The following is a 115,343-nucleotide window of genomic DNA, read 5'->3' as shown; positions in this document are numbered from 1 at the left end:
TCGATGACTATCTTATTAAAACCAAATTCCCCAAATATATTGGTGAAATAGTCCCCTTAATTATTATTTATTCCACGGTTCCTTATATACTAGCCGAATTTCCTCTGGCGGTTAAAGCCTTTTATTTTCTTATAGACATATATATCATACTTCTTATCGTTTGGATTATAAGGAGTGTATTACGCACTACCAAAAGTTTCTTAAGAACAGTAGAATCCTTTAAGGATAAGCCGGTAGAAAGTTATATTCAGGTATTGATGATAATCGTTTGGCTTTTTGCCTTCATATTCATTATTGCTGAAATAACCGGGAAGGATGTCGTTAATTTTATTATCTCCCTTGGTGCCGCTTCAGCAATTTTACTGTTGATTTTTAAGGATACCATCTTAGGTTTTGTGGCGTCTATACAGGTGAGTGTAAACGATATTGTTAGAATTGGTGACTGGATTACCTTTAGCAAATACGGCGCCGATGGTACTGTAACCGAAATTACCCTGGCCACAGTTAGGGTACAGAATTTTGATAATACTTTTACCTCTATTCCTACCTACAGTTTGATTTCTGAATCTTTCCAGAATTGGCGGGGAATGCAGGAATCCCCGGGAAGAAGAATTAAACGCTCGGTTTATATTAAGCAGAATTCAGTAAAATTCATCACTCCTGAAGATTTCGAAAAATATAGAAGCATACAGTTAATTTCTTCTTATCTCGAAGACCGTCAGAATGAAATTAACGAATACAATTCCACAAACGAAATTGATAAAAAGCTTCCCTTAAACGGAAGAAACCAAACCAACCTGGGTATTTTTAGAAAATATATTGATACTTATTTAAACAACCATTCTGCCGTTCATAAAGAAATGTACATTATTGTTCGGCATTTACAGCCAACAGAACACGGTATCCCCTTAGAAATTCTTTGTTTTAGCCGCGATAAACGCTGGGCTAATTTTGAATACATTACCGCCGATATATTTGACCATATTATTGCTGCAGTTTCATATTTTGATCTTCAGTTATTTGAAGCGCCATCGGGAGACGATATTCGGGAATATTTTGCTGAAATTAACACCGAGATCCAACCTAAAAAAGATCAATAAATTCGTAAATAATGCGGAAACCATCCTGGCAGTAATCCACTAATTTTCAAGTGAAAATAATAGAATGTCCACTCAAACTTTAGCGCATTTTATATTTCCCTTAGTAAAGAAATCCGAATAAACGATTATCTTTCGATTGTCAAACAATCAAAAAAAATATGACTTTAAAAGGATTTCTTCAGGTCTTTGGGATTATCGCGGTAGTAATGACACTAATTCCATTAATTGCCGCTGATTTCTGGTGGATACGTATTTTTGATTATTTGCATATTCAGCTCACCCTTCTCACATTGGCAGCCCTCGCCGCATATTTTATTAGGTTTGATATGAAACGTGCCGAAGATTATATTTTTATGATTGTATTACTGGCTTGTTTTCTCTTTCAGGTGGTGAAGATCTATCCTTATTTTCCGCATAAAAACTATGAGGTAGGCGAAGTTTCCGAAGAAAATTTCAGCAATAAATTTAGCCTTTATACTGCCAATGTTCTTCAGGAAAATGAAAATCCAGATCTGGTTATAGCCGATATTAAAATACAAAATCCAGACGTTTTATTCTTTACTGAAACCAATACCCGCTGGAAAGATGATCTTGCCGAAATTGCTGCATCTTATCCTTATAAACTTGAGGTTCCTTTAGAGAATACTTACGGAATGTTATTTTATTCAAGATTGGAGCTTAAAGATCCCCAGATTCGTTATTTAGTGGACGATAGTATTCCTTCTGTTCACAGTGTTTTAAAATTAAGATCAGGTAAAGAAATAATGTTTCACGGTATTCACCCCACGCCACCAATGCCACAGCACAATCCTTCTTCTACAGACAGGGATACCGAAATGATGAAAATCGCATTTATGGTAAGAGATGCCGAGATACCGGTTGTGGTTGCTGGAGATTTTAACGATGTTGCCTGGTCTTCTACCACGGCCTTGTTTCAAAATGTAGCCGGCTTATTAAATACCAGGATTGGCCGCGGTTTTTACAACACATTTGATGCTAACAGTTCTATTATGCGCTGGTCTTTAGATCACGTTTTTGTAACCGAAGAATTCAGGGTGGCCAATTTTAAACTGGGCAGCAAGATAGATTCAGATCACTTTCCACTTTATATAGAACTTAATCTTGAGCCTGAAAAAGCCAGCGAACAAAAACCGGAACCTGCTACTGAAGACCAGATAAAAAGGGCAAGGGAGCAAATTGAAAAGCAGGAAAAAAAAGCAAGGGAAGACGCCCAGGAAAAGGAGTAAGTTATTATAATTTAAAATTTCTTAATGCATAAATAATTTCTGCTTCTTCATCTAAGTATTTTCTCCATTTAAGTAATTTTTTGCCTAAATTCTTAAATAAAAGCCAAAGTAAGTCTCAGGGCTAGGTTTCCCTAGTTTTCTTTCTAAATTTAATCATTGCTCAACCACATTTAGAGTTATTATTTGGCTTTAAAACAGTGATTTTAGTTAATTATATTAATTTAAAATTTTAGAAAAAACGCATAATGCTGAATATATCTGAATTACCGGAGAAATCAATTAAACAAATTTTAACAATCCTTGAAGAAGATGGTAAAATTAGTGCTTCACTCCCGGGAGGTGGTTTAATTCATATAGAAGATAATTTACCTTACCTGGTAGTTTATAGAAAAAGAGAGAATGATGCGGGTACTGAAAGAATAATTAAAAGCGAAGCATCCTATCTTTTAATTGGAAATAAGTTTTTTGAAGCCTATCAAAAGTTAGTCTATGCCCTGGCCGATAAACTTTCTGCAGATTTTAAGTCATACATGATTTTTGAGATCTATACGGGAGAACCCAATAATTGTTTTACAATTAAAGCCCCTGCACAAAAATTACCTAGCTCGGTTAAAGTATTACAAAAAGAACTAAATAATATAAACGATAGATTTTCTGGACTTTACCTGAAGGCAGAAATAAAAGATACACCCAATCGTCAAAAAGAAGGCGATCAGGAAATTTTAAGTATTGATCAGGCAAAGAGATCTGGGGCTGTAATTGTAGGTCTTGAAATTCCGCCAGTTTATCGAGATGAAAATAATGAAGTTTACCCTGTTTTTTTAAGGCAATTTAAAGATTATCTTATTACCTGTATACATAAAGCGATTTTTGACTATGTGAGGGTACAAACCACCAGTGGGGTGGGAAGTTATCTTGCATTAGGCCGTAAACATTTAAAGGAAAAAGTCTTTGAAATAGATAAAGCACTGGCAAAAATAGAGCGTTCATACCAATTTTTATGGCTTGTTTCACCTGCTAATATTCAGAATATAAAGAAAACTTTTTTTGAAAGTAATTATGAAAAGGTATTAGATTATCACTACCGCCTGCTTCCCATAGATCCAGATCTTTTAAAAAGAAAACTTTACAATCTTAAAATCGAAGAGATAGACGATCCGGCTATGTCCCATATATTTAGAGAAAAACGCGAAGAGTTAGATCAGCAAATCACGATGTTAAGTGAACGCGGAACATCCAATTTCTTTTATAACAGTATTAGGTTGTATAAAGGCTTAGACCCCAAATTAAGCGAAGAAGCCGGTAAGATTCTTAGGGAAGTAGATGAAATCGCAGAAGAGGATGATGCCGAATTTATAGATGCTAAAGGCTTTAGTAGTCTTGCCCGCCGTGAATTCGATTATTTCGCTGAGCAGGACGAAAACTTTAAAAGTAAGGTTCACATTCGTAAGGATGTGAATATTATGATGGTTAATAATGGAGAATTGTACGTGCCAGCCGATTATAGAATGAATAAAACTGAAGCTACGGCACTTATTCAACACGAAGTTGGAACCCACGTGCTTACTTACTATAACGGTACACGCCAACCTTTAGAACTGTTGAGCAGCGGACTGGCAGATTACGATCCCCTTCAGGAGGGACTTGCTGTAATGTCTGAATTTCTGGTAGACGGACTTACCGGAAATAGATTAAGAACCTTGGCCGGAAGAGTGATTGCAGGATCAGCATTGATGGAGGGCGCAGAGTTTCCGCAGTTATTCAGATTACTAAAAATGGATTATGGTTTTACTGCTGAAAGAGCTTTTAATATTACTTCCAGAATTATGCAGGGGGGTGGATTCTTAAAAGATATCATCTATTTAAAAGGACTGGTTCAGCTTCGAGATCACTTACAGAATGGTGGAGAATATGAACCCTTACTGGCAGGGAAATTTGGACTAAAACATACCAAAATAATCGAAGAATTAACCGAAAGAAAAGTATTAAAAACGAGCGCACTGCGCCCAAGTTATTTATTAACCGAAAATATCACCAATAAATTAAAACTAATCAGAGAGGGGTTACCCCTCTCACAAATGATAACCTAATGAAAATTTGCTTTGTATTAAACGATATTGAAACCGAGAGCAGTGGAACGTCGGTAATGTTAATGACCACTGCCCACGCTCGTGGCCACGAGGTCTATGCCATGGGGGTGGGAGATTTTAACTTTCACCACGATGCGCCTATTAGTATAAACAGTACTCAGGTGCCTAAAAACACTAAAACCAAATCTCCCAATAAGTTCTTGGAAGCTTTGCAGAGCTCAAAGGCGCGTAAAAAAACTATTGCAGCTAATAAGATGGACGTACTTTTTATAAGGAATAATCCTACCGAAGAAGATTCTGGCAGGGAATGGGCAGAACAGGCCGGTATTGCCTTTGGAAGAATGATCCAGCAAGAAGGTGTTTTGGTTTTAAATGATGCTTATGCCCTTTCCCACGCTTTTATCGATAAGCTTTATTTTGAAGAACTACCGCAGGAAATAAAACCCGATTCTCTAATCACCAGAAACAAAGAAGATATTCTGAAATTCTGGGAAAAGAACGATAAGAAGATCGTTTTAAAACCGCTGGAAGGCTCCGGTGGACAAAATGTATTTCTTATTGATGAAAATGAGAAAAACATCAACCAAATTATTGAAACCATTAGTCAGCAAGGATATGTAATTGCCCAGGAATTCCTACCAGCCGTTAAAGATGGCGATGTAAGAATTATTTTAATGAATGGTCGCGTAATGGTGAAAGATGGAAAACAGGCTATTATAAGACGTGTGAGTGGTGAAGGAGAATTCCGGAGTAATTTTGCGCTTGGTGCAACAGCAGACAGCAGTGAACTTACCCCAGAAATGCAACGAATTGTAGATTTAACCGCTCCAAAACTTATCCGTGACGGGCTTTTCTTTGTAGGCCTTGATGTGGTGAAAGATAAACTTATTGAGATAAATGTGCTTAGCCCGGGCGGGATGGAGCATTTCAAAGAAATTGGACTTCCCGATTTCACCGATACTGTAATTGAGGCAATTGAGCGTAAAGTGGAATATAAAGCGCTGTATGGTCACCAATTTGACAATAGGGAAATTGCCTGTATGGAATAAATAGAAATAAAAAGGAATTTTATTATGAGTAATAAACCAGATAAACATATTCCCAGGATAATAGGGAAATATACCACGAATAAAAAAGGTCCTTTATTTTTTGTTACTGCCGGAATTCACGGTAATGAGCCCAGCGGTGTAAAGGCTTTGGAAGAGGTTTTTAAACAACTGGAAACAACCAAACCTGAAATTGAAGGAACTTTGGTTGGTGTCTCTGGAAATCACAAAGCGCTAAATAAAAATAAACGTTATATAGATGAAGACCTTAACCGGGTTTGGACCGAGGAGAACATAGAGCAAAAAAAAGCTAAAACCCACGAGCAGAAAGAAATGTGGGAGATTATAGAAATCTTAAAGCAATTCCCAGAACCAGATTATACCAAACGCTATTTTCTGGATTGCCATACTACCTCATCGGCAAGTTTACCTTATGTCTCTGTGCAGGAAGTGAACGATAATGATGAATGGGCGCATAATTTCCCAACGTATATCGTTCGCGGATTTAGCGATATTATTACCGGAGATATAGATCATTATTTAAGCAGAACAGGAATGACGGGCTTTGTATTTGAAGCCGGGCAGCATGAAGATAAAACCTCGGTTGAAAATCACGAAGGAGTGATCTGGCTGGCTTTAAAAGAAGCTTGCAACCTCGATCTATCAAAAATTGAAACTTATCCCGACTGTGTGAACCGTTTTGCTAAAAAGAATGCCCCGGACCAAAAAACTTTCGAGCTGGTGCACCGCCATGGGCTTGAAGATTCAGATGTTTTCGAGATGGAACCTGGATATAAGAATTTTCAGGAGATTAAAAAAGGTGAACTACTCGCAAAACAGAATGGAAATGAAGTTAAAAGCGAATGGGATGCCAGAATTTTTATGCCACTTTATCAATCTCAGGGAAATGATGGTTTCTTTGTGATTAAAGAAGTTGAGGGAAAGTGATTAATAAAAAACAACTGTAAAATTATACGTCAAGCTGAGACCCGTGATAAAAAAAATTACCTAGCGTAGGAAAATGACGTTGCGAGCATAGCGAGTTTTAAACTCCGTGTGTGAGTGTAGAAAATCAGCAGCGTTAATAATTTTTGAAGCCCTGGAAAAAATTTAGCTGCTGATTTGCGATTTTTTTGCCTCCGACGACCGGAAGGGAGAGGAAGGCAGATGCCCAAAAAAACACCTCCACATAGGGCGCCTTTTTTTGTTTCGTTTTTTCTTGTATCCGACGAACGCAGTGAGAGGAATACACGCAAAAAATGAAAAAGGAAACTTCCAAACCAGGTAAGCTTCTTTTTGAATTATAAAATTATAAAAAATAAACCTAAATATCAGGATTTTAGAAATACGTCAATGGTAATTTATTTCAGAATCTAATACTTTAATAAATAAAACAGACCTCAAAGGTTTTTGAAACCTGTGAGGTCTTCATTTTTAATAGAATAATTTACTTCTTCACAACCCCAATCACTTTGCCGGTTTCGCAATTTATACGTAAATATTCTCGATTTTCAAGACCATATTTGCCTTCAGGAACTTCATAATCTCCAATGCCATTTCCCCAGGAACGAACCATAATTAATTCGCTTCCATCTTCGGGATCGAACATCGGACTATTACAGGTGTTTTCTTCAAAATCCATCCCATTTGCCAGGATGAAATTTGAAGGTGTATCTATGGGCTGTCGAATAATGTTATCTGAATCCGGGGTCGTCATAGAGCCGCACGACATTAGTATACAGGCTAATATCGCAGTTAAAATTTTTGTTCTCATATTTTTCTGATTTAGTCTATTAAATTTAAACAAAATCAGAATTGAATTTTAAAAATTTTTAATCGGGTTTAATTTTCTGCAAACTCCACACAAACCGGAGACATTACTTCAATGGGAAGCAAATGTTCTTGCAGTTCACCGGTTTCTATATCAATCTTAAAACTGCTAATAGTTGAAGTGTCCTGATTTGCCGCATACAAGAATTTGCCATCTGGAGAAATCGCAAAATTTCTCGGGGTTTCACCTTTTGTTGGATAATGACCAATCACGCTTAATTTACCCAAATTTTCATCTACTTTGAACGCAGCTATACTATTATGTCCGCGATTAGAAGCATAAACGAATTTACCTGATGGATGTAAATGAATATCTGCCCCGGAATTATTATCGTTAAAATCTTTAGGTAAGCTGGAAATATTCTGAATAATCTCCAGGTTTCCCTCTTTTTCAATTTTGTATACGCTAACAGTTGAATTAAGCTCATTCATAGAAAAAGCGAAATTTTCATTCTTGGAAAAACTAAAATGCCGTGGCCCGGCACCTTCTTCTAATTGTACATAAGGCATTCCTTTGGGACTCAATTTTCCGGTTTCCTCCTTAAAATCAAAGATCCAGATCTTATCATTTCCCAGGTCGGCTATATAAGCAGTTTTATTATCTGATGAAATTGAAACAGAGTGTGCGTGTGATGCTTCGGGATTTTCCAACTTAACTTTTTGTTGTTTTTCCAGCTTACCATCGGCTACTCTTTTATAAACCATCACTATACCGCCCATATAATTAGAAACGAAAACATACTTCCCTGTTTTGTCAATTTCAATATGGCATGGTGCGAAACTCTCGGTACTAAGTTTTCCTAATTCTTCCAGGCTGTTATCCTTATTTCTTTTATAAGAATAAATAAAGCCAGATTCGGCATCGCCCCCTCCCAGCTCGCTCACCGCATAGAGGCTTTTACCATCTTTAGAAGCTTTTACAAAGCTGGGATTAGTAATTTTAGCTACTGTTTTTTCGGGTTGTAAACTTCCATTTTCAGGATCCTGCATGACCAAAAATATTCCTTTTGCTTTTCCATCTACGTGGCCTTCTGTTTGGGTGTAAGTTCCAATATAAACGGGGATTTCAGTATCCTGAGCAGCGCAGCTTCCTGTTAGGATAACGGCGAGGCTAATTAAAGTAAATCTTATCATAATTATTATTGCTTTAGAGCCATTTTTTTCTTTTAAAGTAATAGATCATAAAGAGAAAAATAACGATCATTATTCCCCATAATATAAAGTAGCTGTATTCCCATTGCAGTTCGGGAATATATTCAAAGTTCATCCCATAAATTCCTGCAATAAACGTAAGCGGAATAAAAATAGAGGCCATAATGGTTAATACCTTCATCACCTCGTTCATTTTATTACTAATCGTGGTCATATACATATCCATAAGACCCCATGCCATCTCTCGATACAAATCTATATGTTCTGAAACCTGTAGAATATGATCGTGAAGATCATTAATATAGTTTTTGGTTCGAGCCGTGATAAGATCATTTTCCATATTCTGAAATCTTGAAATAACCTCCTTTAGTGGAAAAACCGCACGTCTAATTCTTAAAATAGATCTCTTTAAGTCCTGAATTTCAAAAGTAATATCATCACTCGGTTGACTTTCAAAAAGTTGTTCCTCCAGGTTTTCGACTTTTTCACTCAGTTCGTCAACTACAAGAAAATAATGGTCTACGATAGCATCCAGAAGGGCAAAAACCAGGTAATCTGAGCCGTTGGTACGTATACGTCCATAAGCTTTTTCCAACCTGCCGCGAACCCCATCAAAAACATCACCCCCGGCTTCCTGAAAAGTTAATACATAATCCTTCCCAAATACAAAACTTATATGTTCATTAACCAATTGCCCATCCTGTAGATAAAGCATTTTGGCTACAATAAATAAATAATCTTCATACTCATCTATCTTTGGACGTTGGGTGGTATTTACAATATCTTCAATGATTAAAGGATGAAGATCATAGTATTTTCCAAGTTTTTCAATCTCGACAGTATTGCTTAATCCATCTATATTAAACCAGGTAATGCGATCTTCGGCTTCAAATTTAAATGCGTCTTCCGTGGTTGAAGAAGTAAATTTCTCAAAATTATCTTTATTATAATCTATTACTTCAAGCCTGGTTTCGGCAGATTCCTTCCTACCAACATAGGTTACCGTCCCCGGGGGTTGGTTAACAGATTTCATTTTAGGCCTGCGTAAACTTTGAGTTAGTTTTCTTACCATAATCATTCTTTATAGGCCTAAAGGTAGCAAAGTTTTGTTTTTAAGTAGTATTCAATATTACGCTTAAACTATTTTTTGCACGATCACAATGCTGGATAAAACTGAGTTTCATCATATTTAACTGTCTAAATCCGCTCTAACTTCACCAAACTTTTTTAAATTGAATCTCCAATGAAACCAGGTTATTATGAAAAAAACTCCCCTTGATATCTACCTGCTGTTACCCATTAAAAATTTTATAGAGAAAAAGACCTCTGTTGGCTTATTGCTAATCTTTTCTGCAATCCTGGCTATGATCGTGGCCAATTCTCCATTTGCCGCTGCTTACCACAACCTCTGGAAGCAATATATCCACTTAGGAATAAACGATTTCGTAATAAGGAAAAACCTGTTGCACTGGATTAATGATGGACTTATGTCTATTTTCTTTTTTATGATCGGGTTGGAATTGAAACGGGAAATATTGCAGGGTGAACTTTCCAGTTTTAGAAAATCCATGCTCCCCATTGCCGCTGCTATTGGCGGAATGGTTTTTCCCGCACTTATCTATTTTTTTTTTAATACCGATTTAGACTCAGTTTCGGGTTGGGGAATCCCAATGGCTACAGATATTGCTTTTGCTCTTGGAATTCTATACCTTCTTGGCGACCGGGTTCCCCTACCCTTAAAGGTATTTTTAACCGCAATCGCAATTGTAGACGACCTTGGTGCAGTGTTAGTCATTGCGTTTTTCTACACTTCAGATATTTCTCTACAAAGTCTCGCTATTGCCGGTATTTTTGTACTTATCCTGGCAACCGCCAATTTAATAGGAATTAGAAATACGATTTTTTACGCGGTTATGGGAATTGGCGGGTTATGGCTGGCCATTTTACTTTCTGGTGTTCACGCTACTATAGCTGCCGTTTTGGCCGCATTTGCAATCCCCAATACAAAACGTATCAATACGTCCTTATTTCTTAGGAAATCCAAACTTCTGGCCTATGAAATAAAACAGGAATTTAAACAGTTAAAGAAAAATCCCAATCAAGCCGAAGAACATATTACCCATACCATACAAAAATATTCCTCTTTAACTGAAGATGCAACTCCTCCCCTTCAGCGTTTAGAGCATGCGCTTTACCCTTTCGTAAGCTTCGTGGTCTTACCCCTTTTTGCCTTTGCTAATGCAGGAGTAAGCCTTGGAGGAACTTCTTTTGATTCATTTATAAGTCCGATAACAATGGGAGTAATGTTTGGGCTCATCTTCGGGAAATTAATAGGTATTGTTTTATTCTCCAAAATTATGGTTTGGCTAAAACTTGCCAGCCTACCCAAAAAAGTACAATGGAAACACGTCTACGGAATTGGTTTTCTCGCAGCAATTGGTTTCACTATGTCTCTCTTTATTACCGAACTCGCTTTTATAAACGAAGACTACCTGTCGCAGGCAAAGATTGGTATTCTTTTAGCTTCCTTGATTGCCGGGTTTATAGGATATTTCTATTTGCGTAAAATTGGGAATGGAGATTAATTCTTCTCAAAGCTGATTCTCATCATATAATCTGAGCCTAATTTCCTGAAAATTTGCAGCTAAAATTCAGTACGAATATGAGCAGCTGTTTTCACTGTGGTGAAGAATGTAAGGAAGACCACATCATTTTTCAGGAAAAAGATTTTTGCTGCACCGGCTGTAAAACCGTTTTCGAGATCCTAAACGAGAGCGACCTTACTTACTACTATGATATTCAGGAGAAGCCAGGAATTTCACCGGGCGCTTCAGAAGGAAAATTCGATTTCCTGGACAACGAGGAAATAACAGAAAAACTACTTGAATTTAACGAAAACAATACCCAAATCGTTTCTTTTCTCATACCCTCGATGCACTGTAGTTCGTGTATCTGGGTTTTGGAAAACCTTGGAAAGCTAAATCAAGGTGTAAAATCGGCCCAGGTTGACTTTCCGAAGAAAAGCGTTCGCATAAGTTTTTCTTCAGAAAAAATAAGCCTTAAAGAGCTCGTATACCTTTTAAGCAGAATTGGGTACGAACCCTATATTTCCCTGAAAGATTACGATGAAAAAGATCATAGGATTGACCGAAGCTTGATCTATAAATTAGGCGTTGCAGGTTTTGCTTTTGGCAATGTCATGTTCCTCTCTTTTCCTGAATATTTTGAAGTTAAAGAATTTTGGCTGGAGCAATTCAAGCACCTTTTTCGGTGGTTGATGTTTGCTTTTTCCCTACCCGTGGTTTTTTATTCGGGATCTGGTTATTTTGTTTCTGCCTACAAAGGTTTACACTCCAAAATATTAAATATAGATGTTCCCATTGCCCTGGGAATTGCCGTGCTTTTCATTAGAAGTACAACAGAAATCCTACTCGACCTGGGCACCGGTTTTTTTGATAGCCTTACGGGATTGGTATTCTTCCTGCTTCTTGGGAAATTCTTTCAGCAAAAAACCTATTCCTATTTATCCTTTGAGAGGGACTATAAGTCCTATTTCCCAATGGCGGTTACAAGACTAATCACAAATGCTTCCAAAGAGCTTATAGAAGAACAGGTACAGGTTTATAATGTAAAACCCGGAGATCGCATTTTAATAAGGAACGGGGAGTTAATTCCTATAGATTCAGTTTTAATGAAGGGCCGGGCCAATATAGACTACAGTTTCGTAACCGGCGAGGCTGAAGCCGTTAAAAAAGAATCCGGTGAAACACTTTATGCGGGTGGAAGGCAGCAAGGCGGCATTCTGGAAATTGAAGCCATAAAAGCCATAGACCAAAGTTACCTTACTAAACTTTGGAGCAATGAGGTCTTTAAAAAGGATAAAAAGGGTCAATTTCAAAGCCTGATCAATCAGATAAGTAAGCGATTTACCGCCGGGGTGTTAAGCATTGCTTTTCTCTCCACTCTTTTTTGGTTGGTTTACGATTCTTCCATAGCATTAAATGTTTTTACCGCGGTTCTAATAATTGCCTGTCCCTGTGCAATTGCTTTAGCAACGCCGTTTACGCTAGGAAATTTGTTGCGCATCTTCGGAAGAAATAAATTCTACCTAAAAGAAGCCGGGGTAATAGAACAAATTGCAAAAATAGATTGCCTTGTTTTTGACAAAACCGGAACGATTACTTCCAATAAGAAAACCGAAGTTTTCTACGAAGGTCTAAAACTCAATGCTGAAGAAGAGCAATTGCTTAGCAGTAGTTTAAGGGCCTCTGGACATCCATTAAGCAGGCAACTTTACCAGATCCTGGATAAAAATAACATTCTGAGTTTAGATGAATTTAATGAACATACCGGAAAGGGAATTAGCTCCGGGAGCAATAGTAGTAGAATGAAAATTGGTTCAGCTTCATTTGTAAAGGAAACTGCAACTGAGACTAAAGAACTCAATAAAACCGCGGTACATATAAGTAGCAATGAAGAATATAAAGGTTGCTACGTATTTAAGAATTCCTATCGTGAAGGTCTTGCCGACTTGTTTAAAGAATTAGGGGAAAACAAACAGCTTTTTATCCTTTCGGGAGATAATGATGGGGAAAAGGAAAAGCTGGAAAATATGCTGCCCTTGAATACGAAATTTCACTTCAATCAGAAGCCTGACGATAAACTCGATTTTATTAAAAAGCTTCAGGAAGAAGGGAAATCGGTGATGATGATTGGCGACGGACTCAACGATGCGGGGGCACTTGCACAAAGTGATGTTGGGATTGCTGTTTCAGAAAACATAAATGTTTTCTCCCCGGCTTGTGATGGTATTCTGGAAGCATTCAATCTTACCAAACTGGACGAATATTTTAAACTTTCAGTAAAAGGTATGAGAATCATCAAGTGGAGCTTCGCGCTGAGTCTCTGTTATAATGTTGTAGGACTCGCTTTTGCCGTGACAGGGAATTTAATGCCGGTAATAGCCGCTATTCTAATGCCTCTGAGTTCCATTAGTATCGTAGCATTTACTACACTGGCAACAAATCTTGCCGGCAAGAAATTAAAACCTGTATTAGGCAAAACCTGATCTCGATCATATTTTAAATTTTAACACCGCTTTAAGTTTGCTGAAAATAATTCAATTACAATGAACATCATTTACCTCTTACTTGCTTTAAGTGTTCTGGTAGCCCTCATCTTCTTTATCGCCTTTATATTTTCGGTTAAAAAAGGACAATATGATGATGTCTATACACCATCGGTAAGGATGCTTTTTGATGATGAATTAGTTAAGTCAAAATCAGATAAATCCAATTCCACCAAAAACAAGAAATCTAATTCACTATGGAAGTAGAACAGTTTCATTACGATAACAAGATCGTAAAAAATTTTACTATGGCTACCCTTTTCTGGGGTATAGTAGGTATGAGTGTAGGGCTGCTGCTCGCCTTTATGTTTTTGTTCCCTAACATAACTGATGGAATTCCCTGGTTGAGTTTTGGCCGTTTAAGACCTTTGCATACAAATGCAGTGATCTTTGCTTTTGTTGGAAACGCGATTTTTGCCGGGGTTTACTACTCTACCCAGCGCTTGCTTAAAGCCAGGATGTGGAGTGATTTTTTAAGTAATTTCAATTTTTGGGGCTGGCAGGTTATTATTGTGGCCGCAGCGATCACGCTTCCAATGGGCTTTACCAGTTCTAAAGAATATGCCGAACTGGAATGGCCAATAGATATTGCCATTGCTTTGGTATGGGTTGCCTTTGGGGCCAACCTTATTGGTACAATGATAAAAAGAAGGCAACGTCACTTATATGTGGCTATTTGGTTTTACCTCGCCACTTTTGTAACCGTAGCCGTTTTACATATTGTAAACAATATTGAAATTCCTGTTACTGCCTTTAAAAGTTACTCCGTTTATTCCGGAGTTCAGGATGCTTTGGTGCAGTGGTGGTACGGGCATAATGCTGTTGCTTTTTTTCTTACTACGCCTTTCTTAGGTTTAATGTATTATTTTGTTCCTAAGGCTGCAAACAGGCCTGTATATTCTTACCGGCTTTCCATAATTCACTTTTGGTCGCTGATCTTTATTTACATCTGGGCCGGACCTCACCACTTATTATATTCAACTTTGCCTGATTGGGCCCAAAACCTTGGGGTAGCCTTTTCGGTAATGTTATTGTTCCCTTCCTGGGGAGGGATGATCAACGGACTTTTAACCCTGCGTGGTGCCTGGGATAAAGTGCGGACAGATCCTGTTCTTAAATTTTTCGTGGTGGCCATTACCGGTTATGGGATGGCAACTTTTGAAGGCCCTATGCTTTCGCTTAAAAACGTAAATGCCATCGCCCATTTTAGTGACTGGATTATCGCTCACGTACACGTTGGTGCTTTAGCCTGGAACGGCTTCTTAACCTTTGGGATGGTTTACTGGCTAGTACCAAGATTATTCAAAACCAGCCTGTATTCAGTAAAATTAGCCAATGCGCATTTCTGGATAGGAACTTTGGGTATTATTATTTACACCTTACCAATGTATGTTGCAGGATTCGTGCAGGCTTCTATGTGGAAACAATTTAATCCTGACGGAACCCTTACCTACGGAAACTTCTTAGAAACGGTTACTTCTATTATGCCAATGTACTGGATGCGGGCTATTGGAGGTAGTTTATATATTGTAGGTGCATTTATTTTGCTGTATAACATTGTAAAAACCGTTAGACAGGGAAGTGAAGTTGAAGACGAATTAGCTGAAGCTGCACCATTACAAAAAGTAACACGAAAAAGAACTGCAGGTGAAGCCTACCACTCCTGGTTAGAAAGAAGACCGGTAAAACTTACAATTTTCGCTACAATCGCTATTTTAATTGGTGGTGTGGTACAAATTGTTCCTTCCTTGATGGTAGATGAGTATGTGCCAGTAATATCCAGTGTAAAACCATACACACCTTTAGAACTTGAAGGTCGGGATATTTACATACGGGAAGGCTGTGTTGGTTGCCACTCGCAAATGATCAGGCCTTTTAGAAGTGAAGTAGAACGCTATGGTGAATACTCCAAAGCAGGGGAATATGTATATGATTATCCTTTCCTCTGGGGAAGTAAACGTACCGGACCAGATTTAATGCGGGTAGGTGGTAAATATTCCGATAACTGGCATCTAAACCATATGTACGATCCGCAGAGTACTTCTTCGGGTTCTATCATGCCGTCTTACAAATGGATTATTACAGACGAACTTGATAAAACAGATACTGAAGCTAAGATGAGGGCCCTTAGTAAACTTGGCGTTCCTTACACTTTAGAGGAAATAGAAAATGCCCAGCAATGGATGGCAGAACAGGGAACTCAAATTGAGAAAAACCTGTATGCAGATCCCGATTTCGTTAAAACCTATGAAGCGGAAAAGGAATTCGCAGCAGAAAACGATACCGAATTCGTAGAAATGAGAAACCGTGAAATTGTAGCCCTTATCGCATACTTACAGCGACTGGGAACCGATATTAAGGCCAAGGATGTAGAAGTTTCAACCAGTAAAACCAACTAAGCATGTTTAAATTCGTAAAAGGCCATATGGAAAGCATAGACGGGGTAATGATTTACCCCCTAATTTCCCTGCTCATTTTCTTCATCTTCTTTGTAGTGCTTTTTCTGTGGGTTGTAACCGCAAAAAAGAAAGATATAGATGAGGTAAGTAAATTACCCTTAGATAATAATCCGAAAAATCAGGAATTATGAAAACTACAGCCTATTTAAGAATCGCAGGATTTATAATTCTTGCCCTGGTTTTAATAGAACTAACCGTAGAGACTGAAAGCGGCTGGGCCATTCAGCAATATCCGGTTATTTGGGGGATACTGTCCGTGGTACTTATTATTGCCGTGGCTATAGAAGTTTCTATTGCTTCTTTGGAGAATATGGTTTTTAGAAGCCTAAAACCCGATGCACAGGAACGCTATACAAGAATTAAAGTTGAAAATGCTGAAAAACAGTTTTCAGGCTTAAGAAAGTTCTATAAGAAGATGCTGACTCAAAAACCTGTAGAGAAGGAAGAAGAAATTCTTTTAGATCACAATTACGATGGTATTAAAGAACTGGATAACGATCTTCCCGCCTGGTGGCTTTATGGTTTTTACATCAGTATTGTATTTGCCTTTGTTTATATGGCTTACTACCACATTTTTGATGGGGAAACCCAAAGAGAAGAATATTTGGCTGAAGTTGCCCAGGCAGAAGAAGAAGTTGAAGCCTATAAAGCTGCAAACCCAGACCTTATTGATGCTTCTTCTGTAGAGTTATTAACCGATGCTTCCGATTTAGAGGCCGGGGAAAGTATTTATATGGCAAGCTGTATGGCCTGTCACCGTGCCGATGGCGGCGGGGCTATTGGGCCAAACCTTACCGATGAGCACTGGATTTTGGGAGGTGGAATCAGCAATGTTTTTCAAACTGTCTCTGAAGGAGGCCGTGACGGTAAAGGTATGGTTGCCTGGAAATCTGAATTAAATGCACAGGAAATTGCGCAGGTATCCAGCTATGTATTGAGCCTACAGGGAACCAACCCGCCAGATGCAAAAGCAGCCGAAGGTGAAGTTTGGGAGGCTGAAACAGAATAATCTAAATTTTAAGAAAGAAAGCTTTGGAAAATAAGGAAAAATTCAGGGATACGATTGCCACGGCAGACGACGAAGGTAAGAGACTATGGGTTTTTCCGAAGAAACCTTCAGGAAGGTTTTACGAGTATAGGAAATATGTAAGTTATGTATTACTCGTTTTACTTTTTGCCGCACCATTTGTAAAAATAAACGGCAATCAGTTTTTGATGTTCAATATCCTGGAAAGGCGTTTCAATATTTTCGGGTTTCCTTTCTGGCCACAGGATTTTCACATTTTCGTAATTATGATGGTGATTGGGGTGGTATTTATTATCCTCTTTACCGTAGCCTTCGGAAGGATTTTTTGCGGGTGGCTTTGCCCACAAACCATTTTTATGGAAATGGTTTTCCGAAGAATAGAATACTGGATAGAAGGCGATCGTGGTAAACAAATGCGACTCGAAAAGCAAAAATGGGATACCGAAAAAATTAGAAAGCGTTCCCTAAAGTGGTTTCTGTTCTTTGTCATCTCTTTTTTAATCGCCAATGTTTTTCTTGCTTATTTAATGGGCAGTGACCGTCTTATTCAATATGTTACCGACGGCCCACTAAACCACTTGAGCACCTTTATATCCTTACTGATATTTACGGCGGTATTCTATTTTGTATTTGCCTGGTTCAGGGAACAGGTTTGTGTAATTGCCTGCCCTTATGGTAGGCTGCAGAGTGTGCTCCTGGATAATAAATCAATAGTTGTGGCCTACGATCACAAACGTGGGGAAAAAGAAAAAGGAAGGTCGAAGTTTAAGAAGAATGAGAACCGTTCAGAAACGGGAAAAGGCGATTGTATAGATTGTTTTCAATGCGTGCAGGTTTGCCCAACCGGAATTGATATTAGAAACGGTACACAGCTGGAATGTATAAACTGCACCGCTTGTATAGATGCATGCGATAACATGATGGAGGCTGTAGATCTTCCCAAAGGCTTAATTAGATATGCCAGCGAAGAGAATATAGAAAAGAAAGTAAAATTCAGGTTTACGCCCAGGTTAATGGGTTACAGTATTGTTTTAGGAATTTTAACTGCGGTTTTGGTTGGAATGTTATTTATAAGGAGCGAGGTTGAAGCCAGGATTTTAAGGTTGCCCGGCCAGTTATATGAACGAAAAGCCGATAACGTGATCAGTAATGTATTTACCTATAAACTGGTAAATAAAACCACGGCCGATTTTGAAGATATTGAATTCAGGTTGTTGTCTCACCAGGGAGAAATTAAGCCAGTAAAACAATCGAATATTATGGTGCCGGGTCAGGAATTAACCGAAGGCACGCTGTTTATAGAAATACATACAGCAGCACTGGAGAATGAGAAAGAGAAACTTAAAATTGGTGTTTATAGTGGCGAGCGCTTAATAGAAACCACCAGAACCATGTTTATGGGGCCACGTAGTTTTAATTAAACCAGCATGATGCTGGAAACAATAATTGGTTAAATTCAGGAGTAGGCTTAGAAAACTGTAATTTCCCAATTCTGGGATCAAAATAGATAAAAATGAAAATAAACTGGGGAACAGGAATTGTAATTGGGATGGCACTTTTTATCAGTTTCATTCTTTATTTAGTAATAAATATGTTGACCGATAAAAAATTTAACCACGATTTGGTAACTGAAGAATATTACCAAAAGGAATTATATTATCAGGAGGAGATTGATGCGGAAACCAATGCTTTCGCCCTGGAAGAGAATATTAGTGATCGCCGGGTAGAAAACGGATGGATTATTGAATTTCCAGAATACCTTGAGCTTTCTAAAATTTCAGGAAATCTTAATTTCTATCGCCCATCTGACGAGAACCTGGATTTTAATATTCCGCTGAAGCTAACATCATATCAAATTTTTATAAAAGATGAACAGTTGAAAAAGGGCCGATGGAATATCAATATTCACTGGGAATATGAAGAAACACCTTATTTATATAAGAACGAAATAGTTTATTAGATGTGGATTTCGGCATTAATATTTGGGCTTCTGGGAAGTTTTCACTGCGTGGGAATGTGCGGCCCTATTGCGTTTTTATTGCCGGTAGATCAAAAAAATAATCTTAGAAAACTTGGCCAGATCTCGCTTTACCATTTTGGCCGACTAAGCTCTTACGCCATTATTGGGCTTTTATTTGGTTTGCTAGGCAAAAGTTTCAAACTGTTTGGACTTCAGCAGCAGCTTTCAATTTTAGTCGGGATTTTAATGATTTTGATAATCATTATTCCGTATAAAAAATTTAGTAAATACAACGGGTCAAAATTTGTTTTCAAAATTGTTTCAAAAATAAAAAGCAGCCTGGGGAAACAGCTGAAACAAAAATCCCCCGATACTTTTTATACAATCGGTTTTTTAAACGGTTTTCTCCCCTGCGGACTCGTTTATATGGCGGTTTTTGGAGCTATAGCTTCTGGAACAGCTTTAGAGGGAAGTTTATATATGGCACTTTTCGGCCTGGGAACAGTTCCTCTAATGACTACCGCTATTTACCTGGGAAATTTTATAAACCTGAACCTTAGATCTAAAATTAGAAAAGCGGTTCCAGTTTTTGTAGTGCTAATGGGATTGCTGTTTATACTAAGAGGCATGGGACTCGGAATTCCATACCTCTCCCCTATGGAAATAACTAAGGAAATTACAGCAGTACAAAGCTGCCACTAACTTTTAAATAACTTGCTATGAAATTATTTGACACTATTGCATTGGTAAATTGGGGAATGGGAACTTTCCTTATCGCTATTTTTGCTGTGGTTTGCGTCGGCCTGGTCCTTATTGTTTTAAATATGATAAATAGCGGAAATGATAAAGATTAAAAGCTGAATTTAAAAGGTAGAATGAAAAATTCGAAAATAAAAAAGTCTATTAGGAAGATTCTTAACGGACTTTTTTCATTTATGATTCAACTTAAACCGTCATAGAAAATAATTGTGTATTTGGTTTCTGTGCTTGCATTCTTAGATCAAAGGCCATACAAATGTTACGCACAAAAGACCTTCCTTTTTCGGGTATTGTTAATCCTGTTTCAGAAAAGATAACGAGTCCGTCGGCTTCCATTTCACGCAATTTAATAAGCACTTCGGGTAGTTCTTCAAAGTAATTTTCTGGATCTTCCCAGCTGGTTTCCAAACGACACATTAAATTGAGAATATGTTTTCTAATAATAAGATCCTCTTCATTTAGAATATGCCCACGAAAAACGGGAATAATTCCTTGGGAAATAAGATGTTGATAAGACTCTACCGATTTTTCATTTTGAGCAAAACCATACCAACTATCGCTAATTGCCGAAACCCCCAAACCAATCATAGAAGCTCCCGAAGAGGTGGTGTATCCCATAAAATTCCTATGTAATTTCTTTTCTTCAACAGCTTTATATAAAGAATCCGTTTTTAAGGCAAAATGATCCATGCCAATTTCTACATAACCGGCAGCTTCCAGCATTTGCTTTCCAACTTCATACATTTCACGCTTTTCATCAGCTTCCGGAAGATCTGAATCCTTAAAACCACGCTGCCCGTTTCCTTTAATCCACGGCACGTGAGCATAGCTATAGAACGCTATGCGATCTGGCATTAATAATTTGGTCTTTTCAATAGTCTCAATAATATCGTTTTTGGTTTGAAATGGTAAACCAAAAATGATATCATGCCCTACAGATTTAAAACCGGCTTCCCTCGCCTGCTCTGTAGCATTCTTTACATTTTTAAACGGCTGTATGCGATGTATAGCTTTTTGCACTTTCTCGCTATAATCCTGAACGCCATAACTAACACGTTTAAAATTAAGTTCAGCCAGGATTTTTAAATGTTCTTTTGTAGTATTATTTGGATGTCCCTCAAAACTTAGTTCTGTTGCACAATCCCGATCTCCTTTTCGAAAAAGCATATTCAGTAAAAATTTAAGATTTTCCGGAGCAAAAAAAGTTGGTGTCCCCCCGCCAAGATGTATTTCCCGAATAAAGGGTTTTTCTTCAAGAACTTCAAGATACAGCTCCCATTCCCGCAATAAGCTCTCTATATAAGGAGTTTCGACCTCATGCTTTTTAGTAATTCGCTTATTGCATCCACAAAATGTGCAAAGACTCTCACAAAACGGTAAATGTATATAAAGACTAATTTCTTTGTTTTCCTTAAAACTACGCTTTAGACTACTCTTCCAGGCGGCTAAAGAAAAGCTTTCTTGTTCCCAATATGGTACGGTTGGATAACTGGTATATCGGGGTCCCGGTACATTATATTTGTTAATTAGATTTTCTGACATATAAGCTATAGTTTCCTACAAACTTATACCAGCTTACTTTTAATAGGTATGAGGAAGATCAGGTTCTTGATAATCTTTTAAAAAAATTTGTATTAAAGAGCGGTTAGAACTTTTGTAACAATTTTAAATATAATATTACCAGAAAATTTATATTTTTTTTTCTGAATTGCTTTTTCATATAGGGAAGAATACTTTAAAATTTTAAATATGGAAGATAATACAAATCAAATTCAATTATTAAAAAGCATTAGAAACTGGTTATGTTTTATTGGCATTGTAATTATAATAGGCATTTTGGCATCAATAGTACCTGCGGTCATAGCATTGATACATCTTTCATAGCAATTACCTCTTATTTTTCATTTTTCGGTATAAATACTTTCTATTTACATAAAATATGTTGTTAATTTTTCTTAAATTTAAATTAAATAAATAAAAAAGAAGTTGCTAAATTAAAATATTCATATTCTGATTATCCAGGGATTTAGAAATTTTCCAACTTCAGATTGTTTAATTGATAAATTTAATTCTATGTCGCGCAAGATCAATAAAGAAATTCGAATTGACTCGAATGGAAGTAAAGTTTTTAATGCACTGATCACCCCTGGTCTTCTTAAAGAATGGTGGGGAGCATCTCAAGCCATTGTGGTTCCCGATGAAAACGGTGTTTTTGCATTGAGTTGGGGAGAGAATATAGATAAACCAGATTATACCATAGACGCCCAAATTTCAGAATTTAAACCGCATATTAAACTCACTCTAAGCGATTATCATTATTTAGTCGAAAATGAATATTTGCCCTTCAAAGCAAAATTTAAAGTAAAGTTTAGAATAGAGTGTGAAACAAATTATTGCATCCTTAGATTAGAACACTCCGGTTTTCCAGGTGAGTCAAATGCAGATAGTTTCTATGCAGAATGTGAGAAGGGTTGGAACGAATCCTTAAAATCATTAAAAAATCTAATGGAAAATAACGAAGTACCGGTTTATAAATAAATTGTAATTTTATTGAATTAGCCAGAATTAGTTAAGGTTTTAATTAAAAATTTTAAGATTAGCCTCAAAGTAATTTAAATCTTACTTAGTAACTAAGTAGAAATCTTTTTCTACCTTCATAGTTCTAAATCAGGCATTAAATGGATAAGGTGCAAAAAACTTTACTTTACCCCCTGGTAGCACTAGTGGTGGGGGCATACTTTCTTTTTACAGGATTGGTGGACGCCAGAGGCTTTCTGGCTCCCCTTGTTACTGCAATAATTTTAGCATTATTACTTATTCCCTTAGGGAATTTAATGGAAAGAAAACTCAATCGCCTGTTTGCATCCTTGCTTAGTACCATTTTACTACTTTTATTTTCCCTGGGGATTTTTGCATTGCTTTCCTTTCAGGTTAAAAATTTTGTGGATGACTGGGGTAAAATCAAGGAAACCATGAAGCCGAAAATAGAACAATTACAAAATTATGCCTACGAACATACCGCGCTAAGCAGTGAGGACCTTGAAAAATATAAGGAAGAAAATGATGTACAGAGTATTTTAACCTCCAGCGGAAATTCGGGAGAAAAAGCCTTCAATTTTATTAATTCCGTTACCAGTTTTATAAGCAACTATTTACTCACTTTTATCTATATATTCTTTCTGCTAAACTACAGAAAGCGCTTTAAAATTTTTATCCTCAAACTTTTTTCAAAAGAGCGAAAACAGGAAGTAAAGCGGACGATTAATCAAACAGCACAGGTTGCTCAGTTCTATTTACGAGGGAAATTAATTTTAATTATTATACTCTCTATTCTATACAGTATAGGTCTTGGAATTTCCGGCGTGAATAATTTTATATTAATCGCAGTAATTGCATCCTTTCTTACTTTAATTCCATTTGTAGGAAATATTATCGGGATGGGGCTTGCACTTATTTTTGGCTATCTCACCCAGGGCGAAACCAGTATTTTAATTGGCGTTATACTAACCTTTACCCTTGTACAATTTGTTGAAAGTTATGTTTTAGAACCTTTTATTGTGGGAGATAAGGTAGATATTCACCCATTTTTCGTGATTCTTGCCATTATTTTGGGGAATATGGTATGGGGTATTATGGGAATGATTTTAGCAATTCCTGTATTAGGAATTTTAAATGTAGTCTTTAATCACGCCCCGGCTCTAAAGCCTTTTGGGTATCTTTTAAGTACAGACGAAGATGGAGATGAAGACTAGAAACTAGAATAAATCAATCTTAATTAATTGATGCTATTGTTTGATTTTCAGTAGTGAATCTCAAGGTTTTAAATTGGAATAATGCAAAACCGCATAGAAAAACAATTTGAGGGTTTTATAAAAACACCACCACTCTGGAAAAACTCCTTTCAGCAACTGGTTCAGTTTAAACTACCCGAAATCAATACTCCTTTACAACAATCTGTAACCGAAGATTTACCTTCACTTTCTTCAAATTTTGTAATGGGAAAGCGTGTAGAACGCTTTTTTGAATGGATAATTCGGCAAAATCCAGACTATGATTTACTGTCTGAAAATATACAAATTAGCCGTAATAAAATAACCCAGGGGGAACTCGATTTTTTACTGAAAGACCTACTAACCCAAAAGGTGATTCATGTTGAAATGGTCTATAAATTCTATATATACGATCCTTCTTTTGATTCGGAAATGCAAGGCTGGATTGGTCCAAATCGAAGGGATACTTTACTACAAAAAACCAAAAAATTAAAGGAAAAGCAATTTCCGCTACTTTTTAAACCTGAAACGAAAGACCTTCTCACCTCTTTAAGCTTAAATTCTGAAGAAATGCTTCAGCAAACCTGTTTTAAAGCCAATTTATTTGTTCCGAAGCAACTTCAGGATAAACATTTTTCCTACATAAATAATAAATGTATAACTGGAACCTGGCTTCATTTTAAAGATTTTATTTCAGCTCAATATCGCAAATTTCAATTTTACGTGCCAACAAAGCAGGACTGGCCTATCCTCCCTAAACATGGTGAAACCTGGGTTGATCATTCAGAAATAATCACACAAATTGAAACTCAATTTCAAAATAAAAAAACGCCTTTAATTTGGATGAAAAAATCGAAAAATAATTATGAAAGGCTTTTTGTAGTTTGGTGGTAAAATGTTGTCATTTCGGCCTTAAATATTTCAGCCGTTCACCCAATAAAATCTAATCATTTCTTTTCTTGACATCTTCTTAAGATTAGCGTTAAAGGCCTGCTAAAGCTCATTGAATTAAGGCTAAATCATCTTATCTTGGAATAGGAATTAACCAAAATTTAAAATAATGAGCTTAATTAACGAGAAAAAATTCGAAAAATTAACGAGTATAAAAGATAAAACCTGTGTTTCCATTTTTATTCCTACAGAACGTGCGGGAAAAGACGTACTAGAGGAAAAGAATAAAACTCATTTAAAATCCCTTTGGCAACAGGTTGAAAATAAACTTCAGGAAAAGAAGGTTTCTGAAGAAAAAATTAAGGAAATAGGAAAGCCTATTGAAAATCTTATAAACGATAAGTCTTTCTGGCGTCACCAGAGTGACGGACTGGCAATTTTTGCTTCTGAAGGATTTTTTGAAAAATATACCTTACCGGTGAATTTTGAAGCCCATACTTATATTTCAAAAGAATTTTATATAAAGCCTTTGGTTCCCATTTTGTCTGGTGATGGTAGGTTTAATTTGTTAAGTCTTCAGGTTGAAGAAGTAAAATTATATGAGGCTACAAAGTATAGCGTCGCTGCTGTAGAAATTGATGATTTGGTACCCTCCCAGTTAGAAGACCGGGTAGGATATGATTATGAAGAAAAAACTTTACAGCAAAAAAGTGGTGCTAGCTCTATGGGACAGCAGAATATGCACGGCCACGCCGGTGCTGATCGCGAAAGAAAAAATGAAATTTTAAGATTTTTTAATGCAGTAGACAAAGGATTAAATGAATATTTACAGAAAGAGAAACTACCTTTAATAGTAGCCTGTCAGGACTATTTATTTCCTATCTACCAGGAAGCAAATACCTATCAAAATTTTTATGATAAATTAGTGCCAGGAAACCCTTCAGATACTGATATGTTTGGCTTGCACGAAAAAGCAGTGGAAATTTTTGAACCCGAGTTGGAAAAAACAAAAAGGGAGAAAATGAAAAAATTCGATGAATTGAATAATACCGATAATACCGGAACTTCAGTTACCGATATTTTACCGGCTGTGCAACAGGGAAAAGTAGATACTCTATTCCTCGAAAACCGAAGTGAGATATGGGGAACCTACAATGAAGATAATATGAATGTTACTATTCATGATAATCAGCATGACGGAAATTATTCGTTAATGAATTGGGCTGCAAAAGAAGTACTAAGGCAGGGAGGAAATGTTTTCCTAATCTCCCAGGCTCAAATGCCAGATACTAATTCTGAAATGAATGCATTATATCGTTTTTAGTTAAGGTATTAATAAGAAGAAATAGGAAAAGGCAGCCCTGAGCTGTCTTTTTTATGCAAAAAAAGTATATTTGTTAGATAATTAAAAAATTTATGGATACAAACCTTGCGGTATTAATTGATGGCGATAATATCCCATCGGCCTATATAAAAGAAATGATGGAAGAAATTGCTAAATACGGCAATCCGACTATTAAGAGGATATACGGCGACTGGACAAAACCCCATTTGGTAAAATGGAAAAATGTGTTGTTGGAAAATGCCATTAATCCCATTCAGCAATATGGCTACACACAAGGAAAAAATGCAACCGATTCTGCAATGATTATCGATGCGATGGATATTTTATATTCAGATAAAGTAGATGGTTTTTGCCTGGTTTCAAGTGATAGTGATTTCACGAGATTAGCCACCAGATTAAGGGAAGCCGGAAAGAATGTAATTGGTATTGGCGAAAAGAAAACTCCTGAACCTTTTATTGTAGCCTGCGACCGATTTATTTATATTGAAATTTTAAAGAATACAGATAAAGATAGCGAGCAAGGAACCGAAAAAGGCGGAAAGAACAACAAAAAGAAAAATTTAGATAAAATCACTCCAAAAGTGATACGGCTTATTTCTCAAACCATTTCAGATGTTGCCGATGAAGATGGCTGGGCATTCCTTGGTGATGTTGGAAGTTTACTTCAGAAAAAACAGCCCAATTTTGATTCCCGTAACTATGGATTTCAAAAACTCACCCCAATGATTCATTCTATAGATAAATTTGAAATTGAATCTCGCACCAACCAAAACAGTAAATTCAAATTAATTTACGTTAGAAATAAAGATTAAATTTTAGTTGTAATACTCTTTTAGCGGAGGTATTCCTATAAAAAACAAGAATGGAGAAATTTCTGGTGCCAATGATTCGGGCAGGCCTCTGGGATTTAAACCCTCAGTGAGGGTTTAAATAAATAGGCTCTAGTTTTTTAAACTGTGAATAGAGAGATTAAAAAGAAAATAAGATACTGGTATTTGAGATAAGAGTTAAAATACTTTGACAAAACCGGTGCGACAAAAAGATGGTACGGAAGCAGTAATAAATTAGAACCTAAAAATTAACTTCAATATATAAAACAAGTATTTCATGAAAAAGTCATTTACTTTCACTTTGATAGTCTCATTTCTCTTTTTATTTACGTTTTCTTCAAAGGCTCAAGAACTTAATCTTAGACCGACTATCGATCATATTGCAATTTATGTGGTTGATCTTGATAAAAGCACTAACTTTTATGAGAACATTTTAGGGCTGAAAAAAATATCAGAGCCATTTAATGATGGTAAGCATACTTGGTTTGCTCTCGGATCAAATGTTCAACTACATTTAATAGAGGGAGCATCTGCTCTTAAAGAACCAGATAAAAATAGCCATCTCTCCTTCTCTGTTTCTTCTGTTTCTAGTTTTATTACGGTCTTGAAAAAAAATAAAATAGGCTATGAAAATTGGCTAGGAGAAAAACAAGCCATTACAAACCGTGTGGACGGCGTTAAGCAAATTTATATTACCGATCCCGATGGATACTGGTTAGAAATTAACGATGCACAGCAATAAGGAAAAAAGGCTTTTTAATGTCTTTTTTCCAGAACTTCGCTAATATCTTTTAAAGAATATCCTTTGGCTTTCAGTAAAATCAGATAATGAAAAAGTAAATCGGCGCTTTCATTTAAGAAAAGTTCTTCATTGTCATCCTTAGCTTCAATTACCGTTTCTACGGCCTCCTCGCCTACTTTTTGGGCGATTTTATTCATTCCTGCATCAAAAAGCGAAACCACATAAGAGTTTTTATCTTCCCGCAGTTCAGGCTCCACCTCGCTCATTCTTTTTCGCTTAGCAATAATACCTTCCAGTTTTGAAAGAAAACCGAAAGTAGGTTCGTTTTCTTCAGCCCAGCAGGTATCAGTACCTTTATGGCAGGTTGGTCCCTCGGGATTCACCGAAATCAATAAAGTATCATTATCACAATCATTTTTAATGTTAACCAAATGAAGAAAACTACCGCTTTCTTCACCTTTGGTCCATAAGCGTTTTTTGGTTCTGCTAAAGAAAGTTACTTTTTTGGTTTCATTGGTTTTCAAAAAAGCCTCCTCGTTCATATACCCTAGCATCAACACATTTTTTGTTGAAGCATCCTGAATTATTGCGGGTACTAAACCGTCTTCATTTTTATTAAAATCTATGTTCATATTTAGTTTTTTATACGTCATCCTGAATTTATTTCAGGATCTAATATTTTTATAGGCTTTGGAAACCGTCATCCTGAACTTGGTTTAGGATCTAATAATTATTATTTCAAATGAGATAGAAGCTGAAACAAGTTCAGCTTGACGAATATATTTCCCTGAAGAGTTTCATTTTTCAATCTCTTCTCTTTTATCTTTGTTCTTATTTCTTTCTAAAGTCTAACTTCCACCCCATTTCTGCGAAGTTCTTCTTTTAAATCTTTAATTTCAATTTCCTTAAAATGAAATACACTGGCTGCAAGGGCGGCATCTGCTTTTCCTTCAATAAAGGTATCGCAAAAATGCTGCATATTACCGGCACCTCCTGAAGCGATTATAGGAATGTTTAATTCTGAAGATAATACCGCCAAGGCTTCGTTCGCAAAACCGGCCTTGGTGCCATCGTTATTCATGGAAGTAAACAGGATTTCCCCCGCACCACGTTCTTCCACTTCTTTTGCCCATTGGAATAAGTTCAGATCGGTTGGAATTTTCCCGCCAACCAAATGTACCATCCATTCGCCGTTTATCTGCTTGGCATCGATTGCTACGGTAATACACTGGCTACCAAATTTAGCAGCGAGCTCATTAATCAAATCAGGGTTTTTTACTGCTGAAGAATTTATCGAAACCTTATCGGCTCCACTTTTTAGTAAAATATCAACATCTTCAACCGATGAAATTCCGCCACCAACAGTAAACGGAATATTTACTTTTTCAGCCACTCTCCTTACCAAATTTGCCAGAGTTTTTCGCTTTTCTTCCGTTGCTGAAATATCAAGGAAAACCAGTTCATCTGCACCAGATTTCGCATAAATCTCCGCCAATTCCACAGGATCACCGGCATCGCGTAAATCTATAAAATTCACGCCCTTTACGGTTCTTCCGTCTTTGATATCCAGGCAGGGTATAATTCGTTTTGTTAGCATTTTTTTTAAATTTAGAAGCAAAAAGTTAGAATTACGAATGCTAACTTCTTTCAATTATAAATTTTTCCAATTCTTTCAGATCAATACGGCCTTCATAAATCGCTTTGCCGATTATAGTTCCTTCGCAGCCCAGTTCAGCCAGTTTTGGCAACTCACTAAATTCTGAAATTCCTCCGGAAGCGATTAGGTTAATCGGTTGCTGGTCCTTCTCGACTCCGTTCGAATTAACATTAGTTTCTTCCAGGATCCTCCGGTAAAGTTCAAAGGAAGGGCCTTCTAGCATTCCGTCTTTCGAAATATCGGTGCAAATTACATATTTTACACCTTCTTGCTGATATTCCTGGATAAAAGGGATTAGCTCTTTGGTGGATTCTTCCTGCCAGCCGCTAACCGCTATTTTCTCATTATTCGCATCAGCACCCAGAATTATTTTTTCTGAACCAAATTTTTGAATCCAGGACTTAAAGGTTTCAGGGTCTTTTACCGCGATACTCCCCCCCGTAATTTGATGAGCGCCACATTCAAAAGCGATTTGCAAATCCTTATCCGTTTTAAGTCCGCCGCCAAAATCAATTTTTAAATTGGTTTTTGAAGCAATTTCTTCCAGTATCTTGTGATTTACAATATGCTTTGATTTTGCACCATCCAAATCTACTAAATGTAAATACTGAATACCGTGCGCCTCAAAATTCTTAGCCACCTCCAGCGGATGCTCATTGTAAATTTTTTTGGTATTATAATCGCCTTTGGAAAGACGAACGCATTTACCTTCAATAATATCTATAGCGGGGATAATTCTCATTTTTAATTATCTAATTAGAATTTATTATTTAACCACAAATTCACTAATATTTATTCTTGCTTCTCTACGTCATTACGAGCGACAAAGGAGCGTGGTAATCTCTTGACCGAAATTTTCAGCTTTAAAAGATTGCTTCAGTCGTACCTCCATCGCAATGACGCATTCAATTTCAATCTTTCCTTTGTACCTAAGTGAATTTTAAAAAATTCTCAAGGATTTTTTCCCCCGCATCACTGCTCTTTTCGGGATGAAACTGAACACCATAAAAATTATCTTTCTGAATAGCCGAAGTATATTCCACCCCATATTCTGTCGATGCAATGGTTTCTTCGCATTCTTTTACATAAAAACTATGCACCAAATAGACAAATTCCCTCTCTGAAATTCCCGTAAATAATTCCGATTTTAAATCATAAATCCGGTTCCAGCCAATTTGCGGTACTTTTAATTTATTATCAAATTTCACAACACTCGCGTGAAAAATCCCGAGTCCGTCAGTATTACCTTCTTCGCAATAGGTACACATTAATTGCATTCCAAGGCAAATTCCCAAAACCGGCTGCTTTAAAGTGGGAATCACTTTATCCAATCCGGTTGATTTCAGCATTTTCATCGCACTACTCGCCTCTCCCACTCCGGGGAAAATCACTTGATCTGCCGCTTTGATCTCTTCAGCATCGCTGCTTAAAATCGCCTCGTAACCAAGACGTTTAATCGCGAACTTTATGCTTTGGATATTTCCGGCACCGTAATCAATTATTACTATCTTCAATTTTTATGGGTATTGTAAGTCAGAAAATTCTTCTAACTTTTGATTTATAACATTCCCTTCGTTGAAGGAAGAATCATTTTTTCTGCATCGCGTTTTACTGCCATTTTAATGGCTTTGGCAAAAGCTTTAAAAATTGCCTCGATCTTATGATGCTCGTTCTGGCCTTCGGCTTTTACGTTTAGGTTTGCTTTAGCGCCATCGGTAAAGGACTTAAAGAAATGATAGAACATCTCTGTAGGCATTTTACCGACCATTTCCCGTTTAAATTCAGTTTCCCAAACAATCCAGTTCCTTCCGCCAAAATCTATTGCTACCTGCGACAGGCAATCGTCCATAGGCAAACAAAACCCGTAGCGTTCTATTCCCAATTTATTCCCTAAGGCTTTACTGAACACTTCTCCCAGGGCAATTGCTGTATCCTCTATGGTATGATGTTCATCTACTTCTAAATCGCCCCTAACATTCACTGTGAGGTCCATCTGGCCATGACGCGCAATTTGATCCAGCATATGATCAAAAAATGCAATCCCAGTACTAATTTCTGATTTCCCGGTGCCGTCCAGGTTTAACCGGATGAAAATATCCGTTTCATTGGTTTTCCTGGAGATCTCCGCAGTCCTGTCATTTAACTTCAGGAATTCATAAATCTTCTTCCAGCTATCCGTTTTTAAGGCGATGGTTTTTTTAATCTTATTCCGATCGTTCTGGACTTCATCGGTCGCCAGATCTTCGTGGGTATCGATGAAAATTCCATTTCCGCCAAAATTATATGCAAATTCAATATCTGTAAGTCGGTCCCCGATCATAAAAGAACTTTTAAGATCGTATTCCTTTTCCTTGTTTAGGTACTTTTCTTCTAACAGTCCGGTATTAGGCTTTCGATTTGGAGAATTATCTTTAGCGAAAGTACGGTCTATTAAGATTTCGCTAAATTCCACGCCTTCATTTTTAAAGGTTTGCAGGATAAAATTTTGAATAGGCCAAAACTTCTCTTCCGGATAAGCTTCAGTTCCCAATCCATCCTGATTAGTAACCATTACCAGTTCGAAATCCAATTCTGCTGCTATTTTCTTCAAATAATACAAAGCCTCCGGATAAAACTCCAGTTTTTCAATACTGTCTACCTGATAATCTTCAGGCTCGTGAATTAAGGTCCCATCACGATCTATAAATAATACTTTTTTCATAACTGTTCCTTAATCATTTCCGCGAAGGCGGAAATCTAATATTCTTTAATTTTTTAAGCCAATTTCTTAGAGCGATTATAACCATCCCTCCCATCAGGAGGGCCTGCTTAAAACCCTTATTTGCGTCAAGCTGAACTTGTTTCAGCTTCTAACATGTTTTTTATAGTTAACCACTTAGATCCTGAAATAAATTCAGGATGACGGCTTAAAAACTTTCAGCTTTTATTCTATATTTTTTAAAGCCTTTAGTAATTTCTCATTCTCCTCTTCCGTTCCCACAGTAAACCTTAGTGTATTTTCACAAAGCGGTTGCGTGGTTCGGTTTCTAATTACGATCCCTTTTTGAATTAATTGTTCGTACCGTTTATTGGCATTATCAACTTTTACCAGGATAAAATTAGCATCTGACGGATATGTTTCTTCAATAAAATTCACTTGAACTAAAGCTTTACTTAAAAGCTCTCTTTCCCTTAGCAAATCAGATACTTCCGAATTTACTTTTTCTATATTAAGCACACGATCTAAAGCTCTTAATTGCGTTAGTTCGTTAACATTATATGGGGGTTTAATTTTGTTTAAAATACCGATTATTTCTACGGAACCATAACAAATTCCCAGGCGTATTCCTGCCATTCCGTAGGCTTTGGAAAGGGTTTGCGTTACTACCAGATTTGGGTATTCCTCCAATTTGTTTAACCAACTTTCCTTGGCTGAAAAATCAATATAGGCTTCATCAATAACTACCAGACCATTGAAATTTTTAAGAATTTTCAGGATTTTTTCTTCAGAGAAAGAATTCCCGGTTGGGTTATTCGGGGAACAAAGAAAGACCATTTTTGTATTTTGATCTACCGAATTCAGGATTTCATCAACATTAGGTTCGAAATCTGAATTCAATAAAATTTCTTTGTTTTCAATATTATTAATGTTGGCCAGCACTTTGTACATACCGTAAGTTGGCGGCAAAGTGATAATATTGTCCTTCCCAGGTTCGCAAAAGGCTCTGAACAATAAATCCAGAACTTCGTCGCTGCCGTTACCGAGTAAAATATTTTCGGTAGGAACACTTTTTAACTTTGCTAATTCAGTTTTAAGACTACGCTGCTGAGGATCTGGATACCGATTAACATCGGTTTGGAAAGGGTTCTCGTTCGCATCAAGAAAAACCATTTCAGAACCGGTTGCCTGGTATTCGTCCCGGGCGGAAGAATAAGGTTTTAAGCCGGCAACGTTGGGTCTAACTAAATTATTTATATTGAAATCTTTCATTCTTTTCGAATGGTCTTATATCGTCATTCTGAATTTATTTCAGAATCTAAGAGTTTAATTAAGTTAGACCCTGAAACAAGTTCAGGGTGACGAAAATTTTATTAATTATTTTATTTCCTTTAACCTTAAACTAACCGCATTCTTATGGGCCTGTAAACCTTCGGCTTCTGCCATTAATTCTATGGCCGGGCCTATTTCACGAATTCCATTTTCTGATATTTTCTGAAAAGTCATACTCTTCATAAAACTATCCAGGTTTACCCCGCTGTATTGTTTTGCATAGCCGTTTGTAGGCAAAGTATGATTGGTTCCCGAAGCATAATCTCCGGCGCTTTCAGGAGTGTAGTTTCCAATAAACACTGAACCTGCATTTTGAATTCCTTCCGTATAAAAAGTTTCGTCTTCAGCACAAATAATAAAGTGCTCAGGGCCGTATTCATTGATTAATTCCAGCGCATCTTCTTTCTTTTCCACATAAATTAACCTGGAATGAGCGATAGCCTTTTCAGCAATACCTTTTCGAGGTAAATCTTTCAATTGATTCTCCACTTCTAATTCCACGCTTTCTATAAGCTCTTTGGAGTTCGATACCAGAATTACCTGGCTATCAGCGCCGTGTTCGGCCTGGCTTAATAAATCGGAAGCCACAAATGCGGCGTTTGCTGTATTATCTGCAAAAACCAATAATTCTGAGGGTCCTGCCGGCATATCTATAGCCACATTATGACGAGTAGCCAATTGTTTGGCAACGGTTACAAACTGGTTTCCGGGGCCAAAAATCTTATAAACTTTAGGCACTTTTTCGGTTCCAAAGGTCATTGCAGCTATAGCCTGGATTCCACCAATTTTAAAGATCTTGGTAACTCCGCATAACGCAGCCGTATAGAGAATAGCTGGATGTACATTCCCCTCTTTATCGGGCGGTGTACAAAGGACAATTTCTTTGCAGCCGGCAATATTTGCAGGAGAAGCCAACATTAAAATAGTAGAGAATAAAGGGGCGCTTCCACCCGGAATATACAAACCGACTTTTTGAATCGGTCTTTTTTCCTGCCAGCATTTTACACCATTTGTGGTTTCCACTTCAATTTTTTCAGTTTTTTGGGCAGCGTGAAACTTTTCAATATTGGCTTTGGCAAGTTGGATAGCCCGCTTTAATTCATCGGAAATTTGTGCTTCAGCCGAATTCACTTCTTCTTTAGAAACCCTGGTTTCCTTTAAATTAATACCATCAAAAAGTTCAGTATACTTTGAAACTGCGGCGTTTCCTTTGGCTTTTACTTCCGCAAAAACCTGGTTTACCGTTTCTTCAATATCTTCTACAGTTTGCGTTGGCCTCTTTAGTATCTCTGGCCATTCTTTCTGGGATGGATTATAGAATTTATTCATCTTAAAGTACCATTTTTTCAATTGGAGCAACTAAAATACCTTCGGCTCCATTTTCTTTCAATTCATCTATCACTTCCCAAAAACGCTCTTCATTAATTACGGTATGGATTGAACTCCAACCTTCTTCAGCCAGCGGTAAAACCGTTGGGCTGCGCATTCCGGGTAACAATTTAATGATGTTATTCAGGTTTTCATTTGGTGCGTTTAGAAGAATATACTTTGAAGTGCGAGCATTTAAAACTGATTTAAGCCTAAACTGCAATTTCTCCAAAATGGTTTTTCTCTCTTCAGAAATTTTAGGAGAAATAGCTAGTACTGCTTCACTTTTCAGCATTACTTCTACTTCTTTTAATCCATTTTTAAAGAGCGTGCTTCCGCTGGAAACTATGTCGCAAATACCATCGGCAAGCCCAATATTAGGCGCAATTTCAACAGAACCATTAATAATATGTAATTCAGCAGTAATACCTTTTTTTTCAAGAAAATCATTTACTGTATTTGGATAGGAAGTCGCGATCTTTTTTCCGTTCAGGTCGTTAATACCGTTATATTTCATCGATTTTGGAACGGCAAGAGAAACACGGCATTTTGAAAATCCGAGTTTTTCACCCTGAATAATATCCTTTCCTTTTTCAATTAAAACGTTCTCTCCTAAAATAGCAACATCTACCACGCCGTCTCTTAAATACTGAGGAATATCTCCATTTCGCAAATACATTACTTCCAATGGAAAGTTACGGGAAGAAGCTTTAAGCTGTTCTTTTCCATTATCTATAGAAATTCCTGCGTCTTTTAATATTTTAAGCGAATCTTCGTTTAACCGACCCGATTTTTGAATAGCAATTCTTAATTTTTCCTGACTCATTTTTAATTTTTTCTTTATAAACCTCACAGGTCCCGATAGCTGTGCGGGATTAATACTATGAGGTTTTGATTTTTATTATAAAATAAAAAACCCGTTTGAATAGCTCAAACGGGTTTTAAATATGCTGAAATCACAACACACCAAATTTACCTCGCCTGAGCGTAGTAATAAATATGATGGTGATGTAATTGAAAGTTCTTCATTGTGATTACAAATCTAAATATAAATTTTAAACTGCAAAACAGCTTTCTGTTTTTTTATGAATTCTTTTACTGAAAATCCAGTACTTCTATGATTTTTCAGCTCAAAAAAGCTATCTTTAATCTAATCATCAATCGCGCTAAAAAGCATTTGCCTGAATTTCCAGCCGGTTTCATCGCCCGTATTACCCTGGGTTTGTTTCAACAGGATACCAATTATTTGTTCTTCGGGGTCGACAAAATACTGTGTATTAAAATAACCACCCCAATCGAAAGTACCTGCACTACCCTGGCCTCCGGATATTTCTCCGGTTTCGCTAACAACGCCAAAAGCAAGTCCGTGGTATTTATTGGGGAAATTGAATTTTTCACCGGTATGGTTTCCAAGAATAATATTTACCGTATTTCGGCTTAATAAACGTTCTCCATTATACTCGCCCTGGTTCAAATACATTAGCAGGAATTTAGCATAATCTTCTGCAGTACCTGAAAGCCCGGCGCCACCTGAAAAGAAAGTACCGTTTTCAGCTAACGGATAATTAGTATTATAAAATGTATTTGGGTAATTTTCCCATTGTCCATCTTTTTTATGCTGTACCGCTACTAAGCGATCTTTATTTGTGGAAGGTTGATAAAATCTTGTATCATCCATTTGCAGGGGATCGAAGATTCTTTCTTCAAGAAATTCATCAAAATCCTGCCCTGAGATTATTTCAACAAAATAACCCAGAACATCCAAACCTAAACTATAGGTGAATTTTTCACCGGGTTCGTGGTGTAAAGGTAAAACAGCTAATTTCTTTACGTTTTCTTCAATAGTTACTTCTTCCGTAGTAAATAATTCGGTGATGCCGGCTTTGGCGTAAATCTTTTTGATGCGCTCATCGCTATCTATCATTCCATAACCAAGGCCCGAGGTATGTGTTAGCAGCTGCCTTATGGTAATTTCATTTTTTGCAGGAATGGCATCGTAGGTACTGTCTTTCTCCCTAAAAGTCACTAAAATTTGAGGATCTTTAAACTCGGGGATATACTTTGAAATAGGATCGTCTAAACGAAATTCCCCTTCTTCCCAAAGCATCATCACCGCTGTGGCGGCAATCGCCTTTGTTTGTGAAGCCAATCTAAATATAGCATCTTTTTTAAGCTCTTCACCAGAAGCCTTCGCTTCTCCATAAGCTTCGTAAAAAACAATTTTACCATCACGCGCTATTAAAGCTACGGCGCCAGGAATTTGGTTTTCTTCGATAGCAGATTTCAGCATTGTCTCAATCTTCAGAATCCTTTCCGAAGACATTCCAACTTCTTCAGGCACAGCCTTTTCAAGTGTTCCTGAATTGTTTACAGAACTGGTTTGTGCTGAAAAAGCAAGGCTTCCTATAAAAATAGAAAGCCTTAGTATGTTTAAAAAAACAGATCTCATTTTAGTTTAATTTGCTCCTCCTAAAATTAAGGGCAGTCCACCTTCACCTGAGCCTATAACCACTGTTTTGGCGTTGCTAGATTTTGAAAGCTCTAGTGTAGCCTGAATTCCTTTTTCCTTTAAGATATTAGGAGTTAGAGAAGCGTTCAGGATTTCGTTTGCACGGGCTTTACCTTCAGCATCAATACGCTGGCGTTCTGCTTCCTGAGTGGCTTTAGTTAACCTAAATTCATACTCCAAAGATTCCTGCTCCTGGCGTAATTTACGCTCAATGGCATCTTTAATATTGGGCGGAAGGGATACATCTCTTACCAAAACTTCGTTTACCTGAACGTATTGGTCTTTAAGCAAAATTTGGGTTTCTTCTAAAATTTCTTTTTGGATAGCCTCTCTTTTACTGGCATATAATTGCTCGGGGTTATATCTTCCTACAACCGATCTTGCAGCTGACCTAACTGCGGGTTGCAGTAAACGCCTAATATATTCTTCACCTTTTTCACGGTGTAAGCTCCCCAGGTTGGCATAAGAAGGTTGAAACCAGGTAGAAGCATCAATATCAATTTGAAGTCCGTTAGAACTTAAAACCTGCATTTTTTCTTCAAGAGATTGTTGTCTAACCTCATAAACAAAAACCCTGTTCCAGGGGGCTACAATATGAAAACCTTCATTTAAAGGTGGCTCATCTGTAACCACACCACCGCCAAAAGTTTTATAAAGCACACCAGCTTCACCAGAACCAATGGTAACAGTAGATTTTGCAACAAAAATTATTAAAAGTACGATTCCTATGATAATAGGAATTCCGAGTTTGGGTAATCTTTCCATCTATGTAATTGTATTTAAATTAATCCTTTGTATTTTCTGAAAAACCATTCTGCGGCGAGTATAAAAACAAGCATAAATAGAAGGTAAAACCAGTCTATCAAAGGTACGATTTTTTGACGGCTTTTTTGAACAGGTTTGTATTTATCCTCACTAAGAAGTGTATTAATCATATCCTGAACCTGATCCTGGTGGTAAACTTTAGTACCTGAACTTGCAGCTAAAGCTTCCATAGCATTTCTATTGGCCGAAATAAACTGTTGCTCAATATTGTAAGCAATTACTTCAAAGCTTCCTGATCGGGAAATTTGTGAACCGGCTTCAGTAATCTTAAAATCATAAGTTCCAGGTGTTAAATTTCCAAAATCGACTTCATAGCCGTTATTTCTTAAAATTAACCGGGATTCAAGGTTTTCTCCTGAACTTTCTACAGAAATCCCCAAATTGGCATTTGGATCAAATTGATAATTTTGATCAAAGAAATTTGCTATAATTTTTACCGGTTCATTTTCGTAATAAAATGACTTATAATCTATGGTCAATCGCTCCCGCTGCTTTGTTGAAGCGATATTTTGAACAAGCTTCCCTATAAAATTATCAAATTTTTCAAAGGATTTATCTTCCAAATAAGATGCAGAGCGCCATCTCCAGATATTTTCCCCGAAAATAAAAGCTTTTTTATTTTGACCCTTCCCCTCGATCGCAATTAAAGGTTGTGAGGTTTCTACGTTTTCTATTTTCTGGAAATAAATACTTTCAAAAGAATTGCTTTGTACTCTAATGCTTCCAAATTTATCTTCCAGCGGAGGAAATTCTGAAAAACCAACTTCTTCAAACTGAAACTGATTAAAGTTTAAATTTTTTACCGAGAAGATTTCCTGAGATTGATTAGCAAAATCTTTCTTTATGAAATCCTGAATTCTATTCAGGAAATTCCAATCGGTTTGAGTTCCTGAAACCACCAGATAACTTTGATCATTCTCTTCTAAATCTTCAAAAACAGAAGCAAAGCCTGAAGAAGGCTGATACAAAATCACCAATTGATACTCTTTTAAATTTGATAAATCATCCTGAAGATATTTTATATCAAGTTGTCGCTGTTTATTGGTTTCAATTGACTTTTTAAAAGTTCCAATATCCGGATGTGGAATGGCGCTTATCAGCAGAATTTTACTGCGCTCATCGATTACTTCTACCGCAAACTTTTTTGTGTTATTTGCCGTATTTTTTTCAATCTCTAACGGAATAATTTCAGCTTCATAAGATAAAACTCCAAGTCTTGAAGCCGGAAGTTCAGCCTGAATCACTGTAGAGTTATTTTCCGAATTTAGAGTGATTTCTTTAGAAAAAATTACATTTTCTCCCGACCTTATTATAAATTCTGAGCTTATTTCTTCTTCCCCTGAATATGAGATAAAAACTTCCACCGGAAAACGGTTATTTAGAAATGCATAGGTATTTACATTCAATCGGGATAGTTCCAAATCTAAATATTGCGTGGTATCCCCAACTACCAAAGGATAAATTTCCTGATTATTTCCCGTTTTGAAATATCGAAAATCCCTTCCTGTACTTTGGTTCCCGTCAGAAATAAGAACAATGGCGGCTGATTTCTTTCTGGATAAATCTTTTAACGATTCCAGCGCAGCGTAAATATTGGTTTGGGGAGCATTGAATTGTGCAGCAATTGAATTTAATAATTCATTTCCGAAGTTATATTGAACCAGTTCGAAACGCTCCTTAAGAGCTTCACTTGATTTCAAGTATTCCAGAATTTCCCTTACGGTATCTTCCTGCTCCAAATGCGCAATAGATTCAGAATCGTCTACTGCCAGGATTAAATTTGGTTTTTCGAGTTCGTAAGTTGTAGAAATGATTTTAGGGTTGATGAGTAATAAAAGAAGTATAAAAACAGAGAGAAAGCGTAAAGTAAAGAAAACATAAGTCTCCCTCCTCTTGTTCTTACTTTTATAGAGGTATTGAAAAAAAGCAAACCCCAGCGCAATAATTATGGCCAGGGCTATATAAAAAATTGTTGATATGTCCATAAAGCAGAAAAATACGAGGTTTGAGGTACGAGGTACGAACTAATTCATTATAGTTTACGTTTTGCACTTTTAATCGAGGCTACCATAATAGCTAAAAGTTCGTCTGCCTCTTTCTTTAATTCCTGGGCTTCTGATATGTTTTTATCTAAGATTAGAATAAATATCTCTAAAAAGTAGGCGCTTTCATCCACTTCCTCTTCAACGATTTTAAGTTTATTTATAAAATCTGCTGTAGACTTTGCTCTTTGAGAAGCTCTATAATTTGCTCCAACAGAACTGGAACATCTTATAAGTTGGTTTACATAAGCGTTGTATTCACGAGAATACGGAATTTTCTTGCAGAAACCCCAGCAATTCACCGCAAATAATTTTGTTCTCTTTTTTAAGTCCTGCAAAACCAATCTTTTTTTCTATACTTCCAACCTCGTACCTTTAACTTCGTACTTCCAACTTATGTATGCATTCCGCCGTCTACGTGAAGTACTTGTCCGGTAATGTAGGAACTAAGGTCGCTACCAAGGAAAACGCACGCATTTGCGATATCTTCGGGAGCTCCGCCTCGTTTTAACGGTATAGCCTGTCTCCAACCATCTACAACTTTTTCGTCCAGCTTTTCGGTCATTTCGGTTTCTATAAATCCTGGAGCGATCACGTTGGTTCTAATATTTCTGGAACCAAGCTCCTGAGCCATAGATTTAGAAAATCCAATAATCCCGGCTTTTGAAGCTGCATAATTCGCCTGTCCGGCGTTTCCTGTCACACCAACTACCGAACTCATATTGATAATGCTGCCCTTTCGCTGTTTCAGCATAGTACGCTGCACTGCTTTGGTCATATTAAAGATAGATTTTAGGTTTACTTCAATCACCTTATCAAAATCTTCCTCACTCATACGCATCAAAAGGTTGTCTTTGGTGATACCCGCATTGTTAATTACAATGTCTATATCTCCAAAATCGGCCGCTACGTCTTTTATTAATTGTTCTGCTTCTTTAAAACTGGCTGCGTTTGACTGGTAGGCTTTTGCTTTTACTCCCAGTTTGCTTAATTCATCGGCTAATGCATTTGCAGATTCGGCCGAAGAGTTATAGGTAAAAGCTACATTGGCACCGTGTTCAGCAAAAACCTGAGCTATTCCTTTTCCTATTCCACGGCTACCGCCGGTTATTATGGCATTCTTTCCTTCTAATAATTTCATTATTTATTTTTTGGTTAGTGATTATCAGATCGTAATTCTTGTATTTGAATACTAAGATCGTTTTATATTATTTTCGATGATAGACCAAACTATGCTTAAATCTACGCCAAAATATTCGTGGACAATCCTATTTCGAAATCCGCGAATACGATTCCCATTTATCTCTTCATTATTTTTCCTAAATTCCTCGGGGAGTCTATTGGCAGCTTCACCTATTATTTCGAAATTCCTAATTACAGCATCTACGGTTTTATCGTCATTTTGAAAAGCACTAAAATCTAAATTGACTGTGTATTTTTGAATTTTATCTATGGGTTCTAAAATATCCTCAAGTAGTAAATTAGCATCCCGTTTAGACATTAACCAATTCTTTTTCGATAGCCATAAAATAGCAGGTTTTTAAAGCATTTCTAGAGATTAGGTCTACTTTTAAACCAATAATCTGCTCAAGCTCCTCGGCCAGATCGATTATTTTTATTCCTATATTTTCTTTAAAATCTACTAAAATATCCAGGTCGCTGTTTTCTTGTTGTTCGCCACGAGCATAAGATCCAAATACCGAAAGTTTAGATATATGATATTTCTTTGAAAGAGCATTTTTATGCGCTCTTAATTTGACTTTTATTTCTTCCAGGTTTTGCATAGAGATTCTACTTAATCCATTCAAAATTACAATAATTTATTGAAATCGGATAAAGCTCTTAAAAACAAAAATCCCCTGAATCCAAAAGGATAAAGGGGATTTTTTATAGAGTTTCGATTACATTTCCACTTCAACAGGCACTTCTTTCTCATAATTAAATAAGAAATCTATATCCATTTCCTGAACTTCACCAAGTTTGGATAATGCATTCATATCTACTTCTTCTCTGTCACCAATCACCAATACATTATAGTTCTGGCCTTTGATGTTCTCATTAAAGAAAGTTTTTAGATCTGCCAGGCTCATATCCTGAATGGTTTCATACATTTCCTTACGCATATCCTTATCCAGGCCTCTTTTCTTCAAGGACTCATAGCTCCAGAAGATTGAGGTTTTAGTAATACGCTCGGCTGCAATCTTTTTAAGCGCGGCTTCTTTGGCCGACTGGAATTGTTCTTCGGCTTCCGGCATATTAGTCATTAACTCCATCATTGCTTCAACAGCCTGTGGCATTTTATTAGCCTGGGTACCGATATAAGCCATCACATAATTTGGTTTATTAACCTCTGATGCCGTCTGATAACTGGAATAAGCAGAATATGCCAGGGATTTAGATTCTCTAATTTCCTGAAAAACTATAGAAGAAAGTCCGCTCCCAAAATAAGTGTTGAACAAGGAAGTTGCTGCCATTTTTTCGGCATCAAAATCCTCTCCTTTGGCTAAAAACAACATCTCACTTTGCACCATATCATAATCTACAAAGTAAACATTGCCACCGGTTTCCTTTTCGGTATATGTCTTAGCTTCAGGGTAATCCTTTAGATCATTCTGAACTTTGTAATTTTCATCTAAAGCTGCAACAGCGTTTTCTACATCTTTTCCGTAGTAAAAAATACGCTGCTTATAATTGCGCATATCCTTTAGCTTCTGAACCAAGTCTGCTGGATTCTTCTCCTGAAGTTCTGAAGCGGTATAAATATTTCTTAAGCGCGAATCCTCGCCATATTTACCGTAATTCATCAAACCATTAAAAAGAATATTGCCTTTTTGGGTTTTACCATCCTGGCGTCCTTTAAGAATCTGGTCTACATATTTATCATAAGCCTCTTCGTTTACCGTTGCATTCTCCCAAAGATGATTTAAAAGTTTCATCCCTTCAGGTAGGTTTTCTTTTAATCCGCTTAAGCCAACATAAGTTCTATCGGTTCCAGAATTCACAAAGTAGTTAATCCCTAGTTTATAGAATTCCTGTTTAACCTCCTCCGGAGTATATTTGTCGGTTCCTAAATAGTCAAGATAACCGGCTGCCAGTGCTAACTCCTTATCATTATCCTGCCCCATATCAAAAATGAAGTAAAGATTGAATAGATCGTTGTTTTCATTTAAAATATAAGAAACCGGAAGTCCACTTTCAGTTTCAGATTTTTTAATTGCTTCTTTATAATCTACAAATTGTGGTTGCAGGTCCGGAGATTCGATTTTATTAAATTCAGCAACAAAATCAGATTCTTTATCTCTGTTTAACTGAATAGGGGTGATTTCAGGATTCTCTACTTTGGCAATATTAGGATCTTCTCCCTGGCGCTTGTATACAGCCACGTAGTTATCCTTGTAATGAGCATTGGCAAAATCTACCAGTTCTTGCTTTGAAATAGTAGCCAGTTCATCCAGAAATTCTAAATTTTCTTCCCAATTTTGAAAATTGATAAACGCATCTAAATGTGCATAAGCTACTGCCGAAGCATTTTCGTACTGACGAATTTGAGATAATTTAAGGTCGTTTATAACCGCCTCTATAAGCCAGTCTTCAAAATCTCCGCTTTTTATTTTTTCTACTTCTCCAATCAATAAATCTTTTACTTCTTCTAAAGATTGATCTGCCTTTGGCATTCCATAAAGCAGGTGAAATCCATAATCCTTATCAAAATTGGTGAAAGATGATGCTCGTTGAACTTTTTGCTGCTGATTCAGGTTTAAATCTATTAAACCAGCTTGTGAATTTGCAAGAATATAGTCTATTAAAACCACTTTTTTCTGATCTTCACTACCAACACCATTGGTTCTATAGGCCAAATAAACAGATTCTGAAGTAGGCCCGAACACCTCTTTTTCAATAGGTGCTGCAATTGGTTCAGCTTCAGGGAAAGAAGGGTGGTTTACTTCTTTTTCCTCATAACTTCCAAAAGCATCGTTTACTTTTTGAATGGTAGAATCAAAATCCAGGTCCCCAGATAAAATTACCGCCATATTATTAGGCACATAATAGGTATTAAAGTAATTATGGATCGCCTCCATAGATGGATTCTTTAAATGCTCTGATTCTCCAATAGTGGTTTGAGTACCATAGGGATGATTAGGAAAAAGGCCTTCTAAAACCGCCTGGTATTGCTTGCGCCCATCGCTATCCTGCCCACGGTTAAATTCTTCGTAAACAGCTTCAAGTTCTGTATGGAATAATCTCAAAACTAACTCGCTAAAACGTTCACTTTCCACCTCTAACCAGCGATCAAGCTCATTTGAAGGAATTTTGTTTACATATACAGTTTCTTCACTAGAGGTAAAAGCGTTTGTACCTTCAGAACCAAGAGAACTTACCATTTTATCATATTCATTAGCAATAGATAATTTGGAAGCTTCCTGGGAAACTGAATCTATTTTTCGATAGATCTTTTTCTTCTCCTCCGGGTTAGAGGTGCTTTTGTGTTCTTCATAAAGATTTGAGATCTCATCTAAAAGAACCTTCTCTTTTTTCCAATCCTGGGTTCCGATTTCGCCGGTACCTTTAAATACCATATGCTCTAAATAGTGAGCAAGACCGGTATTATCTGCAGGATCGTAAGTAGACCCAGCCCTAACCGCAATAAGGGTTTGAATTTTTGGTTCCTCCTCATTTTTACTAAGGTAAACCTTGAGTCCGTTGTCTAAGGTGTAAAGACGTAAACCTGTTGGGTCGTTAGCATAGGTTACATAATTAAAGCCTGCCTCATCTGTGTGATTTTCGGAAGTTTTTTCTTCCTTTTTATCGTTATTGCAAGCCGTGGCCAAAATAAATAAAAAGGCAAATAGTGGGTAATAAATTTTCTTCATATTAAATAAAAATTGGTTTAAAACAAAAAGTTCGCTAATGTTAGACATCAGCGAACTTAAAAAGTTACATTTTTATTTAATATTTTTGAAATTAGCCTTTCATAACCTCGGCTACTTTTTTGCCAATTTCTGCTGGAGAGTCAACTACGTGAATTCCATTTTCTTTAAGAATAGCTTTCTTGGCCTGAGCGGTATCTTCGCTTCCACCTACAATTGCTCCTGCGTGACCCATAGTACGGCCTGCTGGTGCAGTTTCTCCGGCGATAAAACCTACAACCGGCTTTTTATTTCCACTTTCTTTAATCCAGGTAGCAGCATCTGCTTCCAACTGACCACCGATTTCACCGATCATTACGATACATTCGGTTTCATCATCGTTCATAAGTAATTCTACAGCTTCTTTAGTTGTGGTCCCAATAATTGGATCTCCACCAATACCAATGGCAGTAGTAATACCAAGACCTTGCTTCACAACCTGGTCTGCAGCTTCGTAAGTTAAAGTACCGGATTTAGATACAATACCTACTTTTCCTTTTTTGAAAACAAAACCTGGCATAATACCAACTTTAGCTTCTCCAGGAGTAATTACACCCGGACAGTTAGGTCCTACCAAACGGCAGTTTTTGCCCTGAATATAATCGTATGCTTTTACCATATCGGCAACAGGAATACCTTCAGTAATTGTAATGATCACTTTAATACCGGCATCTGCAGCTTCCATAATTGCATCAGCAGCAAAAGCTGGCGGCACAAAGATTATAGAAACATCTGCTCCAGTTTTTTCAACAGCATCAGAAACTGTATTAAAAACCGGTTTGTCAAGGTGTTTTTGACCTCCTTTACCAGGAGTTACACCTCCAACAACGTTGGTTCCGTATTCTATCATTTGTTCAGCGTGAAAAGTACCTTCGCTACCGGTAAATCCCTGAACTATTATTTTTGAATTTTTATTGACTAAAACGCTCATAAATTTTTTGATTTTTGCGATTACAAAAGTAGGTTTTTAAATATAAAAGATAAAGCGTTTTGTGAAGTTTATTAAGCCGTTTTTACTCAAAACAGTCTTTAAAATTCAAATGTTTCGTTAAAGTTTAGATCGGTTATTGTTTCAGAAAAATAATTTAAGGACAAAAAATTACGAGTTCTGATCCTTATTATTTCTCCTTTTTTCAAGAATTTTCCGCCTTCTTTCTTCAAATTCCAGTCTTCTTTTTTCGAGCTTTTCTTCCCTTAACTCTATGTGCTTTTCCCTTTTCTTTAAATGCTCTTCCCTAATCTTCATTCTTTCTTCGTGTAAATTTTGATTTTCCCTTACTTCAATAACAACCGGTGCGTCGGGAGCTTCGGGAGTCTCGGGAACTTCTCGTACTTCGATCCTAACAGGTTCTTTAGGTGCTTCTGGTACATCAGGTACTTCAGGGGCTTCTACTTCACCGGGTTTAGGTGCTTTGGGTGGTTGGGGCACTTGACCTTCCGGTTTTGACGGTACAGGTGGCGTTGATGGAAACAATCCATCCTCGCTAGGGTTCAGGTTAAAATACCTCGATTTTTTGTATTCCTTATTTAGTTTTTCGGCAAAATCATCGGGAATGTTCGATAAATGAAGTCGAAAATTTTTACTTCTTATATCGTCTTCAGAATACTTCTGTGTAATATTATCAAGCTTTTCAGCAAAATTTTGAAGCCTCACCTCTTTTCCATTTAATTTGATGGATTCACCCACCACTTCGATAAAAAATAAATAATCCTGCTGAAACACTTCCGATTTTGATACATTTTCATGTGGAATTGTCTTTGCAACAATATCATTATTGAAAAAATAAATACATAAACATAAGACCGGAATTAAAAGTCCGATTTTACTAAAAAATAACTTTCCTGAAAATTGATTTGAAATCATAATAATTCGTTTTTTGATTAATGAATGTTTGAATGGGCTCGTTAAGGAGAGTTGATGTAGCTCCCTTGAGCTATTAATAATTAAATTTGAGTAAGAAACCGGGTCGGCTTGATTTTTTAATACAGCATCATCCGCAAGAAATTCGTGATTTAATCGCATTGATCGTTTTAAGAAATAGATTAAAGGATTAAACCAGAATAAAATTTGGAGGATTTCTAAAACAAAAAGGTCTATAGTATGCCCCTGCTTAACGTGAGCTTCTTCGTGCTGAATAACTTCTGTTGGAATTTCTCCTTTTAAGTAGCGCTCTTTCTCCAGGAATATATATTGAAAGTAGGAATAGGGGATTGTTCTAAAAGGCAGCAACACCCTGGTGCTATATTTATTTACTTCTTTCGGGTTGTTTTTTATTGTATAATTTAATTGAAGAATATTTTTTAAGAAGCGCACCAAAAAGCATAAAACTCCTATTATATATACAATCCATAAAATTTTAGAAAAATTGAAATTGGAATTAGCTTCTGAAGCTTCTACTGTATTATCTGGTTGATACAAATACTGCTGAAGACTATAACCTGGAGCCACCTCTGCCTCGTAAGTAATAGTAATAAATGGTAGAGTGAATGAAATAATCAAAATGGCAATCAAGAAAAAACGCTTAAAACTATGTGCCTTTTCATTTTCCAGGAACAGCCTATAAAAAGTATATAGTATTAATAGACAGCCGATAGATTTTAGGATATAAGTTTCCATTATTTCTTATCTTTTATCGTCTATTAATTTTCTAAGCTCCTTTAACTCATCTTCGCTCATATTAGACTGCTCTGTAAAAAAAGAGGCGAATTGGGAAGTTGAATTATTAAAGAAGTTTTTAATAAAACCATTCATTTGCTTAGAAAAATAATCTCTTCTCTTTACTAAAGCATAATATTTCCTGGACCTTCCAAATTGCTTAAAGCCAACAAACCCTTTATCCTGCATTCTTTTTAATAAAGTAGCAATGGTAGTGTTTGCTGGTTTTGGCTCTGAATAGGCATCTACAAGATCTTTCATGAAAGCTTTTTCCTGCTTCCACAAAATTTGCATTAACTGTTCTTTTGATTTTGATAAATTCATTTCTACATCTATAGAATTACAACTACAAATGTAGAATAAATATTCGTTCTACAAAAATAGAATCAAATATTTAACTTTTTAATTTTAGAATGAAATTAAAAATCCCTTAAGACCAGGGACTTTCGTCTATCTCCTCACCAAGTTGTGAGATTTGCACGCCCTTATAGAGCTTGTCGTCCTTTAATTCCCAAATAGCCATAAAATGCGCAAGTGGCATTTCTTCATCCGGATTTTCTATGGTCTTTACATGATAAGTAAACTGAATAGCGATTTGATGACCTTCTTCTACGGTCTTTTCAATTTCAGCTTTAAGAGATTCATAGTTTTTAGCCATATCATTTCTAATGGCAAGAATTTCATTAAAATCCAACTTTTTTAGTCCGGTGGTGCCATACCAGGTAAGAGCTACATTGGGATGTAAGTATTTGTCTAATATATCTTCTTCTCCATTAAATAAGGAAGTATAAAATTTCTCAACAATATCTTTACTTTTTCCGCCCATAGTATTTTATTTTAATTTTTCCAGCAATTTAGGTAATTGCCTTAAGAGTGCCAATTCTTTTAATTTAGCCCGGGATTCCATTGCTGGATTACCTGTGTAGATTTTATTGGCTTTAGTTGATTTAGTGATTCCGGCTTGTCCCATAAGGATTCCGCCTTTTTCTACGGTAATTCCGCTGCGCATTCCAACTTGCCCCCAAACTGTTACTTCATCTTCAATAATTACACAACCGGCAATTCCGACCTGGCTGGCGATGAGGCATTTTCTTCCAATTACTGTATCGTGACCAACCTGGATTAAGTTATCCAGCTTAGTCCCTTCTTTAATGGTGGTATCTCCGGTAACGCCTTTATCTATAGTGCAATTTGCTCCAATTTCTACATTGTCTTCTATTACAACACGTCCGCCAGATCTTAATTTATCAAAACCTTCCGGCCTGGTTTTAAAATAAAAAGCATCACTTCCTAAAACGGTTCCGGAATGAATTATTACATTATTTCCAATCACCGCGTTATCGTAAATGCTTACGTTAGAATGAATAAGACAATCGCTACCAATTCTCACATCATTCCCGATAAAAGCATTAGGCTGAATATGTGTCCCCTTCCCTATTTGAGCAGATTCTGAAATAGTTTTTTCGGCTTTGGCAAAGGGTTTAAAATATTGAGTAAGTTTATTAAAATCTGAAAAAGGATCTTCTGAAATAAGCAATGCTTTTCCTTCAGGGCAATCGACTTTTTTATTGATCAAAATTACGGTTGCAGCTGAATTCAAGGCCTTGTCATAATACTTAGGGTGATCAACAAAAACAATATCGCCGGGCGTTACCACATGAATTTCATTCATTCCCAACACCGGGAAATTGGCATCACCAATATATTCGGCATCAATAATAGTAGCAATTTGCTGTAGCGTATGTTCTTGTGGAAATTTCATAGATTTAAATTAGTAAGAAGTTACTGACCGATCTTATTTTCGTCAAGCTGAACTTGTTTCAGCTTCTAACAAGAATATTATTTTCATAGAGCTAGATCCTGAAATAAATTCAGGATGACGATCTTAAAACCTTTCAATCCTCTATTCTTGAAAAAATTATTCTTTAATTCTTTCTTTATAAGTACCTTTTTCAGTTTCAATCTTAATTTTGTCACCTTCGTTGATGAACAAGGGAACATTTACTTCTGCTCCGGTTTCTACGGTTGCCGGTTTAGTAGCATTTGTAGCCGTATTACCTTTAAGTCCGGGTTCGGTATGTGTAACTTCTAAAATAACACTTGCAGGCATTTCTACTGATAACGGCGCGTTATCTTCAGTATTGATAATTACGGTAACCACTTCACCTTCCTTTAAAAGTTTTGGCTGATCTAAAACACCTTCAACCAAACGAATTTGCGTGTAATCTTCAACATTCATAAAATGATAGAATTCGCCATCATTGTATAAATATTGAAACTTATGTGTTTCCACACGAACATCTTCAATCTTATGCCCAGCAGAAAAAGTATTTTCAATCACTTTTCCTGTAGTTACACTTTTAAGTTTGGTTCGAACAAAAGCAGGACCTTTTCCCGGTTTTACGTGTAAAAATTCTGTTATCTTAAAAATGTCGTGGTTGTAACGAATGCATAATCCGTTTCTAATATCACTTGTACTAGCCATTATTTCGTTTTAATTAGAGCTAAAGTATCCTTTCATGATACCTCGCTGTGAGTTTTTAATGAATTCTAAAATTTCGTCCCTTTCTGCGGTTGCCTGCATTTCAGCTTCAATAATAGCAACAGCCTGGGAATTGTTATAGTTTTTCTGATATAAAATTCTATAAATATCCTGTATTTCCCGAATTTTATCGGTAGTAAAACCTCTTCGGCGTAAACCAATAGAATTAATACCTACATAAGAAAGCGGTTCTCTTCCAGCCTTCACAAAAGGTGGAACGTCTTTTCTAACCAGGGATCCCCCGGTTACAAAGGCGTGTCTTCCAATACTACAGAACTGCTGAATAGCGGCCATCCCGGCAAGAACCACGTAGTCTCCCACATTGATATGCCCGGCAAGAGTACTATTATTGGAGAAGATACAATTATCTCCTACAATACAATCGTGCGCAATATGGCAATACGCCATAATCCAGCAATTTTTCCCGATTACGGTTTTCATTCGATCTGTAGTACCACGATTTATGGTTACACACTCTCTAATCGTCGTATTATCTCCAATAACCGTAATGGTATCTTCATCATCAAACTTTTTATCCTGCGGAATGGCAGAAATAACGGCTCCCGGAAAAATACTACAATTCTTTCCAATGCGGGCACCTTCCATTATAGTTACGTTAGATCCAATCCAGGTTCCTTCGCCAATTACTACATTATTATGTATAGTGGTAAAAGGTTCTATCACTACATTTTTAGCAATTTTGGCTCCCGGATGTACGTAAGCTAAAGGCTGGTTCATATTTTTTATTTTGATTTTACAATTTGCGCCATAAGTACAGCTTCGGTAGCCAGTTTTCCATTTACATAGGCATAACCCTGCATTTGGCAAATTCCACGCCGAATAGGCGCTAGTAATTCTAATTTAAATATTAATGTATCTCCAGGTACTACCTGTTGTTTAAATCTTACATTATCTATTTTCATAAAATAAGTAAGATAATTTTCTGGATCGGGAACTGATTTTAAAGCAAGAATACCCCCAGTTTGAGCCATGGCTTCCACCTGAAGTACACCGGGCATTACCGGTTTTCCGGGAAAATGGCCAACAAAGAAAGGCTCATTCATCGTGACATTTTTCATCCCTATTACACAAGTATCTGTGCAACTATAGATCTTGTCTACCAACAGAAAAGGTGAGCGATGCGGCAGGATATCCATAATATCAGTCACATCCATCAAAGGTTTTTGATCCAAATCTATTTTTGGAACATTATTCCTCTTTTCTGTCTTAATTATTTTTGATAGTTTTTTAGCAAACTGGGTATTTACATAATGTCCAGGTTTGTTAGCGATAACTTTTCCGCGAATTCGGGTTCCCACTAAGGCAAGGTCTCCTACTACATCCAAAAGTTTATGCCGTGCAGCTTCATTGGGGTAATGTAAAGTTAGATTATCCAGGATTCCGTTTTGTTTTACCGAAATATTATCACGCTTAAAAGCTGCCCGAAGTTTCTTTAAAGTCTCTTCGTTAATTTCTTTATCTACGTAAACAATGGCGTTATTTAAATCTCCTCCTTTTATTAAACCGTTATCTAATAAAGCTTCAAGTTCATGTAAAAAACTGAAAGTCCTTGCATTCGCGATTTCATCCCTAAATTGAGATAAACGTGAAATTGTGGCATTTTGTGTTCCTAAAACCTTAGTACCAAAATCTACCATTGTGGTCACCTGGTATTCATCCGCTGGCATTACAATTATTTCGCTTCCGCTTTCATCGTCGTGATAAGTTATCACTTCCTCCACAATAAATTCTTCTCGTTCGGCTTCCTGCGCAACCACTCCGGCTTTTTCAAGAGCCTCTACGAAGAATTTTGAAGAACCGTCCATAATTGGTGGTTCAGATGCGTTTAGTTCAATTAAAATATTATCTATATCCAGACCAACACAAGCGGCAAGCACGTGTTCTGAAGTTTGAATTTTCACCCCGTTTTTTTCAAGATTGGTTCCACGCTGGGTGTTCACCACATAACTTATGTCTGCTTCAATTTCGGGTTCTCCTTCTAAATCTTTTCTTTTAAAAACATAACCGGAATTTTCTGCCGCAGGTTTAAAAGTCATTTTAACTTTTTGACCGGTATGCAGCCCAACCCCTTCAAGAGAAATCTCCCGATCTATGGTATGTTGTTTTGCTTTTTTATAAGCCATTCTTAATCGTTTTTTCTAATTGGTTAAGTGTATCTATGGTTTTAGGTAAGTTTTTGAAATGAACATAAGATTTGGCGAAATCTCCATAACCAAATGCGGGAGAACCTTGCAATATTTCATCATCTTTCACATTTCGGCCTATTCCTGATTGAGCCTGAATTTTCACCCGATCTCCTATTTGTAAGTGCCCGGCAAATCCGGCCTGTCCACCAATCATGCAATTCTTACCAATCTTGGTAGAACCGGCAATGCCGGTTTGAGCGGCGATGGCTGTGTTAGATCCAATTTCAACATTATGGGCAATCTGGATCTGGTTGTCAAGTTTTACACCTTCCCTTATTATAGTAGAACCCAGAGTTGCGCGATCTATTGTGGTACCGGCCCCAATATCTACATTATCTTCTATAATTACATTTCCAATTTGTGGAACTTTAGAGTATTTGCCGGTTTCATCTGGACTAAATCCAAAACCATCGGCACCAATTATTGCCCCACTATGTAAAACGCAATTATTTCCGATAATTGTTTCTGAATAAATTTTTACCCCCGGGAAAATTATAACATCATTCGCTATATTCACATTATCACCAATATAGACATTAGGATAAATTTTCACGTTTTCGCCAATTTTCACGTTTTCGCCTATATATGCAAAAGCGCCTAAATAAAGGTTCTCTCCAAATTCTGCTGAATCTGAAACAAAACTGGGTTGTTCAATCCCCTGCTTGTTTAACTTTATTTGGTTGTAATATTCGAGCAATTTAGAGAATGCCTTATAAGCATCCTTTACCTTTATTAAAGTGGTAGTTATAGGTTCTTCAGCTTCAAAATCACCGTTTACAATAGTGATGGAAGCCTGGGTGGTATATATGTAAGAAGTATATTTGGGATTACTTAGAAAGGTAAGGGAACCTTCCCCGCCTTCTTCAATTTTAGCTAATTTAGATACTTCGACCTCGGGATTACCCTCAATTTTTCCGTCGAGAATCTCTGCTATTTGTGCTGCTGTAAATTTCATTCTGGCAAAAGTAAAAAAAAAGCGTTAATGTTTGGCCTTTGGATAGCACATATAATACTTAACCACGGTTTTTGAAAGCGCTTTTAAATTCAATTGATCTGATGCTTTAGCCACATCGCTAATCTTTCCGTTTTTATGTAAAATATTAATATTATTATTTTCACTTTTATAAGCAGTGTTGGTTACTTCACCGCTAAAAACAAAATAACCGGCTTCTTCTGCTGAAATATTTTCTTTCTCCTGAAGGGCCATTCTGCGTTTTTCGAGTTTTTCCAAAGATGGTTTTTTCTTCTTGATCTTAACTTTTAATAGCTCCCTGTTTATAATCATATTACACAAATTACTCAACACAAAATCATCGTGATCCTGCCACTCCTTCATTGCTGAAATAATATCATAATCGTCTAAGCGGGCAAAAACAGATAAGGTTTCCGAAGAAAAATTCTCCGGTCCTATTTTATTATAGAGAAAATAAGAAAGCGCTTTACTGGCACTTAATGTTTCACCTTTTTCAACAAGTTCTTTAGCGCGTTTTAAAACCCTTATTAAAAGTTGCTCGGCTACAAGGCTGGTTTTATGTAAGTAAACCTGCCAGTACATCAGCCTTCTGGCAACTAAAAATTTTTCTACTGAATAAATTCCCTTCTCTTCAATTACCAAATCGTCATTAACCACATTAAGCATTGTGATTAGACGTTCACTATTTATATTTCCTTCAGCAGCACCGGTATAAAAACTATCGCGTTTTAAATAGTCTAAGCGGTCCATATCCAGCTGACTAGAGATTAACTGATTTAAAAATCTTCGCTTATAAGTTCCCCGGAAAATCTGGAGAGCCAGCGTTAAACTTTGGTTAAAGTCACGGTTCATTTCTTCCATAAAAAGCAAAGAAATACTTTCGTGATCAACGCCTTCAACAATACTATGCTCCATCGCATGAGAAAAAGGTCCGTGGCCAACATCGTGCAATAAAATGGCAATTTGCAGCGCCTCTTCTTCGGTTGCAGAAATTATAACTCCTTTATGCCGAAGTATCTGCACTGCCTTCTGCATTAAATGTACACAACCTATGGCATGATGAAACCGGGTATGATGTGCGCCAGGGTAAACCATATAAGACATTCCCATTTGCGAAATTCGGCGCAGGCGTTGAAAGTAAGGATGCTCAATAATACTGAAGATTCGCTCACTTGGGATGGTAATAAATCCGTAAATTGGATCGTTTAATATTTTGAGTTTATTAGTAGAAGTCAAGCTTTGTAACGTATTAATTTAGAACAAAGATACATATATAGGCTTTGGAAGTTGAAAAAGCAATAATTAAGTTATAAAAAACCGGAATTTCCCAATAACTTAGGAAGAAAACATTAATTAATCAAGAACCTCGGGGCAAGTCCACAAGGTAGGAATTGGGAAAACTTTTTTTATAATTTCGAGGCAAGCCGCGGGGAACCTGCCCGAAATAAATTTCATTCAGGCGGGTTAAACCCTCAATAAGGGATTAAATAAAAAACGATTATTAAAGTCGAAACAAACATAGAGGAATCGAATCTCATTTAATGAGTAAAAATATAAGATATGAATAAGATAAAAATACTTTGGGTAGATGACGAAATAGATTTGCTGAAACCGCATATTTTGTTTCTGGAATCTAAAGATTACGAAGTGACTACCAGCCAAAGTGGAACTGAAGCATTAGAGCAGATAGAAGAAGAAAGTTTTGATATTGTTTTTCTTGATGAAAATATGCCGGGACTTACCGGTTTGGAGACCCTTGCTGAAATAAAAGAAAAAAGAGAAAACCTTCCTATTGTGATGATCACTAAAAGTGAGGAAGAATATATTATGGAAGAAGCTATTGGTTCTAAAATAGCCGACTACCTTATAAAACCTGTTAATCCAAACCAGATTCTCCTAAGTATTAAAAAGAATTTAGACCATTCCCGACTTATTTCTGAAAAAACAACTTCAAATTACCAGCAGGAATTTAGGAAGATTGCAATGGATCTTAGCCAGGTAAATACTTTTGAAGAATGGGCCGAACTTTACCAAAAATTAATTTATTGGGAACTTCAACTCGAAGGCCTGGAAGACAGCGGGATGTTCGAGATCCTCGAATCTCAAAAGAACGAAGCCAATACGCAGTTTTGTAAGTTTATAGATAAGAATTATCCGTCATGGTTTGAAAAAGGTGCGGATGCGCCTATTATGTCTCATACTATCTTTAAAGAAAAAATTGTTCCCGAAATAAACAAGGAACAACCTAGCCTACTTGTGGTAGTAGACAATTTAAGATACGACCAGTGGAAAGCTTTAGAACCGGTAATTTCTACCTATTATAAGAAGGAAAAAGAAGAACCTTATTACAGTATTTTACCTACTGCAACACAATATGCACGTAATGCTATGTTCTCCGGATTGATGCCTAGTGAGATGGAAAAGTTATTTCCACAATACTGGAAAAACGACACCGAGGAAGGTGGAAAAAACAATCATGAAGCTGAGTTTTTAAACGAACAATTAAAGAGACTGGGAAAAAACTTTAAGCACGAATATCATAAAATTACCAGCTTGAAAGCCGGCCGAAAACTGGCCGAAAACTTTAAAACACAAAAAGATAACGACCTTACCGTGGTAGTTTACAATTTTGTAGATATGCTCTCCCACTCCAAGACAGAGATGGAAGTGATTAAAGAACTGGCTTCTAACGATAAGTCTTATCGATCATTAACCTATAGCTGGTTTAAGAATTCACCCTTACTGGATATTATTCAGCAGGCCCGTCAACTTGGATTTAAATTGATCCTCACTACAGACCACGGAACTATCAATGCTAAAAATCCTTCTAAAGTTATTGGAGATAAAAACACCAGCTTAAATCTTAGGTATAAAACAGGGAAAAGTCTTACTTATGAAAAGAAAGATGTGCTGGAAGCTACAAATCCCAAAAGCATTCATCTTCCAAGTATTAATATGAGCAGCTCCTTTATTTTTGCAAAAGGAGATCTTTTCTTCGCTTACCCTAATAACTATAACCATTACGTAAGTTACTATCGAAATACCTACCAACACGGTGGTGTTTCCTTGGAAGAAATGGTTATTCCATTTGTGATCATGAAGCCAAAATAAAGTATTTATAAGTTGATTTATAGGTGCTTATAGGGAATATTAAATTATTCCCTATCTTTGTTGTGCCAAAAATCTATTACCTATATGCCCGTTACCTACAATTTAGCCCAAATTGATGAGGCTGTACAATATGTTATTGAACACGCTAAAAGTAATGTCCTATTATTTTACGGCGAGATGGGTGCTGGTAAAACTACCCTAATAAAAGCTTTGGTTAAAGCTTTAGGAAGTGAAGATAAAGTTTCCAGCCCAACATTTTCATTGGTTAATGAATATCACACTCCCCGGGAACCAATATATCATTTTGATTTTTACAGACTGGAAGACCCAAATGAAGCCCTGGATATAGGAATTGAAGAATATTTTAATTCTCCCGGATGGATTTTAATAGAATGGCCACAAAAAATACAGGATTTCCTGGAGGAAAATTTTCAGAAAATTGAAATTTCTACGGAAAACGAAAACACGAGGATGTTAAAGTTATGTTAATGAAATCTAAAAGCTTTGCTTTTTCGTATTAGAATGCCGTGTTAGTGATTTTGCAGGTTTTAGTAAACAGTATTAAAGATAGACCTAGAAATAAAGAATAATTTTATATTTTTAACCAATAAATTTTTAGCAGTGTAAAGTAATAACTGTTAAAAAAAAACTATTTTTTTGCTTAAAAAAAGGCGCAAAAGTACGATTAATGTATTAATTTATAGTGTTTTATAATTTTATAGGTTTGCTTCAGTAAACAAAACGAAACAACCATCTAAACTATATTATTATGAAACTTAAAGCAATACTTTTCTCAGCAGCAATTTTTGGAGCAAGTTTTTTTGTAACTTCAACTACAGATAACGATACAAATAATGAGCCAATCAAAGAGCAAGCTGTCGAAAAATCTACGATCAAAATTCCTACTCACGGGTAGTCTTATAGGAATATCGATAGCATTTTCACCATATTTATTTTATTTATATGAAATTTTCCCAAGCGGTCCCGTTTGGGAAACTTCTTTTTTTACTTACGAGAGTAGGTATTATGAAAATGTAATGACCGCTGCCTGGACATATCTTGGTAAATTAACACCTCTTTTTTTACTCTTTATCTGGTTCTTCACCTGCAAACATTGGTGGTATCACGTTATTTTGGTTCCGATAACGATGTATGTCTTTCAGATTCTTGCCACATTCTATGATGATGTGTATATCGAGTCAAATGTTTTAGATACGAACCAATTAATTTATTTAGCTCCCTTTTTCATTGTAATACTTTCTTTGGTTTATCTGATAAGAATAAAAATTTTCGACAGGATTTACGGTATAGACCTGAGTGAAATTGATGAAACCGATGTTTCTGTCTTTTCCCCTATATCTGAAAGCGATCGCCGGGAAGTAAGATCTTTCCAGGAGGAAGACGAATACTGGGAACCAGCCCAGGAAGAATACTACACCCGACTTTAATAAACATATCGCTATTTTTAAAAATAGTTGTATTTTACCTTTTCTAAAGTTTTAGCAATTAAATATGGGCAAACAGGTTTCGCCTTTTACCAAAGAGCAATTAATTCCGCAGGAAGAAACCCTGGAAATCTTCAAAAACAAGGGACAATTATTTATTGGTATTCCTAAAGAAACATCTTACCAGGAAAAACGAATTTGTTTAAGTCCCGATGCTGTTGCAGCGATTACCGCACACGGCCATCGGGTAATGATAGAATCTGGAGCCGGGAAATGGGCCCGGTTTAACGATAAGGATTATTCCAATGCCGGTGCCGAAATAACCAAAGACACAAAAAAGGTCTTCTCCTGTCCTACTATTCTAAAAATGGAACCGCCTTCTTTAGAAGAGCTGGATTTGATAAACCCACAAACAATTTTAATTTCGGCGCTTCAGCTTAAAACACAGTGCAAGGAATATTTTCAGAAATTAGCGTCAAAAAGAATAACAGCTCTCGGTTTTGAATTTATGAGAGACGATGATGGTAGTTATCCTATTGTAAGAGCCCTGAGTGAAATTGCCGGGACTGCTTCCGTTTTAATTGCTTCAGAAATTATGAGCAATAACGTAAACGGTAATGGTTTAATGTTTGGAAATATTAGTGGCGTTCCACCTGTAGAAGTGGTGATTCTTGGCGCAGGAACTGTTGGTGAATTTGCCGCAAGGGCTTCATTAGGCCTGGGTGCAAGTATTAAGGTTTTTGACAGTTCGCTTACCCGGCTTAGAAATATTCAAACAAATCTTAATCAGACATTTTATACATCTACTATTCAGCCTAAAAACCTTACCAAAGCAATTAAACGTTGCGATGTTTTAATTGGTGCGGTTCGCGGTAAAAATCGCTCCCCGGTCCTTATTACTGAAGATATGGTGACTAGTATGAAACGCGGTGCGGTTATTATAGATGTCAGTATAGATATGGGCGGTTGCATAGAAACCAGCGAGATTACTACACACGATAAACCTATATTTACTAAACACAATGTTTTACATTATTGTGTTCCAAATATTCCATCCCGTTACGCTCGTTCTTCCTCACTTTCAATCAGTAACATTTTCACACCTTATCTTTTGCATATTGCAGAAGAAGGCGGACTCGAAAACACGCTAAGATTTGATAAAGGTTTGCGAAATGGTTTGTACTTTTACCACGGAATTTTAACCAACAAATCTATAGCCGATTGGTTTGATCTTTCTTATCGGGACATTAATTTGCTCATTTTCTAGGTCAATTTTAACCAGATTTGCTTCCTCAATATTATATAAATGAAACTAATTCATAGAATTGGATATTTCTCGGTGGGGCTGTTCTTCGGAATTGTACTTTTACTTTTCTTTCTAGGAGGAAAAAAAACTTCCTGTGATTACTCGCCCGATGCAAGGGTTTTAAAGAATATCAGGATAAAAGAGCGCATATTTTCCCCGGAAGCTTTTAGCTATTTTGAAAATAATAAATTAGACACCGCCCTGGTTTCTAAAAGTTTGGAAAATGGGGATGTAGATTTTAGCCGAAGCAGTACCGATAAAGAACCCTGTAATATTTACCTGGTTACCAACAAAGTTAACTCAGCTGTCCTTGAGCTTCAAATTGAAAATTGCGATAGTACAGCCACTATTCAAAAAGCAATTTTAAAGGATTAAATTGATAAAAATAAAAAGAGCTTGCCTGGGTTTTTAGCCGATAGACAAACTCTTTTTACATTAAAATCCTGTTCTATTCAGAAAGGATTTGAGCAGTATGTTCCTTGGTTTTCACCTTTTTGATCACTTCTTCAATTTTACCATCTTCGTCGATAATAAAAGTGGTTCTGTGAATCCCGTCATATTCTTTTCCCATAAATTTCTTAGGACCCCACACTCCATAAGCCTGGATTACCTCTTTATCTTCATCGGCTAATAGCGGAAAAGGGAATTCGTATTTATTTTTAAAATTGCTTTGCTTTTTTTGTGTATCGGCACTAACCCCTAAAATAGCATAACCTTTTTCCTGAAAACGCTCCCAGTTATCCCTAAGGTTACAGGCTTCGGCTGTGCAACCCGGTGTGCTGGCTTTCGGATAAAAAAACAATACCAGTTTTTTGCCTTTAAAATCTGATAATTTTACTGTATTTCCATCCTGATCTTTTACTGAAAATTCCGGGGCTTTGTCACCCGCTTCTAATGTTGTCATAATTCTTATTTTTGCAATAATTAACCTTCAGGCTTTAACCGGAGGCATAAAAAATTTAATTTTTAATTTTTCGACATTACGGTCGAAATTCTTAATCTCACTTATTGAGTAAATTTAAACAATATGACCAAACAAGAAAAGGTACAGTTCGTAATTGATACCTTAAACGATATTTATCCTGAAATTCCCATTCCTTTAGATCATAAAGATCCTTATACTTTATTGATAGCCGTTTTACTTTCAGCTCAAAGTACCGATGTAAAGGTAAACCAGATCACCCCCAATCTTTTTGAAATAGCCGATAACCCAAAGGACATGGTAAAACTTTCAATAGAAGAAATCAGGGAAATCATTAAACCGGTTGGTCTATCTCCCATGAAATCTAAAGGAATCCACGGTTTATCTGAAATTTTACTGGAAAAATATAAAGGAGCAGTTCCTGCCAGTTTTGAAGCTCTGGAAGCATTACCGGCGGTTGGCCATAAAACTGCAAGTGTAGTAATGGCTCAGGCATTTAATGTACCTGCTTTTCCGGTAGACACCCATATTCATCGTTTAATGTATCGCTGGAATTTAAGCAACGGAAAAAATGTAACGCAAACCGAAAAAGATGCAAAGCGTTTATTCCCAAAAGATCTCTGGAACAAACTTCATTTACAGATTATTTGGTATGGGCGGCAATATTCCCCCGCCAGAGGCTGGGACCTTGAAAAGGATATAATTACCAAAGAAATTGGAAGAAAAACAGTAATAAGCGATTATTATAAGAAGAAAAAATAATAATCACTCATTAAAACAAAAGGGCTGTCTGAAAAGATCTGTTTTCGTCAAGCTGAACTTGTTTCAGCTTATAACATGTTTTGAATATTAATATATTAGATCCTGAAATAAATTCAGGATGATGTTCTTAATAAATTCTCAGACAGCCTCTTTGATAAATACTAGTTAAGAATGGTACCGAATTTAATTCCCCGGGTTTCCACCACTCTTAAGGCTTTGGAATAATTTAAAAGAAACTGTACCGTCTCTTTTCTGGGCCCTAAATCTTTCAACTGATCTTTTTTAGATAGTTTTTTAGTGTAAAGTTTCCTCATCAGATAATATTTTGCGTTGGTTTCTTATACTAACGCAATCTTTTGAGGAATATTATAGATTAATTTGTTAAAACCAGATTATGCTTTTCGATAATTTTACGAAGATTTATTAACGCATAACGCATTCTGCCTAAAGCAGTGTTTATACTTACGCCGGTGCGTTCAGAAATTTCTTTGAAGCTCATATCTTTATAGATTCTCATGGTAAGAACTTCTAACTGATCTTCAGGTAACTCTTTAATAAGTTCCTTTACATCATTTTCAATCTGATCTTTAATGATTTGAGTTTCTATGTTTAAATCAGAATCACTCAAAACCGAAAAAATATTAAAGTCGCCACTGTTGTCAAATTTAGGCATACGTTTATTTCTTCTAAAATGATCTATTACCAGGTTATGTGCAATACGCATCACCCAGGGGAGAAATTTACCTTCTTCGTTATATTTACCACGTTTAAGGGTATTGATCACTTTAATAAAGGTGTCCTGAAAAATATCTTCAGCGACATCGCGATCAAAAACTTTAGAGAAAATAAAACTGTAAATTCGGTGTTGGTGCCTGTTAATTAGCTTGCTTAATGCAATTTCATTTCCTTGCATGTATTCATGCACAAGAACGGCGTCAGTGATTTCAACGTTATTCATATCAGTTACTTTTGTTCAGGAGGGTTGGGGTTCCCGAGATTAGGTTATTTAGTTTCTAAAAGTAACTTTATGCTATAGGCTAGTGTTTTTAATAAATATGAATGCTCAAATATAGCAAGATAAATTTGACAATTGCAAACAAAATTTTAATTTTTTAACATTACAATAGGATTTTCAGGGCTTTTTACACTGCTGCTTATTGAGTACCTTTGCATTCTTGAACTAGAAAAATGAGCATGAATATTGACGTTGCCGAGGTAAATCCCAAGGAGAATATAATTATAAAAGGTGCAAAACTGCACAATCTTAAAAATATAAATGTAGTTATCCCCAGGAATAAGTTGGTGGTAATTACCGGCCTTTCGGGTTCCGGAAAATCCAGTTTAGCATTTGATACACTGTATGCTGAAGGCCAGCGCCGTTATGTAGAAAGCCTTTCTTCTTACGCCCGCCAGTTTTTAGGCCGATTAAATAAGCCGAAAGTGGACTATATAAAGGGAATTGCTCCCGCCATAGCCATTGAGCAAAAAGTAAATTCTACCAATCCGCGCTCCACCGTGGGAACTTCTACCGAGATTTACGATTACTTCAAATTGCTTTTTGCCCGAATTGGAAGAACTTACTCCCCTGTTTCAGGTAACGAAGTAAAACGCGATCGCGTGGCCGATGTGATAGATCACGTGAAATCTTTTGACGAAAGAGAAAAATTATTATTGCTGGCGCCAATTCATATTGAAGAAGGCAGAACGCTTTCAGAAAAAATAAAAGTGCTGGCCCAACAAGGTTATAGCCGAATCAAGGTAAAAGATGAAGTACTTAGGATAGACGAAGCCGATCTTGAAAAGATTAAAACGAAAGATACTTTATTGGTGGTAGATAGAATTATCACTAAAGATGAAGAAGACTTTTATAACAGACTGGCTGATGCAACCGATGCAGCTTTTTTTGAAGGAAAAGGAGAACTTTATATTGAAAATTTAAAATCGGGCAAAAAGAGGCATTTCAGCAATAAATTTGACTTAGACGGCATAAGCTTCCTGGAACCAAATGTGCATCTCTTTAGCTTTAATAATCCATATGGTGCCTGCCCTAAATGTGAAGGATACGGTGATGTAATTGGAATTGACGAAGATCTCGTAATCCCAAATACCGGACTTTCTATTTATGAAAACGCGGTTTTTCCCTGGCGTGGAGACAGTATGAGCTGGTATCGAAATCAATTGGTGAATAATTCACATAAATTCGATTTCCCTATTCATAAACCCTGGTTCAAGCTTACAGACGAACAAAAAGATTTGGTTTGGAATGGAAACGAGTATTTTGAAGGATTAAATGATTTTTTCCAGTTTTTAGAAAGTAAAGCTTATAAAATTCAGAATAGGGTGATGCTTTCCCGTTACCGCGGTAAAACACGCTGCACCACCTGTAAAGGCAAGAGATTACGCCCTGAAGCAGAATATGTGAAAATTGACGGCCATAGCATTACTGACCTGGTTGGAAAACCTTTGGATAAAGTGAGGGAATTTTTCGCCGACTTAAAATTAAACGAATACGATCAACAAATTGCAAAACGTCTCCTTATTGAAATCAATAACCGACTCAAATTTTTATCAGAAGTAGGTTTAGATTATCTCACTTTAAACCGAAAGTCCAACACCCTCTCCGGTGGAGAGTCGCAGCGAATTAACCTGGCTACTTCGTTAGGGAGCAGTCTGGTGGGTTCAATGTATATTTTAGATGAACCATCCATTGGATTGCATCCGCGTGATACAGAGCGTTTAATTGGCGTACTTAAAAATCTTCGGGATATTGGGAATACCGTGATTGTGGTAGAACACGATGAAGATATTATGAATGCCGCCGATGAAATTATTGATATTGGCCCCGAGGCGGGAACTCACGGTGGTGAAGTTGTAGCCACGGGAACACTAAAGGAAATATTAAAATCCAATTCCCTCACCGCGCAATATTTAAATGGAAAGGAGGAAATTCCGGTTCCTAAAGAGCGCAGAAAAGCTTCAGGAGAAATAAGGATTCTGGGAGCGCGGGAAAATAATCTTCAGAATATAGATGTTATTATTCCGCTTAAAACCTTTACCGCCATAACCGGGGTTTCAGGTAGTGGGAAAAGTACTTTAGTGAAGAAAATACTCTATCCCGCTGTTCAGAAGAAAATTGGAGGTTATGGCGAAAAAGCCGGACAATATACAGATATCGAAGGCGATTTTAAAAATTTAGGAAGTGTAGAATATATAGATCAAAATCCTATTGGCCGGTCTTCCCGATCCAATCCTGTAACTTATATCAAGGCCTACGACGATATTAGAAACCTGTTTTCTGATCAAAAATTATCGAATATTCGCGGTTTTAAACCAAAACATTTTTCTTTTAATGTTGAAGGTGGGCGCTGCGAAACTTGTAAAGGTGAAGGCGAAGTAACTATCGAGATGCAGTTTATGGCTGATGTCCATCTTGAATGTGAAGCCTGTAACGGAAAGCGTTTTCAAAAAGATGTACTGGAAGTTCAGTTTGACGGCAAGAACATAGATGATGTGTTAAACATGACCATAGACGACGCGACCAGCTTTTTCTCAGAAAATAAGCTTGACAAGATCGTTAGAAAATTAAAACCTTTACAGGATGTTGGGTTAGGTTATGTGCAATTAGGGCAAAGCTCCTCTACCCTATCTGGTGGAGAAGCACAGCGAATAAAACTGGCTTCGTTCCTTGTAAAAGGTGCTACCAAAGAAAAAGCATTATTTATTTTTGATGAACCTACCACCGGACTCCATTTTCACGATATCAAAAAATTACTAAAATCCTTTAATGCGCTTATTGAAAAAGGACATAGCGTAGTAGTGATAGAACACAATATGGATTTAGTAAAATGCGCCGATTATATTATTGACATTGGTCCGGGCGGTGGTGAGAAGGGTGGAAATATCGTAGCCCACGGTACCCCCGAAGAGCTCGTTAAATCCAAAAAATCTTTTACCGCAAAATATTTGAAAGATAAATTATAGCAATTCATTTTCAATGAATTAATCTAAGTAATAATTCATTTTTATTGCATATTATTTAATAAAACCTCTATTTATAAAAATAAAACCTCTAAAATCGAGCTTTTTTTAGAGGTTTTCTATTTTGGCACACGGTTTGCATTTCATGTATTGATTCCAATTTAGAATCCCTAACATTACTAAAACGCAAACCATGAAAAATATCGCCATTTTATTCAGCTTTTTATTTATTGGTATATCGGCTACGGCAACTTCTGAAGCTTTTTCCCGTAATGCCTACAACGATGCCTTTATTTTCGTTGAAAACGGTGTTGAGTTTGCCGTTTATCCTAACGGAGAGTTTGACTTTTATTATAATCCCGAATTTAGAGGAAACAGTGCTGTGAATATTTCTACTCCAAACATGAATATTAGTTATAACGCTGGGAGGAATTACGATGCCTATGTACAATATGATGATTATGGAGCAGTAATTCAAATTGAAAGTGTTCCGGTTTTCTATGACTACTACGGAAGAATTATTAGAGCCGGTGATGTATTTATAGATTATAACCGTCGCGGACGTATTGCACGGGTTGGAGGTTTATATATTCAGTACAATCGTTTTAACCGAATCACCAATTATAACGGATTTATAAACCATTATAACAACAGGTATGTATACAGGCCGTGGCACGATTATTACGTGAGACCCCGAAGCGGTGTAAGCATTGTTTTTGGTCAGCCTTACAGGGCTTATTATCAGCCAAACAGGATTACTTATGTACAACACGTAAATTATTATAATAATCATTATTCTAATAACGTAAATCAAAATTTTTACAGGCCAAATCAAACAGCGGTGTCTTATAATAAAGGAAGAAGAACTTCTGAAAGACGCGATATAAAAGATATTAGAGGAGACGAAGGTCGGGTGGCTTCCAACACGAATAATGTGAGAAGCAATGCTAATTCTCAAAGATCTAAAGCTACTGCAGATAGAAGCAGAACCGTTATTTCAGAAAGAAATAGCAGAACTAATTCTCGAGGAAAAGCGGTTAGATCATCAAGAGGTGTAAATAATAATGATGCTGTAAAAGCCAGAACTAGCCGAACTAGAACTGAGGCCAGAACAACAGGTAACACCAGAAACACTGCAGTGAGAAGCAGCAGTAGATCTTCTAACACAAAAGTGAATTCAACTGCAAGAAATAGCAGAACTGTAAAAAGTACTCCTGCGAGACAAACCAGTAAAGCCAGAACCGCTCCTACCCAAAGGAGAACTCAGGCCACAGGTAGAAGTAGTAGAAGTAATAATACCAGAGCGGTAAAAAGTAGTACTAATACAAGATCTTCGGGCAGAACATCAAATTCTTCTTCACGAGGAAGAAGTTCGGCACGAAATGTGAATAACAGATAATAAAGAATTCATAATTTAATTTTTTGGTTGGTTAGTTGGAAACCCCTTGAGACACGAAAGTGTTTCGGGGGTTTCCCGTTTTTAGGAGGTTCTTATCCCTAAAACTTTATTGATTATTTTATTTACTTCCGAAGAGAATTTCAGGAAATAAGCTAAGCCAACATAGCTTATTCCTATTAAAATAGATTTAAGAGCAATATTCAATATTGGATGAAAACTAAAGTCCCAAAAATAAAAACCAAAGGAAAAAATAAGTCCTATAAAAAGAACCAGCCAGGTTTTTGAAGTAAATGGAAGAAAATTAAACTTCTTATGCACCAACCAGATTTTAGCCGAATTATAGATAAAAAAAGCGATAAAACTGGCAATGGCTGCTCCCTCTATTCCGAAGCGGGGAATAAATATCAGATTTAAAATAAATGCTACTACAACAAGTAAAACGCCAATAAGCAAAACAATACGGTAATAATCTGAATTAAAAAGAATACTGTTATTGTTCCCCAGAAGATTATCATAAAGCTTCACCAGCGAGATCAATAAAACTACCAGAATGCTTAATTCATATTCATCAGGGATAAGTTCATAGAGCTGTTTTACGTTGGTAAGAATCAGAATAAAAATCAGCAGACTTACAATCAATAAGTTTAAAGAACTCTTTTTATATAGCTCCTCCAGGCTGTTTTTGTTTTTGGTATTTAGAAATTCAGCCGTCATTGGGTTAGTAATTTGGTGCATTGCCTTTTGCGGCACCGAAATAACCGTAGCGATATAGATTGCAATTCCGTAGATAGCTACGTTTTCTATGGGCATAAAATATTCTATCATCACTTTATCTAAATCCAGTAAAGCAGTCGCTACCGAACCTGCAATAAGAATGAGCGAGGTATACTTTAAAACGGGTGATAAATTATCTGGAAACTTAAAATCCAAACGGGGTAAATAAAGCGAAAACGCGTAGATCTTCATCGCGACAAGTCGAAGTAAAAAAACACCGGCTATACAGTAAATAAATTGATGAACTGTAATCCAGTTAAAATAAACCGCCAGCAACAATAAACTAATGCAGAATCTATGAAAAACCTCTTTCATAAAATTCCCAAAAACACTTTTATAAAAGAGTTTAGACCAGGCGAAAAATATCTCAAAATAAGAAGTGGCAAAAGCTATTAAAAAGATCAACCATATATAGGGTCGTACGAGCCCGTTTCCTTCCGTAAAATAATTTACAAGGAATGAATAACCGAAAGTCACGACTATTCCTAAAACCATTGAAACTATTAGCGGTAGAAACAGAACTAAATTTAAAAGCCTGTCTTTTTCCTGTTTGCTTTTATAAAAAGTAAAGAATTTTATAAGTGTATTATGGACTCCAAAAGCCATAAACGGCCAAAGCAAACTCGCCGCAGAAAGTAAAAATGTAACCAGCCCATAATATTTCTGTTCGAGAAAATAAGTGAAAAGAAATAAGGTGTTAATCGCGCCAATCGCAAAACCAAAATAGGTAGTAATTAGGTTTTTTAAAGATTGCTTGATTATCACTCCCATATTTTATACGGTCTTTAGCAAATTTGCTAGTTTTTTAGTCAGGTTTTTTCGGTGATATTGCTGAATATCTCCCTTTACAAAATTACTCTCCCTGTTTTTATAATAACCATAGTTGGCTAAAATTATGCTCTTAAGCTGTTTTTTCTCTAAATACTGAAAATATTCTCCTGCACCGGTTTCTTTCAAAATTTGCTCAACATCCCACTTTTCGGGTCCAATGGCTAAAATTGGTCTTTTGGCCATTAAATACTCAAATAATTTTCCCGGAATAATTCCGCGGGTTTCTTCGCTGTCAATTTCAATCAATAATAATAACCTGCTTTTTTGCTGAAGGGCAATTGCTTGCTTATGATCTATATACCCAAGTAATTGAAGCTTCTCCCCTAACCCAACCGATTTGATTGATGCAATTACTTCTTCGCTTATGGTTCCTGCTAATTTTAATTCTAGATCTCCAGCGAAGTCTGAATTATCTTGTACAAGTTCCGCTATGGCCAACCATAAGTTTTCCGGATTTCTTTCTGAAAGTAAAGATCCAATATGAGAAATGCTGAATTTATTATCTAATTCAATATTTTCCTCTAAATTTTCAATCCCATCAAATCCATTAGTGATTACGTTTATGGATTTACTGGTTTTTTCTGAAAATTCAGCTTTCGTGGTAAAACTGGTCGTGATAATTTGATCGGCTGAATTTAAAACTTCCCGCTCCAGGTTTTCGTGCTTCTGTTTACTGGCCTCTGTAAGTTTTAATTTTCTATGGTATCCAATTTGCGTCCAGGGATCCCTAAAATCGGCTATCCACTTTAAATCGAGTTCCTGCTTCAATTTTAAACCAATGAGATGCAAACTATGTGGCGGGCCGGTGGTGATTATTTTCTTGATACCTTCTTCTTCCAGGTAATTTTTCAGGAATTTCACAGAAGGTTTAATCCAGAATTTTCTCGCATCAGGAATAAATAAATTACCGCGAATAAAAAGCAGGCTTTTCTGTAAGAGCGACTGATTTTTTTCAGCAGCAATAATTCCTTTACTAATGGTTTTGGTTTGATTTTTAGCAAATATCCCGGCTAGTTGATAAGGCTCAAAAATAGGTTTCTTCAGAATAGTAATTCCCTGCGGAATTTCATTCACAAAAGATTTATCCAGCATAGGATAATTAGGATTTTCGGGAATATAAACTACAGGTTCAATCCCAAAATCGCGCAGGTACTTTACAAACTTAAGCCAGCGCTGCACGCCGGGACCTCCAGCCGGAGGCCAGTAATAAGTTATGATGAGTACCTTCTCCATTTAAGAGTCTATTCCTTCTTACGGGATTTGTAATAAAATCCACCTAAAATAATCAAAACCAGAATTATGGAGCTCGCCAGGGCAATACTGCTCCCGGTATTAACCACTTCGGGTTCAAATTTAAAAGTTACGGTATGTTCGCCACTAGGAATATTCATAGCACGCAACACGTAATTTGCGCGAACGTGATCTGCTTTTTCCCCGTCTACATAGGCTTGCCAGCCCGGTTGATAATACATTTCAGAAAACACTGCAAATTGTGGTGCCGAGGCATTGGTTTTATAAACCAACTCGTTAGGCTGATAGCTGTACAATAGGATTTCTGCATTTCCGGTAGCATTAAAATCTTCAGACACTTCATTCTTAAATTCCGAATTAATTATCGCTGTATTTTGAAGGTCAACTTCGTCTAAATTTAAAATCTCCTCGTTGGCAGATTCAACCCACGTAATATTATTAACAAACCAGGCATTTCCAAAAGCATTCGGGTTTTGCTGGGCTTGCGGCTGGCCACTTTCAGAAGGAACTATAAAATATTTTGCATTCAGCATATTTAGAATTTCCATATTGTTTTGAGAAATATAGAAATCGTAAAGATCCTGCATACGCCCGGGCTTAGCAGCATGATAACCGCCTATAGCATTGTGAAAATAGGAAGTTCTCCCGGTATTAAAAGGGCTGCCGGAAACATCAAAAACGCGATAATGTGCATCGTCCTGTAAAATCTGTTGATCGGCTTCATTAGGCTGAAACGGGCGATCCATCTGGCGGGCATTTACAAAATCATCGTTATTTACGTAGCGTTTATCTACCGGAATAAGGTCAAATAAAATTAGAAGCGCTAAAGCGGGTACTAACCAGTTTTGCGTGATTTTCTTTTCTATATACAACCAAAGTGCGGCTGCAGTTAAAGCTGAAAAAATAAGCGAACGAATAAGGTCTTCGGTATAAAGAGCTTTTCTATCCTCTTTAAGGGCTCTTACAAAATCGGCTCCCATTTGCTGAATTAATACCGAATCTCCCGCCCCACTGAAATCAAAAATAACGGAACGAAAAAGTAGTAAAGCAATTCCAATTCCTCCTACGATAATCCCAGACCATTTTAAAGCATGCACTTTTGCTTCTTTCTGCATCTTAGGATCAAATAATTTATAAAGTCCGAAAACCGCTAAAACCGGAACGCATAATTCTATAATTACCTGTATTGAAGAAACCGCCCTGAACTTACTGTATAGCGGAACATAATCGATAAAAAATTCAGTGAAAAATCCGAAGTTCTTACCCCAGGAAAGTACTAAAGCTAAAATACTTCCACCAACGATCCACCATTTTAATCTTCCACGAACCAGGTAAAGCGCAAAAATAAAGAGAAATAGAACCGTAGCGCCAATATAAGCCGGAGCTCCCACATAAGGCTGATCTCCCCAATAAGTGGGTGCATTTTCAGTGAAATTAGCCGCCTGAACCGGGGAAGCGCCTAGTTTTATAAGCGTATCATATATTTCTGAATCTTCCCCAATATCTTCAGCATTAGAACCACCCATAAACCTGGGAGCGAAAAGGTTCAAAGATTCCATTATTCCGTAGCTGTATTCGGTGATATAATCAAAAGTTAAACCAGCCGCAGGTTTATCAGATCCATCCGGCGAAATGGTTAAGCCGGTGTCGCCACGGGTACTGTGAGCGGTATATTCCTGGGTGGCGAGTAAATTGGTAGCATTGGCTCCAATAGCCAATACAACGGCCACCACCATTACTCCTAAAGCTTTGAAAAATTTTGGAAGTATTTGTTTACGGTAGGCATCAACTAAATAAGCAATTCCCAGAACAATTACCAGCAGAAGCAAATAGTAAGTCATTTGGAAGTGGTTTGCACCTATTTGTAGTGCCATGCCCAAAGATAAAAGCAAAAATCCCCAAAGATATTTTTGCCTGAAAGTGAGAATTATTCCGCCTAAAACCATAGGCATATAAGCTATAGCGTGCGCCTTGGCATTATGCCCGACCCCAAGGATAATGATAAGATAAGTAGAAAACCCGAAAGCCAGCGCGCCTAAGAACGCTAATCTAAAGTCGAGCTTTAAACAGAGTAATAAAATATAAAAACCTATAAAATATAGAAATAAATAATCTGCAGGTCTTGGTAAAAACCGAAGAACAGAATCAAGCTTTTTGACGTAGTTATGCGGATAATAAGCGCCTAATTGAAAAGTGGGCATTCCTCCAAATGCTGAATCGGTCCAATAAGGTTCTTCCCCGGTTTGGTCACGATAATCATTCTGCTCTTTGGCCATCCCGATATACTGAACAATATCGCTTTGGAAAATCTTTTTCCCTTCAAGAACAGGACTAAAATAAAATAAAGAAACTATTACGAAGCCTACCAAAACGAGAAGATGCGGTAGAAACTTTTTAAGATTGGCCATCTGAAATTTTTTAGATCACTTTCTGTTAAATTGAATGGGCAGCTTCTTCCCTTTTCAATATAAAAAATTGATCCCGAAATTAATCAATTTCCTCGTAATCTATATATTCTCCAACGTTTTTATTAGATTTCCTGCCACCTTTCGGCTTTTTGTCAATACTTACTTTTCCTTCTTTTTTCTGAGATGCAGGACCTTGTTGTTGCCTGAATTGCTGTTCAAAACGTTTTCCCATTTTCCGCAGGAAATATTTAAGAATAAGCGGCCCAAACCATTTAATTAGTAATTTAAATGCAAAATATACTAATAGAATGATTAGAATCGTTTGTAATACATCGGAAAAAGAAGCTTCTAACATTTTAAGGACTTTCTGCAAAAATAAAAATAAGCCTTGAGAATAGCAGCTTTCAGCTCCTAAAAAAATAATAAATCTGCTATCTTTGAAAGTAACAAACCAATCTAATATGCACTATTTAAAAGTAGGCTTCGCTTTTATTTTCTTCGGAATTTTTAGCGTAAACGCACAATATACTGAGACCATTAACTCCAATAGACCGGGAGAATCTCAAGGTGCTTATGCAGTGGGTAAAAACGTATTGCAACTGGAAGCAGGAGGTTATATGGGTAACGATAATCATGTATTATTTAACAGCAACACCGATATCCTCGGAGCAAGTTATGGTTTACGTTATGGATTTTTAACCGAAATCCTGGAACTTAATTTCTTTGGCTCTTTTCAAGACCAGGTGACATCTGTTCCCGTGGGTAACGGCGCCGATGAGTTTAGAGCCACTAACTTTAAGACGAACACAATAGGTGCAAAATTTTTGCTTTTTGATCCCGGTGTAAGTGTTAAAGAAAGAAAGGTAAATCTTTACAGTTGGAAAGCTAACCAGAGACCAGATTTCCGTAGTTTGATTCCTGCAGTTTCTGTTTATGCCGGTGCTAATTTTAGCTGGTGGGAAAATCCTTATATGTTTGAAGACGAATCGATAATAAGTCCGAAGGCTGCGTTTATCACCCAACATAATTGGGGACGCTGGGTTTTAGTAATGAATTTTATAGCCGATAAGTTTACAGAAGAATTTCCTTCATACGCGGGTATATTTACTCTTACTCACGCCATAAGTCCTAAATTTGCTGTATTCGGGGAGTTCCAAACTTACATAAGTGATCTTTATGCCGATGAGCTTTTGCGTGGTGGGGCGGCTTATTTGTTATCTAAAGATTTTCAGTTGGATATTTCCGGCCTGGTTAATTTTAAAGACACTCCTTCTCGCTGGCAGGTAGCCGCAGGAGTTTCTTATCGTTTCGATTTTCACGATGATGATGAATATATTGAAGACACTTACGAAGGAGATCGCAATAAACGTAGCGAAAAAATAGAAGAAACCGGGTTTTATAAAGAAAATGAAGAAGGAAATGGATCAGGTGAATAATTTTTGACCTAATATTCTAAAATCAAGAAATAGAAAAGCCGTTTAGAAGTTCTTCTTTCTAACCGACGTCATTCTGAACTTGTTTCAGAATCTAGTTTCAATTAAACTTAGAAGCTGAAATAAATTCAGTTTGACGCGTATTGAAGATCAACTTCTAAACGGCTTTTGTAATTTTTAATTCTATAAACAGATTCTACTCTTTACTCGCCATTGCAGCAGAAACTGAAGCAGATAATCTTTTATAAGTTCCGTTTTCTAAACGCTCTCTAATTGCTGAAAAAGCAACTAGGGTTTCTTCGATATCCTGAATGGTATGCGATGCAGTAGGAATCATTCTCAATAAAATAAGTCCTTTTGGAATTACCGGATAAACTACTATGGAACAGAAAACTCCGTGGTTTTCCCTAAGATCCTTCACCAAAGCCATAGCTTCCGGAATACTTCCTTTTAAGTAAACAGGGGTCACACAACTTTGAGTAGTCCCAATGTCAAATCCGTTTTCTTTAAGCCCATTTTGAAGCGCGTTAACATTCTCCCATAACTTTTCTTTAAGCTCTGGCATAGTTCTTAACATTTCCAAACGTTTTAATGCACCAACCACCAATTGCATCTGTAATGATTTTGCGAACATTTGTGAGCGTAAATTATATTTCAGGTAATCTATAATTTCTTTGTCGGCTGCAATAAATGCACCGGTACTTGCCAGAGATTTGGCGAAAGTGGCGAAATAAACATCAATTTCATCCTGGATACCCTGCTCCTCACCTGCTCCGGCTCCTGTTTTACCAAGCGTTCCAAATCCGTGGGCATCATCTACAAAAAGTCTGAAATTATATTTTTGCTTCAGTTCAACAATCTCTTTTAATCTTCCCTGTTCGCCACGCATTCCAAAAACACCTTCAGATATCAATAAAATTCCTCCTCCGGTTTGCTCTGCAATCTTAGTAGCGCGTTGCAGGTTTTTTTCTATACTTTCAAGATCATTGTGTTTATATGTAAAACGCTGACCTAAATGCAATCTCACTCCGTCAATTATACAGGCGTGTGCATCTGCATCATATACAATAACATCTGCTTTAGAAACCAAAGCATCAATGGTAGAAACCATTCCCTGGTAACCAAAATTAAGTAGGTAGGCCGATTGTTTATGAACAAAAGAAGCCAGTTCGTCCTGAAGTTTTTCATGAAGCTGGGTGTGCCCGCTCATCATCCTGGCACCCATTGGGTATGCCGAACCGTATTCTGCAGCGGCTTCAGCATCTACTTTTCTTACTTCTGGATGATTGGCAAGACCCAGGTAGTCGTTGATACTCCAGGTGATCACTTCCTTGCCTCTAAACTTCATTCGGTTGGAAATTGGCCCTTCAAGCTTCGGAAATACAAAATATCCTTCTGCTTGCTCTGCCCATTTTCCTAGTGGTCCTTTATCTTTATATATTTTATCAAATAAATCCCTCATCGATCATTTTTTAGTCGAGCGCAAAAATACTTAAAATTGGCTCAATTTAACAATGTTATTTTTTCTACAAATCCAAATAAAAGAAAAGCATCCTGCGGGGATGCTTTTGTAAATTTTATGTTTGAATAAATTTCAAAATACTTATTATTTTATAAATTCTATAGGCTGTGCCTCAATTTCATTTTTAGTATCAAAAAAGCCCTGTTCTTCCATCCAGGCATCACTAAAGACTTTTCCCATATACCGAGAGCCGTGGTCTGGAAAAATCACTACCACTTTACTATCTTCATCAAACTCCCCTTCTTCCGCAAGTTGTTTTAGACCCTGAGTAGCAGCACCACTGGTGTAACCTACAAACAAACCTTCGGTTTTTGAAAGTTCTCTTGCAGTGTGAGCACTATCTTCGTCACTAACTTTAATAAAACGGTCTATAATTTCAAAATCTGTGGCCGATGGAATAAGATTTTTTCCCAATCCTTCTATTCTATAGGGATAAATCTCCCCGGAATCAAATTCTTTAGTCTCATGATATTTCTTTAAAACAGAACCGTAAGCATCTATACCAATAACTTTTAAATCAGGATTTTGTTGCTTCAAATATCTTGCTGTTCCAGAAATTGTTCCACCGGTACCACTACAAGCGATTAGGTGAGTTATTTTTCCTTCGGTTTGCTTCCAGATTTCAGGACCTGTAGAGCTAAAATGAGCATCAATGTTCAACTCATTAAAATATTGATTAATATAAACCGAACCTTTAATCTCTGAATGCAGCCTTTTAGCTACCTGGTAATAAGATCTTGAATCATCTGCTGCAACGTGGGCCGGACAAACATATACCTTAGCCCCCATTGTTTTTAACATATCAATCTTATCGTTGGAAGCTTTAGAACTAACGGCAAGGATACACTCATAACCTTTTATAACACTCACCATTGCAATACTAAAACCGGTATTACCAGACGTAGTTTCAATAATAGTGCTTCCCGGTTTCAGAATTCCTTTCCTTTCAGCTTCTTCAATAATATAAAGTGCAATACGGTCTTTAGCGGAGTGTCCCGGATTAAAGGCTTCTACTTTAGCGAAGAATTCCCCTTTAAATTCCTGGGTTATTTTGTTAAGTTGTATCAAAGGCGTATTGCCTATAAGTTGCAATACGTTATCATATACTTGCAAATCTTCTTTCATAAATCGAAGTTCTTTACAAAATTTGAGTTAAAAGATTTTGCTCATCTATTGAGCCAAAAATATTTTGACATTGCCGAAATATTTCTATTAATAGCTCAAAAACCTGTCCCGGCCATTTTACTGTCAAAAAACGTAACAGCAAAACCATTCAAATTTAAGGCAAATTTTTTAATTAGTGGTCAATTCCCTCTAAATCCAATAAAAACGCATATTCTTCAGCGACTTCCTTTAAAGCTTCAAAACGTCCAGAAGCCCCACCGTGCCCTGCATCCATATTAGTATGGAATAATAATAAATTATTATCTGATTTTAGTTCCCTTAATTTGGCCACCCATTTTGCCGGTTCCCAGTATTGAACCTGAGAATCATGTAAACCGGTGGTTATCAAAATATTAGGATAATCTTGCTCCACAACATTATCATAGGGCGAATACTGCTTCATATATTCGTAATAATCCTTTTCATTCGGATTTCCCCATTCATCATATTCTCCCGTAGTTAACGGGATGCTATCATCTAACATTGTGGTCACCACATCTACAAAAGGAACTGCAGCAATAACGCCATTATAAAGTTGCGGAGCCATATTAACAACTGCTCCCATCAGCAATCCACCAGCCGAGCCACCCATCGCGTAAAGATGAGCTGCGGAAGTATATTTTTCTTCAATTAAATATTCTGAAACATTTATATAATCAGTAAAAGTATTCATTTTATTGAACAGCTTACCGTCTTCATACCAGTTACGACCCAGATATTCCCCGCCCCGAATGTGTGCTATGGCATAGATAAATCCGCGATCTAATAAACTCAGTCTTACAGTAGAAAAATAAGGGTCTATTGTTGAACCATAAGAACCGTAGGCATATTGTAAAAGCGGACTATTCCCGTCTAATATAGTTCCCTTCTTATAAACCAAACTTACCGGAATTTTAGTCCCGTCTTTTGCAGTGGCCCAAATTCTTTCTGACAGGTAGTTGCTTTTATTGAAATTTTTATCCAAAATCTCCTGTTCTTTTAAAACCGTCTTTTCCCGGGTTTCCATATTAAAATCTACCACCGAAGTTGGCGTGGTCATGGAATTATAGGTAAACCTTAGAATATCGGTATCAAAGGAAGGATTTATTGAAGTAAATGCGGTGTAGGTTTCATTATCAAAAGGGATGTAATATTCTTCTGCATCATCCCAACGCATCACTTTTATTTTATTCAATCCATTGTGGCGCTCGCTTACAACCAGGTACTTTTTAAAGATATCTACATCTTCCAGCAAATAATCTTCCCGGTGTGGAATCACGTCTACCCAGTTTTCCTTGGTTGTTTTATCAACCGGGGTTTTCATCAGTTTAAAGTTGGTCGCTTTATCTTTATTAGTCATTACATAAAAATCACTTTCATAATGTGCGATGCTGTACTCCAAACCCCGTTCTCTGGGTTGGAAAACCTTAAATTCACCCGAAGGATTATCGGCTTTTAAAATCCGATATTCTGTAGTTAAGGTACTGTGACTTCCAATAATGATATATTCCTTGGACTTCGATTTATAAACGTAGGTATTAAAAGTTTCATCTTCTTCTTCAAATACCAATTCATCTTCAGCAGAATCCGTCCCTAAAATGTGTTTGTAGATTCTATAAGAACGTAGTGTCTGATCGTCTTTTTTAGTGTAGAAAAGTGTTTTGTTATCTGCAGCCCAAGTAGAACCACCGGTAGCATTTTCAATTTTATCAGGATAGATTTCACCGGTTTTCAGGTCTTTTATCTGGATAGTATATTTTCTCCGGCTTAAAGTATCAACTCCGAAAGCCACCATTTTATTATCGGGGCTTACATTTAATCCGCCAAGGCTATAATATTCGAAACCTTTCGCCATGTCATTTACATCAAAAAGCAATTCTTCGGGAGCTTCAAGTTCCCGTTTTTTTCTGGAATAGACTGGATAATCCTTTCCTGTTTCAAACCGGGTTAAATACCAGTAACCATTAAGTTTATAGGGAACCGACTGGTCGTCTTCCTTAATTCGGCCTTTCATTTCCTCAAATAACCGCTGCTGAAAATCTTTGGTGTGAGCAGTCATTTTTTCGTTATACTCATTCTCCTGGTTTAAATAATCAATCACTTCCGGATTATCACGGTTGTTCATCCAATAGTAGTTATCAATTCTCACGTCTCCGTGAAATTCCAGGGTTTTGGATATTTTCTTCGCTTTTGGCGGTAAAATTTCTTTTTTCAAATCTGCATTGTTTTGAGCGCTTGCAAAGGTAATGCTTCCCAATAAAATACATAATAGTCTCTTCATATTAACAGGATTAATCCTGTAATTTAGTATTTTTGTATTTACTGAAATTTAAAAAAAAGAGACTATGTTTGGAGATATGATGGGTATGATGAATAAAATCAAAGAAACCCAGGAAAAGGTTGAAGAAACTAAAGAAAGACTAAAAACGGTAACTATAGAGGAAAAATCCAGCGATGAACTTTTAAAAGTTACTATTAGCGCTACACGTGAAATCAAAAATATTAGCGTTGCAGACGAATTGATGCAAGATAAAGAGCAGCTGGAAGATTACCTGGTTTTGACTCTGAATAAAGCGATAAGCAGAGCTTCAGAAATCCAGGAAACCGAACTTGCTGCAGTGGCAAAAGATGGAATGCCAGATATTCCTGGTTTAGACCAGTTCAAATAGGATTTTTATTGTTGAAGATTAGGACCTCACAGATTTTGAAAACCTGTGAGGTCTTTTTATTGCAACAATTAAGATATTTCTTCTATAATTTGGTTTCCCAAAGTACTTTTAAAAACTTCTGATGCATTTCTTCGGAATAATCCAAATGCGTGACAATCCTCAATTTTCCCTGTCCCATATTGCTTATTCTGATATTTTCCCGTTGAAGCTTTTTCATAAAAGCGACTTCATCTGAAGCATTTTTTAGGTAAAAAATAACGATATTAGTTTCTACAGGCTCCACTTCGCCTACATAGTTTGCAGCATTAAGAGTTTCGGCAATGTCTGAAGCTCTTTTATGATCTTCGGCTAAGCGCTCTACGTGGTTATCCAGGGCGTAAATTCCGGCAGCTGCCATAAAACCTACCTGACGCATGCCGCCGCCTAAAACTTTACGAATCCTAATGGCGTTTTTCATAATTTCTTTATCACCAATAAGTACCGATCCCATAGGAATTCCCAGTCCTTTAGAAAGGCAAACCGAAATAGTGTCAAACAATTTCCCGTAATCTTTCGGGTCTTCATTTTTAGCAACCAAAGCATTAAATAAACGTGCGCCATCTAAATGCAAACCAAGTTTATGAGTATTACAAACTTTCCTTACTTTCTTGATTTCTTTCAAATCGTAACAAGCGCCGCCACCTTTATTGGTGGTATTCTCCAAACAAACTAAACTCGTTAAAGGACTGTGATAAAAATCTGGCGGATTGATGTTTTCTTCCACCTGGGCAGCAGTAATCATCCCGCGATCACCGTCTACCAGTTTGCAGGAAACCCCGCTATTAAAAGAAGCACCACCACCTTCATAATTAAAAACGTGCGCCCATTTATCGCAAATAAGCTGTTCGGCCGGTTGAGTGTGCAACTTTATAGCTGCCTGGTTGGCCATACTTCCGGTAGGAAAAAATAAAGCTTCATCTTTCCCGAACATTTTTGCCAGTTTTTCTTCCAGGGCATTTACCGTAGGATCTTCCTTATAAACATCGTCGCCAACTTCAGCGCTCATTATTGCTTTCAACATTCCGCTCGTAGGGCGGGTTACCGTATCACTTCTTAAGTCTATTTCTTTCATAAATATCATTTATCATTTCCGCGAAGGCGGAAATCTTTTATTTGTTTTCTGGTCATTTCCGTCTCGAAAAAAACGGGATAAACTGCGGCGGAAATAATCTATTCAACCTCAATATTAAAATTCATCCCTTCACATTTAAAACTCCCAATTGGACTTCCATCAGGTATTTCAGGAACATTTAATTTGGTTTTATATTCCTCCGGATTTTCCCGGTAGTTTTCAATTTCCCGAAACATTTGCTGATGCAATGCCTCATCCTTTCCTCTTAGCCAATCCTTCAATTCATCAATTTGGGCATTGGCCACAGCTTTAACCTTAGCCGTAGCCGATTCGCTTTCGGCTAATTTAATCAACTGCAACAATACCTGGTAATTTACGGCTTGCTGGACTTCATTTAAATATTCGTCCCGATGCGATTTTTTTATTGTTTTCTTGATTAATTCCTCCAATACTTCCTCCGGTCCCATTTGTTTTTTATTCAATGCCTTTTGCTGAACCAACCTCGCCATTCGTTCCGGATGCAATAATAAGGAAAGTGATAAATTAGCAGAGGTTACCGGTGCCCCCAGTGCGTCAAATGCTACGCCGGTATTGCTTTTGAAAGATTCCCTGCTACGATTATAGCCAAAAGCGCGTGGTGGAAATAATTCGAGTTTTTCTTTCGGGATGGCGATCACTTCGGCATCTAAGGTGTTTAGAATTGAATTAAGCGCATTTTCCTGCATTTTTGAGTTTGCACTTTCCCATAGCTTATCCTTTCCTCCTTTTACCGCGTAATTATAATCAAGTCCGCCAATAATTTTTACTGCAGCTTCCACCTGGTAACGATGTAAAAAATACAAGGGAACGAAAACATCTTCCAAAACCGAATAAGGCTCGTTGGACCTTATATTATCTACCGAAAAATTTTCAATCCCTTTTTTCCTGATTTTTAAGATTTCTTCCAGTTCTTCAGTTGCATTTTTTTCGTTATCCCAAAGATGTGCGTTAATGTGAGCGCCTCCCTGCGCCCTGGCATCAGCATCTGAAATAAACTGATGCCCGGCCTCATGCGCTTCATCCAAAACAGAATTTAGAAATTCCCTTTCAGATGTGTTTTCAGGAATATCGGCATACGAATATTTTACGGTTACTTTATCCCAGTCACCAATACCGGTTTCGTAAGCATTTGCAATACTTATTTCGTTGTTTTCCATACTAAATTGTGGATGCGGGTAATCCATTACAGAGGCGTTTTCGTTTACGCTTGCCGAGAAATTATGAGCAAATCCAATGGTGTGGCCAACTTCGTGAGCAGAAAGTTGCCGAATCCTGGCAATGGCCAATTCCATCATCTTTGCGTGATTTTCATCACTTTCAGCAAAAGGTTTATTTAATAATGCCTGAGCAATCATAAAATCCTGACGTATTCGTAAGCTTCCTAAACTCACATGTCCTTTTATAATCTCACCGGTTCTGGGATCTACAACACTGGCGCCATAGCTCCAACCGCGGGTTGAACGGTGTACCCATTGGATCATATTATATCGTGTATCTAGTGGATCGGCATCTTCGGGTAGCATTTTCACCTGGAAAGCATCTTTATAACCAATTTCTTCATAAGCTTCATTCCACCAGCGTGCACCATCCAACAAAGCCGATTTTACCGGTTCAGGAGTTCCCGGATCCAGATAATAAATAATAGGTTCTTCAGCCTCACTAAGTTCAGCTTCTGGATTTTTCTTTTTTAAGCGATGGCGAATTGCGAATTTCTTTTCTATAGGCTCATAAACCGGTGTAGAATAATCTAAATAGGATATAGAAATTGCACCACTACGCGGATCAAAAATTCGTTTTTCATAATTATCGTCGGGTAATTCCACAAAAGAATGATGCTGTATTACACTAAGGTTTTTAGCATTGGGAGCTACACTTTGAACAGTTCTACCTTTGGGTTCCCCTTCAAAAGTAAGCAAAGCTTCAAATTCTACATTCTCGGGAAAGGCTTTGGTGCGTTCTAAAGCCAGCGCACTTTTAGATTTGTCGAGTTTGTAAGTTCCATAATCCCCTTTTTTAAGTCGGCCAGCAACATCGTGCGCATCTTCCATTAAAAAGGGCGTGAAATCTATAATGTAAATCGAATCTTTTTCCTCTTTAATTTCAAAACCATAAACCACCGATTTTGCAAAGGCTTGCTCTACACTTCGCCTCTCCAATTCATTTTCTGTTTCAGCCCTGTATTTTTGATTGGGTTGTACCAGCAATAATTTATTTCCTGCTTTCTGAAATTTAACCACGGCTTCATTTCCCAGCTGTCCACGGTCTAAACCAATATCGTTAGAACCAAGTCCGCTGGTTAAGGCGTGTACGTATAAAAATTCGGTGTCCAGTTTATCTACCTCCAGGTAAATTTCATCTTTATCTTCATTATAATGAAAATTAAAAAAGCCTTCATATTCCTGAAGATTTTCTTTTTCGGAAAGAAATTGGGCCGTTCCCGGAACTGAGAAACTGACTAACAGTAAAATAAGTAAAAATCGCTTCATTTTTGGTGTTTATAGGAATCCCTAAAACTATAAAAATATCGTTAAATACTTTCCCGGCGCAGTCTTAAATTCTATTTTTACCTTTAAATTTAAGCTATATGATAACAATTGAGCAGATCAAAGATCTCAGAGAGCGCCTTGGTGCGTTAAGGAGGTATCTTTGACATTGATGCCAAAAAAATAGAAATTTCAAATCAGGAAGAAAAGACCTTTGCTCCGGACTTTTGGGATGAACCCAAAAAAGCTGAGGAACTTATGCGTGAAATTAATTCTGAAAAACAATGGGTTGAAGAGTTTGAAAAGGCTCAAACCCAGGTAGAAGACTTAGAGGTTCTTTATGAATTTTATAAGGAAGACGATGCCAGCCAGGAAGATGTTTTAGAAAAAAACAGGCAGGCTTTAGATCTTATCGAAGATCTTGAGTTTAGAAACATGCTTTCTGAAGAAGGCGATAAATTAAGCGCGGTACTACAAATAACGGCAGGCGCTGGCGGAACCGAAAGTTGTGATTGGGCAGAGATGCTTATGCGTATGTACCTTATGTGGGCAGAAAAACGCAAGTTCAAAATAAAAGAACTCAACTACCAGGCCGGTGATGTTGCCGGTATTAAAACGGTTACTCTTGAGATTGAAGGAGAGTTTGCTTTTGGCTGGTTAAAAGGCGAAAATGGTGTCCACAGGTTGGTACGAATTTCCCCATTTGACAGTAATGCGAAAAGGCATACCTCATTTGCTTCAGTCTATGTTTATCCGTTAGCCGATGATTCTATAGAAATTGATATAAACCCTTCTGAAATTTCCTGGGAAACTATGCGTTCCTCTGGGGCTGGAGGACAAAATGTAAATAAGGTAGAAACCGCGGTTAGGTTGCGCCACGCCCCTACCGGGATTGTTGTAGAAAATTCTGAAACCCGGTCTCAGCTGGAAAACAAAACCAAGGCCATGCAGCTTTTAAAAAGTCAGTTGTATGAGATCGAACTTCAGAAGCAACAAGCACAACGCAGGGAAATTGAAGATTCTAAGATGAAGATTGAATGGGGCTCGCAAATTAGAAATTATGTAATGCATCCCTATAAGCTCGTAAAAGATGTAAGAACCGCAGAAGAAACCGGAAATGTAGACGCTGTAATGAACGGGGAAATTGATATTTTCCTAAAAGCTTTTTTAATGATGATGGGACAACGGCAGGAAGATTGATAAGTTTATGCCTATATATTTTAGATTTAGAAATTATTGTTTATTTTAAAGTAGCCAAAACAAAAAATAATGATTACTGTTTACCACAATGCCAGATGTAAAAAATCAAGGGAAGGATTAGACTTAGTTAAAAATTCTGGAAAAGAATATCAGGTTAGAGAATATTTAAAAGAGCCACTTTCTGAATCCGAATTAAAACAAATTCTTGATAAATTAAGTTTTTATCCCATGCAGTTAATTAGAACTAATGAAAAGATCTGGAAGGAAGAATACAAAAACAAAGATCTTAGCGATAAAGAGCTTATTACTGTTATGGCAAAAAATCCAAAATTGATTGAACGCCCCATCGTAGAAACTAAAAATTCTGCGGTAGTAGGTCGTCCGGGAACTAAAATTGAAGATTTATTAGATTAATGCTCTGGCAAACCAAACCAACAAAAAATGAAAACTCAACATAAAATAGCTATAATTGGTGCCGCCGGTTTTTTGGTGTCCGGATTTATATTTTCTCAATTTTATCTTCACAAGAAAAGTAGGAAAGAACTAATTGAGATTGCTCGTGAACTAGCTTATACCTGGAAGAAAGAATTAGAACTCGATTTTGAGCAAACCGGTAAGTTAGAAGATCTTATCATTGAATATACCCTTAAGAAAAATGAAATTCTTAGTGCCACGGCTTTAACTGAAGATGAAATTATTTTAAAACTAAAATCTATTCAGCAGGCAGAACATAAAAAACTTCAAAAAGTGATGACCGACAAACAGTTTGAAAAATATATTGAATTAAATAAAAGAATTAGTCGGAAGTCTTAGGTCCTATGGTTCAACAATAAAAAACTATTTTAACATTTAAAACCCGCATTTAACGCGAGTTTAACCGATTTCCTATTAAACCATTTTTGAAAGTTGCGGTCAAAGAATAAAATTTTCTATGACCACCAAAATCTTACCTACGCTCTGTGTAGCGTTATTTCTTTTTTTTAGCCTTACTGGCTTCTCCCAATCGGGGCCATATAAAATTAACGGAAAAGTAATGGATACCGAGATGGATGCTCCTCTTGAGTTTGCAACCGTATCAGTAGTTAATTCCAGCGACCCTGCAGATGTTACCGGAGTCGTAACAGGTTCCCGGGGGAACTTCTCTATAGAAGTGCCAGAAGGCACCTATAATATTATAGTTGAATTTATCTCTTACGAAACCAAAAGGTTTAATAATCGCAAGATTGATTCAGACCTTAATTTAGGAACCATTCAATTGGGGCTGGATTCAGATAGCCTTGACGAGGTTTTAGTTCAGGCTGAAACTACACAGGTTAGTGTTCAACTGGATAAAAAAATATATAATATTGGTAAAGACCTTACCACCGCCGGAGGTACAGTAAGTGATGCTCTTAATAACGTACCATCTGTTTCTGTAGATGTGGAAGGCGGAATTAGCCTTAGGGGAAACCAGAATGTTAGAATTCTTATTAACGGAAAACCATCGGCAATGGCAGGGTTCGGAGATACGAACGTATTAAGTAACCTTCCCGCTGAAGCGATTGAACGTGTAGAAGTTATTACTTCTCCATCTGCACGTTATGATGCAGAAGGTACCGCAGGTATCTTGAACATTATTTTAAGGCAAAAAGAAACTTTAGGCTTTAATGGTTCCCTTAATATGAATATTGGACATCCGGACAATGCAGGGATTTCAGCGAACTTAAATTACAGAACCGATAATTACAACCTATTTAGTAACATTGGATGGCGCTATTTTGATGCACCTCAAAATAGTTTTAGCGATACAGAATATTTAAGACGTTTTAATGACGATGGTGAGCTTGTTCCACCAGAATTCAATAGAATTCGGGAAGATCGGGAAGTAGAGCGACTAAACCGAAATTATAACGGGAATGTGGGTATGGAATATTTTCTTAATGAACAATCTTCCATTACCGCCAGCATTTTTTACCGATACGGGGAAGATGAAGATACATCTCTTAATGATAGTGATAGATTTAGAAGCGGCGATCTTGTTGAAACAACACTTAGACGTGAGCTACAAAGCGAACAAGACAATAGTTACCAAATCGCTTTAAATTATATTAACCGATTTAATGATGAAGGCCACGAAATTACGGCCGATTTTCAATATGAAAATGATGCAGAGGTTCAAAATACAATTATAACCGAAGATTATGTTTTATCAAACGAAGCTAACCCAACGCCTTTTCAAAGAGAAGAAGTTTATGCTGAAGAAAGTAAAAATGAATACTTAATCCAGGCTGATTATGTGTTACCTCTAGGTGAAGATGCAAGGTTTGAAGCAGGTTATCGCGGTAATTTTGAAAATGAGATTACAGATTATCGCTTACAACAAGAAAATCTTACCACAGGAAATCTTGTTACCAACGATACCCTTACCAACGTATTTGATTACTCTGAAAATGTAAATGCCCTTTATTCCCAATACGGCTCCAAATTCGGAAAGTTCTCTTTTCTTTTGGGACTTCGTCTTGAAAATACGCAACTTAAAGGTGATATAGATTCAAGACTAAGTGATGAAGAGTTGGTTGCAGCTTATGGATTCCCTATTCAAACTGAATTTGATAATAATTACCTGGGTCTTTTTCCCACGGTTAATTTAATTTACGAATTAGCAAGTGATGGTGGCCGTGAAGAAAATATAACCTTAGGATATAATAGAAGAATTAACCGTCCCCGGGGTTGGTATATTAATCCTTTTCCATCCCGTTCAAGTCGAACTAATGTATTCCAGGGAAACCCTAATTTACAGCCTGCCTTTGCCAGCGCATTTGATCTTGGTTATTTAAAACGTTGGGATAAACTTACCTTGACTTCTTCCGTATATTATCAGCACGAAACCGATTCTTTTGAACGAGTTGAAGAGAACACCGGGCAGGTAACTACAGATGGTATTGATATTATTAGAACCATTCCTATTAACCTTGCTACGAACAAAAGAACAGGTGCCGAGCTTGGAATTCTTTATAACCCGGCAGATTGGTTAAGATTAAACAGTAGTTTTAACTTCTTCCAGTTTGAAACAGAAGGAGAATTTAACGGAGTAGATTACGGAGCAAAAAACACCAGCTGGTTTGCGAGGTTCAGTTCTAAAGTAGAGCTTCCCGGAGCTGTAGACTGGCAAACCAACGCTTTTTATCGTGGACCGCAAGAAAATGCGCAAACCAAAAACAAAGGGATATTTTCATTGGATCTTGCCTTAAGTAAAGAAATCCTGAATGAGACTGTTACTCTTTCTTTAAATGTTAGGGATTTATTGAATTCCAGAAAGCGGAGATCATTAACTTCTACCGAATTCTTTAACCGTGAAAGTGAATTTCAATGGAGACAACGTCAAATCACCTTTTCTGTGATTTACAGATTTAATCAGCAGAAACGTGAACAAAGACGGAATGGTAGAAATGGAGATATGGATGATCCGGGATTTGAAGGATAAGTCTGAACTAAAAAACCGGCTATCTGGATAGCCGGTTTTTTAGTTTAAATTTTTAAAAATCGAGCATAAAAAAAGGGACGTTAATTGTCCCATTTTTTATGCTTTTTCTTCTTTAGCTTTTTTTCTTGCTTCTTTCTTTTCTTTAAGCAATTCAACAACCGAACCGCCTATCCAATAGGGCAAAATAGCCATTAGGAAAATCATAAGCCAGAATCCCATAGTTAAAATAACCAGGAAAGCCAGAAAACCGAGGTATTGATCGAATTCGAACATAATATCAAAATTTTTTGATCTGGTCAAATATACTAAGCTTTGCCGGCTTTTCACAATTAAATTATAAGAAAATCATAACTCCCTGATTAAAATCAGAAAAATTATAAGCTAAATTCTTCGTATTTATACTTTTAAAAAGCCGCTAACTTGTAAATTTGTCTCACAACTAATAATATACTTTATGGATTATAGAATAGAAAAAGATACAATTGGAGATGTAAAGGTACCGGCCGATAAACTCTGGGGTGCTCAAACCGAGCGTTCCAGAAATAATTTTAAAATTGGACCTGCCGGCAGCATGCCGCTGGAGATAGTTTACGGTTTTGCTTACCTTAAAAAAGCAGCGGCCTATACTAACTGTGAATTAGGGGTTTTGCACGTAGACAAAAGAGATTATATCGCTCAGGTTTGCGATGAAATATTGGAAGGTAAACACGACGATCAGTTTCCGTTGGTAATTTGGCAAACCGGAAGCGGCACCCAAAGCAATATGAACGTAAATGAAGTTATTGCTAACCGTGCGCACCAATTAGCAGGTAATACTTTGGGAGAAGGCGATAAAACACTTCAGCCTAACGACGATGTAAACAAATCGCAATCTTCTAACGATACCTTCCCTACCGGAATGCATATCGCGGCTTATCAAAAAATCATAAAAGTTACGCTTCCCGGGGTGAGACAACTTCGTGATACTTTAAAGAAAAAATCAGAAGAATTTAAGGAAGTTGTAAAAATTGGACGTACGCATTTTATGGATGCCACTCCCCTAACCCTGGGTCAGGAATTTAGTGGTTATGTTGCCCAATTAGACTACGGAATTAAGGCTCTTGAAAATACACTTCCACATTTATCTGAATTGGCGCTTGGTGGAACTGCCGTAGGTACCGGTTTAAATACCCCAAAAGGATATTCTAGAAGGGTTTCTGAATTTATCGCAAAGTTCACTGAATTACCATTTATTTCTGCAGGAAATAAATTTGAAGCGCTTGCTGCACACGATGCTTTTGTAGAAACTCACGGTGCCTTAAAACAATTAGCTGTTTCCCTGAATAAAATAGGGAATGACATTAGAATGCTTTCTTCTGGTCCAAGAAGTGGAATTGGAGAAATCAATATTCCGGCAAACGAGCCGGGATCCTCTATTATGCCCGGAAAAGTGAATCCTACGCAATGTGAAGCTTTAACTATGGTTTGCGCTCAGGTGATGGGTAACGATGTTGCTATTGGTGTTGGCGGAATGCAGGGCCAGTTTGAATTAAATGTATTTAAACCGGTTATGGCGGCTAACTTATTGCAAAGCGCAGAACTAATTGGAGACGCCTGTGTATCTTTTGATGTAAACTGTGCCCGCGGAATTGAACCCAACACCCCAAGGATCCAGGAGCATTTAAATAATTCTTTGATGCTAGTTACCGCTTTAAACACTAAAATAGGTTATTATAAAGCTGCTGAAATAGCGAATAAAGCACACGAAGACGGAACAACACTTAAAGAAGCAGCCGTTGAATTAGGTCACCTTACCGAAGAACAATTTGATGAGTGGGTACAACCTAAAGATATGGTTGGGAATATTAAATAGTTTTAGTATTTCTAAGAATTAAAAAGGGCTGTTTGATTGTCTTGTTTCGTCAAGCTGAACTTGGTTCAGCTTCTAATATGTTTCGATTAACAACAATTTAGATCCTGAAATAAATTCAGGATGACGTTCTTTAAAACTTTCAAACAGCCCTTTTTCTTTTATATCAAAAACTTATTTCTCTATTTTCTTCTTGCTTTTCTTCGCATAAAACTTCTGGAATCTCCAGTAAGAGACTGCTCCAAGCACTGCTACCGCTGCTATCGAATAATAGATAAAGGTTGGTGTAATCACCTTGCCACCACTTGCATAAGAGTGTAAACCTGCTAAATAGAAGTTCACCCCAAAATAGGTCATTAAAATACTAGCAAAAGATATAACGGCCATAAGATTAAAGAACCATCTACTTCTTAGCCCGGGAACCAAACGCATATGGATTACAAAAGCGTAGACCATTATACTAATTAAAGCCCAGGTTTCTTTAGGGTCCCAGCCCCAGTAACGCCCCCAACTTTCATTGGCCCATTGTCCTCCAAGGAAGTTTCCAATAGTTAGCATTACCAAACCTACTGTTAAAGCCATTTCAGTAATAATGGTAATCTCTTTTATATTGAGATCCATTTTCTTTTTATTTTTTTCCGTAGTAAAAATCATTAAGAACAATGCTACGGCACCCAGGATCATTCCCAGGGTAAATGGACCATAACTTCCTACAATTACCGAAACGTGAATCATTAACCAGTAAGAATCCAATACTGGCTGTAAGTTTGCAATCGCAGGATCCATCCAGTTCCAGTGAGCGATCATTAAGATCATTGAGGTTACAAAGGCTGTAGATGCAATGGTTAAGGTACTTTTTCTTCCAAAGGCTAAACCAAAGAACATCGTGGCCCAGGCTACGTAGATCATAGACTCATAGGCATCACTCCAGGGCGCATGGCCTGAAATATACCACCTTGCAATTAATCCTAATGTATGCAATATAAAGAGAAATATTATAACCCCGGAACTGATTTTAACCAGCCATTTGGTGACATTATTCTCTTTAAAGATTCTGGCAATAACAATAGCTAGCATAAAGAGGCCGGCAACCATATACATCCAGAAAAGGTTCCTGAAAATATCGTATTTGTTATAAGCGATCTCTGCATTGATTTTATCTTCTGAAGGCAATACCTCTGACCCGAATTTCTTCTGAAATCCTTTTATACTTTCCAAAAACTGATTTGCTTTAGAATAATCCCCGGTTTCAACCGCATCAGAAAGGGAGGTCATATAAAGCGGAAGGATTTGTTTGGTATACACCGAATCCATTCCTTTAAATACCACTCCTTCATCCTCTAATTCAGGATAGGAAACCCATTTATTATTTTCGTGCTCCGGAATTGGGAAAATCCTTAAAATCTTACCCTGAAGCGCCCGGTAAAGTAAATTTACTTTCTTATCGGTTTCAATAAAATCTTTCTGAAATTTATTGGGAACCGCTGCCTGGTAGGCCTCTTCCAAAAGTGGGGATAGTTTATAATTCCCCATATCATCAAAGAAACTGCTTAGGGTTAGATATTTTTCACCCTGCGCTACGCCAAGAATGTTATGTAAACTATCGTTCTTTTTTTCAACATAAATAATTGGTACGTTGTACCAAATCATTGGGTTTTGGGTTAGCGAGACCAAAACCTGGTCTGAACTTAAACCTTCGTAAGAATCAGATTTGCTTAATTTCCGAAGTAATTCTGAAGAATAGGTATTGGCAGGCTTCATTCTTCCGCCAACATCCTGAATTACCAACCGGCCAAATTTAGCCGCATGTTCTTCGCTTATCGCATTGCTTTTAATTATTGAATCTACTTCCCTCTTAGCCGATTCCGCGTGTTCGTGCTCGTCTCCGGGGATTTGCGCAAACATAGACCCGGTAGCCATAAAGAAAATAAGTACCGTACTTAATTTTTTCTTTTTATTCTTTACTTTCTCCAGCATTTCCTTGAGGTTTCCGAAACGGGATCCTTTATCAAATAAAATAAGCATCAGGCCTAAATAGAGTAGAAAATATCCAATATAAGTAACCCAGGTTCCCCAGAAATCGTGGTTAACAGATAAGACTGTTCCGCTTTCATCTGGCATAAAACTGGCCTGGAAAAACCTAAATCCTTTGTGGTCCAAAACGTGGTTCATATAAATTTCATAAGGCACATTTTCTTTCCCTTCTTCTACAATTTCTACTTTACTCTTAAAAGCGGAGTAGCTATTTTCAGTTCCGGGATATTTATCGGCGATAAAATCGTTGAGTTTTAAAGCAAAAGGTAATTCAACCTCTTTACTACCGTAATTCAGATAAAATTCGAGGCCTGCAAGCTCTACTTTTTGAGGTTCACTGGGGATTCCCTGACCTCCCATTAAGGTTATTGTTTCAGATTCGCCTTCAGAAGAAATTCTTAAGCTTAAGGCATCACTTTGTCCATCGGTTTTTTCTGGGGTTTTTACGATATCGTATTTTCCTTTTACCACCGGCTCCGGAATTACAAATTGCATATTTCCGATATTATATAAAGAACGCAGCATTAGGTTTTGGGTAGAATCTTTTACCAAATCCCCTTTTTCCTGGTCTGCCATTCGCATATAATCCCCTTCAAAAGGAGAATTTATAGTGTATTTTCCGCTCTCTTCGTCATAATTAATATTGATGGCACCCTCGGTAGGTTCATTTAAGGCAAATAAAACATTATGTATATTTTGAACTTCCCCCTGTTTTATATAATGGTCGTGACGATTTCCACCCCCGGCTTCAACGAGTTTAAGGTGATTTATGCCGTCTTCGGCAGGTACCAACTCTTCTTTAGCGCCATAGATAAAATTTGTAGCTTCAATGGTTACGGGCTGGCCATTATAATCGGTATTCAGTACATAATCGTTCTCGGTTTCAGGAGCGAAAAGTACCGGCTCCTCCAGAACCCTTCGTCGGGGTTCACCTTCAATCTCCCCATCTATAAATGTAGTGAGATAGGTTTTTTCTGAAAGCATAATATTCGTGGTTTCGCCTTCCTTAATAGGCATCACCCCTTCGTAACTTATATAACGGGTTATAAAAGCCCCTACTAAAATTAATAAAAATGACAAATGGATTAATAGTGAAGACCACTTTTCTCGTTGATGAAGCTTATAACGCTTAATATTTCCAGCGAAATTAATCACAAAAAACACCATAATGGCTTCAAACCACCAGGCGTTATAAATTAACACCCTCGCGGTTTCAATACTATACCAACTTTCAATAAATGTTCCGAACGCCATGGCCACTGAAAAGACCACAAATAAGACTGCCATTATACGTGTAGAAAATATGACAGAGGCTATTTTATTCTGCATGAAGTAACTCTTTTTACGGCTGCAAATTTAGGGATTTTTAACGGTTTGCAGTGGTAAAAACAAAGACATTCTCCTACACGAATGTTAATTTTATTGCCTGATTATTTTTAATAATTTAGCCGAATGACAGAAGTGGTAATTTTAGGTGCCGGGAATGTGGCTTTCCATTTATTCAGGGCGTTTTCACAAGCGGAAAACACCAGGGTAATTCAGGTTTACAACCATAGAAAAGAAAGCATGAAAGATTTTTCAAGTTTTACGGATACTACAATCAACATCAACCACTTAAAACCTGCCGATTTCTACGTTCTCGCTTTAAAAGACGATGTAATCCCTGAAATTAGCAAAAAACTTAAAGGCAAAAATGGTATTGTTTTGCATACCGCAGGTGCGGTTGGTTTAAATGCGCTGAATAGTTTAAATAATTTCGGAGTGCTTTATCCGCTACAGACATTTTCTAAGAATAAAACGGTAGATTTTACTGAAATTCCTGTTTGCGTTGAAGCAAATTCAGCTAAAAATTTAGAAAAAATTAAAAAACTGGCTTCAGAAATCACCAGAGACGTACGCGAGATTAATTCAGATCAACGCAAAGCTTTGCACCTGGCGGCGGTTTTTGTGAATAATTTTAGCAATCATCTTTATAATATTGGAGCTGAAATTTGTGAAAATCACCGGGTAGACTTCAGTATTTTAAAACCGCTTATAAAGGAAACAGCATCAAAAATTGAAAGTTTACCGCCAAAAGAAGCTCAAACCGGTCCCGCTTTAAGAAACGACCAAAAAACAATTGAAACCCATTTAGCGCTTTTATCTAAAAAACATATGGATATTTACAGCCTATTAACCCAATCTATTCAGGATTTCCATGGAAAAAAATTATAAAGAATACCTAAACCAAATCAACACTTTTGTATTTGATGTAGACGGCGTTTTAACCGATGGCAGTATACAAATTAGCACCGAAGGCGCTCTCTTGCGTACCATGAACATCAAGGATGGCTATGCGCTTAAAGCGGCTAAAAATGCCGGTTATACGGTTTGTATTATTTCTGGAGGAAAAAATGAAGGCGTACGCAAAAGGCTAAGAGACCTTGGAATTAACGATATTTATCTTGGCATTCACGACAAAGTGGAGCAAATGGATGAATTCTTCGATATCTATGAAATCAATGCCGAGGACGTTTTATATATGGGAGACGATATCCCCGATTATTACCCTATGAAACTCGTTGGTTTGCCCTGCTGTCCGCAAGATGCCGTAGCCGAAGTTAAAGAGATTTCAAAATATATTTCACATAAAAAAGGTGGTAAAGGCTGTGTACGCGACGTGATTGAGCAAGTGATGAAAGTACAGGGAAAATGGATTGATAAAGACTAAATGAACTGGATTATACTTATTCTCGCCGGACTTTTTGAGGTTGGATTCGCCTTTTGTTTGGGAAAAATGAAAATGACAACCGGCAATACTTCCACGTTTTGGTTTATAGGGTTTTTAGTTTCCCTGAGCATAAGTATGCTTTTACTTTACAAAGCAACCCAAAGCCTACCAATAGGTACCGCCTACGCGGTTTGGACAGGTATTGGAGCTATCGGAACAGTTTTACTGGGAATTTTTATATTTAGAGAACCCGCAACTTTCTGGCGCATCTTTTTCCTAAGCACCTTAATAATTTCAATAATTTGTTTAAAATTTGTTTCTGAATAGGTATTTTATGAAATCATTTTTAAACCTTATTCGATGGAAAAATTTGCTATTCATAGCCATCACCCAGCTCCTTATAAAATTTGTCTTTTTTGAAAATATGGGTGCAGATACAGTGTTGAATAACATTGAATATGGACTTCTGATTTTCGTTAACATAGCCCTGGCAGCCGCAGGTTATATAATCAATGACCTTAACGATGTAAAAGCCGATAACATAAATAAGCCCCATAAAAGCTATATAGATCAGGGGATTTCAGAAAAATTAGCTTTTATTTGGTTTTTGATTTTCAATATAAGTGCAGTCGTAATTGGATTCTATCTCGCTAATATCATCGGGTATCCGACTTTTTCAGCCCTTTTCATTATGTGCTCTGCCCTTCTTTATATTTATTCTACTTACTTAAAGTTCGTTCCGCTGGCGGGAAATATCTCGGTGAGTTTAATGGTAGGCGGCGTGGCAATTTTGCCGGGAATTTTTGATCTACTTCCCGGCATCACACCTCTAAACCAGGAAAAGCAAGCTTTTTTATTTTTCACCTTACTGGATTACGCCATTTTTGCGTTTTTAATCAATTTACTTAGAGAAATGGTAAAAGATCAGGAAGATATTAATGGTGATTATAATGTAGGCATAAGCACCTTACCCATTTTATTAGGTCATAGCCGAACTAATAAAATTATTTTCGTAATTGGCATTTTACCTGTAGCCGCGCTGGTTTATTATATATACAACTATATTTTTGACGATACTTTTTTAGTACTTTACACACTTATTTTAATTTTGGGACCACTGCTTTATTTTGAAATTCGCATCCTGGAAGCCAAAAAGAAAAAAGAATATACACACTTGAGCTTAATCCTGAAAATTATTTTATTTTTCGGACTTATCTCTATCGGATTTCATCAGTTTCTTCTCACTTAAATTGAAAGAATAAGCTCCGATATATTTATATTTTCAACTAATAGCTCAACAAAGTTTAAGATCATAGTTATGCTGAAAGACCTTTTAAAAAACAAAGAAATCATTCTTGCTTCCGGCTCACCAAGGCGCCACCAATTCTTTAAAGACCTGGATATCCCTTTTAAAACAGATGTAAGGCCAGTTAAGGAGGTCTGTCCCGATTATCTAAAAAAAGAAGAAATAACCGATTTTTTAGCCCAATTAAAGGCTGAAGCTTTTCAAAAAGAATTAAAAGAAGAGCAGATCTTAATTACAAGCGATACCATTGTGTATAATGAGGGAAAAGCAATGGGCAAACCTGAAACAGCCGTTGAAGCAAAAGAAATGCTGAAATCACTTTCGGGCAAAACCCATAGCGTTTACACATCGGTTTGTTTTACAACTCACAAAAACCAGTCAACGGTAAATTGTGAAACGAAAGTAAGTTTCAAAGAACTTACTACCGGAGAGATCGATTATTACGTAGATAACTTCAAACCATTTGATAAAGCCGGAGGTTATGCCATTCAGGAATGGATTGGTCTTATCGGGATCACTAATCTTGAAGGAAGTTATTTTAATGTGGTTGGTCTTCCCACTCATTTGGTCTATCAGGAATTAAATAACCTTGCTTAAATTTAGATCATAATATGTTGATTAAAAGCATTTTAAATAAAAAATATAAAGCTTTACATTAATATTTTTTTTCAAGACAGTCTATTAAATAATCATAAATTTTGTATTTGTAGATAGCTTTTTAAAAGTACCTTTACACAAAATACAGAACAGCTATGTATGAAGTTTTTGCTCAATATCGAACTGAAATCACTTACACAATAGTAACTGTTTTCGTTTTATTGATTGTTCAGTTTTTATTAAAGAAAGCAGCACACAGAGTTGGGAAGCGCAGTGAAATTAACTTCACCAGAACCAGGCTGATGTTTCAATACATCAATCTTCTTATTCTTTTTATTGCTGTTTCCTTTTAGCTATTGCGTGGGGAATAGGAGTAACCGAACTTTCCCTTATATTTTCCTCGGTTTTTGCGGTTATAGGGGTTGCCCTTTTCGCGGTATGGTCTATTCTTAGCAATATTACTTCCGGAGTAATTCTATTTTTCTCATTTCCATATAAAATTGGAGACAAAATAAAGATCCACGATAAGGAGATGCCTATTGAAGCTATTATTGAAGATATAAAGGCTTTTCATTTACACCTCAGGACTTTAGATGGAGAATTAGTTACGTACCCAAACAATCTTATTCTGCAGAAAGCGGTTTCCCTTGTCGCAAAAGATGTCTATCTTGACGAAGATAAAAGCAGCCTTTAATTGTGATTACGTCGGGCAAGCCCGTGAGACATTAATAGCATAACAGTTCTATCGAGACAGGCCTTGGAGTATTTAAATCTCGATTATCGAGTAAAAGCAATTAATTTTCTATCTTCAGGCGACTAAAGTTTTTATATTTGGTTATCATAAAAATTGCCTTAAAACTTATGCGCAAACTACTTAGTTTTCTTTTTTGTTTTTTTCTGCTGAATTTACACGCACAGAAACCCGAAAAATTAAATGCTTCTGAAATATTTCAGGAAATAAAAAAGCTTAATTTCTTGGGCTCAGTATTATACCTTGGCGCTCATCCAGATGATGAGAACACCCGGTTGATCTCTTATTTTTCAAACGAAAAAAACGCTCGAACAGCTTATCTCTCTTTAACCCGGGGCGATGGCGGCCAAAATCTAATTGGTCCAGAATTAAGGGAACAACTGGGACTCATTCGAACTCAGGAGTTGCTAGCTGCAAGGCGTATAGATGGAGGCGAGCAATTTTTTACCCGTGCCAACGATTTTGGTTTTTCGAAAACGCCCGATGAAACTTTACAAATTTGGGATAAAGAAAAAGTCCTGAGCGATGTTGTGTGGATTATCAGAAACTTCAAACCAGACGTAATTATAAATCGGTTTGATCACCGTACACCAGGTACTACACACGGTCATCATACCTCTTCTGCCCTCTTAAGCACGGAAGCCTTTGATGCCGCCGCTAACCCTGATAAATTTCCTGACCAATTAAAATTTACCGAAACCCATCAACCAAAACGGGCTTATTTTAATACTTCTCCCTGGTTTTATGGTGGAGATGAAGCTTTTGAAAATGCCAGTAAAGACCGGTTTATTAGTTTTGATACCGGGGTTTATTTTCCGTTACTCGGACTTTCAAATCCTGAAATTTCATCTTTAAGTCGCAGTCAGCACCAATCGCAAGGTTTTGGTAGTACCGGTTCCCGCGGTCGGCAAATGGAATATTTAGAACCTATTAAAGGCGATACAGTTCGTACGCAAGATGTTTTTGAAGGCATAGATACTTCCTGGAAAAAGCTAAAGGATGGTTCCGAGATTGGCGAAATCCTGACTGAAGTTGAAGAAAACTACAATTTTAAAGATCCTGCGGCAAGTTTACCAAATCTACTAGAAGCCTATAAACTAATACAGGAATTGCCAAACGATCACTGGCGGGAACTAAAAACCAAAGAAATAAAAAATATTATTTATGCCAGCGCAGGCTTATTTTTGGAGGCAGTCGCAACGCAAGCTTCAGCCACTGCCAGGGATAGTGTTTCTGTAAACCTGGAAGCCATTAACCGAAGTGATTTCCCGGTAACTTTAAATTCGGTGGAATTAAGTCCGAATAATTCTAAAATTCAGCCAAATATAAAATTGGAAAACAACGCAGACTGGCAGGAAGAAATCGCTCTAAAAGTTCCTCAAAATACGCCTTATACCACTCCATATTGGTTGGAGGAAGAATCGGAAAACGGGATGTACATCGTAAAAGACCGGGAACTTATTGGCCTGCCGGAAACACCAACACTTACCAAAGCAGTTTTTTATCTTAATTTTAATGATGTTTCACTGAGTTTTGAAAAACCCATTGTTTATAAATATAACGACGCGGTTTTTGGCGAAACCTACCAACCCTTTGAGATTATCCCCGAAGTCTCTCTTGATTTTCAAGACGATGTAATGATTTTTGAAAACGATGAAACAAAAAAAGTTTCAATAAAAATCACTTCAGGTAAAGCGAATATAAAGGGAGGTCTGAGACTTTCAGCCGGAGAAGGTTGGAAAATCTCTCCCGAAACCCACAAATTTCAACTTCAACAAAAAGGAAGTTCGGTAAGCCTTTCTTTTGAGGTAACTCCCCCAAAAGATCAGGATGAAACTTTTATAATTCCAACAGCAACGATAAACGGAAAAGAATTTTCAGAAAAGCTCGTTAGTATAGATTATAAGCACATTCCGAAACAAAATCTGGTAGTTCCTTCAAAATTAAAAGTTGCGCGCTTAGAAATTGAAAAAAGAGGAGAATTGATTGGTTATATTGAAGGTGCCGGAGATGTGGTTCCGGAAAGTTTGGAACAAATTGGATATCGCGTTAATAAATTAAATGTTGCCTCAATTTCACAGGCTTCACTTCAAAAATATGATGCGGTGGTACTGGGAATTCGTGCTTTAAATACGGTTGAAGCCTTAAAATATAAACAAAATACGCTTTTCGATTATGTAAAAAGCGGTGGCAATCTTATCGTACAATATAACACCAACCACGGTTTGATTACTGAAAATATATCCCCTCTTCCGCTGGAATTATCCCGGGACCGGGTTACAGATGAAACGGCTGAAGTTCGGTTTTTGGCTGAAGATCATCCCATTTTAAACTCACCCAACAAAATCACTAAAAACGATTTCGAAAATTGGGTTCAGGAACGCGGACTCTATTTCCCTGAATCCTGGAGTAAAGAATTTACCCCAATTCTTTCTATGAACGACAAAAATGAAACCCCAAAAGATGGTAGTCTAATAGTTGCAAAATATGGTGAGGGTTATTTTATTTATACCGGTCTAAGCTTTTTTAGGCAATTCCCTGTTGGCGTTCCCGGTGCTTACAGGATTTTCGCGAATATGATTTCAATAGGAAAATAATGAAGAAACCCGAAAAATTTACCTGGAATAGATCATATACCTTCGTTCTTTTGGCCAACGCTGCTTACATTATCATTTTCTATTTTATAATGTCCCTATTTTCCTAATATGCAATTAATAGACTGGATTGTTCTTCTTGGCACGCTCGCATTTATTGTAATCTACGGGGTTTATAAAACCCGACACAAACAGGGTGCACAGGATTATATTCGCGGCGGAAGTGAAACCCGTTGGTGGACAATTGGTCTTTCTACAATGGCTACGCAGGCCAGTGCAATCACCTTCCTTTCCACACCCGGACAGGCTTTTCACGATGGGATGGGCTTTGTGCAATTTTACTTTGGACTGCCTATCGCTATGGTGGTTATTTGTATGTTTTTTATCCCAATTTATCGCAGACTCAATGTTTACACAGCTTATGAATATTTAGAATCAAGATTCGATAGAAAAACCAGAACTTTAACTGCGATTCTATTTCTGATTCAACGCGGGCTTGCGGCGGGATTAACAATTTTTGCGCCGGCTATTATCCTGTCGGCCGTTTTGGGATGGAACCTTTCGGGTTTAACAATCCTAATAGGTTCTTTAGTAATAATCTATACCGTTGCCGGTGGTACTAAAGCCGTGAGCGTTACGCATAAACAGCAAATGGCAGTGATCCTTACCGGGATGTTTGCCGCATTCTTTATTATTCTAAGCTATTTGCCCGAAAATATCAATTTTAGCAAGGCCCTTGAGATTGCCGGTGCCAGCGGTAAAATGGAAATTCTCGATTTCTCTTTCAATTTTGAGAATCGCTATACTTTCTGGAGCGGGATTATCGGCGGCAGCTTTTTAGCCCTTTCTTATTTTGGAACAGACCAAAGTCAGGTGCAGCGTTATTTAAGCGGAAGATCGGTTAACGAAAGTAGAATGGGGATGATTATGAACGGAATGCTTAAAGTACCATTACAGTTCTTTATTTTACTTGTTGGGGTGATGGTTTTTGTGTTTTACCAATTTAACAATGCACCTTTAAATTTCAATCCAGCTGCGACTGAAACCGTTTTGAGTTCAGACTATGGCAATCAGTATGAAGATTTGATGCAGGAGCACGATGCGCTTCAGCAGGAAAAACAGAATCTACATTTACAATTTGCCGAAAACAACAATTTTACGCCTGAAAATAATTCCACTTATCGCGAAAATCTGGCTACTTTAAATGCTTCGGAAATGGAAACCCGCCAAAAAGCGAGGAAGTTAATAGACGCTTCAGATAAAGATGCTGAAAGCAATGATAAAGATTATGTGTTTATCCATTTTATTCTGAATAACCTCCCACGCGGTTTAATTGGTTTGCTGCTGGCTGTAATCCTTTCCGCAGCAATGTCTTCAACCGCTTCAGAATTAAATGCATTATCATCCACCACTTCCATAGATCTTTATAAAAGAAGTCGAAAAATCGAAAAATCTGATGAGCATTATGTAAGAGCTTCAAAATGGTTTACGCTGCTTTGGGGCGCCATAGCCATTGCCTTTGCGAGTCTAGCCAATTTGTTCGATAACCTTATTCAGTTGGTAAATATTATCGGTTCCATTTTCTACGGAAATGTTTTGGGAATATTTTTATTGGCATTTTTTATAAAAATCGTAAATAGTAATTCGGTGTTCATCGCAGCTATAATTACGCAAATTATTGTTATAATTCTTTTTAAATTTGATGCAATGCCTTATTTATGGCTCAACCTGGCAGGATGTTTACTGGTGATGGCTATTGCTTTGATCCTGGAATTATTTATAAAAACACCTGAACATAAAATTAAAAAGAGCCCATAACCTGTCTGTTCCGTTCAGACGGGTGGGCATTTAGTAAAAAACTCGTATAAAATGAAAAAAATAAAATGGGGCATTCTTGGCCTCGGAAAAATAGCCGGTAAATTCGCTACCGGGTTAAAAGATGTGAAAGGAGCTGAGCTTTATGCTGTGGCCAGTCGCTCTAAAACCAAGGCTGAAACTTTTGCAAAAGAACACAATGCTACAAAATTGTTTTCCAGTTACGAAGCGATGTTAAAAGATGAGGAGTTAGACGTGGTTTATATCGCGACCCCACACGTTTTTCACCATCAGCAAACCTTACTTTGTTTGGATCATAAAAAGGCGGTACTATGTGAAAAGCCTTTTGCGATGAACAAAAAGCAGGTAGAAGAAATGATCGCTAAAGCCAAAAAAGAAGATGTATTTCTAATGGAGGCATTGTGGACACAGTTTTTACCACATTTTAAGTTTGTAATCGAGCAAATTAAATCTGAGAAATACGGCAAGATCAAAAACCTAAAAGCAGATTTTGGGTTTCCGGCGCCGGTAGATCTGGATAAACGCCTTTACAACAAAAGCCTTGGTGGTGGCAGTTTACTGGATATTGGGATCTACCCTATTTTTATGGCGATGAGTGCATTGGGAATTCCGGAAAAAATTCAAGCAAAAGCCAGTTTTCACGATACGGGGATTGATGAGGATTGTGATATGATCTTTGAATATAAAGACGGCGTAGAAGCCGAATTGGAAAGTTCTATTGTAAAACAAACTCCAACCACAGCGGTTATTCAGTTTGAAAAGGCGACTGTAACTCTTAATACAAGATTTCACGAACCTTCAAGCCTTAAAATACAAACTCCGGAAGGAGAAGAAACCAAAGAATTTGAAGTCAATTCCAATGGTTATAATTTTGAAGCCGAACACGTTCAAAAAATGCTACGCGAAGGCAAAACCGAAAGCACCGAAATGACTTTTGAAAAAAGCCTGCAATTAATTAATTTGCTGGATAAAGTTAGAAGTGAGATTGGGTTAGAATATTAGTCATCCTGAACTGGTTTCAGGATCTAAGCTGATGGACTATTTATTATGAATAATTTATGCTCATAATATATACCGCTCCGCTGGACCTCATTATCCTTATATAACACTTATTTCTATAAATATTTCGCCTCTCTGAGGCTCTTTTGATTTCTTCTGAAAAATATAAGACCTCACAGGTTTCTGAAACCTGTGAGGTTTTTAATCATATTAATTTTAAAGAAACTAAGCTTCTACCTTTTTCGTGGTTTTCACTTCTTCTCCTTCTTCGCTTTCTACTTCGGCTAAATAACGTTCAGCATCTAATGCGGCCATACAACCGGTTCCCGCTGCGGTTACTGCCTGGCGGTAAATCTTATCCTGAACATCACCAGAAGCAAAAACTCCCGGAATATTAGTTTTGGTAGATTTTCCTTCAGTAATTAAATACCCGGTATCATCCATTGTTAATTTTCCTTTAAAGATATCGGTATTTGGCTTGTGGCCAATCGCAATAAACAATCCGGTAATATCAATTTGCTCTTTTTCGCCGGTTTCCTTATTTAGCATTCTAAGGCCTTCTACTACCTGTTCGCCAATTACTTCATCTACTTCTGTATTATAACGAATATCTATGTTCTTGGTGTTGGTTACCCTATGTTGCATCGCTTTAGAAGCCCTCATCTGATCTCCTCTTACAAGCATTGTCACTTTTGTACAAATATTGGCTAAATAAGTAGCTTCTTCTGCAGCGGTATCTCCTCCACCAACAATGGCAACATCCTGGCCTTTATAGAAAAATCCGTCGCACACAGCACAGGCTGAAACCCCACCACCACGTAAACGTTGTTCACTGGGTAAGCCAAGGTACTTTGCAGTAGCACCGGTAGAAATAATAATAGCTTCTGCTTCCACCCAGGTAGAATTATCTACGCAGGCTCTGTGGATTCCACCAGCTTTATCGCTTAACTCCACTTCGGTAATCATTCCCATTCTTACTTCCGTACCAAAACGTTCAGCTTGCTTTTGCAGATCCATCATCATTTTTGGTCCGTCTACCCCATCAGGATAACCGGGAAAGTTATCCACCTCTGTAGTTGTGGTTAATTGACCTCCGGGCTCCAGACCAGTATACATAATAGGTTTAAGATCGGCCCTTGCTGCATAAATTGCTGCGGTATATCCCGCCGGTCCAGAACCTATAATTAAAGTTTTTATTCTTTCTATTTTATCGCTCATTTTATCTTGTTTTTCTGATTTACAAAAGTAATAACTTTCAATATAAACTTAGGTTAATCTTATTAAGTTTTACTCGATAATCGAGATTTTAATGCTTTTAGACCTTTCACGAAAACGAATACTTTTGCCCAATTTTTTATTGGGCATGCCACCGGGTTAATTTGGTATTCAGTAATAATTTGAAGTTATAGATTTCATTCAGAATATAAAAATTATAGGCTTCCCTCAATTTAAACTATACCTTTGCTGCTTGAATGGAACTTACTTTATTTAACATACTTGATATCCTGGGAACCATAGCCTTTGCTATTTCTGGTGCCCTGGCTGCTATGGACCGCCGTCTGGATCTATTTGGTATTTTCATTATCGGGTTTGTTACTGCCATTGGTGGCGGTACTTTACGCGATACTTTAATTGGAAACACACCCGTCACCTGGATGGAAAACACAATTTATATTTACCTGATTGGCGTTGTGACAGTTCTTGCCATTATTTTTAGAAACAAAATCAATTACCTCAAAAGATCACTCTTCCTTTTTGATACCATCGGATTAGGGGTTTTTACCATAACCGGTGTTGAAATTGGTATTAGAAACGGTCTTGACCCCATAATCTGTGTCGCTCTCGGAGCAATTACGGGTACTTTTGGAGGGGTGATTCGCGATATTCTGTGTAACGAAATTCCTGTGATCTTTAGAAAAGAAATTTACGCCACCGCTTGTATTTTTGGCGGACTCGTTTTTGTGATTATGCACGACCTTGGCGTAAAACAGGATGTTATTTACCTCACAACATCATTGATTGTAATTTCAATTCGACTCATCGTAGTGAAATATCATATCTCACTCCCCTATTTCTATATTTCTTCGGAAAAAAGTAAATGAGTTTTCCCTTCTGAAAATATAATTTCTTGGGCTTAATGCGGAAGTTTCTTCCGAAGCATTCCATAAATAAAAGTTCCTAAAAGCGATCCAATAAAAACAATTAGAATCGGTAAGAACCCTGCGCCAATTAAAGTGAAAATTGGTCCCGGACAGGCACCTGCTAGCGCCCAACCTAATCCGAAGATAATTCCGCCATACATATACCGACTAAAACTTTTCTCTTTGGGAATAAAGGAAATTTGTTGACCATAAAAAGATTTCAGGTTTTTACGTTTTATAATTTGTACGCCAATAACCCCTAAAAACAAAGCAGAGCCAATAATACCATACATATGAAACGACTGAAACTGGAACATTTCATAAATCCTGAACCACGAAGCAGCTTCAGATTTAAACATTACTATTCCAAAAAATATACCTATTAATAAATATCCTATACTTCTCATAATTTCATTTTAAAATATTAACGGAAATAATAAATGTACCATCACCAATCCGCCGATAAAAAATCCGATCACGGCGATTAAAGAAGGTAGCTGCAAGTTACTAAGTCCTGAAATTGCGTGCCCGGAAGTACAACCTCCGGCATATCGTGCTCCAAAACCAATTAAGATTCCACCAACCAGTAGAATGATAAGCGCTTTAATTCCGCCAACTGCTTCCCAGGTGAATAATTCGGTGGGCAGGTAAGCTTCACCCGCACTACTAAAACCTAAATCTTCCAGAATACTCACCGTATCAGGATTTATTGCTACGGAAAGGTCATTGCTCAGCAAATTAGCGCCTATAAAACCGCCTATAATAGCTCCAGCTACTACAAGTAAGTTCCAGCGTTGAGATTTCCAGTCAAAATCAAAGAAATCGGCTTTAGAATCTGCGCCACACATTGTGCACATCGTTCTAAGGTTTGAAGACATTCCAAAACCTTTACCGATAAAGATGAGCAGAAACATTATTACTGCTATAAGCGGACCCGATACATACCAGGGCCAGGGCTCAAAAATCCATTCCATATTTATTTTTTTTAATGAGGTGCAAATTAAAGGGAATTTACAAAAGAAAACAGTAACAAATGTTACAGGTAAAAAGACCTCACAGTCCAGATAAAAATCTGGACTGTGAGGTCTAAGAAATCTAATTAGTATTTTAATTATTTAAAATAAGATTTCAAATTCTCCAGCACTTTTTCAGATAAACGCCTTTGGGTTTCGGCACTCCAACCGGCACTCTTAGTATGGAAAATCACTCTATTTAATTCTTTTGTTCCTTCAGATAGCGAAGCCCCACCATCTCCGTCAAAAATTGCAAAGTTGCCATCAGATTTTATCCAGTCTACAAAGGCTTTTTCCTGAAAAGGAAGCCCTAGCGAGGTGTTGATCAAAATTTTTCCTGAACCAAAAGTTTTAAATTCCTCTCCTCCCAATAATTTTGTGTTCTTAGGAAGGTGAAGTGAGATTATTCCAGTGGTTTTCAACAATTCTTCTAAAGATAAATATTGAAGTCCTTTAGCTTCCCAATCATTCTTTCTACTCCTACTGAAATAGTAAAGATCGGCTCCCATAGGCAACAAGGCTTCTGCCAGTAGTTGCCCGGTTGTACCCAGCCCGATAATCCCAATCTTTTTATCAGTTAGTTCAACCGGCCTTTCTCGCCACTGGTATTCCCCAAATCCGTGAAGTAACTGTATCAGCTCAGAAACTATAAATTCTATCACTCCGGGATCTCCATAATCAAAAATTCCTTTAACAGTAATTCCCTGCTCCCTGGCATAATCTACACCTACGTTTGCCGATTCATCATCATACAGGCTGCAGGCCATCCCGATGTACTTCAAATTAAAACATTCTTTTATAACACTTTCTGGTATTTGGGTTTTCCAGGAAACTATTACGGCTTCGGCATCGCCAATTCGTTCCATAAGTTCCTTTTCTGACTCCGGACTTTCTTTATAAACCACAACTTCCGACTCACTGTATTGCTGAAGTTCATTTATAGCCCAATCTTCAAGCTTGGTATGATCTACACAAACAATTTTATTGAATTTCTTCATTTTCAAGCCGGATTTACAAAGGAATATTTCCGTGCTTTCGCTTGGGTCTAAGCACCTTTTTATTTTCCAGCATACTAAAGCCTTTTAGTAATTTTCTTCTTGTATCACGTGGCATAATCACCTCATCAATAAATCCGCGTTGCGCGGCTTCAAAAGGATTGGCGAAGGTTTCAGCATATTCAGCTTCTTTTTCAGCCAGTTTCGCTTCGCTATCTTCAGCTTCCTGGATTTCCCTTCTGAAAATAATTTCACTGGCTCCCTTAGCTCCCATCACAGCGATTTCGGCCGTTGGCCAGGCAAAGTTAAGATCAGCTCCAATATGTTTTGAATTCATTACATCATAAGCACCACCATAAGCTTTCCTGGTAATCACGGTTACTTTTGGCACCGTGGCTTCGCTAAGCGCGTAAAGTAACTTAGCTCCGTTTAAAATAATACCGTTCCATTCCTGATCGGTTCCGGGTAAAAATCCGGGGACATCCACCAACACAAGCAATGGAATATTAAAACAATCGCAAAAACGGGTAAATCGAGCCGCTTTTTTAGAAGAATCTACATCTAAAACCCCGGCAAGACTCATTGGCTGGTTGGCAACAATCCCAACACTTCTTCCGCCTAAACGCGCAAAACCTACAATAATATTATCGGCGTAATCTTTATGAATTTCAAAAAATGAATCCTCGTCTATAATTCCAGCAATAACCTCATGCATATCGTAAGGCTTATTGGAACTATCGGGAACTATACTATCAAGGTCCTTTCTAACTTCGTCGCCCAATTCATAAGGAAGTTTCTCCGGCGCTTTTTTATTGTTCTGAGGCATATAGCTCACCAGTTTTTTGATATCCTCCAGGCAGGCGATATCGTTGAAAGAAGTGATATGCGTAACCCCGGATTTTGTAGCGTGGGTAGAGGCGCCTCCCAGTTCTTCGGAAGTCACTTCCTCGTTGGTTACCGTTTTTACCACATTTGGGCCGGTCACGAACATATAACTGGTATCCTGAACCATAAGGGTGAAATCTGTCATTGCCGGGGAATAAACCGCACCACCCGCACAAGGCCCCATAATTGCCGATATTTGTGGAATTACTCCAGATGCTTTCACATTTCTATGAAAAATATCGGCATAACCGCCTAGTGATTTTACACCTTCCTGAATTCTGGCTCCGCCTGAATCGTTAAGACCTATCATTGGCGCACCAACTTTTACGGCCAGGTCCATTACCTTACAAATTTTCTCGGCATGGGTTTCTGAAAGCGAACCACCAAAAACGGTAAAATCCTGGGCGAAAACATAAACCAGTTTTCCGTTTATAGTTCCGTAACCTGTAACCACTCCGTCACCATAGATTTTTTGATCTTCCATTCCAAAACCAGTGGTTCTATGGGTTACCAAAATCCCTATTTCTTCAAAAGAACCTTCATCCAGCAAATAATCTACGCGTTCGCGGGCGGTAAGTTTCTTTTGGGCGTGTTGCTTTGCAATACGCTTTTCACCACCGCCAAGCTGCGCCTGTTTAATTTTATCCTGTAATTTTTCTATATTCTGACTCATCAATATTTTTTTAACTTCAACTTAAACGATTCGAACATTAATTTTGCGGAATACGCAGTTGCTCCCTGTCTTTAAGGTACTGTCTTAAAGCCACCAGGGCAGCTAGTTTTGCCTCTTCTTCTATTTCAGCTTCAAGTTTTTCGGCGGAATAATAATTTTTCACAAAATGCGTGTCAAAATTTCCGCTTCTGAAAGCCTCGTGCTCAAAAACAAATTTTCCAAACGGAAGCGTTGTCATTACGCCCTCAACTTCATATTGTTTTATGGCTTTCAGCATCAATTGAATCGCTTCCTCACGGGTTTTTCCGTAAGTAATCAATTTTGCCAGCATCGGGTCATAATATATAGGAACTTCCATCCCTTCTTCAAATCCGTTGTCAACCCGTATATTATCACCCTTCGGAATACTGTATTTTTCCAGTGTTCCCACACTGGGCATAAAATTATCCATCGGGTCCTCGGCATAAACCCGAAGTTCTACTGCATGTCCTTTAATACTTAGATCTTCCTGAAGCAATCTCAACTTTTCACCACGGGCAATCCTTATTTGCTGTTCTACCAGGTCTACCCCTGTAATATATTCGGTTACGGGATGCTCCACCTGCAAACGGGTATTCATCTCGAGAAAATAGAAATTCTGATTTTCATCGAAAAGAAACTCTACGGTTCCAGCACCAACATAATCACAGGCTTTAGCCACTTTTACGGCAGCTTTACCCATTTGTTTCCGAAGTTTTGAATCCAAAACTACCGATGGTGCTTCTTCTACCACTTTTTGGTGCCTACGCTGCACGCTGCATTCCCGTTCAAAAAGATGGATATAATTTCCGTGAGTATCGGCTAAAACCTGGATCTCGATATGTCTTGGAGACGAAACGTATTTCTCGATAAAAACAGAGCCATCGCCAAAAGCAGATTCAGCTTCACTAATAGCGCGCTTCATCTGGTCTTCCAGGTCTTTTTCCTTTTCAACAATACGCATTCCTTTACCACCACCACCGGCAGAAGCTTTTATTAAAATAGGAAAACCGATCTCTTTAGCAATTTTCTTCGCTTTTTCGGGATCGGTAACCGCTTCGTCAATTCCGGGAACCATTGGGATATCGTAATCCTTAACCGCATCTTTCGCGGCAAGCTTGCTTCCCATTACCTTAATAGCCTTAGATCCGGGGCCAATCCAGGTAATTCCGTTTTTTTCAACATTTTCGGCAAAACCGGCATTTTCACTTAAAAATCCATATCCGGGATGGATCCCGTCTACACCGAGTTCTTTAGCTACTTCAATAATTTTATCGCCTTTTAGATAAGATTCGTTGGAAGGCGCTTCTCCAATGCAAACCGCCTCATCGGCAAACTTTACGTGGGGTGCATTCCTATCGGCCTTAGAAAAAACCGCAACGGTCTTGATCCCCATTTTCTGAACGGTTTTCATCACCCGCAAAGCAATCTCTCCCCTATTGGCTACTAATATTTTCTTCATTGTTTTTTATAAATTTTGATTCACTGATAACTGCCTTTTGCAAAGTCACTGAATTATTCCATTTCAATTAACAACTGGTTCTTTTCTACGGTTTCCCCATTTTTCACTGTAATAGATTTCACCACTCCGTCCCTGGGTGCGGTAAGTGTATTTTCCATTTTCATGGCTTCCAAAACAAGTAAATAATCGCCTTCTTTTACTTCAGCACCTTCTTTTACATTTACTTCCAGGATAAGACCCGGCATTGGTGCTTTTATATCATTGATCATTTGCGCTGTTCCCAGGGAAAGTCCCATCTCTTCAATGAGCAAATCCAGCTCGTTAGAAATAGCTACTTTGTAAGTGTTGGAATTGATCTTGACGTCGTACTTGCGTTGAAGAAAGTTTTCGGAAAAAACCTCAGCCTTGAAACTGCGGTTTTCTTTTAATAGGTGGTAATGCTTATCGGCAATTTCCTGCGTATCTAAAGCGGTAATTTGGTCTTTGGTAAATTCAAATTCAAATGTATCATTCACCTTAACCTTATATTTTTTTTCCATATTTCGTAGTTTTCAAATCTAATTTGAAGCTTGTTTTGTAAATATAGAAAAAGTTTGGAGCAATTACTTATGAGTTTTCAAGATTCCCCAGTGTTTTTTGTGGTTTAAGAATAAAATAATGAATCTACTTAGGTTTTGTTTTAGTGGAATAAACTCTGGAGATACAAATGGTGTTTCTTATTGAAAAGTAAAGTATTTTATAATCGCGGACTATAATTCTTCGAAATGAGGGTTCTATTTCATCTAGTTGATATTGATTTATAAAAACAATCTCGCTAACCTCTTTCAGAATGTCATTCTTAATTATTTTCGCTGCTTTTTTGGATTTACAACTTACAAAATCATATACTTCTTTAAGAGACTCCCTGCCATTTTCTGTCCAGATTATATTTCTTACCCGTTCATCTTCCATTACCAATCCCTGGACTCCTCTTCCAGGTCTTTTTGGGAAATAGTTTTTCCCTCAGCAACCTGATTGATGGATTCCTGTAAATCTTTATGATATTCGGCATAACTTACTGGAGAACCATCTGCCTTATAAGCAACAGTTTTATCAGCATCGTATTTTTCAATAAATTCAAGCATCGCTTTTAAAAAATCAGGATCAGCTTTTTCAAGCTTTTCTGATATTTTTATTCTTAATTCTTTAGTTTCCATATCTAAATATAAGCATTTGGACATAAAAAAAACCCCGAAGTGGGGTTTTTAAATATACTTAAATCATCTATTATGAAAACTCCTTAATCGCTTCACTTAGATCATAAACTTTACTATCCTTAAATTTATTTTCAAGAATACTGCTTCCTGCTGCAGAGCGATATCCACCGGCACAATGCACCATAAATGGCTTATCATTTGGTAATTCATCAGCACGGCTTCTAAGCTCATTTAACGGAATTGCCTTGGCATCATCAAAGATCTTACCTTCTGCAATTTCGCTTTCATTTCTAATATCTACAATAGTGTATTTATCCTTATTGGCTTTAAAATCTTCCAAATTGAACTCATCTGAAGATCTTGAAACTTTTTCAGATAAAGTCACCACAGCTTTCATTTGCTTTTCGTAACCAATTTTTGCAGTTCTTTCCAGCAAATCGTCAATTTGATCTACGCTTTCAACAATAAGGTAAAATTCCTCTTCAGGCTTAATAATAGCACCTAACCAAGTTTCATATTTATCGCCTTCCGATCTTGCCATTATATTAATACTGTTTGGCAAATGCCCTTTTTTATAAATGGCCCCATCTCGGGTATCTACAACGGTTGTTCCTTCTTTATCTAATGAATCTACATAAAGTTTAACCGGAACTTCATATTTTGCTTTTTGAACATTTAAAGCACCTTTTCGGTTTATTTCAACATTAAATCCGAAATACGAAGGAATAAAGGGTTGATCCTTTAGGATTTCTTCTACAAATTCCTCTTCGGTTTGGTCTTTAAAAGCCCAGTTTCCCTGGCGCTCATTTCCTAATGTACTGGAAGAAGCATCACTCATGTTTTTTCCGCAAAGCGAACCTGCTCCGTGAGCGGGATAAATTAATGTATCATCTGGCAAATCGTTAAATTTGGTTTGCATCGTGTTGTACATTTGCTTTGCCAATTCTACACGTTTTGCCTTCATATTTCCAGCTTTCTCGCGTAAATCCGGTCTACCCACATTTCCTATAAAAAGCGTATCTCCACTAAACATAGCGGTCTCGCCGTTTTCTTCAGCAATAAAAGTTAAACTATCTGGCGAATGTCCGGGAGTGTGTAAAGGCTTTACACTTGCATTTCCTATTTTCACTTCATCTCCTTCATCAAAAGGGGTATGTGAATATTCTACGCCAACTTTTTGACTGATATAAATTTTTGCCCCGGTTTCCTCCTGAATCTGTAAATGTCCACTTACAAAATCGGCGTGCGGGTGGGTTTCAAAAACCGCCACAATCTTTGCATTGTTCTCTTCGGCAAATTTATAATATTGCATAGGGTTACGGCTTGGATCTACCAGAGCCATTTCTCCGTTACTAATCAGCGCATAAGAATAATGCGCCAGGGGTTCGTCTTTAAACTGTTTTATTTTCATTTTGTGTCTCTTTTAAATTATAAACTGATTTCTGCGTGTTATTTTTTCGAAATGGAAACGCCATTTGATTTTTAAAATCTTGCGGAAATTCTTCATCTCCTTCAAAACCTAATTCTATATCCTTTCCTTCCTGCGGAATATATGCCGTACCGAACAAATAATCCCAAATACTCAGGCTTAAGCCGAAATTCATTCCGTATGGTCTGTCTACCGGAAGGGCTTTGGAGTGATGCCAGATATGCATTTTAGGATTATTCAGTAGATATCCAAAAATACCGTAATTCCAGCCCACATTCGCGTGATTTAAATGCCCGATGAAAACTGCGAACATATGCACCACAAAGAATTCCTGAATTCCAAAGCCAATCATCGCCAGCGGAATATACTGTACGGTTTTATAAATTATTGTTTCCATAAAATGAAACCTAAACTGTGCGGCAAAGCCCATTTCCTTTACGCTGTGGTGAACTTTATGAAATTCCCAAAGCCATGGCTGCTTATGCAATTGCCGGTGAACATTCCACTGGATAAAATCGGCTATAATGAACATTATTAGCAGCTGTATCCAAATGGGGAAGTTTTGCACTTCTATGGCCACAATATTGGTAATTCCAAACAAACCAAGGAAATCGTTGAACAATTCCACGGCAACGTTCGAAATTGCATTATAGCCAACCAGCGAAAACAAGAAAAAATTAAATAAAATATAGAACGTATCTAGCCAGAAATCCTTTCTAAAAATCTTTTGATCTTTTCTCCAGGGGATTAAAATTTCCAGCACCCAAACTAAAAGTGACAATCCAATTAACCAATAAAAATAATTGGTCCAGGAAGGGTTGCTAATTTCATTGACCAGGTAATTAAAGTACCCGGTAAAAGAATCGCCAATAATGTTTAAATACTTTTCCAACCGGTTTATTAAGTTTTACAAGGCAAAAATATAATAATCCCACATTTAGGGCAGTAACTTTTGTTACACTAGCCAAAACCCCCATAATTTATTAAAATCAAGTACCTCGGGGCAAGCCCACGAGGTATAAATTGGAAAACTATTTTATAATTTCGAGGCAAGCCTCGGGGAATTAAACCCTCAATGAGAGATTAAGCGCTTCTTAACATAGGAGTTCTTTATAATATTAGTCTTTGTTAAATGCCAAATAGTTCATCATTTTCTATTTAATTTTATGATTAAGATTTTAAAAGAAACCAATACCAAATATAAAAACATGAGTCAGTTTAAATTACAACATAAATTTGGATTAGGTGGAGTCGCCATGGGCAACGGATTTAAAGAATTAAGCGATGCTGAAGCTGAGAAGACGTTGGAAGCCGCCTGGGAAGCCGGAGTAAGATATTACGATACTTCGCCCTGGTATGGGCTGGGTTTGAGCGAAAGACGTTTTGGACATTTTCTGCATAATAAAAAACGGGAAGATTACGTGCTTTCCACCAAAGTAGGTCGGGTTTTAAAAGCTACTAAAAATATTCCTGAAGTAATGTGGAAAAATCCATCGCCATTTGATTATAAATATGATTATTCTGCGGAAGCTGTTCGGCGTTCGGTAGAAGATAGCCTGCAACGCTTAGGTATAGAAAGTATAGATTATGCTTTTATCCACGATCTTTCACCCGATCATAATGATGAATATGAAGACGGAACTACCTGGGAAGAACATTTTGAAATTGCAAAGAATGGCGCAATGCCGGAACTTGAAAAAATGAAAGACGAAGGTTTAATCAAAGCCTGGGGCTTAGGAGTAAACACCATAGATCCCATTCTAAAAACTTTGGAAGTCGCAAAACCAGATGTTTTTCTATCGGCTATTCAATATTCCCTGGTATACCATAAAGAAGCGCTGGAGCGTTTATTACCGGCAATAGAACAAAGCGAAGCTACTTTGATAAATGCTGCACCTTTTAATGCTGGCTTGCTCGCCGGACAAAACCGTTATAATTATGCGGGTGAAATGCCCAATGATATTTTAGAACGATATAAAAAGATCCTTAATATTGCTGAAAAACATAAGGTAAATCTGATAGCGGCTTCGCTTCAGTTTTCTTTAGCTCCAAAAGCGGCAGGCACGGTCCTGGCCGGTGCAAGTAAACCCGAGCAGGTTCGTGAAAATATAAAAGCCCTGGAAGAACAAATTCCGGCCGAATTCTGGCAAGAATTAAAACAGGAAAAATTAATCGAAAAGAAAGCTGAAGTTCCGGCATAAAAATAATTTAGCTACGAATTCACTAATAGAAATATATATTAGTGAATTCGTAGCTCATCAATTATGAAATTCATAGCCTCAGAGAAGCGCCATAATTATAGAAAAGGAGACGATCCTGGAAATAAAGCTCCAGAGAAGCCTATTAAGATCAATCATTTACCAATTTAAAAATAAAAACAATCAACGTTTCCGTTGGCGATTGTTGATATAATCTTCAATAGCTTCTTTAGTAGTAAGCCAATTCCTTCCTTCTTTATAAGCATCAATTTTTCCCTGCCGTGCCAGTAAACTAATATATTCCTGGCCATAAGGAAGTTGCTCCTCTTCTACCAAACTGGAGATCTCAGTATAATTGGTGTCGTTATCTGGCAGGGCCTGGATATAGATATTTAAGGTTCGTTCCAAAGCCTGGCACATTAATAAGCCTAACTTTGCATAATTACCATTATTTGCCGCATTTAAAGCTGCATAATACTTTTTACGATCGTTACGTAGAATTATGGCTGGTGGAAAACCTTCTTTCATTAAAATTAGGTTCATTGCCAGTCGTACGGTTCTTCCATTCCCATCAAAGAAAGGATGTATCCAAACCAATTTATGATGAAAGACCATAGCAAGTTCAATAACGTTTAATTGCTGTGGGTTTTCATTAACAAAAGTCACTAACTCATCAAATAACCCAGAAACCTTTTGTGCATTGGGCGGAACAAAATTTGCCCCGGCAATTCTCACACCTGAATTTCGCAACCTGCCTGCATAATCATCTTCTATACTTCGTAAAACTAGTTCATGAAGTTTTAAAATGTCTTTACCATTTAACTTATAACTAGATTTTACTAAAGTGTACAAGTAATCTAAAGCAGTTTCGTGGTTCTTAGCCTCAAAATGCTCTCTAAGTGATTTCCCTTTTATAGTAATGCCTTCCTGCAAAACCATTTGCGTCTCCCTAAGGCTCAAAGAATTTCCCTCTATGCTATTGGAATTGTAAGTCCATTCAATGCCCAGGGCTTCTTTCATCTTAACCAAAGCGATTTTAGGCAATGGCCGGGCTTTTTGCAGCATTGCTTTCTTCTCAAACAAACGTTTAAACGTGCTGTTCAATTCTTTGCGATATGTTACATCTACTTCCCACATAATCACAAAGATACAAATATATCGGTTAACTTTTAAAAGTCACCTATCCGATATTAAAATTTATTCATTGAATTTCAGTAATTTCAGGGCTTTATTATCCTTATAATCCATTCTTACTAGAATAATTACTGCCGAAATTAAAGTCAGGATTCCAATTAGCATGATCGCAGCTTCAATACTTACTAGGTCAGCAATTACACCGGTTAGTACTGCTCCAATGGCATAACCTAGATCTCGCCAAAGTCTGAAAATCCCAATGCTTTTTGCCCGGTCCTGCGGATGGGTATTATCGGCGATGGTTGCCAGGAAAGTAGGATAAACCATAGCGGTTCCCCAGCCAAGTAAAGATGAAAGTACCACGAAATGCGTCATTGTTTCAGCCCAAACCAAAATCACCAAAACTATTGCCTGTAAAAGCATGCCGATAAAAAGCATATCTTTTTTACTGAAAATATCGGCCATTTTTCCGGTAAATAGTTGGCCTATTCCCCAAACCGCGGGATAAAGTGCCGTAACGATTCCTATCTGTTCAAGATTAAAACCTTTTCCCGAAAGTAAAATTGGAAATAACCCCCAGGCCATCCCATCATTAAGGTTATTGATTAAACCAGCCTGACTTACAGAACCGAGGTTTTTATCTTTCCAGGTAGTATCCCAAAAAATATTCTTTAATCTGGACATACCGCTTTTGCCTTCTTCTTTTGCTACGTGATGCCTCGTATCCTTTATAAAAAAAATACTAAAAAGCAAGCCTAGTACCATTAATGCAATCCCAATATAAAATGGATAAGGCCTTACACCATATTCTGAAGCGATCCAACCCGTTAAAAATGCCACTACAGCTACCGCAAAATAACCGGCGAATTCATTTAAACCCATGGCAAAACCGCGTTCTTTTTCTCCTACAAGATCAATTTTCATAACCACGGTACTACTCCAAGCCAGTCCCTGGTTAATTCCCAGTAAAACATTAGCAACAATAATCCAGTTCCAGTTTTCGGCATAAATAAGGATAAAAGGAATAGGAATAGCAAAAATCCACCCTAAAACCGAGGGCACTGAAAAAGTCCCTGAAGAAATTGAATTAAAGTGAGTAAAAAGGAGTAGAAGCCGTAGTGTTTTTACTCCTTTTTTCGTATTTTAAATGCTGATTAACCGCGACTTATATATGTTATTGC

104 protein-coding genes and 1 pseudogene (1 of these 105 running past the window's edge) are annotated in these 115,343 nt (G+C 37.2%); 48 read left to right on the top strand and 57 right to left on the bottom strand.

Features of this window, described 5'->3' with window-relative positions; all coding sequences use genetic code 11:
• The 5 genes from LB467_RS06160 to LB467_RS06140 form a co-directional block, all read left to right on the top strand.
• Positions 1-1,100 carry the 3' portion of a mechanosensitive ion channel family protein gene (locus LB467_RS06160; protein ID WP_224473155.1) on the top strand. Its footprint begins 208 nt before the window's first position, so the window shows 1,100 of its 1,308 coding nt (coding positions 209-1,308); the start codon falls outside the window, past its left edge; its stop codon occupies positions 1,098-1,100.
• A 158-nt stretch (positions 1,101-1,258) separates the two neighbouring features.
• Positions 1,259-2,347, top strand: a complete 1,089-nt coding sequence (locus LB467_RS06155) for an endonuclease/exonuclease/phosphatase family protein (RefSeq protein WP_224473154.1) — start codon at positions 1,259-1,261, stop codon at positions 2,345-2,347.
• Between the two features lie 245 nt (positions 2,348-2,592).
• On the top strand, positions 2,593-4,437 hold the full coding sequence (locus LB467_RS06150) for a flavohemoglobin expression-modulating QEGLA motif protein (RefSeq protein WP_224473153.1): 1,845 nt from the start codon (positions 2,593-2,595) through the stop codon (positions 4,435-4,437).
• On the top strand, positions 4,437-5,486 hold the full coding sequence (locus LB467_RS06145) for a glutathione synthetase (RefSeq protein WP_224473152.1): 1,050 nt from the start codon (positions 4,437-4,439) through the stop codon (positions 5,484-5,486). Before LB467_RS06150 ends, LB467_RS06145 begins: the two co-directional genes overlap by 1 nt.
• Positions 5,487-5,510: 24 nt before the next feature.
• Positions 5,511-6,431, top strand: a complete 921-nt coding sequence (locus tag LB467_RS06140; protein ID WP_224473151.1) for a M14 family metallopeptidase — start codon at positions 5,511-5,513, stop codon at positions 6,429-6,431.
• 499 nt (positions 6,432-6,930) lie between these two features.
• On the opposite strand, the gene LB467_RS06135 is transcribed toward LB467_RS06140, so the two are convergent.
• The 3 genes from LB467_RS06135 to corA all read right to left on the bottom strand — a co-directional run bounded on the left by LB467_RS06135 (position 6,931) and on the right by corA (position 9,537).
• Positions 6,931-7,257: a hypothetical protein gene (locus LB467_RS06135; protein ID WP_224473150.1), complete on the bottom strand. Its 327-nt coding sequence runs from the start codon at positions 7,255-7,257 to the stop codon at positions 6,931-6,933.
• Between the two features lie 68 nt (positions 7,258-7,325).
• Positions 7,326-8,447 (bottom strand): lactonase family protein, encoded by a 1,122-nt coding sequence (locus LB467_RS06130; protein ID WP_224473149.1) that lies wholly within the window; start codon positions 8,445-8,447, stop codon positions 7,326-7,328.
• Positions 8,448-8,460: 13 nt separating this feature from the next.
• Complete coding sequence (gene corA / locus LB467_RS06125) at positions 8,461-9,537, bottom strand: magnesium/cobalt transporter CorA (RefSeq protein ID WP_224473148.1); 1,077 nt, start codon at positions 9,535-9,537, stop codon at positions 8,461-8,463.
• Positions 9,538-9,724: 187 nt separating this feature from the next.
• On the opposite strand from corA, the gene nhaA reads away from it, so the two are divergent.
• From nhaA to LB467_RS19170, 10 genes are all read left to right on the top strand, one after another.
• Positions 9,725-11,050 (top strand): Na+/H+ antiporter NhaA, encoded by a 1,326-nt coding sequence (gene nhaA / locus LB467_RS06120; RefSeq protein WP_224473147.1) that lies wholly within the window; start codon positions 9,725-9,727, stop codon positions 11,048-11,050.
• A gap of 77 nt (positions 11,051-11,127) precedes the next feature.
• On the top strand, positions 11,128-13,533 hold the full coding sequence (locus LB467_RS06115) for a heavy metal translocating P-type ATPase (protein ID WP_224473146.1): 2,406 nt from the start codon (positions 11,128-11,130) through the stop codon (positions 13,531-13,533).
• Between the two features lie 60 nt (positions 13,534-13,593).
• Positions 13,594-13,800, top strand: a complete 207-nt coding sequence (gene ccoS, locus LB467_RS06110) for a cbb3-type cytochrome oxidase assembly protein CcoS (RefSeq protein ID WP_224473145.1) — start codon at positions 13,594-13,596, stop codon at positions 13,798-13,800.
• Complete coding sequence (gene ccoN, locus LB467_RS06105; RefSeq protein WP_224473144.1) at positions 13,791-15,992, top strand: cytochrome-c oxidase, cbb3-type subunit I; 2,202 nt, start codon at positions 13,791-13,793, stop codon at positions 15,990-15,992. The genes ccoS and ccoN overlap by 10 nt, the downstream gene beginning before the upstream one ends.
• Before the next feature lie 2 nt (positions 15,993-15,994).
• Complete coding sequence (locus tag LB467_RS06100; protein ID WP_224473143.1) at positions 15,995-16,183, top strand: CcoQ/FixQ family Cbb3-type cytochrome c oxidase assembly chaperone; 189 nt, start codon at positions 15,995-15,997, stop codon at positions 16,181-16,183.
• Complete coding sequence (locus tag LB467_RS06095) at positions 16,180-17,061, top strand: cbb3-type cytochrome c oxidase N-terminal domain-containing protein (RefSeq protein WP_224473142.1); 882 nt, start codon at positions 16,180-16,182, stop codon at positions 17,059-17,061. The genes LB467_RS06100 and LB467_RS06095 overlap by 4 nt, the downstream gene beginning before the upstream one ends.
• Before the next feature lie 23 nt (positions 17,062-17,084).
• The gene (ccoG, locus tag LB467_RS06090; RefSeq protein WP_224473141.1) at positions 17,085-18,500 is read left to right on the top strand and encodes a cytochrome c oxidase accessory protein CcoG; all 1,416 of its coding nucleotides are present in this window, start codon (positions 17,085-17,087) and stop codon (positions 18,498-18,500) included.
• Between the two features lie 92 nt (positions 18,501-18,592).
• Positions 18,593-19,039 carry a FixH family protein gene (locus LB467_RS06085; protein ID WP_224473140.1) on the top strand — a complete coding sequence of 149 codons (447 nt, stop codon included), beginning with the start codon at positions 18,593-18,595 and terminating at the stop codon, positions 19,037-19,039.
• Positions 19,040-19,741: a sulfite exporter TauE/SafE family protein gene (locus tag LB467_RS06080; RefSeq protein WP_224473139.1), complete on the top strand. Its 702-nt coding sequence runs from the start codon at positions 19,040-19,042 to the stop codon at positions 19,739-19,741.
• Positions 19,742-19,758: 17 nt separating this feature from the next.
• Entirely contained in the window at positions 19,759-19,893 is a 135-nt protein-coding gene (locus tag LB467_RS19170) for a hypothetical protein (protein WP_262901615.1), read from the top strand.
• Positions 19,894-19,984: 91 nt separating this feature from the next.
• Here the strand turns inward: LB467_RS19170 and hemN are convergent, their stop codons facing one another.
• On the bottom strand, positions 19,985-21,340 hold the full coding sequence (hemN, locus tag LB467_RS06075; RefSeq protein ID WP_224473138.1) for an oxygen-independent coproporphyrinogen III oxidase: 1,356 nt from the start codon (positions 21,338-21,340) through the stop codon (positions 19,985-19,987).
• A gap of 531 nt (positions 21,341-21,871) precedes the next feature.
• Here hemN and LB467_RS06070 point away from each other — a divergent pair.
• From LB467_RS06070 to LB467_RS06045, 6 genes are all read left to right on the top strand, one after another.
• Positions 21,872-22,336 carry an SRPBCC family protein gene (locus tag LB467_RS06070; RefSeq protein WP_224473137.1) on the top strand — a complete coding sequence of 155 codons (465 nt, stop codon included), beginning with the start codon at positions 21,872-21,874 and terminating at the stop codon, positions 22,334-22,336.
• Positions 22,337-22,476: 140 nt separating this feature from the next.
• Positions 22,477-23,550 carry an AI-2E family transporter gene (locus LB467_RS06065; protein WP_224473136.1) on the top strand — a complete coding sequence of 358 codons (1,074 nt, stop codon included), beginning with the start codon at positions 22,477-22,479 and terminating at the stop codon, positions 23,548-23,550.
• An 81-nt stretch (positions 23,551-23,631) separates the two neighbouring features.
• The gene (locus LB467_RS06060; RefSeq protein WP_224473135.1) at positions 23,632-24,462 is read left to right on the top strand and encodes a DUF1853 family protein; all 831 of its coding nucleotides are present in this window, start codon (positions 23,632-23,634) and stop codon (positions 24,460-24,462) included.
• A 166-nt stretch (positions 24,463-24,628) separates the two neighbouring features.
• A complete protein-coding gene (locus LB467_RS06055; protein ID WP_224473134.1) occupies positions 24,629-25,783 on the top strand; it encodes a baeRF7 domain-containing protein in 1,155 nt (384 codons plus the stop codon).
• A gap of 92 nt (positions 25,784-25,875) precedes the next feature.
• Positions 25,876-26,616, top strand: a complete 741-nt coding sequence (locus tag LB467_RS06050; RefSeq protein ID WP_224473133.1) for an NYN domain-containing protein — start codon at positions 25,876-25,878, stop codon at positions 26,614-26,616.
• A gap of 295 nt (positions 26,617-26,911) precedes the next feature.
• Positions 26,912-27,376: a VOC family protein gene (locus LB467_RS06045; protein WP_224473132.1), complete on the top strand. Its 465-nt coding sequence runs from the start codon at positions 26,912-26,914 to the stop codon at positions 27,374-27,376.
• 14 nt (positions 27,377-27,390) lie between these two features.
• On the opposite strand, the gene hisIE is transcribed toward LB467_RS06045, so the two are convergent.
• The 26 genes from hisIE to LB467_RS05915 all read right to left on the bottom strand — a co-directional run bounded on the left by hisIE (position 27,391) and on the right by LB467_RS05915 (position 54,328).
• A complete protein-coding gene (gene hisIE / locus LB467_RS06040) occupies positions 27,391-28,008 on the bottom strand; it encodes a bifunctional phosphoribosyl-AMP cyclohydrolase/phosphoribosyl-ATP diphosphatase HisIE (RefSeq protein ID WP_224473131.1) in 618 nt (205 codons plus the stop codon).
• A 209-nt stretch (positions 28,009-28,217) separates the two neighbouring features.
• A complete protein-coding gene (gene hisF / locus LB467_RS06035) occupies positions 28,218-28,973 on the bottom strand; it encodes an imidazole glycerol phosphate synthase subunit HisF (RefSeq protein ID WP_224473130.1) in 756 nt (251 codons plus the stop codon).
• 40 nt (positions 28,974-29,013) lie between these two features.
• Complete coding sequence (hisA, locus tag LB467_RS06030) at positions 29,014-29,775, bottom strand: 1-(5-phosphoribosyl)-5-[(5-phosphoribosylamino)methylideneamino]imidazole-4-carboxamide isomerase (protein ID WP_224473129.1); 762 nt, start codon at positions 29,773-29,775, stop codon at positions 29,014-29,016.
• A gap of 187 nt (positions 29,776-29,962) precedes the next feature.
• Entirely contained in the window at positions 29,963-30,547 is a 585-nt protein-coding gene (hisH, locus tag LB467_RS06025; protein WP_224473128.1) for an imidazole glycerol phosphate synthase subunit HisH, read from the bottom strand.
• Positions 30,548-30,591: 44 nt separating this feature from the next.
• Entirely contained in the window at positions 30,592-31,734 is a 1,143-nt protein-coding gene (hisB, locus tag LB467_RS06020; protein ID WP_224473127.1) for a bifunctional histidinol-phosphatase/imidazoleglycerol-phosphate dehydratase HisB, read from the bottom strand.
• A 222-nt stretch (positions 31,735-31,956) separates the two neighbouring features.
• Entirely contained in the window at positions 31,957-33,003 is a 1,047-nt protein-coding gene (gene hisC, locus LB467_RS06015; protein WP_224473126.1) for a histidinol-phosphate transaminase, read from the bottom strand.
• A gap of 105 nt (positions 33,004-33,108) precedes the next feature.
• On the bottom strand, positions 33,109-34,392 hold the full coding sequence (gene hisD, locus LB467_RS06010) for a histidinol dehydrogenase (RefSeq protein WP_224473125.1): 1,284 nt from the start codon (positions 34,390-34,392) through the stop codon (positions 33,109-33,111).
• Position 34,393: 1 nt separating this feature from the next.
• Entirely contained in the window at positions 34,394-35,257 is an 864-nt protein-coding gene (hisG, locus tag LB467_RS06005; RefSeq protein WP_224473124.1) for an ATP phosphoribosyltransferase, read from the bottom strand.
• A 324-nt stretch (positions 35,258-35,581) separates the two neighbouring features.
• Positions 35,582-36,880, bottom strand: coding sequence for a serine hydrolase domain-containing protein (locus LB467_RS06000; RefSeq protein ID WP_224473123.1), 1,299 nt, complete (start codon positions 36,878-36,880; stop codon positions 35,582-35,584).
• Between the two features lie 6 nt (positions 36,881-36,886).
• The gene (locus tag LB467_RS05995) at positions 36,887-37,705 is read right to left on the bottom strand and encodes a prohibitin family protein (RefSeq protein WP_224473122.1); all 819 of its coding nucleotides are present in this window, start codon (positions 37,703-37,705) and stop codon (positions 36,887-36,889) included.
• A 14-nt stretch (positions 37,706-37,719) separates the two neighbouring features.
• Positions 37,720-39,750 carry a vWA domain-containing protein gene (locus tag LB467_RS05990; RefSeq protein ID WP_224473121.1) on the bottom strand — a complete coding sequence of 677 codons (2,031 nt, stop codon included), beginning with the start codon at positions 39,748-39,750 and terminating at the stop codon, positions 37,720-37,722.
• Between the two features lie 47 nt (positions 39,751-39,797).
• A complete protein-coding gene (locus tag LB467_RS05985) occupies positions 39,798-40,145 on the bottom strand; it encodes a four helix bundle protein (RefSeq protein ID WP_224473120.1) in 348 nt (115 codons plus the stop codon).
• Positions 40,146-40,201: 56 nt separating this feature from the next.
• Positions 40,202-40,948 (bottom strand): 3-oxoacyl-[acyl-carrier-protein] reductase, encoded by a 747-nt coding sequence (gene fabG, locus LB467_RS05980; protein WP_224473119.1) that lies wholly within the window; start codon positions 40,946-40,948, stop codon positions 40,202-40,204.
• Positions 40,949-40,999: 51 nt separating this feature from the next.
• A complete protein-coding gene (locus tag LB467_RS05975) occupies positions 41,000-41,308 on the bottom strand; it encodes a HepT-like ribonuclease domain-containing protein (RefSeq protein WP_224473118.1) in 309 nt (102 codons plus the stop codon).
• Positions 41,301-41,615 (bottom strand): nucleotidyltransferase family protein, encoded by a 315-nt coding sequence (locus LB467_RS05970; RefSeq protein ID WP_224473117.1) that lies wholly within the window; start codon positions 41,613-41,615, stop codon positions 41,301-41,303. Before LB467_RS05970 ends, LB467_RS05975 begins: the two co-directional genes overlap by 8 nt.
• A gap of 93 nt (positions 41,616-41,708) precedes the next feature.
• The gene (locus tag LB467_RS05965) at positions 41,709-44,678 is read right to left on the bottom strand and encodes a M16 family metallopeptidase (protein WP_224473116.1); all 2,970 of its coding nucleotides are present in this window, start codon (positions 44,676-44,678) and stop codon (positions 41,709-41,711) included.
• Positions 44,679-44,769: 91 nt separating this feature from the next.
• Positions 44,770-45,645 carry a succinate--CoA ligase subunit alpha gene (gene sucD / locus LB467_RS05960; protein ID WP_224473115.1) on the bottom strand — a complete coding sequence of 292 codons (876 nt, stop codon included), beginning with the start codon at positions 45,643-45,645 and terminating at the stop codon, positions 44,770-44,772.
• Between the two features lie 168 nt (positions 45,646-45,813).
• Positions 45,814-47,331 (bottom strand): M56 family metallopeptidase, encoded by a 1,518-nt coding sequence (locus tag LB467_RS05955; protein ID WP_224473114.1) that lies wholly within the window; start codon positions 47,329-47,331, stop codon positions 45,814-45,816.
• 6 nt (positions 47,332-47,337) lie between these two features.
• The gene (locus tag LB467_RS05950) at positions 47,338-47,694 is read right to left on the bottom strand and encodes a BlaI/MecI/CopY family transcriptional regulator (RefSeq protein ID WP_224473113.1); all 357 of its coding nucleotides are present in this window, start codon (positions 47,692-47,694) and stop codon (positions 47,338-47,340) included.
• Between the two features lie 106 nt (positions 47,695-47,800).
• A complete protein-coding gene (locus tag LB467_RS05945) occupies positions 47,801-48,196 on the bottom strand; it encodes a nuclear transport factor 2 family protein (protein WP_224473112.1) in 396 nt (131 codons plus the stop codon).
• 6 nt (positions 48,197-48,202) lie between these two features.
• A complete protein-coding gene (locus tag LB467_RS05940; protein ID WP_224473111.1) occupies positions 48,203-49,132 on the bottom strand; it encodes a UDP-3-O-(3-hydroxymyristoyl)glucosamine N-acyltransferase in 930 nt (309 codons plus the stop codon).
• 156 nt (positions 49,133-49,288) lie between these two features.
• On the bottom strand, positions 49,289-49,855 hold the full coding sequence (gene efp, locus LB467_RS05935; protein ID WP_224473110.1) for an elongation factor P: 567 nt from the start codon (positions 49,853-49,855) through the stop codon (positions 49,289-49,291).
• Between the two features lie 9 nt (positions 49,856-49,864).
• Positions 49,865-50,650, bottom strand: coding sequence for an acyl-ACP--UDP-N-acetylglucosamine O-acyltransferase (lpxA, locus tag LB467_RS05930; protein ID WP_224473109.1), 786 nt, complete (start codon positions 50,648-50,650; stop codon positions 49,865-49,867).
• 5 nt (positions 50,651-50,655) lie between these two features.
• Positions 50,656-52,056 carry a bifunctional UDP-3-O-[3-hydroxymyristoyl] N-acetylglucosamine deacetylase/3-hydroxyacyl-ACP dehydratase gene (locus LB467_RS05925; protein ID WP_224473108.1) on the bottom strand — a complete coding sequence of 467 codons (1,401 nt, stop codon included), beginning with the start codon at positions 52,054-52,056 and terminating at the stop codon, positions 50,656-50,658.
• Positions 52,046-53,074 carry a UDP-3-O-(3-hydroxymyristoyl)glucosamine N-acyltransferase gene (lpxD, locus tag LB467_RS05920; RefSeq protein ID WP_224473107.1) on the bottom strand — a complete coding sequence of 343 codons (1,029 nt, stop codon included), beginning with the start codon at positions 53,072-53,074 and terminating at the stop codon, positions 52,046-52,048. Before lpxD ends, LB467_RS05925 begins: the two co-directional genes overlap by 11 nt.
• 24 nt (positions 53,075-53,098) lie before the next feature.
• On the bottom strand, positions 53,099-54,328 hold the full coding sequence (locus tag LB467_RS05915; protein ID WP_224473106.1) for an HD domain-containing protein: 1,230 nt from the start codon (positions 54,326-54,328) through the stop codon (positions 53,099-53,101).
• A gap of 324 nt (positions 54,329-54,652) precedes the next feature.
• Between LB467_RS05915 and porX the strand changes: the two genes are divergently transcribed.
• The 6 genes from porX (at position 54,653) to LB467_RS05885 (ending at position 59,329) form a co-directional block, all read left to right on the top strand.
• Entirely contained in the window at positions 54,653-56,203 is a 1,551-nt protein-coding gene (porX, locus tag LB467_RS05910) for a T9SS response regulator signal transducer PorX (RefSeq protein ID WP_224473105.1), read from the top strand.
• 84 nt (positions 56,204-56,287) lie between these two features.
• Positions 56,288-56,692 carry a tRNA (adenosine(37)-N6)-threonylcarbamoyltransferase complex ATPase subunit type 1 TsaE gene (gene tsaE, locus LB467_RS05905; RefSeq protein ID WP_224473104.1) on the top strand — a complete coding sequence of 135 codons (405 nt, stop codon included), beginning with the start codon at positions 56,288-56,290 and terminating at the stop codon, positions 56,690-56,692.
• 280 nt (positions 56,693-56,972) lie between these two features.
• Positions 56,973-57,119, top strand: a complete 147-nt coding sequence (locus LB467_RS05900) for a hypothetical protein (RefSeq protein WP_224473103.1) — start codon at positions 56,973-56,975, stop codon at positions 57,117-57,119.
• Positions 57,120-57,240: 121 nt separating this feature from the next.
• Positions 57,241-57,651 (top strand): hypothetical protein, encoded by a 411-nt coding sequence (locus tag LB467_RS05895; protein WP_224473102.1) that lies wholly within the window; start codon positions 57,241-57,243, stop codon positions 57,649-57,651.
• A 64-nt stretch (positions 57,652-57,715) separates the two neighbouring features.
• Complete coding sequence (locus tag LB467_RS05890) at positions 57,716-58,915, top strand: alanine dehydrogenase (protein ID WP_224473101.1); 1,200 nt, start codon at positions 57,716-57,718, stop codon at positions 58,913-58,915.
• Between the two features lie 39 nt (positions 58,916-58,954).
• Positions 58,955-59,329 (top strand): hypothetical protein, encoded by a 375-nt coding sequence (locus tag LB467_RS05885; protein WP_224473100.1) that lies wholly within the window; start codon positions 58,955-58,957, stop codon positions 59,327-59,329.
• Positions 59,330-59,402: 73 nt separating this feature from the next.
• Here the strand turns inward: LB467_RS05885 and bcp are convergent, their stop codons facing one another.
• A complete protein-coding gene (gene bcp / locus LB467_RS05880; RefSeq protein WP_224473099.1) occupies positions 59,403-59,858 on the bottom strand; it encodes a thioredoxin-dependent thiol peroxidase in 456 nt (151 codons plus the stop codon).
• Positions 59,859-59,981: 123 nt separating this feature from the next.
• On the opposite strand from bcp, the gene LB467_RS05875 reads away from it, so the two are divergent.
• On the top strand, positions 59,982-60,638 hold the full coding sequence (locus LB467_RS05875) for an endonuclease III domain-containing protein (RefSeq protein WP_224473098.1): 657 nt from the start codon (positions 59,982-59,984) through the stop codon (positions 60,636-60,638).
• A gap of 161 nt (positions 60,639-60,799) precedes the next feature.
• On the opposite strand, the gene LB467_RS05870 is transcribed toward LB467_RS05875, so the two are convergent.
• Together LB467_RS05870 and LB467_RS05865 are read right to left on the bottom strand one after the other, a co-directional pair.
• The gene (locus tag LB467_RS05870; protein ID WP_224473097.1) at positions 60,800-60,952 is read right to left on the bottom strand and encodes a hypothetical protein; all 153 of its coding nucleotides are present in this window, start codon (positions 60,950-60,952) and stop codon (positions 60,800-60,802) included.
• Positions 60,953-61,011: 59 nt separating this feature from the next.
• Entirely contained in the window at positions 61,012-61,596 is a 585-nt protein-coding gene (locus tag LB467_RS05865) for an RNA polymerase sigma factor (protein ID WP_224473096.1), read from the bottom strand.
• Between the two features lie 236 nt (positions 61,597-61,832).
• Here LB467_RS05865 and uvrA point away from each other — a divergent pair, with 236 nt between their 5' ends.
• Both uvrA and LB467_RS05855 read left to right on the top strand, forming a co-directional pair.
• A complete protein-coding gene (gene uvrA / locus LB467_RS05860) occupies positions 61,833-64,619 on the top strand; it encodes an excinuclease ABC subunit UvrA (RefSeq protein ID WP_224473178.1) in 2,787 nt (928 codons plus the stop codon).
• 190 nt (positions 64,620-64,809) lie between these two features.
• Positions 64,810-66,015, top strand: a complete 1,206-nt coding sequence (locus tag LB467_RS05855) for a hypothetical protein (protein WP_224473095.1) — start codon at positions 64,810-64,812, stop codon at positions 66,013-66,015.
• Positions 66,016-66,096: 81 nt separating this feature from the next.
• Here LB467_RS05855 and LB467_RS05850 read toward each other — a convergent pair whose 3' ends face one another.
• From LB467_RS05850 to LB467_RS05835, 4 genes are all read right to left on the bottom strand, one after another.
• Complete coding sequence (locus tag LB467_RS05850; protein WP_224473094.1) at positions 66,097-67,560, bottom strand: polysaccharide biosynthesis C-terminal domain-containing protein; 1,464 nt, start codon at positions 67,558-67,560, stop codon at positions 66,097-66,099.
• A 3-nt stretch (positions 67,561-67,563) separates the two neighbouring features.
• Positions 67,564-68,853, bottom strand: a complete 1,290-nt coding sequence (locus tag LB467_RS05845) for a glycosyltransferase family 4 protein (protein ID WP_224473093.1) — start codon at positions 68,851-68,853, stop codon at positions 67,564-67,566.
• 8 nt (positions 68,854-68,861) lie between these two features.
• Positions 68,862-71,279 carry a YfhO family protein gene (locus LB467_RS05840; RefSeq protein WP_224473092.1) on the bottom strand — a complete coding sequence of 806 codons (2,418 nt, stop codon included), beginning with the start codon at positions 71,277-71,279 and terminating at the stop codon, positions 68,862-68,864.
• A gap of 79 nt (positions 71,280-71,358) precedes the next feature.
• On the bottom strand, positions 71,359-71,634 hold the full coding sequence (locus LB467_RS05835) for a DUF4834 domain-containing protein (RefSeq protein ID WP_224473091.1): 276 nt from the start codon (positions 71,632-71,634) through the stop codon (positions 71,359-71,361).
• A gap of 106 nt (positions 71,635-71,740) precedes the next feature.
• Between LB467_RS05835 and LB467_RS05830 the strand changes: the two genes are divergently transcribed.
• Positions 71,741-72,715, top strand: a complete 975-nt coding sequence (locus LB467_RS05830) for a transporter (RefSeq protein WP_224473090.1) — start codon at positions 71,741-71,743, stop codon at positions 72,713-72,715.
• Positions 72,716-72,908: 193 nt separating this feature from the next.
• On the opposite strand, the gene LB467_RS05825 is transcribed toward LB467_RS05830, so the two are convergent.
• From LB467_RS05825 to LB467_RS05815, 3 genes are all read right to left on the bottom strand, one after another.
• On the bottom strand, positions 72,909-74,174 hold the full coding sequence (locus LB467_RS05825) for an aminotransferase class I/II-fold pyridoxal phosphate-dependent enzyme (RefSeq protein ID WP_224473089.1): 1,266 nt from the start codon (positions 74,172-74,174) through the stop codon (positions 72,909-72,911).
• A gap of 144 nt (positions 74,175-74,318) precedes the next feature.
• Positions 74,319-75,359, bottom strand: coding sequence for a PLP-dependent cysteine synthase family protein (locus LB467_RS05820; RefSeq protein ID WP_224473088.1), 1,041 nt, complete (start codon positions 75,357-75,359; stop codon positions 74,319-74,321).
• Between the two features lie 172 nt (positions 75,360-75,531).
• On the bottom strand, positions 75,532-77,658 hold the full coding sequence (locus LB467_RS05815) for a S9 family peptidase (protein ID WP_224473087.1): 2,127 nt from the start codon (positions 77,656-77,658) through the stop codon (positions 75,532-75,534).
• Between the two features lie 64 nt (positions 77,659-77,722).
• On the opposite strand from LB467_RS05815, the gene LB467_RS05810 reads away from it, so the two are divergent.
• Positions 77,723-78,046 (top strand): YbaB/EbfC family nucleoid-associated protein, encoded by a 324-nt coding sequence (locus tag LB467_RS05810; protein ID WP_224473086.1) that lies wholly within the window; start codon positions 77,723-77,725, stop codon positions 78,044-78,046.
• 82 nt (positions 78,047-78,128) lie between these two features.
• On the opposite strand, the gene LB467_RS05805 is transcribed toward LB467_RS05810, so the two are convergent.
• Together LB467_RS05805 and LB467_RS05800 are read right to left on the bottom strand one after the other, a co-directional pair.
• On the bottom strand, positions 78,129-79,157 hold the full coding sequence (locus LB467_RS05805; RefSeq protein ID WP_224473085.1) for a threonine aldolase family protein: 1,029 nt from the start codon (positions 79,155-79,157) through the stop codon (positions 78,129-78,131).
• Positions 79,158-79,255: 98 nt separating this feature from the next.
• Positions 79,256-81,682, bottom strand: coding sequence for a zinc-dependent metalloprotease (locus LB467_RS05800; RefSeq protein WP_224473084.1), 2,427 nt, complete (start codon positions 81,680-81,682; stop codon positions 79,256-79,258).
• 98 nt (positions 81,683-81,780) lie between these two features.
• Here LB467_RS05800 and prfB point away from each other — a divergent pair.
• The 4 genes from prfB (at position 81,781) to LB467_RS05780 (ending at position 86,342) form a co-directional block, all read left to right on the top strand.
• Positions 81,781-82,879, top strand: a protein-coding gene (gene prfB, locus LB467_RS05795; protein ID WP_224473083.1) for a peptide chain release factor 2 whose coding sequence is annotated in 2 segments (ribosomal slippage) — positions 81,781-81,843 and positions 81,845-82,879 — 1,098 coding nt in all. Because the reading frame shifts where the segments join, the coding sequence is not laid out codon by codon here.
• Positions 82,880-82,948: 69 nt separating this feature from the next.
• Positions 82,949-83,293 carry an arsenate reductase (glutaredoxin) gene (gene arsC, locus LB467_RS05790; RefSeq protein WP_224473082.1) on the top strand — a complete coding sequence of 115 codons (345 nt, stop codon included), beginning with the start codon at positions 82,949-82,951 and terminating at the stop codon, positions 83,291-83,293.
• A gap of 27 nt (positions 83,294-83,320) precedes the next feature.
• Positions 83,321-83,692 (top strand): hypothetical protein, encoded by a 372-nt coding sequence (locus LB467_RS05785; RefSeq protein ID WP_224473081.1) that lies wholly within the window; start codon positions 83,321-83,323, stop codon positions 83,690-83,692.
• Positions 83,693-83,810: 118 nt separating this feature from the next.
• Entirely contained in the window at positions 83,811-86,342 is a 2,532-nt protein-coding gene (locus LB467_RS05780) for a TonB-dependent receptor domain-containing protein (protein WP_224473080.1), read from the top strand.
• 96 nt (positions 86,343-86,438) lie between these two features.
• Here the strand turns inward: LB467_RS05780 and LB467_RS05775 are convergent, their stop codons facing one another.
• Positions 86,439-86,642 (bottom strand): hypothetical protein, encoded by a 204-nt coding sequence (locus LB467_RS05775; protein WP_224473180.1) that lies wholly within the window; start codon positions 86,640-86,642, stop codon positions 86,439-86,441.
• Positions 86,643-86,796: 154 nt separating this feature from the next.
• Between LB467_RS05775 and fumC the strand changes: the two genes are divergently transcribed.
• Positions 86,797-88,194 (top strand): class II fumarate hydratase, encoded by a 1,398-nt coding sequence (gene fumC / locus LB467_RS05770; RefSeq protein WP_224473079.1) that lies wholly within the window; start codon positions 86,797-86,799, stop codon positions 88,192-88,194.
• Between the two features lie 171 nt (positions 88,195-88,365).
• Here fumC and ccsA read toward each other — a convergent pair whose 3' ends face one another.
• On the bottom strand, positions 88,366-91,554 hold the full coding sequence (gene ccsA, locus LB467_RS05765) for a cytochrome c biogenesis protein CcsA (protein WP_224473078.1): 3,189 nt from the start codon (positions 91,552-91,554) through the stop codon (positions 88,366-88,368).
• 123 nt (positions 91,555-91,677) lie between these two features.
• On the opposite strand from ccsA, the gene LB467_RS05760 reads away from it, so the two are divergent.
• From LB467_RS05760 to LB467_RS05720, 9 genes and pseudogenes are all read left to right on the top strand, one after another.
• Complete coding sequence (locus LB467_RS05760) at positions 91,678-92,439, top strand: Rossmann-like and DUF2520 domain-containing protein (RefSeq protein ID WP_224473077.1); 762 nt, start codon at positions 91,678-91,680, stop codon at positions 92,437-92,439.
• On the top strand, positions 92,423-92,935 hold the full coding sequence (locus tag LB467_RS05755; protein WP_224473076.1) for a KdsC family phosphatase: 513 nt from the start codon (positions 92,423-92,425) through the stop codon (positions 92,933-92,935). Before LB467_RS05760 ends, LB467_RS05755 begins: the two co-directional genes overlap by 17 nt.
• Positions 92,936-93,262, top strand: a complete 327-nt coding sequence (locus tag LB467_RS05750) for a DMT family transporter (protein WP_224473075.1) — start codon at positions 92,936-92,938, stop codon at positions 93,260-93,262.
• Between the two features lie 7 nt (positions 93,263-93,269).
• Positions 93,270-94,184, top strand: coding sequence for a geranylgeranylglycerol-phosphate geranylgeranyltransferase (locus tag LB467_RS05745; protein WP_224473074.1), 915 nt, complete (start codon positions 93,270-93,272; stop codon positions 94,182-94,184).
• A gap of 69 nt (positions 94,185-94,253) precedes the next feature.
• Entirely contained in the window at positions 94,254-94,838 is a 585-nt protein-coding gene (locus tag LB467_RS05740; RefSeq protein WP_224473073.1) for a Maf-like protein, read from the top strand.
• Positions 94,839-94,993: 155 nt separating this feature from the next.
• Positions 94,994-95,532 (top strand): annotated as a pseudogene (locus LB467_RS05735) (mechanosensitive ion channel domain-containing protein).
• A gap of 167 nt (positions 95,533-95,699) precedes the next feature.
• A complete protein-coding gene (locus LB467_RS05730; RefSeq protein ID WP_224473072.1) occupies positions 95,700-98,186 on the top strand; it encodes a PIG-L family deacetylase in 2,487 nt (828 codons plus the stop codon).
• Positions 98,187-98,294: 108 nt separating this feature from the next.
• Positions 98,295-100,001 (top strand): sodium:solute symporter, encoded by a 1,707-nt coding sequence (locus LB467_RS05725; protein ID WP_224473071.1) that lies wholly within the window; start codon positions 98,295-98,297, stop codon positions 99,999-100,001.
• Positions 100,002-100,052: 51 nt separating this feature from the next.
• On the top strand, positions 100,053-101,021 hold the full coding sequence (locus LB467_RS05720; protein WP_224473070.1) for a Gfo/Idh/MocA family protein: 969 nt from the start codon (positions 100,053-100,055) through the stop codon (positions 101,019-101,021).
• Positions 101,022-101,243: 222 nt separating this feature from the next.
• Here the strand turns inward: LB467_RS05720 and trxB are convergent, their stop codons facing one another.
• A complete protein-coding gene (gene trxB / locus LB467_RS05715; RefSeq protein ID WP_224473069.1) occupies positions 101,244-102,236 on the bottom strand; it encodes a thioredoxin-disulfide reductase in 993 nt (330 codons plus the stop codon).
• A 254-nt stretch (positions 102,237-102,490) separates the two neighbouring features.
• Here trxB and LB467_RS05710 point away from each other — a divergent pair, with 254 nt between their 5' ends.
• Positions 102,491-103,120, top strand: coding sequence for a trimeric intracellular cation channel family protein (locus tag LB467_RS05710; RefSeq protein WP_224473068.1), 630 nt, complete (start codon positions 102,491-102,493; stop codon positions 103,118-103,120).
• Positions 103,121-103,152: 32 nt separating this feature from the next.
• Here LB467_RS05710 and LB467_RS05705 read toward each other — a convergent pair whose 3' ends face one another.
• The 10 genes from LB467_RS05705 to LB467_RS05660 form a co-directional block, all read right to left on the bottom strand.
• Positions 103,153-103,566: a YeeE/YedE family protein gene (locus LB467_RS05705; RefSeq protein ID WP_224473067.1), complete on the bottom strand. Its 414-nt coding sequence runs from the start codon at positions 103,564-103,566 to the stop codon at positions 103,153-103,155.
• Positions 103,567-103,575: 9 nt separating this feature from the next.
• Positions 103,576-104,133, bottom strand: coding sequence for a YeeE/YedE family protein (locus tag LB467_RS05700; RefSeq protein ID WP_224473066.1), 558 nt, complete (start codon positions 104,131-104,133; stop codon positions 103,576-103,578).
• 137 nt (positions 104,134-104,270) lie between these two features.
• Complete coding sequence (locus tag LB467_RS05695) at positions 104,271-105,170, bottom strand: NAD(P)-dependent oxidoreductase (protein WP_224473065.1); 900 nt, start codon at positions 105,168-105,170, stop codon at positions 104,271-104,273.
• Between the two features lie 13 nt (positions 105,171-105,183).
• On the bottom strand, positions 105,184-106,725 hold the full coding sequence (locus LB467_RS05690) for an acyl-CoA carboxylase subunit beta (protein WP_224473064.1): 1,542 nt from the start codon (positions 106,723-106,725) through the stop codon (positions 105,184-105,186).
• Positions 106,726-106,762: 37 nt separating this feature from the next.
• A complete protein-coding gene (gene accC, locus LB467_RS05685; protein WP_224473063.1) occupies positions 106,763-108,205 on the bottom strand; it encodes an acetyl-CoA carboxylase biotin carboxylase subunit in 1,443 nt (480 codons plus the stop codon).
• A 53-nt stretch (positions 108,206-108,258) separates the two neighbouring features.
• A complete protein-coding gene (locus tag LB467_RS05680) occupies positions 108,259-108,744 on the bottom strand; it encodes an acetyl-CoA carboxylase biotin carboxyl carrier protein subunit (protein ID WP_224473062.1) in 486 nt (161 codons plus the stop codon).
• Between the two features lie 124 nt (positions 108,745-108,868).
• Positions 108,869-109,156, bottom strand: coding sequence for a type II toxin-antitoxin system RelE/ParE family toxin (locus tag LB467_RS19430; protein ID WP_224473061.1), 288 nt, complete (start codon positions 109,154-109,156; stop codon positions 108,869-108,871).
• Positions 109,156-109,401 carry a hypothetical protein gene (locus LB467_RS05670; RefSeq protein WP_224473060.1) on the bottom strand — a complete coding sequence of 82 codons (246 nt, stop codon included), beginning with the start codon at positions 109,399-109,401 and terminating at the stop codon, positions 109,156-109,158. Before LB467_RS05670 ends, LB467_RS19430 begins: the two co-directional genes overlap by 1 nt.
• Positions 109,402-109,471: 70 nt before the next feature.
• Positions 109,472-110,812, bottom strand: coding sequence for an MBL fold metallo-hydrolase (locus LB467_RS05665; protein ID WP_224473059.1), 1,341 nt, complete (start codon positions 110,810-110,812; stop codon positions 109,472-109,474).
• Positions 110,793-111,722 carry a sterol desaturase family protein gene (locus LB467_RS05660; protein WP_224473058.1) on the bottom strand — a complete coding sequence of 310 codons (930 nt, stop codon included), beginning with the start codon at positions 111,720-111,722 and terminating at the stop codon, positions 110,793-110,795. Before LB467_RS05660 ends, LB467_RS05665 begins: the two co-directional genes overlap by 20 nt.
• 274 nt (positions 111,723-111,996) lie before the next feature.
• On the opposite strand from LB467_RS05660, the gene LB467_RS05655 reads away from it, so the two are divergent.
• Positions 111,997-113,031 carry an aldo/keto reductase gene (locus LB467_RS05655; protein ID WP_224473057.1) on the top strand — a complete coding sequence of 345 codons (1,035 nt, stop codon included), beginning with the start codon at positions 111,997-111,999 and terminating at the stop codon, positions 113,029-113,031.
• Between the two features lie 180 nt (positions 113,032-113,211).
• On the opposite strand, the gene LB467_RS05650 is transcribed toward LB467_RS05655, so the two are convergent.
• Together LB467_RS05650 and LB467_RS19295 are read right to left on the bottom strand one after the other, a co-directional pair.
• Positions 113,212-114,165, bottom strand: a complete 954-nt coding sequence (locus LB467_RS05650; RefSeq protein ID WP_224473056.1) for a Fic family protein — start codon at positions 114,163-114,165, stop codon at positions 113,212-113,214.
• Between the two features lie 60 nt (positions 114,166-114,225).
• Positions 114,226-115,224, bottom strand: a complete 999-nt coding sequence (locus LB467_RS19295) for an MFS transporter (protein ID WP_224473055.1) — start codon at positions 115,222-115,224, stop codon at positions 114,226-114,228.
• Positions 115,225-115,343: the final 119 nt, after the last annotated feature.

The organism is Salegentibacter tibetensis (genome assembly GCF_020164485.1).
GTDB classification, from domain to species: Bacteria; Bacteroidota; Bacteroidia; order Flavobacteriales; family Flavobacteriaceae; genus Salegentibacter; species Salegentibacter tibetensis.
Note: the sequence above shows the minus strand (reverse complement) of the source record. Positions and strands in the feature narration are given on the sequence as shown.

Coding starts and splice junctions, on each gene's coding strand:
- efp (WP_224473110.1), bottom strand. CDS start 49,855: ATGGCTAGTACAAGTGATATTAGAAACGGATTATGCATTCGTTACAAC.
- LB467_RS05740 (WP_224473073.1), top strand. CDS start 94,254: ATGCTGAAAGACCTTTTAAAAAACAAAGAAATCATTCTTGCTTCCGGC.
- LB467_RS05650 (WP_224473056.1), bottom strand. CDS start 114,165: ATGTGGGAAGTAGATGTAACATATCGCAAAGAATTGAACAGCACGTTT.
- LB467_RS05760 (WP_224473077.1), top strand. CDS start 91,678: ATGACAGAAGTGGTAATTTTAGGTGCCGGGAATGTGGCTTTCCATTTA.
- lpxD (WP_224473107.1), bottom strand. CDS start 53,074: ATGAAATTTACAGCAGCACAAATAGCAGAGATTCTCGACGGAAAAATT.
- LB467_RS05800 (WP_224473084.1), bottom strand. CDS start 81,682: ATGAAGCGATTTTTACTTATTTTACTGTTAGTCAGTTTCTCAGTTCCG.
- LB467_RS06095 (WP_224473142.1), top strand. CDS start 16,180: ATGAAAACTACAGCCTATTTAAGAATCGCAGGATTTATAATTCTTGCC.
- LB467_RS05925 (WP_224473108.1), bottom strand. CDS start 52,056: ATGGCTTATAAAAAAGCAAAACAACATACCATAGATCGGGAGATTTCT.
- LB467_RS05850 (WP_224473094.1), bottom strand. CDS start 67,560: ATGGGAGTGATAATCAAGCAATCTTTAAAAAACCTAATTACTACCTAT.
- LB467_RS06065 (WP_224473136.1), top strand. CDS start 22,477: ATGGATAAGGTGCAAAAAACTTTACTTTACCCCCTGGTAGCACTAGTG.
- hisA (WP_224473129.1), bottom strand. CDS start 29,775: ATGAGAATTATCCCCGCTATAGATATTATTGAAGGTAAATGCGTTCGT.
- arsC (WP_224473082.1), top strand. CDS start 82,949: ATGATTACTGTTTACCACAATGCCAGATGTAAAAAATCAAGGGAAGGA.
- trxB (WP_224473069.1), bottom strand. CDS start 102,236: ATGAGCGATAAAATAGAAAGAATAAAAACTTTAATTATAGGTTCTGGA.
- LB467_RS05875 (WP_224473098.1), top strand. CDS start 59,982: ATGACCAAACAAGAAAAGGTACAGTTCGTAATTGATACCTTAAACGAT.
- porX (WP_224473105.1), top strand. CDS start 54,653: ATGAATAAGATAAAAATACTTTGGGTAGATGACGAAATAGATTTGCTG.
- LB467_RS05730 (WP_224473072.1), top strand. CDS start 95,700: ATGCGCAAACTACTTAGTTTTCTTTTTTGTTTTTTTCTGCTGAATTTA.
- LB467_RS05950 (WP_224473113.1), bottom strand. CDS start 47,694: ATGAATTTATCAAAATCAAAAGAACAGTTAATGCAAATTTTGTGGAAG.
- LB467_RS06085 (WP_224473140.1), top strand. CDS start 18,593: ATGAAAATAAACTGGGGAACAGGAATTGTAATTGGGATGGCACTTTTT.
- LB467_RS06130 (WP_224473149.1), bottom strand. CDS start 8,447: ATGATAAGATTTACTTTAATTAGCCTCGCCGTTATCCTAACAGGAAGC.
- lpxA (WP_224473109.1), bottom strand. CDS start 50,650: ATGAACCAGCCTTTAGCTTACGTACATCCGGGAGCCAAAATTGCTAAA.
- ccsA (WP_224473078.1), bottom strand. CDS start 91,554: ATGCAGAATAAAATAGCCTCTGTCATATTTTCTACACGTATAATGGCA.
- fumC (WP_224473079.1), top strand. CDS start 86,797: ATGGATTATAGAATAGAAAAAGATACAATTGGAGATGTAAAGGTACCG.
- hemN (WP_224473138.1), bottom strand. CDS start 21,340: ATGTCAGAAAATCTAATTAACAAATATAATGTACCGGGACCCCGATAT.
- LB467_RS05745 (WP_224473074.1), top strand. CDS start 93,270: ATGAAATCATTTTTAAACCTTATTCGATGGAAAAATTTGCTATTCATA.
- LB467_RS05955 (WP_224473114.1), bottom strand. CDS start 47,331: ATGGAAACTTATATCCTAAAATCTATCGGCTGTCTATTAATACTATAT.
- LB467_RS05945 (WP_224473112.1), bottom strand. CDS start 48,196: ATGGGCGGAAAAAGTAAAGATATTGTTGAGAAATTTTATACTTCCTTA.
- LB467_RS05965 (WP_224473116.1), bottom strand. CDS start 44,678: ATGAAGAAAATTTATTACCCACTATTTGCCTTTTTATTTATTTTGGCC.
- LB467_RS06050 (WP_224473133.1), top strand. CDS start 25,876: ATGGATACAAACCTTGCGGTATTAATTGATGGCGATAATATCCCATCG.
- uvrA (WP_224473178.1), top strand. CDS start 61,833: ATGAATATTGACGTTGCCGAGGTAAATCCCAAGGAGAATATAATTATA.
- LB467_RS06135 (WP_224473150.1), bottom strand. CDS start 7,257: ATGAGAACAAAAATTTTAACTGCGATATTAGCCTGTATACTAATGTCG.
- LB467_RS05780 (WP_224473080.1), top strand. CDS start 83,811: ATGACCACCAAAATCTTACCTACGCTCTGTGTAGCGTTATTTCTTTTT.
- LB467_RS05680 (WP_224473062.1), bottom strand. CDS start 108,744: ATGGAAAAAAAATATAAGGTTAAGGTGAATGATACATTTGAATTTGAA.
- LB467_RS06045 (WP_224473132.1), top strand. CDS start 26,912: ATGAAAAAGTCATTTACTTTCACTTTGATAGTCTCATTTCTCTTTTTA.
- LB467_RS06080 (WP_224473139.1), top strand. CDS start 19,040: ATGTGGATTTCGGCATTAATATTTGGGCTTCTGGGAAGTTTTCACTGC.
- fabG (WP_224473119.1), bottom strand. CDS start 40,948: ATGAAATTATTAGAAGGAAAGAATGCCATAATAACCGGCGGTAGCCGT.
- hisD (WP_224473125.1), bottom strand. CDS start 34,392: ATGAATAAATTCTATAATCCATCCCAGAAAGAATGGCCAGAGATACTA.
- LB467_RS19170 (WP_262901615.1), top strand. CDS start 19,759: ATGAAATTATTTGACACTATTGCATTGGTAAATTGGGGAATGGGAACT.
- LB467_RS05785 (WP_224473081.1), top strand. CDS start 83,321: ATGAAAACTCAACATAAAATAGCTATAATTGGTGCCGCCGGTTTTTTG.
- corA (WP_224473148.1), bottom strand. CDS start 9,537: ATGGTAAGAAAACTAACTCAAAGTTTACGCAGGCCTAAAATGAAATCT.
- LB467_RS05665 (WP_224473059.1), bottom strand. CDS start 110,812: ATGAAAATAAAACAGTTTAAAGACGAACCCCTGGCGCATTATTCTTAT.
- ccoS (WP_224473145.1), top strand. CDS start 13,594: ATGAACATCATTTACCTCTTACTTGCTTTAAGTGTTCTGGTAGCCCTC.
- LB467_RS05885 (WP_224473100.1), top strand. CDS start 58,955: ATGAAACTAATTCATAGAATTGGATATTTCTCGGTGGGGCTGTTCTTC.
- LB467_RS05840 (WP_224473092.1), bottom strand. CDS start 71,279: ATGGCCAATCTTAAAAAGTTTCTACCGCATCTTCTCGTTTTGGTAGGC.
- LB467_RS05705 (WP_224473067.1), bottom strand. CDS start 103,566: ATGAGAAGTATAGGATATTTATTAATAGGTATATTTTTTGGAATAGTA.
- LB467_RS05690 (WP_224473064.1), bottom strand. CDS start 106,725: ATGAGTCAGAATATAGAAAAATTACAGGATAAAATTAAACAGGCGCAG.
- LB467_RS05845 (WP_224473093.1), bottom strand. CDS start 68,853: ATGGAGAAGGTACTCATCATAACTTATTACTGGCCTCCGGCTGGAGGT.
- LB467_RS06115 (WP_224473146.1), top strand. CDS start 11,128: ATGAGCAGCTGTTTTCACTGTGGTGAAGAATGTAAGGAAGACCACATC.
- LB467_RS19430 (WP_224473061.1), bottom strand. CDS start 109,156: ATGGAAGATGAACGGGTAAGAAATATAATCTGGACAGAAAATGGCAGG.
- sucD (WP_224473115.1), bottom strand. CDS start 45,645: ATGAGCGTTTTAGTCAATAAAAATTCAAAAATAATAGTTCAGGGATTT.
- LB467_RS05750 (WP_224473075.1), top strand. CDS start 92,936: ATGAACTGGATTATACTTATTCTCGCCGGACTTTTTGAGGTTGGATTC.
- accC (WP_224473063.1), bottom strand. CDS start 108,205: ATGAAGAAAATATTAGTAGCCAATAGGGGAGAGATTGCTTTGCGGGTG.
- LB467_RS05695 (WP_224473065.1), bottom strand. CDS start 105,170: ATGAAGAAATTCAATAAAATTGTTTGTGTAGATCATACCAAGCTTGAA.
- LB467_RS05755 (WP_224473076.1), top strand. CDS start 92,423: ATGGAAAAAAATTATAAAGAATACCTAAACCAAATCAACACTTTTGTA.
- LB467_RS05890 (WP_224473101.1), top strand. CDS start 57,716: ATGGGCAAACAGGTTTCGCCTTTTACCAAAGAGCAATTAATTCCGCAG.
- LB467_RS05975 (WP_224473118.1), bottom strand. CDS start 41,308: ATGTCTAAACGGGATGCTAATTTACTACTTGAGGATATTTTAGAACCC.
- nhaA (WP_224473147.1), top strand. CDS start 9,725: ATGAAAAAAACTCCCCTTGATATCTACCTGCTGTTACCCATTAAAAAT.
- LB467_RS05900 (WP_224473103.1), top strand. CDS start 56,973: ATGAAACTTAAAGCAATACTTTTCTCAGCAGCAATTTTTGGAGCAAGT.
- LB467_RS05820 (WP_224473088.1), bottom strand. CDS start 75,359: ATGAAAGAAGATTTGCAAGTATATGATAACGTATTGCAACTTATAGGC.
- LB467_RS05835 (WP_224473091.1), bottom strand. CDS start 71,634: ATGTTAGAAGCTTCTTTTTCCGATGTATTACAAACGATTCTAATCATT.
- LB467_RS06155 (WP_224473154.1), top strand. CDS start 1,259: ATGACTTTAAAAGGATTTCTTCAGGTCTTTGGGATTATCGCGGTAGTA.
- hisB (WP_224473127.1), bottom strand. CDS start 31,734: ATGAAAAAAGTATTATTTATAGATCGTGATGGGACCTTAATTCACGAG.
- hisG (WP_224473124.1), bottom strand. CDS start 35,257: ATGAGTCAGGAAAAATTAAGAATTGCTATTCAAAAATCGGGTCGGTTA.
- LB467_RS05940 (WP_224473111.1), bottom strand. CDS start 49,132: ATGAAATTTCCACAAGAACATACGCTACAGCAAATTGCTACTATTATT.
- LB467_RS05990 (WP_224473121.1), bottom strand. CDS start 39,750: ATGGACATATCAACAATTTTTTATATAGCCCTGGCCATAATTATTGCG.
- LB467_RS06070 (WP_224473137.1), top strand. CDS start 21,872: ATGTCGCGCAAGATCAATAAAGAAATTCGAATTGACTCGAATGGAAGT.
- ccoN (WP_224473144.1), top strand. CDS start 13,791: ATGGAAGTAGAACAGTTTCATTACGATAACAAGATCGTAAAAAATTTT.
- LB467_RS05655 (WP_224473057.1), top strand. CDS start 111,997: ATGATTAAGATTTTAAAAGAAACCAATACCAAATATAAAAACATGAGT.
- tsaE (WP_224473104.1), top strand. CDS start 56,288: ATGCCCGTTACCTACAATTTAGCCCAAATTGATGAGGCTGTACAATAT.
- hisC (WP_224473126.1), bottom strand. CDS start 33,003: ATGAAAGATTTCAATATAAATAATTTAGTTAGACCCAACGTTGCCGGC.
- LB467_RS06060 (WP_224473135.1), top strand. CDS start 23,632: ATGCAAAACCGCATAGAAAAACAATTTGAGGGTTTTATAAAAACACCA.
- LB467_RS05895 (WP_224473102.1), top strand. CDS start 57,241: ATGACCGCTGCCTGGACATATCTTGGTAAATTAACACCTCTTTTTTTA.
- LB467_RS05870 (WP_224473097.1), bottom strand. CDS start 60,952: ATGAGGAAACTTTACACTAAAAAACTATCTAAAAAAGATCAGTTGAAA.
- LB467_RS06055 (WP_224473134.1), top strand. CDS start 24,629: ATGAGCTTAATTAACGAGAAAAAATTCGAAAAATTAACGAGTATAAAA.
- LB467_RS05725 (WP_224473071.1), top strand. CDS start 98,295: ATGCAATTAATAGACTGGATTGTTCTTCTTGGCACGCTCGCATTTATT.
- LB467_RS05720 (WP_224473070.1), top strand. CDS start 100,053: ATGAAAAAAATAAAATGGGGCATTCTTGGCCTCGGAAAAATAGCCGGT.
- LB467_RS06100 (WP_224473143.1), top strand. CDS start 15,995: ATGTTTAAATTCGTAAAAGGCCATATGGAAAGCATAGACGGGGTAATG.
- LB467_RS05825 (WP_224473089.1), bottom strand. CDS start 74,174: ATGAGGGATTTATTTGATAAAATATATAAAGATAAAGGACCACTAGGA.
- LB467_RS06150 (WP_224473153.1), top strand. CDS start 2,593: ATGCTGAATATATCTGAATTACCGGAGAAATCAATTAAACAAATTTTA.
- LB467_RS06145 (WP_224473152.1), top strand. CDS start 4,437: ATGAAAATTTGCTTTGTATTAAACGATATTGAAACCGAGAGCAGTGGA.
- LB467_RS05700 (WP_224473066.1), bottom strand. CDS start 104,133: ATGGAATGGATTTTTGAGCCCTGGCCCTGGTATGTATCGGGTCCGCTT.
- LB467_RS05670 (WP_224473060.1), bottom strand. CDS start 109,401: ATGGAAACTAAAGAATTAAGAATAAAAATATCAGAAAAGCTTGAAAAA.
- LB467_RS05710 (WP_224473068.1), top strand. CDS start 102,491: ATGGAACTTACTTTATTTAACATACTTGATATCCTGGGAACCATAGCC.
- LB467_RS05805 (WP_224473085.1), bottom strand. CDS start 79,157: ATGAAAGAAATAGACTTAAGAAGTGATACGGTAACCCGCCCTACGAGC.
- LB467_RS06000 (WP_224473123.1), bottom strand. CDS start 36,880: ATGAGATCTGTTTTTTTAAACATACTAAGGCTTTCTATTTTTATAGGA.
- LB467_RS05810 (WP_224473086.1), top strand. CDS start 77,723: ATGTTTGGAGATATGATGGGTATGATGAATAAAATCAAAGAAACCCAG.
- LB467_RS05830 (WP_224473090.1), top strand. CDS start 71,741: ATGCACTATTTAAAAGTAGGCTTCGCTTTTATTTTCTTCGGAATTTTT.
- LB467_RS05815 (WP_224473087.1), bottom strand. CDS start 77,658: ATGAAGAGACTATTATGTATTTTATTGGGAAGCATTACCTTTGCAAGC.
- LB467_RS05865 (WP_224473096.1), bottom strand. CDS start 61,596: ATGAATAACGTTGAAATCACTGACGCCGTTCTTGTGCATGAATACATG.
- bcp (WP_224473099.1), bottom strand. CDS start 59,858: ATGACAACATTAGAAGCGGGTGACAAAGCCCCGGAATTTTCAGTAAAA.
- hisIE (WP_224473131.1), bottom strand. CDS start 28,008: ATGAACATAGATTTTAATAAAAATGAAGACGGTTTAGTACCCGCAATA.
- LB467_RS05855 (WP_224473095.1), top strand. CDS start 64,810: ATGAAAAATATCGCCATTTTATTCAGCTTTTTATTTATTGGTATATCG.
- LB467_RS06140 (WP_224473151.1), top strand. CDS start 5,511: ATGAGTAATAAACCAGATAAACATATTCCCAGGATAATAGGGAAATAT.
- hisF (WP_224473130.1), bottom strand. CDS start 28,973: ATGCTAACAAAACGAATTATACCCTGCCTGGATATCAAAGACGGAAGA.
- LB467_RS05995 (WP_224473122.1), bottom strand. CDS start 37,705: ATGGAAAGATTACCCAAACTCGGAATTCCTATTATCATAGGAATCGTA.